Origin of the sequence: Streptomyces sp. NBC_00510 (assembly GCA_036013505.1) — a bacterium.
GTDB lineage: Bacteria > Actinomycetota > Actinomycetes > Streptomycetales > Streptomycetaceae > Actinacidiphila.
Genome location: CP107851.1, coordinates 5141136 through 5256478, shown reverse-complemented (window position 1 = coordinate 5256478; position 115343 = coordinate 5141136). Strand labels below are relative to the sequence as shown.

General features: G+C 73.9%; 108 protein-coding genes, 1 pseudogene and 2 riboswitches (2 of these 111 cut by a window edge). Of the genes and pseudogenes, 48 read left to right on the top strand and 61 right to left on the bottom strand.

The features are described 5' to 3' along the window. From OG937_23705 to OG937_23690, 4 genes are all read right to left on the bottom strand, one after another. Positions 1-976, bottom strand: partial view of a hypothetical protein gene (locus OG937_23705; GenBank protein ID WUD74487.1) — the 5' end (the start) only. 2003 nt of this gene lie to the left of the window's left edge; 976 of the gene's 2979 nt are visible here — the first part of the coding sequence; the start codon lies at positions 974-976; its stop codon lies beyond the left edge, outside the window. Positions 977-2444: 1468 nt separating this feature from the next. After that, positions 2445-2849 carry a hypothetical protein gene (locus OG937_23700; protein ID WUD74486.1) on the bottom strand — a complete coding sequence of 135 codons (405 nt, stop codon included), beginning with the start codon at positions 2847-2849 and terminating at the stop codon, positions 2445-2447. Positions 2850-3091: 242 nt separating this feature from the next. After that, on the bottom strand, positions 3092-4102 hold the full coding sequence (locus OG937_23695; GenBank protein WUD74485.1) for a VCBS repeat-containing protein: 1011 nt from the start codon (positions 4100-4102) through the stop codon (positions 3092-3094). Further along, on the bottom strand, positions 4099-4713 hold the full coding sequence (locus OG937_23690) for a hypothetical protein (GenBank protein WUD74484.1): 615 nt from the start codon (positions 4711-4713) through the stop codon (positions 4099-4101). Before OG937_23690 ends, OG937_23695 begins: the two co-directional genes overlap by 4 nt. 91 nt (positions 4714-4804) lie before the next feature. On the opposite strand from OG937_23690, the gene OG937_23685 reads away from it, so the two are divergent. Continuing rightward, a complete protein-coding gene (locus tag OG937_23685; GenBank protein ID WUD74483.1) occupies positions 4805-6166 on the top strand; it encodes a PLP-dependent aminotransferase family protein in 1362 nt (453 codons plus the stop codon). Positions 6167-6530: 364 nt separating this feature from the next. Here the strand turns inward: OG937_23685 and OG937_23680 are convergent, their stop codons facing one another. Both OG937_23680 and OG937_23675 read right to left on the bottom strand, forming a co-directional pair. Continuing rightward, the gene (locus OG937_23680) at positions 6531-8783 is read right to left on the bottom strand and encodes a VCBS repeat-containing protein (GenBank protein WUD74482.1); all 2253 of its coding nucleotides are present in this window, start codon (positions 8781-8783) and stop codon (positions 6531-6533) included. Positions 8784-8970: 187 nt separating this feature from the next. Further along, positions 8971-9348 carry a cupin domain-containing protein gene (locus OG937_23675; protein WUD74481.1) on the bottom strand — a complete coding sequence of 126 codons (378 nt, stop codon included), beginning with the start codon at positions 9346-9348 and terminating at the stop codon, positions 8971-8973. Between the two features lie 176 nt (positions 9349-9524). On the opposite strand from OG937_23675, the gene OG937_23670 reads away from it, so the two are divergent. After that, complete coding sequence (locus tag OG937_23670; protein ID WUD74480.1) at positions 9525-9716, top strand: hypothetical protein; 192 nt, start codon at positions 9525-9527, stop codon at positions 9714-9716. A 123-nt stretch (positions 9717-9839) separates the two neighbouring features. On the opposite strand, the gene OG937_23665 is transcribed toward OG937_23670, so the two are convergent. After that, on the bottom strand, positions 9840-11093 hold the full coding sequence (locus tag OG937_23665; protein ID WUD74479.1) for a hypothetical protein: 1254 nt from the start codon (positions 11091-11093) through the stop codon (positions 9840-9842). Positions 11094-11139: 46 nt separating this feature from the next. Further along, positions 11140-11469 carry a PadR family transcriptional regulator gene (locus tag OG937_23660; GenBank protein ID WUD74478.1) on the bottom strand — a complete coding sequence of 110 codons (330 nt, stop codon included), beginning with the start codon at positions 11467-11469 and terminating at the stop codon, positions 11140-11142. A gap of 27 nt (positions 11470-11496) precedes the next feature. Here OG937_23660 and OG937_23655 point away from each other — a divergent pair, with 27 nt between their 5' ends. Then, positions 11497-12027 carry an integrin alpha gene (locus OG937_23655; GenBank protein WUD74477.1) on the top strand — a complete coding sequence of 177 codons (531 nt, stop codon included), beginning with the start codon at positions 11497-11499 and terminating at the stop codon, positions 12025-12027. A gap of 75 nt (positions 12028-12102) precedes the next feature. On the opposite strand, the gene OG937_23650 is transcribed toward OG937_23655, so the two are convergent. The 5 genes from OG937_23650 to OG937_23630 all read right to left on the bottom strand — a co-directional run bounded on the left by OG937_23650 (position 12103) and on the right by OG937_23630 (position 15997). Further along, positions 12103-13122, bottom strand: coding sequence for an ABC transporter (locus OG937_23650; protein WUD74476.1), 1020 nt, complete (start codon positions 13120-13122; stop codon positions 12103-12105). Beyond that, positions 13119-14045, bottom strand: coding sequence for an ABC transporter ATP-binding protein (locus OG937_23645; protein WUD74475.1), 927 nt, complete (start codon positions 14043-14045; stop codon positions 13119-13121). The genes OG937_23650 and OG937_23645 overlap by 4 nt, the downstream gene beginning before the upstream one ends. Positions 14046-14091: 46 nt before the next feature. Continuing rightward, positions 14092-14526: a GntR family transcriptional regulator gene (locus OG937_23640; GenBank protein ID WUD74474.1), complete on the bottom strand. Its 435-nt coding sequence runs from the start codon at positions 14524-14526 to the stop codon at positions 14092-14094. 233 nt (positions 14527-14759) lie between these two features. Beyond that, positions 14760-15677, bottom strand: coding sequence for a DUF4232 domain-containing protein (locus tag OG937_23635; GenBank protein ID WUD74473.1), 918 nt, complete (start codon positions 15675-15677; stop codon positions 14760-14762). 95 nt (positions 15678-15772) lie between these two features. Then, positions 15773-15997 (bottom strand): hypothetical protein, encoded by a 225-nt coding sequence (locus tag OG937_23630; protein WUD74472.1) that lies wholly within the window; start codon positions 15995-15997, stop codon positions 15773-15775. Positions 15998-16225: 228 nt separating this feature from the next. On the opposite strand from OG937_23630, the gene OG937_23625 reads away from it, so the two are divergent. Next, a complete protein-coding gene (locus OG937_23625; GenBank protein WUD74471.1) occupies positions 16226-17278 on the top strand; it encodes an alpha/beta hydrolase in 1053 nt (350 codons plus the stop codon). A 75-nt stretch (positions 17279-17353) separates the two neighbouring features. Here the strand turns inward: OG937_23625 and OG937_23620 are convergent, their stop codons facing one another. Continuing rightward, a complete protein-coding gene (locus tag OG937_23620; protein WUD74470.1) occupies positions 17354-17935 on the bottom strand; it encodes a PepSY domain-containing protein in 582 nt (193 codons plus the stop codon). Between the two features lie 135 nt (positions 17936-18070). Here OG937_23620 and OG937_23615 point away from each other — a divergent pair, with 135 nt between their 5' ends. Beyond that, positions 18071-18733 carry a response regulator transcription factor gene (locus OG937_23615; protein ID WUD74469.1) on the top strand — a complete coding sequence of 221 codons (663 nt, stop codon included), beginning with the start codon at positions 18071-18073 and terminating at the stop codon, positions 18731-18733. Beyond that, on the top strand, positions 18730-20340 hold the full coding sequence (locus tag OG937_23610) for a HAMP domain-containing histidine kinase (protein ID WUD74468.1): 1611 nt from the start codon (positions 18730-18732) through the stop codon (positions 20338-20340). Before OG937_23615 ends, OG937_23610 begins: the two co-directional genes overlap by 4 nt. A 146-nt stretch (positions 20341-20486) precedes the next feature. On the opposite strand, the gene OG937_23605 is transcribed toward OG937_23610, so the two are convergent. The 3 genes from OG937_23605 to OG937_23595 form a co-directional block, all read right to left on the bottom strand. Further along, entirely contained in the window at positions 20487-20897 is a 411-nt protein-coding gene (locus tag OG937_23605; protein WUD74467.1) for an ester cyclase, read from the bottom strand. Positions 20898-21015: 118 nt separating this feature from the next. Continuing rightward, a complete protein-coding gene (locus OG937_23600; GenBank protein WUD74466.1) occupies positions 21016-22689 on the bottom strand; it encodes an LCP family protein in 1674 nt (557 codons plus the stop codon). 567 nt (positions 22690-23256) lie between these two features. After that, positions 23257-24123 carry an alpha/beta hydrolase gene (locus tag OG937_23595; protein WUD74465.1) on the bottom strand — a complete coding sequence of 289 codons (867 nt, stop codon included), beginning with the start codon at positions 24121-24123 and terminating at the stop codon, positions 23257-23259. A 113-nt stretch (positions 24124-24236) separates the two neighbouring features. Between OG937_23595 and OG937_23590 the strand changes: the two genes are divergently transcribed. Beyond that, positions 24237-25202: a DUF1152 domain-containing protein gene (locus tag OG937_23590; protein WUD74464.1), complete on the top strand. Its 966-nt coding sequence runs from the start codon at positions 24237-24239 to the stop codon at positions 25200-25202. Between the two features lie 24 nt (positions 25203-25226). Here OG937_23590 and OG937_23585 read toward each other — a convergent pair whose 3' ends face one another. After that, on the bottom strand, positions 25227-26156 hold the full coding sequence (locus OG937_23585) for an SDR family NAD(P)-dependent oxidoreductase (protein WUD74463.1): 930 nt from the start codon (positions 26154-26156) through the stop codon (positions 25227-25229). 85 nt (positions 26157-26241) lie between these two features. Next, complete coding sequence (locus OG937_23580; protein WUD74462.1) at positions 26242-27444, bottom strand: Ig-like domain-containing protein; 1203 nt, start codon at positions 27442-27444, stop codon at positions 26242-26244. Positions 27445-27694: 250 nt separating this feature from the next. Between OG937_23580 and OG937_23575 the strand changes: the two genes are divergently transcribed. From OG937_23575 to OG937_23535, 9 genes are all read left to right on the top strand, one after another. Continuing rightward, on the top strand, positions 27695-28897 hold the full coding sequence (locus tag OG937_23575; protein ID WUD74461.1) for a peptidoglycan bridge formation glycyltransferase FemA/FemB family protein: 1203 nt from the start codon (positions 27695-27697) through the stop codon (positions 28895-28897). 89 nt (positions 28898-28986) lie between these two features. Next, positions 28987-30573 carry a murein biosynthesis integral membrane protein MurJ gene (murJ, locus tag OG937_23570; protein ID WUD78856.1) on the top strand — a complete coding sequence of 529 codons (1587 nt, stop codon included), beginning with the start codon at positions 28987-28989 and terminating at the stop codon, positions 30571-30573. A 17-nt stretch (positions 30574-30590) separates the two neighbouring features. Then, complete coding sequence (locus OG937_23565; GenBank protein ID WUD74460.1) at positions 30591-31271, top strand: response regulator transcription factor; 681 nt, start codon at positions 30591-30593, stop codon at positions 31269-31271. Positions 31272-31278: 7 nt separating this feature from the next. Beyond that, a complete protein-coding gene (locus OG937_23560) occupies positions 31279-32748 on the top strand; it encodes an ATP-binding protein (GenBank protein WUD74459.1) in 1470 nt (489 codons plus the stop codon). Beyond that, the gene (locus tag OG937_23555; protein ID WUD74458.1) at positions 32745-33269 is read left to right on the top strand and encodes a GerMN domain-containing protein; all 525 of its coding nucleotides are present in this window, start codon (positions 32745-32747) and stop codon (positions 33267-33269) included. Before OG937_23560 ends, OG937_23555 begins: the two co-directional genes overlap by 4 nt. Before the next feature lie 118 nt (positions 33270-33387). Further along, positions 33388-35808 carry a SpoIIE family protein phosphatase gene (locus OG937_23550; GenBank protein ID WUD74457.1) on the top strand — a complete coding sequence of 807 codons (2421 nt, stop codon included), beginning with the start codon at positions 33388-33390 and terminating at the stop codon, positions 35806-35808. A gap of 49 nt (positions 35809-35857) precedes the next feature. Then, on the top strand, positions 35858-36706 hold the full coding sequence (locus OG937_23545) for a class II glutamine amidotransferase (GenBank protein ID WUD74456.1): 849 nt from the start codon (positions 35858-35860) through the stop codon (positions 36704-36706). 46 nt (positions 36707-36752) lie between these two features. Then, positions 36753-37382 carry a sigma-70 family RNA polymerase sigma factor gene (locus tag OG937_23540; protein ID WUD74455.1) on the top strand — a complete coding sequence of 210 codons (630 nt, stop codon included), beginning with the start codon at positions 36753-36755 and terminating at the stop codon, positions 37380-37382. After that, the gene (locus tag OG937_23535; protein WUD74454.1) at positions 37379-38479 is read left to right on the top strand and encodes a CU044_5270 family protein; all 1101 of its coding nucleotides are present in this window, start codon (positions 37379-37381) and stop codon (positions 38477-38479) included. The genes OG937_23540 and OG937_23535 overlap by 4 nt, the downstream gene beginning before the upstream one ends. A 7-nt stretch (positions 38480-38486) precedes the next feature. Here OG937_23535 and OG937_23530 read toward each other — a convergent pair whose 3' ends face one another. The 4 genes from OG937_23530 to OG937_23515 all read right to left on the bottom strand — a co-directional run bounded on the left by OG937_23530 (position 38487) and on the right by OG937_23515 (position 42043). Then, a complete protein-coding gene (locus tag OG937_23530; GenBank protein ID WUD74453.1) occupies positions 38487-38978 on the bottom strand; it encodes a universal stress protein in 492 nt (163 codons plus the stop codon). After that, positions 38978-40234 (bottom strand): SLC13 family permease, encoded by a 1257-nt coding sequence (locus OG937_23525; GenBank protein WUD78855.1) that lies wholly within the window; start codon positions 40232-40234, stop codon positions 38978-38980. The genes OG937_23530 and OG937_23525 overlap by 1 nt, the downstream gene beginning before the upstream one ends. 67 nt (positions 40235-40301) lie before the next feature. Continuing rightward, positions 40302-41024, bottom strand: a complete 723-nt coding sequence (locus OG937_23520; GenBank protein ID WUD74452.1) for an ATP-dependent Clp protease ATP-binding subunit — start codon at positions 41022-41024, stop codon at positions 40302-40304. Positions 41025-41089: 65 nt separating this feature from the next. Next, positions 41090-42043, bottom strand: a complete 954-nt coding sequence (locus tag OG937_23515; GenBank protein WUD74451.1) for an NADP-dependent oxidoreductase — start codon at positions 42041-42043, stop codon at positions 41090-41092. 70 nt (positions 42044-42113) lie between these two features. Between OG937_23515 and OG937_23510 the strand changes: the two genes are divergently transcribed. Next, on the top strand, positions 42114-43058 hold the full coding sequence (locus tag OG937_23510; GenBank protein WUD74450.1) for a helix-turn-helix domain-containing protein: 945 nt from the start codon (positions 42114-42116) through the stop codon (positions 43056-43058). Between the two features lie 25 nt (positions 43059-43083). After that, positions 43084-43656, top strand: coding sequence for a histidine phosphatase family protein (locus tag OG937_23505; protein ID WUD74449.1), 573 nt, complete (start codon positions 43084-43086; stop codon positions 43654-43656). On the opposite strand, the gene OG937_23500 is transcribed toward OG937_23505, so the two are convergent. From OG937_23500 to OG937_23480, 5 genes are all read right to left on the bottom strand, one after another. Beyond that, positions 43653-44453, bottom strand: coding sequence for a maleylpyruvate isomerase family mycothiol-dependent enzyme (locus OG937_23500; GenBank protein WUD74448.1), 801 nt, complete (start codon positions 44451-44453; stop codon positions 43653-43655). The two genes, OG937_23505 and OG937_23500, sit on opposite strands and share 4 nt — an antisense overlap. Before the next feature lie 159 nt (positions 44454-44612). Continuing rightward, positions 44613-45074 carry a transglycosylase SLT domain-containing protein gene (locus OG937_23495; protein WUD74447.1) on the bottom strand — a complete coding sequence of 154 codons (462 nt, stop codon included), beginning with the start codon at positions 45072-45074 and terminating at the stop codon, positions 44613-44615. A gap of 357 nt (positions 45075-45431) precedes the next feature. Then, on the bottom strand, positions 45432-46325 hold the full coding sequence (locus tag OG937_23490; protein WUD74446.1) for a putative protein N(5)-glutamine methyltransferase: 894 nt from the start codon (positions 46323-46325) through the stop codon (positions 45432-45434). A 103-nt stretch (positions 46326-46428) separates the two neighbouring features. Then, positions 46429-47280 (bottom strand): hypothetical protein, encoded by an 852-nt coding sequence (locus OG937_23485; protein ID WUD78854.1) that lies wholly within the window; start codon positions 47278-47280, stop codon positions 46429-46431. Positions 47281-47300: 20 nt separating this feature from the next. Further along, entirely contained in the window at positions 47301-48107 is an 807-nt protein-coding gene (locus OG937_23480) for a MerR family transcriptional regulator (protein WUD74445.1), read from the bottom strand. 401 nt (positions 48108-48508) lie between these two features. Here OG937_23480 and OG937_23475 point away from each other — a divergent pair, with 401 nt between their 5' ends. The 3 genes from OG937_23475 to OG937_23465 all read left to right on the top strand — a co-directional run bounded on the left by OG937_23475 (position 48509) and on the right by OG937_23465 (position 53089). Next, complete coding sequence (locus OG937_23475) at positions 48509-50590, top strand: putative Ig domain-containing protein (GenBank protein WUD74444.1); 2082 nt, start codon at positions 48509-48511, stop codon at positions 50588-50590. A gap of 92 nt (positions 50591-50682) precedes the next feature. Then, positions 50683-51156 carry a hypothetical protein gene (locus OG937_23470; protein ID WUD74443.1) on the top strand — a complete coding sequence of 158 codons (474 nt, stop codon included), beginning with the start codon at positions 50683-50685 and terminating at the stop codon, positions 51154-51156. A 256-nt stretch (positions 51157-51412) separates the two neighbouring features. Next, entirely contained in the window at positions 51413-53089 is a 1677-nt protein-coding gene (locus tag OG937_23465; protein ID WUD74442.1) for an Ig-like domain repeat protein, read from the top strand. Positions 53090-53174: 85 nt separating this feature from the next. Here the strand turns inward: OG937_23465 and OG937_23460 are convergent, their stop codons facing one another. The 5 genes from OG937_23460 to OG937_23440 form a co-directional block, all read right to left on the bottom strand. Further along, positions 53175-53873, bottom strand: coding sequence for a cyclase family protein (locus OG937_23460; protein WUD74441.1), 699 nt, complete (start codon positions 53871-53873; stop codon positions 53175-53177). Next, positions 53870-55447 (bottom strand): cytosine permease, encoded by a 1578-nt coding sequence (locus OG937_23455; GenBank protein ID WUD74440.1) that lies wholly within the window; start codon positions 55445-55447, stop codon positions 53870-53872. The genes OG937_23460 and OG937_23455 overlap by 4 nt, the downstream gene beginning before the upstream one ends. Positions 55448-55648: 201 nt before the next feature. After that, complete coding sequence (ppk2, locus tag OG937_23450; protein WUD74439.1) at positions 55649-56545, bottom strand: polyphosphate kinase 2; 897 nt, start codon at positions 56543-56545, stop codon at positions 55649-55651. A 485-nt stretch (positions 56546-57030) separates the two neighbouring features. After that, positions 57031-58560: a substrate-binding domain-containing protein gene (locus OG937_23445; GenBank protein ID WUD74438.1), complete on the bottom strand. Its 1530-nt coding sequence runs from the start codon at positions 58558-58560 to the stop codon at positions 57031-57033. 115 nt (positions 58561-58675) lie between these two features. Continuing rightward, complete coding sequence (locus OG937_23440; protein WUD74437.1) at positions 58676-59140, bottom strand: DUF4442 domain-containing protein; 465 nt, start codon at positions 59138-59140, stop codon at positions 58676-58678. A gap of 234 nt (positions 59141-59374) precedes the next feature. On the opposite strand from OG937_23440, the gene OG937_23435 reads away from it, so the two are divergent. Both OG937_23435 and OG937_23430 read left to right on the top strand, forming a co-directional pair. Then, a complete protein-coding gene (locus tag OG937_23435; protein WUD74436.1) occupies positions 59375-60103 on the top strand; it encodes a DUF4142 domain-containing protein in 729 nt (242 codons plus the stop codon). 231 nt (positions 60104-60334) lie between these two features. After that, positions 60335-61783 (top strand): FG-GAP-like repeat-containing protein, encoded by a 1449-nt coding sequence (locus tag OG937_23430; GenBank protein ID WUD74435.1) that lies wholly within the window; start codon positions 60335-60337, stop codon positions 61781-61783. 68 nt (positions 61784-61851) lie between these two features. On the opposite strand, the gene cobN is transcribed toward OG937_23430, so the two are convergent. Next, positions 61852-65478: a cobaltochelatase subunit CobN gene (gene cobN, locus OG937_23425; GenBank protein ID WUD74434.1), complete on the bottom strand. Its 3627-nt coding sequence runs from the start codon at positions 65476-65478 to the stop codon at positions 61852-61854. Positions 65479-65530: 52 nt separating this feature from the next. Continuing rightward, a riboswitch (cobalamin riboswitch) is annotated at positions 65531-65616 on the bottom strand. A 127-nt stretch (positions 65617-65743) separates the two neighbouring features. Here cobN and cobG point away from each other — a divergent pair. The 3 genes from cobG to OG937_23410 are packed head-to-tail and all read left to right on the top strand — an operon-like array spanning position 65744 to position 69200. Beyond that, positions 65744-67078 (top strand): precorrin-3B synthase, encoded by a 1335-nt coding sequence (gene cobG / locus OG937_23420; protein ID WUD74433.1) that lies wholly within the window; start codon positions 65744-65746, stop codon positions 67076-67078. Further along, positions 67075-67707 carry a precorrin-8X methylmutase gene (locus tag OG937_23415; protein ID WUD74432.1) on the top strand — a complete coding sequence of 211 codons (633 nt, stop codon included), beginning with the start codon at positions 67075-67077 and terminating at the stop codon, positions 67705-67707. Before cobG ends, OG937_23415 begins: the two co-directional genes overlap by 4 nt. After that, entirely contained in the window at positions 67704-69200 is a 1497-nt protein-coding gene (locus OG937_23410; protein ID WUD74431.1) for a precorrin-2 C(20)-methyltransferase, read from the top strand. Before OG937_23415 ends, OG937_23410 begins: the two co-directional genes overlap by 4 nt. A 16-nt stretch (positions 69201-69216) precedes the next feature. Here the strand turns inward: OG937_23410 and OG937_23405 are convergent, their stop codons facing one another. Further along, positions 69217-69975, bottom strand: a complete 759-nt coding sequence (locus OG937_23405) for a cobalt-precorrin-6A reductase (GenBank protein WUD74430.1) — start codon at positions 69973-69975, stop codon at positions 69217-69219. Between the two features lie 21 nt (positions 69976-69996). Between OG937_23405 and OG937_23400 the strand changes: the two genes are divergently transcribed. After that, the gene (locus OG937_23400; GenBank protein ID WUD74429.1) at positions 69997-71097 is read left to right on the top strand and encodes a cobalt-precorrin-5B (C(1))-methyltransferase; all 1101 of its coding nucleotides are present in this window, start codon (positions 69997-69999) and stop codon (positions 71095-71097) included. A gap of 358 nt (positions 71098-71455) precedes the next feature. Here OG937_23400 and cobM read toward each other — a convergent pair whose 3' ends face one another. Both cobM and cbiE read right to left on the bottom strand, forming a co-directional pair. Further along, positions 71456-72226: a precorrin-4 C(11)-methyltransferase gene (gene cobM / locus OG937_23395; protein WUD74428.1), complete on the bottom strand. Its 771-nt coding sequence runs from the start codon at positions 72224-72226 to the stop codon at positions 71456-71458. Next, positions 72223-73464: a precorrin-6y C5,15-methyltransferase (decarboxylating) subunit CbiE gene (gene cbiE / locus OG937_23390; protein ID WUD74427.1), complete on the bottom strand. Its 1242-nt coding sequence runs from the start codon at positions 73462-73464 to the stop codon at positions 72223-72225. The genes cobM and cbiE overlap by 4 nt, the downstream gene beginning before the upstream one ends. Positions 73465-73566: 102 nt before the next feature. Here cbiE and OG937_23385 point away from each other — a divergent pair, with 102 nt between their 5' ends. Then, positions 73567-74784 carry a pyridoxal-phosphate dependent enzyme gene (locus OG937_23385; GenBank protein ID WUD74426.1) on the top strand — a complete coding sequence of 406 codons (1218 nt, stop codon included), beginning with the start codon at positions 73567-73569 and terminating at the stop codon, positions 74782-74784. 9 nt (positions 74785-74793) lie between these two features. After that, complete coding sequence (locus tag OG937_23380) at positions 74794-75738, top strand: ribose-phosphate pyrophosphokinase (protein WUD74425.1); 945 nt, start codon at positions 74794-74796, stop codon at positions 75736-75738. On the opposite strand, the gene OG937_23375 is transcribed toward OG937_23380, so the two are convergent. The 7 genes from OG937_23375 to OG937_23345 form a co-directional block, all read right to left on the bottom strand. Next, entirely contained in the window at positions 75739-75960 is a 222-nt protein-coding gene (locus tag OG937_23375) for a hypothetical protein (protein WUD74424.1), read from the bottom strand. Then, positions 75957-76355 (bottom strand): hypothetical protein, encoded by a 399-nt coding sequence (locus tag OG937_23370; protein WUD74423.1) that lies wholly within the window; start codon positions 76353-76355, stop codon positions 75957-75959. Before OG937_23370 ends, OG937_23375 begins: the two co-directional genes overlap by 4 nt. Before the next feature lie 47 nt (positions 76356-76402). Continuing rightward, complete coding sequence (locus tag OG937_23365; GenBank protein WUD74422.1) at positions 76403-77899, bottom strand: HAMP domain-containing histidine kinase; 1497 nt, start codon at positions 77897-77899, stop codon at positions 76403-76405. Further along, positions 77896-78615, bottom strand: a complete 720-nt coding sequence (locus tag OG937_23360) for a response regulator transcription factor (protein WUD74421.1) — start codon at positions 78613-78615, stop codon at positions 77896-77898. Before OG937_23360 ends, OG937_23365 begins: the two co-directional genes overlap by 4 nt. A gap of 200 nt (positions 78616-78815) precedes the next feature. Then, positions 78816-79364 carry an excalibur calcium-binding domain-containing protein gene (locus tag OG937_23355; protein ID WUD74420.1) on the bottom strand — a complete coding sequence of 183 codons (549 nt, stop codon included), beginning with the start codon at positions 79362-79364 and terminating at the stop codon, positions 78816-78818. Between the two features lie 202 nt (positions 79365-79566). Then, positions 79567-81381, bottom strand: coding sequence for an APC family permease (locus tag OG937_23350; protein ID WUD74419.1), 1815 nt, complete (start codon positions 81379-81381; stop codon positions 79567-79569). A gap of 117 nt (positions 81382-81498) precedes the next feature. Further along, complete coding sequence (locus OG937_23345) at positions 81499-82803, bottom strand: hypothetical protein (GenBank protein ID WUD74418.1); 1305 nt, start codon at positions 82801-82803, stop codon at positions 81499-81501. A gap of 96 nt (positions 82804-82899) precedes the next feature. On the opposite strand from OG937_23345, the gene OG937_23340 reads away from it, so the two are divergent. Further along, a complete protein-coding gene (locus OG937_23340; GenBank protein WUD74417.1) occupies positions 82900-83385 on the top strand; it encodes an FxLYD domain-containing protein in 486 nt (161 codons plus the stop codon). Positions 83386-83411: 26 nt separating this feature from the next. Beyond that, complete coding sequence (locus OG937_23335) at positions 83412-83840, top strand: hypothetical protein (protein WUD74416.1); 429 nt, start codon at positions 83412-83414, stop codon at positions 83838-83840. Here OG937_23335 and OG937_23330 read toward each other — a convergent pair. The 6 genes from OG937_23330 to OG937_23305 form a co-directional block, all read right to left on the bottom strand. Next, on the bottom strand, positions 83810-84751 hold the full coding sequence (locus OG937_23330; protein WUD74415.1) for a YihY/virulence factor BrkB family protein: 942 nt from the start codon (positions 84749-84751) through the stop codon (positions 83810-83812). The two genes, OG937_23335 and OG937_23330, sit on opposite strands and share 31 nt — an antisense overlap. A gap of 144 nt (positions 84752-84895) precedes the next feature. Continuing rightward, a complete protein-coding gene (locus OG937_23325) occupies positions 84896-85294 on the bottom strand; it encodes a DUF1992 domain-containing protein (GenBank protein WUD74414.1) in 399 nt (132 codons plus the stop codon). A 118-nt stretch (positions 85295-85412) separates the two neighbouring features. Then, positions 85413-86573 (bottom strand): NAD-dependent formate dehydrogenase, encoded by a 1161-nt coding sequence (locus OG937_23320; GenBank protein WUD74413.1) that lies wholly within the window; start codon positions 86571-86573, stop codon positions 85413-85415. A gap of 109 nt (positions 86574-86682) precedes the next feature. Continuing rightward, entirely contained in the window at positions 86683-87618 is a 936-nt protein-coding gene (locus OG937_23315) for a LysR family transcriptional regulator (GenBank protein WUD74412.1), read from the bottom strand. Positions 87619-87649: 31 nt separating this feature from the next. Further along, positions 87650-88054, bottom strand: a complete 405-nt coding sequence (locus tag OG937_23310) for a hypothetical protein (protein ID WUD74411.1) — start codon at positions 88052-88054, stop codon at positions 87650-87652. 21 nt (positions 88055-88075) lie between these two features. Then, positions 88076-88573 (bottom strand): molybdopterin-dependent oxidoreductase, encoded by a 498-nt coding sequence (locus OG937_23305; GenBank protein ID WUD74410.1) that lies wholly within the window; start codon positions 88571-88573, stop codon positions 88076-88078. Positions 88574-88712: 139 nt separating this feature from the next. Here OG937_23305 and OG937_23300 point away from each other — a divergent pair, with 139 nt between their 5' ends. The 8 genes from OG937_23300 (at position 88713) to OG937_23265 (ending at position 97474) form a co-directional block, all read left to right on the top strand. Further along, complete coding sequence (locus tag OG937_23300; protein ID WUD74409.1) at positions 88713-89099, top strand: helix-turn-helix transcriptional regulator; 387 nt, start codon at positions 88713-88715, stop codon at positions 89097-89099. Positions 89100-89122: 23 nt separating this feature from the next. Next, on the top strand, positions 89123-89950 hold the full coding sequence (gene modA / locus OG937_23295) for a molybdate ABC transporter substrate-binding protein (protein WUD74408.1): 828 nt from the start codon (positions 89123-89125) through the stop codon (positions 89948-89950). Positions 89951-89979: 29 nt separating this feature from the next. Further along, positions 89980-90801, top strand: a complete 822-nt coding sequence (modB, locus tag OG937_23290) for a molybdate ABC transporter permease subunit (protein WUD78853.1) — start codon at positions 89980-89982, stop codon at positions 90799-90801. Next, positions 90798-91883: an ABC transporter ATP-binding protein gene (locus OG937_23285; protein WUD74407.1), complete on the top strand. Its 1086-nt coding sequence runs from the start codon at positions 90798-90800 to the stop codon at positions 91881-91883. Before modB ends, OG937_23285 begins: the two co-directional genes overlap by 4 nt. A 104-nt stretch (positions 91884-91987) precedes the next feature. Beyond that, positions 91988-92524, top strand: coding sequence for a universal stress protein (locus tag OG937_23280; GenBank protein WUD74406.1), 537 nt, complete (start codon positions 91988-91990; stop codon positions 92522-92524). A 41-nt stretch (positions 92525-92565) separates the two neighbouring features. Beyond that, positions 92566-93327, top strand: a complete 762-nt coding sequence (locus OG937_23275) for a PAS domain-containing sensor histidine kinase (GenBank protein ID WUD74405.1) — start codon at positions 92566-92568, stop codon at positions 93325-93327. 711 nt (positions 93328-94038) lie between these two features. Then, entirely contained in the window at positions 94039-96153 is a 2115-nt protein-coding gene (locus tag OG937_23270; GenBank protein WUD74404.1) for a SpoIIE family protein phosphatase, read from the top strand. A 40-nt stretch (positions 96154-96193) separates the two neighbouring features. Further along, positions 96194-97474: a Tm-1-like ATP-binding domain-containing protein gene (locus OG937_23265; protein WUD74403.1), complete on the top strand. Its 1281-nt coding sequence runs from the start codon at positions 96194-96196 to the stop codon at positions 97472-97474. A 37-nt stretch (positions 97475-97511) separates the two neighbouring features. On the opposite strand, the gene OG937_23260 is transcribed toward OG937_23265, so the two are convergent. Together OG937_23260 and OG937_23255 are read right to left on the bottom strand one after the other, a co-directional pair. Beyond that, positions 97512-98309: a CbtA family protein gene (locus OG937_23260; GenBank protein WUD74402.1), complete on the bottom strand. Its 798-nt coding sequence runs from the start codon at positions 98307-98309 to the stop codon at positions 97512-97514. A 16-nt stretch (positions 98310-98325) separates the two neighbouring features. After that, positions 98326-98547 (bottom strand): CbtB-domain containing protein, encoded by a 222-nt coding sequence (locus tag OG937_23255; protein ID WUD74401.1) that lies wholly within the window; start codon positions 98545-98547, stop codon positions 98326-98328. A 38-nt stretch (positions 98548-98585) separates the two neighbouring features. Then, a riboswitch (cobalamin riboswitch) is annotated at positions 98586-98723 on the bottom strand. A gap of 121 nt (positions 98724-98844) precedes the next feature. Here OG937_23255 and OG937_23250 point away from each other — a divergent pair. The 4 genes and pseudogenes from OG937_23250 (at position 98845) to OG937_23235 (ending at position 102058) form a co-directional block, all read left to right on the top strand. Next, positions 98845-99408, top strand: coding sequence for a histidine phosphatase family protein (locus OG937_23250; protein ID WUD74400.1), 564 nt, complete (start codon positions 98845-98847; stop codon positions 99406-99408). A gap of 121 nt (positions 99409-99529) precedes the next feature. Further along, a pseudogene (locus OG937_23245) lies at positions 99530-100545 on the top strand (energy-coupling factor ABC transporter permease). Between the two features lie 2 nt (positions 100546-100547). Beyond that, a complete protein-coding gene (cbiQ, locus tag OG937_23240) occupies positions 100548-101309 on the top strand; it encodes a cobalt ECF transporter T component CbiQ (protein ID WUD74399.1) in 762 nt (253 codons plus the stop codon). Beyond that, entirely contained in the window at positions 101297-102058 is a 762-nt protein-coding gene (locus OG937_23235) for an energy-coupling factor ABC transporter ATP-binding protein (GenBank protein WUD74398.1), read from the top strand. The genes cbiQ and OG937_23235 overlap by 13 nt, the downstream gene beginning before the upstream one ends. Positions 102059-102061: 3 nt before the next feature. Here the strand turns inward: OG937_23235 and OG937_23230 are convergent, their stop codons facing one another. After that, a complete protein-coding gene (locus OG937_23230) occupies positions 102062-102568 on the bottom strand; it encodes a MarR family winged helix-turn-helix transcriptional regulator (protein ID WUD74397.1) in 507 nt (168 codons plus the stop codon). Positions 102569-102647: 79 nt separating this feature from the next. On the opposite strand from OG937_23230, the gene OG937_23225 reads away from it, so the two are divergent. Together OG937_23225 and OG937_23220 are read left to right on the top strand one after the other, a co-directional pair. After that, positions 102648-103178: a YceI family protein gene (locus OG937_23225; protein WUD74396.1), complete on the top strand. Its 531-nt coding sequence runs from the start codon at positions 102648-102650 to the stop codon at positions 103176-103178. 171 nt (positions 103179-103349) lie between these two features. Then, a complete protein-coding gene (locus OG937_23220) occupies positions 103350-104819 on the top strand; it encodes a cellulose binding domain-containing protein (GenBank protein ID WUD74395.1) in 1470 nt (489 codons plus the stop codon). An 86-nt stretch (positions 104820-104905) separates the two neighbouring features. On the opposite strand, the gene OG937_23215 is transcribed toward OG937_23220, so the two are convergent. From OG937_23215 to OG937_23195, 5 genes are all read right to left on the bottom strand, one after another. Continuing rightward, a complete protein-coding gene (locus tag OG937_23215; protein ID WUD74394.1) occupies positions 104906-106558 on the bottom strand; it encodes a glycosyl hydrolase family 18 protein in 1653 nt (550 codons plus the stop codon). Positions 106559-106779: 221 nt separating this feature from the next. Next, positions 106780-109320 carry a SpoIIE family protein phosphatase gene (locus OG937_23210; protein ID WUD74393.1) on the bottom strand — a complete coding sequence of 847 codons (2541 nt, stop codon included), beginning with the start codon at positions 109318-109320 and terminating at the stop codon, positions 106780-106782. 84 nt (positions 109321-109404) lie between these two features. Next, entirely contained in the window at positions 109405-109584 is a 180-nt protein-coding gene (locus OG937_23205) for a hypothetical protein (protein WUD74392.1), read from the bottom strand. Positions 109585-109643: 59 nt separating this feature from the next. Continuing rightward, positions 109644-110465, bottom strand: coding sequence for an ABC transporter permease (locus tag OG937_23200; protein ID WUD74391.1), 822 nt, complete (start codon positions 110463-110465; stop codon positions 109644-109646). After that, positions 110462-111451: an ATP-binding cassette domain-containing protein gene (locus OG937_23195; GenBank protein ID WUD74390.1), complete on the bottom strand. Its 990-nt coding sequence runs from the start codon at positions 111449-111451 to the stop codon at positions 110462-110464. The genes OG937_23200 and OG937_23195 overlap by 4 nt, the downstream gene beginning before the upstream one ends. Positions 111452-111515: 64 nt before the next feature. On the opposite strand from OG937_23195, the gene OG937_23190 reads away from it, so the two are divergent. Both OG937_23190 and OG937_23185 read left to right on the top strand, forming a co-directional pair. Further along, positions 111516-112268, top strand: coding sequence for a TetR/AcrR family transcriptional regulator (locus OG937_23190; protein ID WUD74389.1), 753 nt, complete (start codon positions 111516-111518; stop codon positions 112266-112268). Positions 112269-112366: 98 nt separating this feature from the next. After that, a complete protein-coding gene (locus tag OG937_23185; GenBank protein ID WUD74388.1) occupies positions 112367-113551 on the top strand; it encodes a magnesium and cobalt transport protein CorA in 1185 nt (394 codons plus the stop codon). Positions 113552-113564: 13 nt separating this feature from the next. Here OG937_23185 and OG937_23180 read toward each other — a convergent pair whose 3' ends face one another. Next, complete coding sequence (locus OG937_23180; GenBank protein ID WUD74387.1) at positions 113565-113834, bottom strand: DUF1876 domain-containing protein; 270 nt, start codon at positions 113832-113834, stop codon at positions 113565-113567. A gap of 120 nt (positions 113835-113954) precedes the next feature. On the opposite strand from OG937_23180, the gene OG937_23175 reads away from it, so the two are divergent. Beyond that, a complete protein-coding gene (locus OG937_23175; protein ID WUD74386.1) occupies positions 113955-114377 on the top strand; it encodes a CBS domain-containing protein in 423 nt (140 codons plus the stop codon). A gap of 24 nt (positions 114378-114401) precedes the next feature. Here the strand turns inward: OG937_23175 and OG937_23170 are convergent, their stop codons facing one another. Together OG937_23170 and OG937_23165 are read right to left on the bottom strand one after the other, a co-directional pair. After that, complete coding sequence (locus tag OG937_23170) at positions 114402-114749, bottom strand: anti-sigma factor antagonist (protein ID WUD74385.1); 348 nt, start codon at positions 114747-114749, stop codon at positions 114402-114404. A gap of 140 nt (positions 114750-114889) precedes the next feature. Then, on the bottom strand, positions 114890-115343 hold the 3' portion of the coding sequence (locus OG937_23165; GenBank protein WUD74384.1) for a helix-turn-helix domain-containing protein. It continues 416 nt past the right edge of the window; only the last 454 of its 870 coding nucleotides appear in the window; its start codon lies off the right edge, out of view; it ends in the stop codon at positions 114890-114892.

Sequence of the window (115343 nt, the reverse complement as noted above, 5' to 3'; positions counted from 1 at the left end):
ACATGGAGGTGAAGGTCCCGCCGAGATCTGCGGCCGGCGTGGAGCCGTCCCGGGACATGGCGAACAGTTCGTTGCCGCCGTCCGTCGGGCTCCAGCTGTACCAGGCGAGGGTGTCGTCGCTGATCCAGCGGACTCCGTCGACCGGCAGGGTGACGGTGGACGGGCCGTCGTCCGGCGCTGACCGCTGCCACTCCGTCAGGACAGTGCCGTCGACGAACCCCACCCGGCTGGGGGTGAACTCCAGGCCCTGCGGCAGCACCTGGGACGCGGGCTGGTCGACGGTGACCACGGCGGAGGTTGCGAAGTCGACATACACCACGACGTACTGCCAGCTGGCGTTCTTCCTCAGCACCAGGGCGCCGTTCGCATCCGAGGCGAGGACCTCGTACTGCGAGTCATCGGAGAGCAGCGTCCGGTCCTCGTTGCCAGGAGTACGCAGCAGCAGGCGTGCGCGATAGGCCGAGTCCTGCAGGTAGTTCTGCTCGACGAGGACGCCGTCACCGGCCTGCCCGCGGTAGTGCTCGGTGCCTTCCCCGGACCGGTCATAGTCGACGGAGAGCGTGCTTTCGGCTCCGGAGTCCAGATGGCGGAGCGTGACGTGGTCGGCCAGGGCGCCATTGGGGTTTGTCGAGGTGGCGACAGCCACCACGCCGTTCTGCACGGACACCGGGGCGACCTGCACGGTGTCGGCGGTGTCGGCGAGCGGCCCGAGATCCTGGGGGGTGCCTCCCCGCGTCGCGAGCCAACCATGGGGCCGGGCGTCGGCAGAGGTCTGCTGGCTCCAGACCACCACCTGCCCGGAACCGGATATCTGGTCCGCCGGCGGCACGGAGCTCGCCCGGGCGGGCAGTGATGCCGCCACGTTCGTCACAGTCGCCGCTGCGGCTGTGGTGGGCGCCAGGGCGACGGCCTGCGGCAGCAGCAGTGCACCGGTGACGGCCACGATGGCGAGCTGATGACACTTGCGCGATGGCATGGCGCCGGGGTTCCTTTCGAACGTCAGAGGCGCGCATCATCGCACGCGTCCCAATCGCGTCCACCAGCAGGGATCCGTTGGTCCAGTACGCCAACAGCCGCGCACGTCGGTGGTGCCTGAAGTACTGCAGTGCCGTGCCAGAGTCCTGTGCCTGGCCGCACTAGCGCAGACCTCGGCACAACAGGGCGGGGCTCTCTCGGCTGCCGAGCCTGTGCCTGTCTCCCCCGCTCCGTCCTGCACCGCTCGTTGTCCTGGTCTTTGTCGAGTGCGCCAACGGTCGCCACCATTCGCCTCCGTACTGCGCGCCCCGTTTGAGCCGTGACGCGAACATCTGCGAACGCCGCCGACCGGGGTGGCGGACAGTTCGAAAGCGTGTGGGAGAGGACAGCCGGCAGCTGTCTGAAGCGAGGGTCTTCAGGGGTACTGGTCTTGAAAACCGCCGTGTAGTGCCCTGGGGGGCCAAACGGGGGGCCATACGAGTCGGCCTCCAGTGGTCAGCCTTGGACGGTGGTGGACGCGTCACAACCTTGCGTGCAGGTCAGCCGCGCGGATACAGAGGCCAAAGGGAGCGGCAATCCCGTTCGGGACGAAGCGGCCAAGCCTGTCGTGACATCAGTGGTTGACATCAACGTGTGCGTACGGCCTCGGACGTGCCTGGACCTTCGCCAGCACGCACGGCTGCGCGTGGGCACTGCCAGCACGGCTACGTCAACCTGACTTCGGTCAGGCACGCGCCTACGGATCAGGGGGTTGAAATCGGCTCTGCCGATTGTGCGACGGCAGAACTGCCAGACCAGACCTTCTCAGCCACTCCTCGTACCGCCAGCGCAGGGCATCTGCGTGTGGGCCGCTTCGGCAAACGAGGGCCCCGCTGATCGTCAGCGGGGCCCTTCGTCATGCTGCCCGACCCTCGTTGCCCCGGAGAGATCCGGGGCCCTTGACGCTTCGGGGGCGGAACCACCGTCGGGTGCACCCTCAGGGCCGCCACCGTTCGCGGCTGTACGCGCACCCCGTCTAACCGCCGCGAGCACCTCCACGGACGCCCCCGTACGGTCATGCGGACAGTTGGAAAGCGTGTGGGGGAGGACGGCCGGCAGCCGCCTGAAGCGAGGCTCTCCAGAAGTACTGCGGCCAACCTGTGGCCAGCGAATGCGGAACTCCGCGAAGCCATGCGCCTCGACCTGGACTTGCAGGGGCCGCCTGATCCCGAGGTAGAGGGCTACCGTCGATCGAGGCCATGACCGTCTCTGGTGGACTTGCCAGACCTCTCCATCCCTCCCGTGCCCGTTGCCTGACCGATGGGCCGTCGTGGTGCCCGTCGATTGATTTGCGGTCAGCCCGCACCCGAACATCGAGCGCAGCGGCGATCTCCTTCTGCCACTCCAGCGTCGAGTGCTGGTAGATCAGCGCCGCACGCTCGGAGGACTGGCCGGGGATCGGGCCGCTCGATCGGCTCCGGCGCGCGGTGTCAGGCCGACTCGGCTTTTCTCAATCGCACTCGCCGGGTCCGGTGCCACCACAGACCCGTCAGAGGGATCACGACACCAGCCAGCGCCAGCGCAAAAGCGCCAATCCAATGCCTGTCCTCCCGGCCCATGAGCAGTACCGCGGCCACACCGACGCCGCATCCCACAGTCAAACTGAGGAGCGGCTTCCAGTCAGGTAGGTGGGCCGGCTCGTACACGCAGGCGAGCACGGCGATGAAGCCGGCGAACCACGCGAACTCATACCAACCCCCGCCCTCAGAAAAGCTGTAGTAAGAGCGCCCGTGCCTGAACGATCGATCGAGACCCATGTCGATGGCCCCGGCGATCCCCCAGCAGAACGCGCTGGACGCAACAACACCTACGACAATCCACCCCGGTTTCCCCACGCCCGAATCCTAGGGGCGCAACCCACCGCGCCAGCAGGGCTGTTACAGGTCTCCCCACCTCATCGGCACCCGGCGTCGCTCACGCTCCGCCGGGCGCGCGGCCGGCAAGGGTAGGCCCGTGGCATGAGGTGAGAGCCGCGGTGGCCGGGGCCGGCGCCGACACGATCTTTGGCCACCTCGCCGGTCCGGGACCCGACGCCGAGCAGGACCAGGCAGGCCACGGACCAAAGATCGCGCCAACCTCACTGGAGTTCGCGGTAAATGTTCCAGCCGCCGCCGATCCGGACTCGGGCGCGGAAGGCCCCGGACCCCGTGGCGGCACCGGTCGAGGAGTAGCGGTAGAGGTTGCCGCTGCGGTCGGCTGCGAGGAGATCGCCTCTGCCGTCACCGTCCACGTCCCCGATCGCTGCGAGCTTGCTGTAGATCTGCCAGCCGTAGCCCACCTTGAGGCGGGGCTTGAACGGGGCGGAGGTGCTGCCCGTCCCGGCGTACAGGTACAGATCTCCCGCCGGCGTGCGGGCGACGATGTCGGCCCGCCCGTCACCGGTGTAGTCACCCGCGCCGACGATCCGGTCGTAGACGCCCCAGCCCGTGCCGACCTTGACCCGGGAGGCGAAGGCCGGGACGGACGGGGGGAACTGCGAGGTGGTGCTTCGGTAGAGGTAGAGATAGCCGGATTTATCCCGTGCGAGCAGGTCGCCCTTGCCATCGCCGGTGAGGTCTCCGGGGCCGACCAGCGCGTTGTAGATACCCCACCCCTTGCCGATGCTGTACTGGCCCTCCGATCCGCCGGTCAGCACGCCGTCGTTGCACACCGCGAGCATCTCGGGGCGGTTGTCGAGGGCGACGTCGGAGGCGAGGGTGAACATCTTCGTGCCGACGCCCGAAGCGACGTTGCAGTAGTGGGGCGAAGGCGCCTGACGACGCGGAGCCAGCAAGCCGTTGCCGAGCGACTGGTACGTGTAGAGCTTGCCGTCGGTGCCGAGAGCCTGGATACGGGACTTGCCGTAGGCGGGATTTCCGCCGGCGCCGAAGATCACATCGGCCTCCTGCCAACCGCTTCTCCATATGCCCTGGGTCCGCTGCGCGAAACGGCCCTGGCCGAGCCCCTTGTAGATGTAGACCGCCCCGTCGACCGTTCTGGTCACGAGGTCGCCGTTGCCGTCACCGTCCAAGTCGTCGCCGCCGGCGATCTGGTTGTACACGCCCCAACCGGAGCCGAGCGCGGCGGGCGGCTTGAACGCCGGCGTCACGCCTGCGATTCCCGAGTAGAAGAAGAGCTGCCCCGAGGGCGTACGGGTGACGACATCTCGATGCCGGTGCGCACCGCCGCGATGGGGAGGCGGGTGAGCCGGACGAGCCCGGTCATGATGCCGTCGCGGGGGCCCGCTCCGAACTGTGCGCCGAGGTAGAGCGCGTCGAAGAAGGCCAGTGCGAAGAGGCCGAGGACGAGGTATCCGATCGCGGCAGGTGTCCCCTGGGGGTGGGGGAGCACGGTGGCGGTGGCATCTGCGGCGAAGCCGACGATGGCGACGTTGAGGAGCGTGCCGAGGCCGGGCAGTTCCCGCAGGGGAATCCACAGGAGAAGGACAAGCAGAGAGATCAGGTTGGTCGTCCAGCCGAAAGAGATGCCGAGGGACTTGGCGGTGCCCTCCGTGAGCACGTTCCAGCTGGCAGCTCCCAGTCCGGACTGGACGAGCGTCATCACGGCGGCCCCGTACCCCACCAAGCCGACCAGAAGCTGGGGGATACGACGCGCCTTTCGGCCCGCCCGAACTTGGGCAAAGGCGTTCATACGGGTCAGGGCGAGCTGGTCGTGACCGGCCGGGACGGAGGTGTGCGCAGCGGAAGCGGGAGGTGCCATGACGCAAGCCTGTGGGGCATCTGGACCTGGATTCCATAGCCAGATTGGTTAGGCTGGCTGGGTGAAAGTTACTTCGCACGTGGTGGCACGCATGCTGGGGACCTGGCAGGAAGGGCCTGGTCCGGCGCATCAGCGCCTCTCCGACAGGCTGCGGCTGCTGGTCCTGGACGGCCGTCTCCCGCTCGGCTCGACCCTGCCGAGCGAGCGTGACCTGGCCACCGCCCTCTCCACCAGCAGAACCACCGTCGGCGCCGCATACCGCACTCTGGTCGAGCACGGATACCTCGCCACACAGGCGCGCGCCAGGACGACCGTGCGGCTCCCCGACGACACGCCACCCGAGCGCCGGGCCGGCACGGACTCGGCGACCATCGACCTGTCCTTCGCCGCACCACCCGCGCCCGTCGAGATCCTCCACGCTGCGTTCGCGGCCGCTCTCGAACAGCTACCACGGCACTTCGAGCGGCACGGCTACGACCGGAACGGCACCGCGGAGCTGCGCGAAGCGGTGGCCCACTGGTACCGGCGGCGCGGCCTGCCCACGGCGCCCGATCACATCCTGATCACCAACGGCGCGCAGCACGCGCTTGCCCTTCTGGCACGAACGCTCCTGTCACCACGCGACCAGGTCCTGATCGACCATCCGACCTACCCGCACGCGATAGCCACGTTCACCGAGGTACGCGCTCGTCTTCTGCCCGTCGGTGTGGCGTCCTCGGGCTGGGACACCGCGCAACTCCAGGCAGCGGGCCGCATCGCGAGCCTGGCCTACCTGATACCCGACTTCCACAATCCGACAGGGTTGTGCATGCCCACGAGCGTCCGCCAGAGCCTCGGACTCGCCTGTCCCACAGTCATCGACGAAACCATGACCGACCTGGCCCTGGACAGACCGAGCCCGGAACCCTTCGCGCTCCACATGCCGACCGCCATCAGCATCGGCTCGGTTTCCAAGAGCATCTGGGGCGGCCTGCGCATCGGCTGGATCCGTGCGACGCCCGCCCTCCTGGAACGCGTCCAGCAGACCCGTCACGCCACGGATCTCGGCACCCCCGTCGTCGAGCAACTCGCCACGGCCGTCCTCCTGAACGAGGACCAGACCCAGCGGCCCGGTGCACTCGGGCAACTGAGGTCGCAACGCGACGCACTGCGGCAGGCACTCGCCGAGCACCTACCGGGCCTCCACGCCCCGCAGCCGGCCGGCGGCATGACGCTCTGGGCGACGTTCCCCCAGCCCATCAGCTCACGCCTGGCCGCCATCGCGCCCGACTACGGAGTGACCATCGCGGCCGGACCGCGTTTCGGGATCGGAGGCGCCTTCGAACGGAACATCCGACTGCCGTACGCGCTCCCTCCGAGTCAGCTGACCCGGGCGATCCGCGGCCTCGCACAGGCGGAACAGGCACTCACCCACGGCGCTAGCGGAGCTCACAGCCCGGCACCCGTTGCATGAGTGTCGACGACGCCGGAACGACGAGACCGTCTCGGACGCTCGCGAACAGTTCCCGCAAGCATGACGTTCGTGCCGGAGAACCCGGAGGCGGAGTCCGGCGGCGCCCCGACGGCAAGCCCCGCCCCTACCCGCTCCGCGTCGGGTCTCGCCGCGACCGGCGCGACCCGCACCCAGCCGCTGCTCCTCGCCGCCACAGGGGCCACCGCAGCGGGAGTCGGAACCCTCTTCCTCGGCACCCGGCGCCGCAGGAAGCGCACACTGAATCCATGCGGTCGGCACCGCCGTCGAATGGGGGGTGCCGACCTGGATCCGGCCGACGTCCGAACTGCCGCTCCACGGATGAGCAGGCGGGGGCGGGCCGGGGTCAGACGATGGTGTTGTAGTGCCGCCCGAAGAAGAGGTCGGCCGCCTCACGTGCCGCGAAGGGGGCCTTGGCGTTCCCGGTGCCGCGGTAGCGCCAGGCGTAGCCCTTCTGGTCGATGGCGAGGAGGTCCTGCTTGCCGTCCACGTTGCTGTCGCCGATGCCGATCAGCTGGGTGTAGGCGTTCCATCCGGTGCCGATGCGGGCGCGGGCGGTGAAGCCGCCCTTGCCGGTGCCCTGGAAGAGCCACAGCGCGCCGGACTTGTCACGGGCCACCAGATCGCCCGCCGGACCACCCGCGATGTTCCCGACCGCGGCGATCTGGGTGTACGTGTTCCAGCCCCCGCTGATCCTCTTGCGGGCGGCGTACGGAGCCTTCCCGTTGCCGGTGCCCTTGTAGAGCCACAGCACGCCGGACTTGTCACGGGCCACCAGATCGGCCTTGCCGTCACCGGAAAGGTCGCTCATGCCCGTCAGCTGGGTGTAGGCGTTCCATCCGGTGCCGATGCGGGCGCGGGCGGTGAAGCCGCCCTTGCCGGTGCCCTGGAAGAGCCACAGCGCGCCGGACTTGTCACGGGCCACCAGATCGCCCGCCGGACCACCCGCGATGTTCCCGACCGCGGCGATGCGGTTGTAGGTGTTCCAGCCCCCGCCGACCTTCACCCGGTTCGTGCCGTGCAGCTTCGGGCTCCACGGCACGTGGAAGGTGTCCTCACGCCACAGCACTCCGGCGCTGTCCCGGGCCAGGAGGTCCGGGGACCCGTTGTCGGTGTGGTCGTGCGGCGCCGGCCGGCGCGTGACCTTGAAGGTGCCGCTGACCGTCAGGTCCGGCCCAAGGCCGTTGAGCGGCTTCGCGACGAGCTGCCAGGTGTAGGAACCGTTGGGGGCGGCGGAACCACTGTCGGTCCACCCCGTCCAGTCCATGGAGATCAGCCCGTTGCCGTCCATCCGGACCGGCCCGGCGAGGCTGGACGGGTACAGGTACGACCTGTTGTAGGTGCCCGTGGCGGTGTGGCGGAGGGTGAGGGTCACCTCCGCGTTGGGACGCGACAGCTGCCACCTCGCCTTCCACGGCGCCGGGTCGAGCGTGGCCACGGCGGGGACGCTGGAGTTCACCAGGGTGATGCCCAGCGGCTGGCCGGTACCGGCAACCAGCTCCGTGAGCGGCACGCCGTCGGCACCGGGGAACACCCGGTAGACGCCTTCGCCCTGGGCGAGGGTGCCGCCCATCACCAGTACCCCGCCGTCGGGGGTGGGCGTGAGCGAGGTGGCGTGGTCGAGGATCTTGCGGCCGGCTCCCCCGCCGACCGGAACCGCCCGCAACGAGTGGTCCGCGTCGGCGGAACCGACCGCCAGCGAGGTGCTGGGGCCGTGCAGGACCCAGTCCCCGACCAGGCCCACCAGGGGTGTGAACACCTCTCGGTGCGTGTCGATCTGCGTGACGGCGCCGGTGGTCCGGTTCTCCACGCGCAACTGCGAGGCGGCCGAGTGGTCGGACAGGGTGGCGAGGTACGCCGGGGAATGGGCGGCGGCCTCGGCATGCCCGGCGGGGCTCGTGAGGCGCGAGGGTGTCGCGACGCCGGAGGAGAGGTCGACCACCGCGTGGTGGAAATCCGTGTCCGTGCCCCCGCCGCCCCTGTACCGGAGCACGAGGGAGCCGGGGGCGGTGGACACCACGGACACCGATGCGGCGCCGTCGGGAAGCCCCGTGACCGCCCGTTCGGTCTGCGCGCCGTCCACGAGGGCCAGCAGCCGCAGGGCGCCGCAGTCGATGCCCTGGGACGACCAGGCACAGGCCAGCACCGTCGCACCGACGGACCCGATGAAAGCGCGGTTCTTGCCCAGGGTGACGAAGGAAACCGCTCCGGTGGACATGTCCCGCAGTTCCACGCCGTGGTCGGCGTCCTGGCCGAGGACGCCGCGCTCCGTGGCCATCACGTCGGACACCGAACCGTGGCGCAGGTCGCGCGACTTCCAGACGTCGTGGCCCAGGCTGGTCGTCGAACCGTCGGCGTAACGGGTCCACAGCAGGTCGTACTCGCGGGTCGACGACAGGAACCCCGTCGTGCCGGCCGTGACGACCTCCGAGCCCGGCGGCAGCACTGCGGCGCCGGTGGCCCCGGACGCCGTCCGGACCGCTTCGGTACCGCTCCCGGCATCCGCGACCGCGGGCAGCGTGAGGGGCCCGGCGATCGTGGCAATGACGAGCGCCACCGTCCCCGCGAGCAGCCTGCGGGACGGGTTCCTGTGCGTCACTTGTCCTCCTGGACGGTTCGCCGCGCACGATGCGCCGGACGCAACGACAGAGGAGGGCGGGACAGGGAACACCGACGCCGGGATGCGAATTCTCCGGCGGCCCCCCACGTTCGAATTCCCGCGGATCTTAACAGCACCGCATGTCACTGTGAACACACGGGACGCGAGGTGGACCGGGGTGGCGTCCTCAGCGGGCGTCCGGGGCGGCGGGGTTCGGTACGGCCATGGGCTCGAAGAGTTCGATGGAGGCGCCTTCGATCGCGAGCGCCGTGAAGCCGACGTCGGTACCCGAGGTGTGGTCCTCCCCCTGCTCCCATCGAACTCCCTCACCGGCAGCGATGCGTACGCGGTTCCCGTCGGGGCGGGCGATCCAGCCCTCGCCCGCGATGACGAGGAACATCTGGGGCACGGGCGCCGGGTGCGTGCCGATGACGCCGCCTGGCCCAACGCTCAGGCAGGTGAGGTGCAACGGTCCTTCGCCGGTGGCGAGGCGCGTCGCGTGGAGCCCGGTGCTGCCGTGCCCGGTGACAGCCCATTCGCCGCGCTCGAAACGGAAGACCTTCATGCCGCCCCTCGTCCTGGACCCTTCGCCGGTTCGCGCCCGGCGGGCCCCTCCGGCACGTCGGCCCCGCGTCGTACGGCCCGAACCTGGGGCACGGGTCACGGTGGCCGCGCAACCTTACTCCCGCCTCACGGGTCCCCACGCTGTACGTCCTTGTCCTCACAGCGTGAAAGGCCCTCGTGCACCAGAGGAGATCCGTCGCCGCACTGACCGGTGGCGCCCTGTCCGCCGTCGCCCTGTGCGGTCTGCTGGCCGCCGCCCCGCAGGCGGTGGCCGATGTCGCCTGCTCGGCCAACGTCTACAAGCGGACGTTCCTCCACCGCCACGGCCGCCGTGTGCGACCCGCTGCCCGCCGACGGGCGCACCTATGAGTACCGGGCCCGTTCCTACGACGGGGCGGACAACTACTCGCCGGCCAGCCCGATCCGGACGGTGACCGTGGCCGCCGGCTGACGCGACCGCTCCGGCCGGACGGGGGGCTCCGGCAGGGTCCGTCAGCGGGCGGCCGCCGGGGCCGGGCCGTCGGGGGCGGGGGTGGTGCGCGGGGGCCGGAGCACCGCGCCGAGGGCGGCGCCGCCGGCTGCGGCCGTCGTCCAGATCACGAGCATGCCGAGGAGGAACTCCGGTCGGAGCACGTCACGGACCGCGGACTGCCAGTTCGGCGGGACGGCGTCGCCGGTGCTCAGGTAACCGGCCTGCTGGTTCGCCCAGAACACCGCTTCGGGAACGCCGACGGCGAGCACCGCCACCAGGGCGGCGAGCCCGGCCAGGGCTCCGGCGCGCAGCCCTGAGCCGAACGAGCGGGTGCGCCAGGCGGTGGTGAGCGCGACGGCGAGCAGCAGGACGCTCGGGACGGCCGCCCAGAAGTCGAGGACGCCCGCCCGGTCGTGTGCGAGCGACCAGCGCGACGCGGCGTACGAACCGCCCGCCACGACGAGGGCCACCCCGCCGGCCCGCACCCATGCGCCGTGCGGCCGTCCGGAGCGCAGCGCCGTCCACACCCCGCCGAGGGCGAACCTGCGGCGCTCGGCGGGCGGTTCGACGGCGGCGAGTTCGGACCGCAGCGCCGCGCCCCACGCGGCCCGGTGCTCGGGGAGGTCGGCGGTGGCCAGGTCGAGCAGGAGCTGCCAGACGTCGCGTGCCGCGTGCCGGCGATCCGTGGTCCCGGCGCGGGCGCCGAGCGCCGCTCCGAGGACGGGCCACGGCAGGGCCCAGATCAGCGCGGCGAGGAAGACCTCCAACGGCGCCAGCAGGTCACCGTCGGCGAGGTTCGCGACGACGGGGAACCCGCCGGGCTCCGCCATGTACGCGGCGCGCAGCGGGAGATGGGCGGACGCGGTCCCGGCGGCGACCGCGACGAGGACGAGCAGCCCGGCGACGGTGCCGGCCCCGAACCCGCGGGCACGGGTCACGGCGGCCGCGGCGAGGCAGGCGAGCGCGGCGCACCCGACCGCCGCGAGGAGTCCGAGCACCATGGTCAGCAGGACCACGTCGAAGCCCCAGCCCGGGCCCTTGGTGACCGCGGTGAGGTACGCACGCTCCAGGCCGGCGGTGAGCGCCGCGGCGACGGCGGCGACGGCGGCGACGGCGATCAGCCCCGGAAGGACAGGGCGCCCCGTGCCACCCCGCCACGCGACCCGGATGCGGGCGGTGGGCTTGCCGCCCGCGCCCAGCCGGCCCGCCAGCACCACCAGCGCGAGCAGGGGTGCGGGAACGAGCACCACCACGAAGAGGAGGAATCCGAGCATCAGGGCCTCCGGAGGCAGAGCGGGCCGGGGACGGAGCGGGCCGGGGTCAGGCGGTCCCGGGCGCGAGGCGGCCCGCGCCCGGAGCGGGCGCGGCGGCGCCGGCACGCCCCGGCGCGGTGACGGTGCGCGCGAGCTCGGCGCCCGCGGCGGTGAGCCGGTACAGGTGCCGGGCCGGCCGCCCGCGGGGCGGGTCGGTCTCCCAGGACGTCTCCACCTGCCCGCGCTCGGCGAGGCGGATGAGGATCGGGTAGACCGTGCCCGCCTTCAGGCCGAGGGCGCGGCACAGGTCGTAGCCGTGCGACCAGCCCGCACCTGCCTCGGCAAGGGCGACGAGCACGGCCGCGGTCTGCGGTGAGGGATGTCGCGCGCGCACCATGGCGCCAATATCTACCTAGATAGAGTTATGACGCAAGGCCCGCGTCCCAACGCCCTTCGGCGACTTGGCCGGCAGTCCTCGGACACGGGGATCCACCAGGACACCGCGGGCGTCCCCGGCACGGGTGAGGCCGGCGACCGGTTCGGTTCGGCGATCGACGCCGGCGACGTCAACGGCGACGGCTACGCCGACGTGGCCGTGGGCACCCCGAGCGAGGACCTCGGCAAGGCGAAGGAGGCCGGTGCCGTGACCATCCTGTTCGGCTCGGCCTCCGGGCTGAGCGGCAAGGGTGCCGCGGCCTATTCCCAGGACACCGCCGGCGTCCCCGGCACCTCCGAGTGGTCCGACTCCTTCGGCCTGACCGTCCGGCTGGTCGACCTCACCAAGGACGGCAAGGCAGAGCTGATCACGGGTGTCGGCTACGAGAACGGCTACGGCGCCGTGACCATCCTGCGCGGCACCGCCTCCGGTCTGACGGCCACGAACGCGAAGTCCTTCACCGCCCGCGACGTCTCCCTCATGGGGGACGCCAACTTCGGCTGGGCGTTCGGCCGCTGACCCCGACGACACGACCCCGGGTGACGCTCGGCGCGTCCACCCGGGGTCGTGTCGTCTCGGCCCGACGGCGTCAGGTCAGACGACGCGCTTGCGGCCCCAGAGGAAGACGAAGGCCGTGATGGCGGCGGCCAGGGCGAAAAGGATCGAGGCGCCGAGCCACTGCATGCCGCTCATCTGGGACATGGGGATGTAGTCCAGCGCCCAGCCCACGACGCCCTTCTGCTTCAGGCAGGCGTCGACCGCCTGTTCCGACCCCGCGTCCGTGCAGGTGCTCCAGCCGAGGGTCTGCCCGGACGAGGTGATGAACGACTGGTCGACCTCGTAGGCGGCGGTGGGGAGACGGGGGCTGCTGCCGGGGGTCACCCCCGAGTCGGTGGTGAGCCTGATGACGTTGCCGAGGTCGAGCCGGCTGTACGCCCAGACCACCTGGACGGTGGCCGCGAAGAAGAAGGTCACGACCATCGCGAGCAGGGTGCGGCGCAGGAGCATGCCGATCGCGATGCCGCCCACGACGGTGAAGAGCGTGAGCGCGACGGGCACGGGCCCGGTGTTGTCGAACGCCTGGCCGGAGGTCCAGTCCATGACCGTGTTCTCCTTGCTGACCGGTGCCCACCACCGGCCGAAGGTGAAGGAGAGGGCCACGGTGCTGACCACGACCACCAGCGCGCTGATGCCGAGCTTGGCGGCGAGCCAGCGGGCGGGGCCGGCGGCCTGGGAGGTGACGAGCTTGGCGGTGCCGCTCTCCAGGTCGCCGGCGAGCAGCGGGGCGCCGAGGAAGACACCGAGGAGTATGGGGACGAAGCCGAGGCCGAAGGCGGCCTTCAGGAGCGGGGCGCTGTGCGGGTTGATGTCCTCCGTCCACTTGTCGGGACTCGCCTCGGGCCAGCCGTGGGCGGTGAGGTAGTCCAGCAGGCCGGCGCGCTGGTAGAGCATCCACCCCACGGACAGGGCCGTCGCGGCCAGGATGGTCCAGTAGGCGGCGCGGTGCTGGCGCCAGATGAGCCAGGTCATGCCGCTGAGCCGGGGACGGCGGACGCCGCTGTCGGCGACCGGGGCCGCGGACGGCGCGGACGGGTTCACGGTCAGGTTGCTCATGCCGCCGCCCCCCGCGGGCCGTTCGCGCCGTACGGCTGCCCCGGGACCTGGGCCACGGGACTGATCAGTGGTGGCGCTTCGGGGGAGCGCAGGTAGGCGAGCAGGAGTTCCTCCAGTTGCGGGGTGTGGGACTGCCACTGGCCGCTCACCGGGCCGTCGGGGCGGATGAGGGCGGTGGCCTGGCGCCCGCTGGTGCGGTACTCGACGACGGTGTGGCGGGCGAGTTCCGCGGGGACGCCCGGGCCCTCGTCGCCCGCCACGCCCTGCAGCAGCACGTGGGCGCTGCGGATCTCGTCCACGTCACCGGCGATGCGCAGACCGCCCGTGGAGATGACCAGGAGGAAGTCGCAGACGCTCTCCAACTCGCTGAGCATGTGGGAGGACATCAGCACCGTGGTGCCGTGCTCGGCGGCCTCGGCCAGCAGGGTGCCCATGAGCTCGTGGCGCACCAGCGGGTCGAGGTCGGACATCGGCTCGTCGAGCAGCAGCAGGTCGGGCCGCTTGCCGAAGGCGAGGGCGAAGGCGACGCGGGTGCGCTGTCCGCCGGAGAGGGTGCCGACCTTCGCGTGCAGGGGCACGTTGCCCGCGCGGACGATCTGCTCGGCGGCCTGCTGGTCCCAGCCGGGGTTGAGCTCGCGGCCCATGCGCAGCGTCTCGGCCACGGTGAAGCGGCGGAACAGCGGCTTTTCCTGGGCGAGGAACGCCGTACGGCGTCCGGCCTCCGCGGACTGGGGCGCCGCGCCGAACACCGTGAGGGTGCCCTCCGACGGCTCCAGCAGGTTGGCGGCGATCGACATCAGCGTCGTCTTGCCCGCGCCGTTGGGGCCCACCAGCCCGCAGATACGGCCGGCCGGCAGGCGGAACGAGCAGTCCCGCAGGGCCCAGCCCCGGCGGTACTTCCGGCCGACCCCGTGGGCCTCCATCGCCGACTCCTCCGCCGGGCCCCCCAAGTCCATGGCATCCATGGCCTCACGCACTGGTCATCCTCATTTCCCCGTCCTCCGGTGTTCCGTCGGCCGCCGTGGTCCCGGCGTACCGCTCCTCCAGGACCGCCGCGACCAGCGCGGTCACGTCCTCGCGCTCCAGGCCCGCCTCGTGGGCCCGGGTCATCCACGCCTCCAGCTCCCCGCGCAACGGGGAGTCGGCACCCGCCTGGGGGCGGGCCAGTGAGCGGCGGATGAAGGTGCCGAGGCCGGGCCTCGGCTCGACCAGCCCCTCGCGTTCCAGCTCGCGGTAGGCCTTGAGCGTGGTGTTCGGGTTGACGGCGCTGGTCTCCGCGACCTCCTTGGCGGTGGGCAGCCGGTCCCCCGGCATCAGGACGCCCAGCCGCAGGGCCTGCTTGGTCTGCTGCACGATCTGCTGGTAGGCGGCGATCCCGCTCCGCCGGTCGATGCGGAAGTCCACGTGCTTCAACACCCTTTAGCTACTCGATTAGTGGAATGATGATGAGAGGGGGACGTGAGCGGTGTCAAACGAAGCGGCCTCCCCGGCACCCCTCGGGACAGAACCGTGACATTCGTGAGGGTGGGGAAGCGCGTCGCCCGCACACCACGAAGGCCCCGGGCGGGCGGTCCGGGGCCTTCGTGCGGATGGGGGAGGACGTCAAGGACCGGGTTGACGGGGCGCGTGCCCCGGTGTCATGACCGGGCCGCGGTCGCCGGGTCGGCCTTCCAGGCGCTGACGCCGAGCTTCCCCGTCGTGCCGAGGTCGAGTTCCGGGGTCACCGTCACCGCAGGGGCGCCGGGAGTCGCCCGCACCCTCGCGTAGAGCGCGTTGACGGACGTGCCGTCGGTGACGGTGTTGCGCCACATCAGGCCCGCGGTCGCGCTCTCGCCCGGCTCCAGGGTGACCGGGCGGGGCGGGTCGTCGAAGCCGGGCACGAGGGCGACGCCCCCGCTGCCCCGGAAGACCTCGACCTCCGTGACGGGCTCGCGCTGCTCGTCGAGGAGTTGGACCAGCGGATAGCCCTCGACGCGCCGGACGCGGGAGGAGCAGTTCTCCAGGCGGAGTCCCACCACGCGCAGCCCCATGGCGGCGTCGCCGTCGTCGGCGGTGAGGCGGAGGCCGGAGGGCGGGCAGGCGCCTCCCGCGGCGGGCACCTCGTCCGCCGGGACGCTCCTGACCTTGACGATGCGCACCCGTTCCGCGGCGTACCGCGGCGCGAGGGGTGCGCCCAGGTCGGCCTCGCCCTTCACGGTGCGGCCGGGCGGGACCGCGGACACGGTGTGCGGCACGTTCGCCAGGGCCTCCCCGGCACCGGAGGTGAGTCCGAAGGTGACGGTGTACGTGAGGGGTTCGTCGGCGTGGTTGGTGACGCGGAACGCGACGTGGAACGCGGCGGGGCCGGGGCAGTGGGCGGGCCGTGCGCTCACGGCGGTGATCTCGACGTCGCCGTCCCCCTCGGCACCGGCGGCACCTCCCGCGGGCGCCGGGGCGACCGGGACGGTCGAGGCGGCGCAGGAGGCACGGTCGTCCCGGTGCGCGGCGTCGCAGGCCGTGACCAGCAGCAGGGGACCGGCGAGCACGGCCGGGAGGAGGAGGGCGGGGGTGCGCATCCGGCGACCCCATCAGGACCCTGCCGCTCCCGGCCATGGCGCAGGCCACAATTCCCGTCACACGACCGTCACAAAGCGCGGTGCCCGGGCCGGGCTCAGCGGGAGGCGGCGCTGTCGATCCAGGCGACGACGGCGCTGACCGTGGCGTCGTCGAGCTGCCGGGCGAGGGTGTGCACCGCGTCGCTGTCCCCCGGGAGCGGGGGCACCCCGGCCGCGATGAGCGCGGCGTGGAGCTCGACCCAGCGCGCGTCGACGGCGGCCAGATGGGCCCCCACCGGGACGCCACCCAGTGACTGCTGCGGAGTATCGAGAAGGTTCATGGTGTTTCCTCTCGGATCTCGGACGGTGTCGACCGGACTCGCCGTGCAGGACAGCCCCGCTCCGCCCGCCGGTTGCGCCGTGCCCCCGACTTCACCCGTCCGGCCCTCACCGCGGCCGCCGGGACCTGTGCCATGGGGATGACATTTGACGGTCCGGCGACGCGGGCGGCGGCGCACGGGGCATGGGCTACCTCAGTGCCCGCGCCCGCATCCCACGGAAGGCCTCGGATGATCGACAGGCGGACCTTCGGCACGATCGTCGGCACGGGAGCGGTCGCGGCCACACTGGCCGGGCTCGCCTCGGGGTGCGCGACGACCGGACCGGACGAGAACAAGCCGGCGCCGCCCAGGGCGCCCGGCAAGGAACGGCCCGGCGACGCCCCGGCGTTCGGCCCGCTGAAGCAGGTGGAGGCCGGGGTGCTGGACGTCGGCTACGCCGAGGCGGGACCGGCCGACGGTCCCGCCGTGATCCTGCTCCACGGCTGGCCGTACGACATCCACAGCTACGTCGCCGTCGCACCGCTGCTGGCGGCGAAGGGCTACCGGGTGGTCGTCCCCTACCTGCGCGGCCACGGGACGACCCGCTTCCTGTCCCGCTCGACCCCGCGCGACGCCCAGCAGGCGGTGTTCGCCCTGGACATCGTGGCGCTCATGGACGCGCTGGGGATCAAGAAGGCGGTCCTCGCCGGCTTCGACTGGGGGTCGCGGACCGCGGACATCATCGCGGCGCTGTGGCCGGAGCGGGTCAAGGGGCTGGTCTCGGTGACCGGCTACCTGATCACCAACCGCGAGGCGAACAAGCAGCCGCTGCCGCCGAAGTCGGAATGGGCCTGGTGGTACCAGTACTACTTCGCCACGGAGCGGGGCCGTAAGGGGCTGGAACGCTACCGGCACGACCTGGGCCGGCTCGTCTGGAAGTTCAACTCCCCGACCTGGGGCTTCGACGACGCCACGTTCGACCGCACCGCGGCGGCCTTCGACAACCCGGACTACGTCCCCATCGTCATCGGCAACTACCGCTGGCGGCTCGGCCTGACCGAGGGCGACCCGCGGTACGACGACATCGAGGCGCGGCTCGCCCGCGGGCCCGTCGTCACCGTGCCCACGATCACCCTCGACGGGGCGGTCGATCCGTTCACGCCGCCGGGCAACGGCTCTTCCTACCGGGCCAAGTTCACCGGGAAGTACGCGCACCGCACGCTGCAGGGCATCGGGCACAACGTGCCGCAGGAGGCACCCGCGGCCTTCGCCCAGGCCGTGGTGGACGTCGGGCGGCTCTGAGGGTCCAGGGCGGCGGGATGCAGGCGGGGGCGGCGCCCGTGGCCGGGCGCGGGGGGCCCGGCCACGCGGGGGACGTCAGTGGTCGTCGCAGCCGCGGCCGCGGCCCCGGCCGTGGCCCCCGCCGTGGTCGTCACCGGAGCGGTCGTCGTCCCGCACGCGGTCGCCGCCGTGGTCGTCTCCCGGGGGGTCGTCGCTGCCGGCGCGGTCGCCGCCGTGGTCGTCGTGTCCGGGCCGCGTCGTCGCCGGTGCGGGCGAGGCGGTGCGGGATCCGTCACCGGAGCGTGTGCGGCCGCGGTGCCGGTCGTCCTCGGTGACCCGGCCCGTCCCCGCGTCCACGTGCAGCTCGTGCACGACCCCGGCCGCGTCCGTCACGTACACCTCCCAGTAGCCGCGGTGACGGTCGTCCGGCTCGATCTTCGTGACGGTGCCCGGCGTGTGCGCGACCGCGGCGGCCGCGGCCTGACTCGCCGTGATGCCCGGGGAGCCGTGGTCGTCGCCCGCGTCGCGCCCCGGGGTCGCCCCGGGCGTGGCGGTCGAGGAGACCGCGCCGCGCGCGTCGTCGCGCCCGCCGTCGTGGCCGCCCGCGGCGTACGCCGTGTAGCCCCCGACGACGAGGACCGCGGCCGCGATGGCCGCGACGGTCGTGTTGCGCTTCATGAGGAGCCCTTCCGACCGGGCCGTACCCGGTCTGTGTCAGGTCTGTTCCGTGACCTCAATGTCGGCGGTACAGGCTGAAGGCAGCCTGAAACCACCTGAAGATCTCTTCAGGTTCGATTTGGGAGGCTGGACCCCATGCGTGTGCTCATCGTGGAGGACGAGAGACGGCTCGCGGTCTCGCTGGCCAGGGGGCTGACGGCCGAGGGCTTCGCCGTGGACGTGGTCCACGACGGGCTCGAGGGGCTGCACCGGGCGGGGGAGGGCGTCCACGACCTCGTCGTGCTCGACATCATGCTGCCCGGCATGAACGGCTACCGCGTCTGCGCCGCGCTGCGCGAGGCGGGCAACGAGGTCCCCATCCTGATGCTCACGGCCAAGGACGGCGAATACGACAAGGCGGAGGGCCTCGACACGGGCGCCGACGACTACCTGACCAAGCCGTTCTCGTACGTCGTGCTGGTGGCCCGGGTCAAGGCGCTGCTGCGGCGCCGGGGTTCGGCGGGGGCCTCGCCCGTACTGCGGCTGGGCACCCTCGTGCTGGACACCGCCGCCCGCCGGGTCTTCCGCAACGACAGCGAAGTGACGCTGACCGCGAAGGAGTTCGCCGTGCTGGAGCAGCTCGCGGTGCGGGCCGGGCAGGTGGTCGGCAAGTCCCGCATCCTGGAGCACGTATGGGACTTCGCGTACGACGGCGACCCCAACATCGTCGAGGTGTACATCAGCACCCTGCGCCGCAAGCTCGGCGCGGACCTCATCCAGACGGTGCGCGGCGCCGGTTACCGGCTGGCCTCGGCATGAGACGCCCCCGCCCCCTCGGCACCGTCCAGGCCAAGATGTCGCTCGGCGCCACGCTCGTGGTCGCGGTCGCGCTGGTGGCCGCCGGGGTGGCCGTGCTGCTCTCGCTGCGCGCCAACCTCACGGGCCAGGCGCAGAGCCAGGCCGACGACACGGCCCGCAGGATCGCCCTCGACGTCGCCAGCCGCGGGGCGGAGACGGACCGCTACGCCCGGCTCCGGCTCCCCGAGGGCGTGCCGGTGCAGGTGACCGCCGAGGACGGGCGGCTGCTGGCGGTGAGCAGGGGCCTGGAGCGGATCGGCGGCACCGGGGTCGGCGCCGTCAGGGCCGTCCGCGGGCCCGCCGCCACACCCGTGCCCTCGCCCACGCCCACCCCTTCCGCGGTGCCGAACCGCACCGCGGGGAGCGGCGACGACCACGGCGGCGGCGAGGACGACGACGGCCACGGGCGCGGCCGGGGCCGGGGCGGCCGGGACGACGCGACGCGCGGCGGCGAGGACGACGACCGGCACGGCGGCAGCGCCACACCCCCGTCCGCCGCGGGCGACGACCCGGTGGTCGGCGACATCGGCCGGACGGTCGTGCACGGCACGGGACGGGCCACGCTGGACGGCCGGACCGCCGACTACCGGTTCGCGACGATCAAGGCCACCGACCTCGCCGGGCAGACCGTCCTCATCCACGCGGGCACCTCGCTGGCGGCCCGCGAGAGCGCCGTGAACACCGCGGCGGCGGCCATGCTGGCGGGACTGCCCCTGCTGCTGCTGGTGGTCGGCGGCGCGACCTGGCGGGTCACCCGCCGCGCGCTCGCTCCGGTGGAGGGCATCCGGCGCGAGATGGCCGCGATCACGGCCTCCGAGGACCTCTCCCGGCGTGTGCCGGAGCCGGCCGCCCGCGACGAGGTGGCCCGGCTGGCGCGCACCACCAACGAGACCCTCACCGCGCTGGAGGCCGCGGTCGAGCGGCAGCGCCGCTTCGTCGCCGACGCCTCGCACGAACTGCGCAGCCCGATCGCGTCGTTGCGCACGCAGCTGGAGGTCGGCTCGGCCCATCCGCACCTGCTCGACGTACCGGGCGCCGTCAAGGACACCGAGCGGCTGCAGCAACTGGCGGGGGACCTGCTGCTGCTCGCCCGGCTCGACGCGGGCGAACGGCCCGCGCGGCGGCGGGTCGACCTGGGCGAACTCGTCGGCGAGGAGGTCCGCAGGCGGCCCGCCGACCGGGTCCCGGTGACCATCGACGTCGAACCGCGGTGGTACGTGGCGGGCTCGCGCGGCCAGTTGGCCCGGGTCGTCGGCAACCTCGTGGACAACGCCCAGCGCCACGCGCGCGCCGAGGTGACCGTGACCGTACGCCTGCGGGACGGCCTGGTCGTCCTCGCGGTCGGCGACGACGGCGACGGCGTCCCGCCCGCCGAGCGCGAACGGATCTTCGAGCGCTTCGTCCGGCTCGACGACGCCCGCAGCCGCGACGAGGGCGGTGCGGGTCTCGGCCTGGCCATCGCCCGCGACGTCGCCCACCGACACGACGGCGCGCTCGCCGTCGGCACCGCCCCGGCGGGCGGGGCCCTCTTCGAACTCCGCCTGCCGGCAGCGGCCACCGCGGACTGACGGACCGGCTCCGGCCTGGCCCGTCCCCCTTCGTCACCACCGCCGCCACCGCCGCCACCGCCGCCACCGCCGAAGCCCCCTGCTACGACACCGGCACCGTGTCCACGGCTTCCGGGGGGGGGCGGGGCTTGCCGACGGGCGAGGGGTCAGGCGACGACGCCGAGCTGGCGCAGCATGCCGAGTTCGTCGCTGCTCCCCCAGCGCTCGACCATCTTCCCGTCCTCGAACCGGCTGATCTGCATGCCCCGGTAGCTGACGGTCCGGCCCGTGGGGGCGTGACCCATCAGCTCGCCGAGGTGCGTGCCGGTGATGGTGTACGCGAAGGCGATCTCGTTGTCGGTGGCCATGACGTGCTCGACCTCGACGTGCAGATCGGGGAAGGCCCGCCGCATCGCGCCGAACATCTCCTCGTACCCCTCCGGCCCGGGGCCCTGCCCCGGAGCGGGGTCGTGGTCCACCGAGCCGGACGCGACGTACTCGCCGATCTCGCCGAGGTGGCCGCTGTTCACCGCCGTACCGAAGCCCTCCAGGACGGAGAGGTTGTCGCTGCGGGACATGCCGCGCTCCTTGCGGTCGCGATCTCGGGCGCCGGGGGGGCGCCCCTTCCTTCCACCGTAGGCGCGGCCCGCCCGGGCGGCCTGCCGGCACTGCCGGCAGGCCGCGGAGCGGAGCGGATCAGCCGACGCACGCCTTCTTGTCGGCGTGCGACTGCGGGATGTCGTCCGGGACCGCGTCCGGGTCGGCGAGCGGCTTCCCGGCGCCCAGGTAGTCACCGCCGAGGGTGAGGGTCATGTCCGCGCTGGGTCCGGCATCGGCCGTGGCGGGGTGCAGGGCGCCGGACGGCAGGCCCATCATCGCGGCCAGTGCCCGGGCCTGGTCCGCCTGGTCGGGGCCGTAGGCCAGGGTCGTACGGTCCTGCTTCCCCCCGGGCGCGTTGCCGCCGTTGGTGGAGTGGGAGACGCCCTCGGTGTTCTGCAGCCACTCCAGGGTGTCCTGCGCCGCGCCCTGGGGGCCGCCGGCGTTGTAGACGACGACCCGGACCTGCGCCGGGTCCGCCTTGGCGCCGCGGAGCTTGGAGTCGGCGGCCGCGGGCTTCTTCTTCGCGGCGGTCAGCGAGACGTCGCCCTTGATCGCCTTGAAGAGCGCGGGCGCCTTCGTGTCGTCCACGACGACCGTCGCGTGGTAACCCACCTCGGCCGGGTTGTCGACGACCGGGAGCGTCGTGAAGGTGATGTGCGCGGGGTCGACCCGGTTGAGGTCCTTGGCGAGGTCGGTGAGCTTCCCGACGCCGCCGATGCCGGTGTCCACCGTGAGCGACTTGGTGGCGGCGTTCGCCAGCTGGAAGAGCTTCCCGGGGTCGGTGAGGGTGTCACCGGACTTCATCTGGCGGATCATCGACGCCAGGAACTGCTTCTGCAGGTCGATGCGGTCCAGGTCGCTGCCGTTCTTCAGCGAGTGCCGCGTCCTGACGAAGGCCAGGGCCTGCTCGCCCTGGACCTTGTTCGGTCCCGCGGGCAGGTTCAGATGCGAGCCCTCCCCCTTGTCGGTCGTGTCGTGGATGGGGTGGGTGAGACAGATCGGCACCCCGCCGACCGCCGTGGAAAGGGTCTTCACGGCCTCGAAGTTGACCAGCACGAAGTGGTCGATCGGCAGGCCGGTGATCTTCGTGACGGTCCGCATGGTGCAGCCCGGGTCGCGGCCCTCCTGGCCCAGGCTCTCGTTGAAGCGCGGGGTGGTGGCGCGCTGGGGGGTGCCGGGGATCGTCTTGAGGGAGCCGTCCTTCTGCTTGGTCGGGCAGTCCGGGATACCGGTGACCATGTCGCGCGGGATGCTCATCGCGGTCGCGTTCGACCGGTCCTTCGCCACGTGGAAGAGGATCGTGGTGTCCGCGTGGCCGACGCTGCCGGCGTCCCCGTACTTCCCGCCCAGGCCTTTGCGGCTGTCGGTGCCGATGACCAGGATGTTCACCGCGTCCTTGCTGGTCGCTTGCTTGCTGCCCGCCGTGCCGACGTCCACGGTGGCGATGTTCCCGTCGAGATGCCGGTACAGGAAGTAGGCCCCCGCGCTGCCCGCGAGCAGTACGAAACCGAGCGTGCCCGCGGTCCACATCAGGACCTTCCGCTTCGTGGACCGCTTGGCCTTGCGGGACGTCGGGGGCCCGCCGCGGCGGCGGCCGCCCGGCTCGGGTATGGGCCGCTGCTCCTCGCGGCGTGCCCGCCGCCCGCCCTGCCGGGGCACCGTGGGCGCCGGTGGGGCGTCGGAGTCCAGCCGCAGCCGGTAGGAACCGGTCTCCGGGTCGAGGACCCACTGGTCCGCGGGGTCGATGTCGCTGCCGTCGTGCCTGTCCACGGTCGTACGGGGCCTCCGTCCACACCCCGGCCGGCCCGGGGCATCCGTTCAGACATACGAATGCCGCACATGGTTGCCCCCGGGGCGGCAACTCCCTCTGCGGGACAGGGGGACCAAGGGACTTCCGTGGTGGTTGAACCGGTGCGGCCGCCGGGCCGTACCGGTGACGGCGGTCCCGACACCCGCGCCTGGCCTGCCGTGCCGTCACCGGGGGGTCGCTCTTCACGCGCTCTCACCGGCCGGGCACGACCGAGGACGGACCGGCGGTGGAGGGCGACCCGCCGGCCGACGCATCACCCGCGGGCGGGGGCGGCGCCCCCGGCGACGGCACCCCCGCGCGCCGGATGGCGAGAGCGACGTCCCGCGGCCGCCCGGGCGCTGCACGGGGTGACGACGGGCCCCCGTCCCCGAGATGGCCGACTGGGACCGGGTGGGCGACGGCTCGGTCCGGCGGATGGACACCTTGCGACCGCTTCCTCAGCGCGTACGGCTCCCGGCCCTCCCCCTGACCGCCTACCCGTACGCACCCGGCGCCGTCCACAGCCTGTGGACGGCGCCGGCGCGTGCTCAGCCCCGCCGGGACCGCTCGGCGAGCCAGTCCAGCGCGGCGGCGGCGGAGCCGAGGACCGAGATGTGCCCCTCGCCGGGCCGCAGCCACAGCTCCGCGTCCGGGCACCGCCGGGACAGCCACACGCCGTGCGCGGCGGGCACCATGCGGTCCGCCTCGCCGTGCAGGACCAGGACGGGCGCGGCGGCCCGCGCCAGGTCGAAGCCCCACGGCGCCACATAGGCGAGGTCGTCGTCGACCATGCCGCCCTGGTCGCTCTCGATCCCCTTGCCCGCGACGTCACCCAGCCATCCCCACGCACCCGCCAGCGCGGCGTGGTCCCCGGGGGTGAAGAGCTCGGGGTCGAAGTCACCGGAGGCCAGCTGCGCCTCGAGCGCCGCCCGCCCCCGGACCGCCGCGCCGAGTTCCGCCGCGCCGGACGGCCCCATCCCGGCGAACCAGTCGAGCCCCTCCGCACCGAACGGCGCCAGGCCGGACCCGCTGACCACCGCCAGGACGCGGTCCGGCAGCAGGGCCGCGCAGGCCAGCGCGTGCGGGCCGCCGCCGGAGTGGCCCATCACCGCGAAGCGGCCGATGCCCAGGGCGTCGGCGACGGCCGCCGCGTCACCCGCGGCCGAGGCGACGTCCCGGCCCGGACGAGGCGTCGAACCGCCGTATCCCGGGCGGTCGTAGCCCACCCACCGGATGCCGTGCCCGGCTGCCGCCGCGAAGAGCGGCTCGGGGGGCGTGCCGATGTTGGGCGTGCCGTGATGCCACAGGACGGCCGGCTCCGCGCCGTCCTGTCCGCCTCCCGGCCCGCCCGGCCCGGTGTCGTACACGTGCAGCGTCCGCCCGTCGGCGAGTGCGATATCCGTCTCCGTCACCATCCGGCCGAGTCTAGGGGCGGGCACCGACACAGCCCCGGGACGGGCGGGCCAACGCCCGGCGCGGGAGCGGAAATCCACTGCCCCGGCGCACGGCCCGCTGCTACCGTCCCCCGGTGTTCTCCCTCCTCGAACCCGCCCTGTTCACCCGGCTGCGCGACGCGCGGCGGGTCCTCGTCGCCGGCGCCGGCGGCGGCTTCGACGTCTACGCCGGGCTGCCGATCGCGCTCGCGCTGCGCGAGACGGGCAAGGAGGTCCACCTGGCCAACCTCTCCTTCGCGGACCTGTACGGCCTGGACCCAGGCGTGTGGCTGGACCACGACGTCGCCGCCGTGCGCCCCTCGACGGCCGCGCGCGGCGACTACTTCCCCGAACGGACCCTCGCCCGCTGGCTGGAGTCGCAGGGCCTGCCCTCGACCGTGTACGCGCTGTGCCGCGCGGGCGTCGAACCGCTGCGGGCCGCGTACCGGGCGCTGATCGGCCACCTCGGCGGGGTCGACGCGGTCGTGCTGGTGGACGGCGGCACCGACATCCTCATGCGCGGCGACGAGAGCGGACTCGGCACGCCGGAGGAGGACATGGCCAGCCTTGCCGCGGTGGGCGGGCTCACCGGCGTCCCGCAGCGGCTGGTGGCCTGCCTCGGCTTCGGCGTCGACGCGTACCACGGGGTGAACCACTCCCTGGTGCTGGAGAACCTGGCGGCCCTGGAGCGGGACGGGGCGTACCTCGGCGCGTTCTCACTGCCCCGCGACAGCCGTGAGGGGCGGCTCTACCTCGCGGCTGTCGCGCACGCCCAGGAGGCGACCCCGGACCACCCGAGCATCGTCCACGGTTCGGTCGCGGCCGCGGTGCGCGGCGACTTCGGGAACGTACGGTTCACCGAGCGCACCCGGCACAGCGAACTGTTCGTCAACCCGCTGATGGCGGTCTACTTCTGCGTGGACGCGGTCGGCCTGGCCGCCCGCAACCTCTACCTCGACCGGCTGGAGGGGACGCAGCTCACCCGGCAGATCAGCTCGGTCGTCGAGGAGTTCCGCGACGAACTGCCGCGCCAACGGCCGCCGCGGACGTTCCCGCACTGACCGTCCCCGCCCCGCCGGTGACGGTCAACCGCGCACGTCCGCCGCGAGGGCGTCCAGGGACACCTGCCACAGCAGCGCGGCCGCGTCCGGGTCCAGCGCGTGGTCGGCGACCCCGCCGGAGGTCCCGGGGATGTGGCGGTGGGCCTCGGCGCAGTCCTCGAAGTAGCGCCCCCCGACGCACTCCAGCCGGGGCGCGGTGGCGACGAACACGACGGTGGCGGCCCCCTGTTGCGGGGTCTTGAAGGTGTGGCCGCCGGACGCGGCGGCGGCGTCCAGGGCCTCGCGGGTGAGGTGCCGCGACAGGTTGGTGCCCAGGACCGCCCCCGGGTGGACGGCGTTGACGGTCACACCGTCGGCGGCCCAGCGCCGGCTGGCCTCCACCGCGAAGAGGACGTTGGCCGTCTTGGACTGGGCGTAGGCGAGGCCGGCGTCGTACGGGCGGACACGGAAGTGGAGGTCGTCGAAGTGCACCGGGCTGCGCAGGTGGGCGACCGAGCTGAGGGAGACCACGCGGGCGCGGCCCGCGGCGGCCAGGGCCGGGCGCAGGCGGGTGGTGAGCGCGAAGTGCCCGAGGTGGTTGGTCGCGAACTGCAGCTCCCAGCCCTCGGGCGTGCGCGTCTGCGGGGTCATCATCACCCCGGCGTTGTTGACGAGGACGTCCAGGGGGCCGTGCCAGGCGGCGGCGAAGGCCGCCACCGAGCGCTGGTCCGCGAGGTCGAGGGGGGCGACCAGGACCCGCCCGCCGCCGGCCGCGACGTCCGCGGCCGCCCGTTCGCCGGCGGCGGTGTCCCGTACCGCGAGGGTGACCTCGGCGCCGGCGCCGGCCAGGGCACGGGCGGTCTCCAGGCCGATGCCGGAGGCCGCGCCGGTGACGACGGCGCGGCGGCCGGTGAGGTCGATGCCGCCGGCGACCTCGGCGGCGGTGGACTGTGCGGTGAAGCCGGAGCCGGTCATGGCGCTGCCTTCCTCTCGGCGGTGCGGTGGTGCCACCCCTTCCAGGCAACCACCACGGGCCGCCCCCGGCGCCCCCGGACGCGGGTCAGTTCAGCGCGCTCTTCTCCTGCCACCGGTCCCAGTCCACGTTCCAGTCGCCGAAGCCGTTGTTCGGCGCGACCGTGCCCTTGGCCTCCGACCCCGTGATCTCGAAGGGGTCGCCGACCCGGACCTGGGAGTACAGCCAGTCCGCGTCGGCGTCGCTCATCCCGACGCAGCCGTGGCTGCGGTTGGCCCGGCCGAAGAACGCGGCGTTCCAGGGGGCGGCGTGCGCGTACATCCCGGACCAGGTCAGCCGGATCGAATCGTGGACCGTCTCGTCGTAGGCGTCGCCGAGGCCGACCGTCTCGGAGTTCATCCGGACCGTGCCCTCCTTGGCCAGCACCACCGCCGTGCCGCGCCACGAACCGGTGTCCGGTCCGGGGGTGCCGCCGGAGACCGGGACCGTGCGCACCGTCTTGCCGTCGCGCTGCAGGGTGAGCCGCTTGCGGTCGAGGTCGACCTCGACCACCTGCCGGGCGCCGACGGTGAAGGAGGCCCGGTAGTCGCGGACGAACCAGCCGCCGCCCGGTCCGGAGTCGGTGCCGTCCAGGCGGGCGTCCAGGGTGACCTCGGTGCCCGGACGCCAGTACTGCCTGGGCCGCCAGTCCACACGGTCCCGGCCGGAGTAGTCCTTCAGCCAGCCCCAGGAGCCCTCGGTGCCGTCGGAGGTGGTCACCTTGAGCTGCTTCTCCACGGCGGCCTTGTCGGTCACCGGGTTGTCGAAGACGAGGGAGACCGGCTGGGCCACGCCGACCGTGGCGCCGTCGCCGGGCCGCCAGTCCACCTTGTTGACCTTTCCCGCGGCGGCCGTGGTGAAGCTGGACTCGCTGGTGCCGGTGGTCCCGCCCGGGGTGCGGGTGACGGCCTCGACGGTGTACGAGGCGCCGGGCACCACGTTGCGGTCCGAGGTCCAGGTGCGGCGGTCCGCGGACAGGGTGCCGGTCACACCCTTGCCGTGCGGCCCGGCGACGGTGACCGTCGTGAGGGTGCCGCCCTTCGCGGTGACCCGGACGGGCTCGCCGGCCCTGACCCGCCCCCCGTGCGGGGTGACGGTGACGGTCGCCGCCCGCTCCTTCGGCGGCCCCGCGTCGCCGCCCGCGTGCGTCACCGCCGGGGCGCTGCCCGAACAGGCGGTCAGCACGGCGGACAGTACGGCGGCGGCCGCGACGGCCGCGGTGCGCAGACGGGTCTGGCGTATCGGGCCCACACGTTTCCGACGTATCGGGCCCACACGTTTCCGGGACAACGAGACCTCCGGGAGGGACGGGGAGAGCGGCCGGGAAAGGGCCGGACCACGGGGACTCTAGGCCGCGCGGGGCCGCCGGGAAGCGCCTGAGGGCCGTGTGACGGCAACTGGGAAGGAACGGTCATGGTCCGGTCACATTCGCCGCTCGGGACGGTCATGGACGGCTGTGAGCCTTCCTGTGTTCCCACCGACCACACCCCAGGGAGGCGCAGTGGCAGCGCTGCTCGTGACGGCGGGCTGCGGCCCCCGGCAGGCCTGGCTCCGGCCGGTCGACACCGGGACGTACCGCTCGTTCCTGGCGTCCCGGACCGGCTCGGCGCTCGGTCCCGGCTTCCTGCAGTGCCCCTCCTGGGCCCGGGTGAAGCCGGGCTGGCGGCCCCACCTGCTCGGCTGGGGACCGCGCGACGGCACCGGGCCCGGGGCCGGCGAACTGCGCGGGGGCGCGCTGGTGCTGCTGCGGCAGTTCCCCGGGACGCGGAAGTCCTTCGCCTACCTGCCCGAGGGGCCGGTCGCCGACTGGGCCGACCCGGACGTCGACGCCTGGCTGACCCCGCTCCTGCAGCACCTGCGCGGACTCGGGGCCTTCGCCGTGCGCATCGGCCCCTCGCCCGCCCACCGCCGCTGGGACGCCGCCGCGCTGAAGGCCGCGACCGGCCTCGGCCGGCGCCTGTCCGACGTCCTGGCGTGCGAGGTCGACCCTCTCGGCACGGTCGTGGCCGAGCGGCTGCGGGCCCGCGGCTGGCGGCGCTGCGGCGGCGACGGCCCGGACGGCGGCGCGGACGCGGACGCCCAGCCCCGCCACGTCTTCCGGGTCCCGCTGGCCGGCCGCAGCGCCGACGACCTGTGGTCGGGACTCAACCAGGAGTGGCGCCGCAACATACGGCGGGCGGGGAAGTCGGGCGTCGAGGTGACCGTGGGCGGCGCGGCGGACCTCCCCGAGTTCTTCCGGCTGCTGCGGATCACCGAGGAGCGCGACGGCTTCCGGCTGGGCCGCTCGCTGGAGTACTACCAGCGCCAGTACGCGGCCCTCAACGCCGAGGAGCCGGGCCGGATGAAGCTCTACCTCGCCCGCCACCAGGGCGAGGTGCTCGCCGCCCACACCATGATCACCATGGGCCGGCGGGTCTGGTACCAGACGGGGGCCTCGGCGGACCACCGCCGCGAGGTCCGCCCCTCCAACGCCCTGCAGTGGCGGATGCTGCGGGACGCCCACGAACAGGGCGCACTGGAGTACGACATGCGCGGGGTACCCTCCACACTCGACCCGGAGGACCGGGCGTTCGGCCTCACCCGATGGAAGCTCGGCACCGGCGGGCAGGTCGTCGAGACCCTGGGGGAATGGGAGACGGCCTTGGACGGCACCGCCAACCACACGCTCTACCGGGCGTTCCAGGCCTACATGGCGCGCCGGTGAGCGCCCCCGTGGCGGCGCGCCCGGCCGACGGGCCGGCCGCCCCGGCCGGTGCCCCCGCCGCCGGCTCGGTGCTGCGCAGCGGCGCGGTCATGGCGGCGGGTTCGGTGGTCTCCCGCGCGACCGGCTTCGTGCGGTCCGCGACCGTCGCCGCGGCGCTCGGCGTCGGCCTGGCCGCCGACGGCTACTCCGTCGGCAACTCGGTGCCCACGATCGTCTACATGCTGCTGCTGGGCGGCGCCCTCAACGCGGTGTTCGTGCCCGAACTGGTCAGGGCCGCCAAGGAGCACGAGGACGGCGGGGCCGCCTACACCGACCGGCTGCTGACCGTGTGCACCGCCGCGCTGCTGGTGATCACGACGGCGGCCGTGCTCGCCGCCCCCGCGATCGTGGCCGCGTACACCGGTTACACCGGGGCGCAGGCCGCGACCACGGTGGCCTTCGCGCGCTCCTGCCTGCCCCAGATCCTCTTCCTCGGCCTGTTCACGCTGCTCGGCCAAGTGCTGGGCGCCCGCGGCCGGTTCGGCGCGATGATGTGGACGCCCGTCCTCAACAACCTCGTCGTCATCGCCGTCTTCGGTCTCTACCTGGTCACCGCCGGCACCGGCGGCGGACTGACCGCCGGTGAGACCGCGCTGCTCGGCTGGGGCACCACGGCCGGCATCGCGGTGCAGGCGCTGGCGCTGGTGCCCTCGCTGCGGGCGGCACGCTTCCGCTGGCGGCCGCGGTTCGACTGGCGGGGCAGCGGGCTGGCCCGGCCGCTGCGCTCCGCCGGGTGGCTGGTGCTGCTGGTGCTCACCAACCAGGTCGCCTACTGGGTGGTGACCCGGCTCGCCACGTCCGCGGGACAGCGCGCCGCGGCCCTCGGCATCGACGGCGGCGCCGGCTTCACCGCGTACAACAACGCCTATCTGCTGTGGGCCGTGCCGCACGGCATCGTGACGGTCTCGCTGGTCACCGCCCTGCTGCCGAGGATGAGCGCGGCGGCGGCCGACGGCGACCCGGCACGGGTGCGCCGCGACGTCTCGTACGCGCTGCGCAGCAGCTCCGCGATGGTGGTGCCCGCCGCGTGCGCGCTGCTGGCGCTCGCCGCGCCGGCGATGGCCCTGGTCTTCGAGCACGGCAGGACCGACGCCGCCGACGTCGCGGTCATGGCTAACGCGCTGGTGGCCTTCGCCCCCGGCCTCGTCGCCTTCTCCGGGCAGTACGTGCTGTCGCGCACCTTCTACGCGCTCGGCGACACCCGTACCCCCTTCCTGCTCAACCTGGTGATCTCCGGGCTCAACGCGGGGCTGTCCGTCACCGCCTACCTGCTGCTGCCCGCGCGCTGGGCGGTCACCGGCATGGCGGCGGCGTACTCGGTGGCGCTCTTCGCGGGATGGGCGGTCACGGCGTTCGTGCTGGACCGCAGGCTGGCGGCGCCGGACGGCGGCCCAGGACCGTGGCGGTCGCCGACCGCGGGCTCGCTGGCCCGGCTGCTGCTCGTCGCGGTGCCCGCCGCCGCCCTGGGCCGGATCGCGGCCGGCCTCGCCGCGCCACCGGGGCCGCTCGCCGCCGTGGCGGCCGGGGCGGCCGCCGTGGTGCTGGTCTTCGCGGCCGCGGCCCGCCCGCTGCGGCTGACCGAGGTCGAGGCCGCCCGACGGGCCCTGCTCGGCAAACTGCGGCGCGGTGCACGATGAGTTGCGATACTCCGGTCATGCCACGCGTTCTTCTGATCGAAGACGACCCCTCCGTGCGCGAAGGTGTCGAACTGGGCCTGCGCCGCCGCGGTCACGAGGTACGGACGGCCGCGACCGGCGAGGCCGGGCTCGCCGCCGTCGGCGAGTTCCAGCCCGATCTGCTGCTGCTGGACCTGATGCTGCCCGGCATGAACGGCGTCCAGGTCTGCCGCCAGGTGCGCGAGACGAGCCAGTTGCCGATCATCATGCTCACCGCCCGCGGCGACGACTTCGACGTCGTCGTCGGGCTGGAGGCCGGGGCCGACGACTACATCGTCAAACCCGCCCGCACCGAGGTGATCGAGGCCCGCATCCGCGCCGTGCTGCGCCGCATCGAGGAGCCGGGAGGCCGCCCGGCCGTCGAGTTCCACGGCGACCTCGCCGTCGACCGGGCCGGACTCGGCGTCGCCAAGTCCGGGCAGCGGCTGGCGCTCGCACCCTCCGAGCTGAAGCTGCTGCTGTTCCTGACCGCCGCGCCCGAACAGGTCTTCAGCCGCCAGCAGTTGCTGGAGCACGTGTGGGAGCACAGCTACCACGCGGACGCCCGGCTGGTCGACGCCTGCGTCCGGCGGCTGCGCAACAAGATCGAGGACGTACCCGGCGACCCCCGCTACATACAGACGCTGCGCGGCTTCGGCTACCGCTTCGGGCCGCTGTGAGCCGCCGGTGATCCGCTGGAGGGCCCGGATCGGGCTGCGCACCCGGCTGGTGCTGGCCTTCCTGCTCGTCGCCGCCGTCAGCGCGGGCACCACCGCGGCCCTCACGTACCGCGAGGCGCGCAACGCCATCCTCGAACAGGCCCAGGACACCGCCGTCTCCTCCTTCCGCGAGCAGGCGGGCACCGTCGGCACCACGCTCCCTATGGACCGCCTGGCCCTCCAGGAGGTGCTGCGCGACATCGCCCGCAAGGGCAAGCCGCACACCTGGGTGGTGTTCGCCGAGTACGGCTCGATGCGGGTCTCCTCCGGCACAAGCCCCGTCTCCACCGTCATCACGCCCGAGCTGCGCCGCGCCGCCCTGGCCAGTCCCCGCGGCGTCTTCCAGCGGGTCGACAAGGACGGCACCCCCTGGCTGACGATGGCCGTGCCGACCGTCTTCAAGACCGGGCTGTCCGCCCGCGCCAGCGGGCTCGTGCTCTACGCCGTGATGCCGCTGACCACGGAGGAGGACGACATCCGGGCGATGCTCACCGCCGCCCGCGACGGATCCCTGCCCGCGCTGGTCATCGCCCTCGTCCCCGCCCTGCTCGCCGCCCGCAGCGTGCTCCGCCCGGTCCGCGACCTGCGCACGGCGGCGCAGCGCATGGGCCGCGGCGAGCTCGACACCCGCATCCCCGTCAAGGGCAGCGACGAACTCGCCGACCTCGCGTACACCTTCAACGACTCGGCGCTGCAACTGGAGCGGACGGTGGACGAGTTGCGCCGCGCCGAGGCCCGGGCCCGCCGATTCGCCTCCGACGTCTCGCACGAACTGCGCACCCCGCTGGCCGGGATGCTCGCCGTCACCGAGGTGCTCGACGAGGACGCCGACCGGCTCGCGCCGGACACCGCCGCCGCCGTCCGCCTCGTCAGCGCCGAGACCGGCAAGCTCGCCGTCCTGGTCGAGGACCTGATCGAGATCTCCCGCTTCGACGCGAAGGCCGCCGAGCTCAACGCCGACGAGGTCGACGTCGCCGAGACCATCCGCAAGACCCTGGCGACCCGGCACTGGACGGATCCCGCGCAGGTCGCCACCGAACTGCCCCCGGGCATCCGGGCCCGGCTCGACCCGCGGCGCTTCGACGTCGTGGTCGCCAACCTCGTCGGGAACGCGCTGCGTCACGGCAGCGCCCCCGTCCAGGTGCGGCTGCACGCCGAGATGCCCGACGGCGGGCAGGCCCGGTTCGCCGTCGAGGTCTCCGACAGCGGCCCCGGCATCGCCCCGGACGTCCTGCCGCACATCTTCGACCGCTTCTACAAGGCCGACGCGGCCCGCACCCGCTCCGCGGGCAGCGGCCTGGGCCTGGCCATCACCCTGGAGAACGTCCGCCTGCACGGCGGCACGGTCCGCGCCGCCAACGGCCCGCACGGCGGCGCCGTCCTCACCGTGCGGATGCCGCTGGGCACTCCCCGTACGGCCGCGGAGGCGGCACCGTGAGACGCCGGTCCGTCCCGGTCCCGCTCCTCACCGCGGCGGCCCTGCTGGCCGGCTGCGGGGTCCCGGGATCCGGGGTCGTCGAGGCGGGCGGCCCGGCCACCGTCGACGCCTTCCCCGGGACACCGGACCGGCTGACGCTCTTCTTCCTCTCCCCCGAGGGACGCCTGACGCCCGTCCTGCGCGCGACCGAGGACGACGCGCAGGCCCCGCCGATAGCGGCCGTGAAGGTCCTGACGGTGCTGCTGGACGGCCCCGCCCCCGAGGAGCGCGCGGCGGGACTCGGCACCGGGCTGCCCGCCTCCGCCGGGCCGGTGGACGTCACGTCGTCCCGGGGCACCATCCGGGTCACGCTGCCGTTCCCCGTGCGGCGCCTGAAGGACGACGCCGTGCGCCAGGTGGTCTGCACCGCCGCCTACGCCGAGGGCCACGAGGGCACCGCCGAGGTCGTCCTCGCCGGCGGCGACGGCGCCCTCCCGCCCGTACGCTGCGGCGGCGTCGTGCCCGGCGCGGCCTCGCGCTGAACCGGGCCGGCGCCGACCTGCGGGCACGCTCCAGGAGCGGTAGAAGTGGAGGAGGGCCCAGGCAGCCGCCTCCCGGAGGGGGCCGGGAGAGGACGGGCGAGAACGGCGACGGATGGCGATGCGAGATTCCAGCCTCGACGACGACTTCGACGGCGGCCTCCCTCCCCGGCCCGAACCGGCCGTACCCGCCACGGCCGTCGTGGACGCCCACGGCATCATCACCGGCTGGAGCAGCGAGGCCGAGCGGCTGCTCGGGTACGGGCACGACGAGGTCGTGGGGCAGCCCGCCGCCCGGCTGCTCGGCTCGGACGCCGCCCGGTCCACCGAGTGGTTGCTCGCGATGCCCTTCGGCTGGGGCGGCAGATCGGTGCTGCGCCGCCGGGACGGGCGCCACCTGGACGTCTCCGTGCGGGTCTACCCGTCGCTGGACGGCCGCGGCCGGCCGCAGCGGCTCGTCGTGGCCTCCCCGGTGGACCGGCGGCACTGGGGGGCGGTGGACAGCGTGGTCGAGGAGGCCTTCGACCAGTCCACCCTGCCCATGGCGATCTTCGACAACGAGCTGCGGACCCTGCGCACCAGCAAGGGCATGCAGCGCGAGACCGGACGCACCGAGGAGCAGATGCGGGGCAGACGGCCCTCGGAGTTCCTGCCCGGCAGCGCGGGCGAGGCCGTCGAGGAGGGCGTGCGGCACGTCCTGGCCAGCGGTGAGTCCCACGACCTGCACCTGCGCATCCGCTCACGGACGGCACCGGCGCCGCGCACCTGGTCGGTCATGCTCTCCCCGCTCGCCGATCCGCTGCGGCGCACCCCCCGCGTCCAGCTCACCGCCGTCGACACCACCGAGCAGTACCTGGCGCGGGAGCGGCTGGCCCTGCTCAACGAGGTCAGCACCCGGATCGGCAGCACGCTGGACGTGGGCCGCACCGCCCAGGAGATGGCCGACGTCGTGGTGGGCAACCTCGCCGACTTCGCGACCGTCGACCTGCTCGACCCGCTGTTCCGCGGGGTGGAGCCGAAGGCCGGCGACCCCGGCGTCGCCCTCCGCCGCGCCGCCCAGCAGTCCGTCCTGCCCGGCATGCCCGAGTCGGTGACCGCGACCGGGGAACTGGACCACTACCCGGCGGACTCCCCGCCCACCCGCTCCCTCGTCACCGGCCGCGCCTCGCTGCACGGCACCGTGGACCGGGCCATCGACGTCTGGGCCGCGGGCGACCCGGGGCGCGCCCGGATGCTGCGGCGGCACGGGATCCACTCGGTGATGGTCATCCCGCTGCGGGCCCGCGGCATCACGCTCGGTGTCGCCGTGCTCGCCCGGCACCGCAGACCCGACCCCTTCGACGAGGACGACCTGCAGGTCGCCGAGGAGATCGGCGCCCGGGCCGCGGTCGCCGTCGACAACGCCCGCCGCTACACCCGCGAACGCACCACCGCCCTGGCCCTCCAGCGCAGCCTGCTGCCGCAGCGGCTCGGCCGGCAGGAGGCGGTGGAGGTCGCCTCGCGCTACCTGCCCGCGGGCAGCGGCGCGGGCGTGGGCGGTGACTGGTTCGACGTGATCCCGCTGTCCGGGGCCCGGGTCGCGCTGGTCGCGGGCGACGTGGTCGGCCACGGGCTGCGCGCCTCCGCCACCATGGGACGGCTGCGGACGGCCGTGCGGACCCTCGCCGACGTCGACCTGCCGCCCGACGAGCTGCTCGTGCACCTCGACGACCTGGTCGCCCACCTCGCCGGGGAAGAGGTCACCGAGGGGGACGGCGAGAACCTCGTCACCGACCTCGTCGCCACCTGCCTGTACCTGGTCTACGACCCGGTCTCACGGATGTGCACCGCCGCCAGCGCGGGCCACCCCCCGCCGGTACTGACCGCGCCGGACGGCGGCGCGCACTTCCTCGACCTGCCGCCCGGACCCCCGCTCGGGCTGGGCGGGCTGCCCTTCGAGACCGTCGAGTGCGCACTCGACCCTGACAGCCTCCTCGTGCTCTACACCAACGGCCTCATCGCCACCGCCGACCGGGACGTCGACACGGGCATGGCCGGGCTCCGCCACGCGCTCACCCGGCCCGCCCGCTCCCTGGAGTCCGTCTGCGAGAGCCTGGTGGCCCTCGTCCCCGAACCCCCGGACGACGACGTCGCCCTGGTCGTCGCCCGCACCAAGGTGCTGGACGCCTCCCAGGTCGTCAGCTGGGACGTGCCCGCCGAGCCCGCGGCGGTGGCCGGCGTCCGCGCCGAGGTCACCCGCCGGCTGGCCGAGTGGGGGATGGAGGACATCACGTACACCGCGGAGCTGGTGGTCAGCGAACTCGTCACCAACGCCATCCGGTACGGAACCCAGCCCATCGGGCTGCGCGTCATCCACAACTCCACGCTCATCGTCGAGGTCTCCGACGGCAGCGGCACCGCGCCGCACCTGCGCCGGGCCCGGGTCTTCGACGAGGGCGGCCGCGGACTGCTGCTGGTGGCGCAGGTCACCGAACGCTGGGGGACGCGTCACACCCAGGAGGGCAAGACGATCTGGGCGGAGGTCGCCCTGGCCGACGCCTGAGGACGGCCGGACGCCCGGGGACGGCGGACGAGGAAGGGAATGGTGCGACATGTGCCGGTGGCTCGCCTACTCGGGCACGCCCATGCTGCTCGACAACATCCTCTACAAACCGCGGCACTCGCTGATCGACCAGAGCCTGCACTCCCGGATGGGGGTCGAGACGACCAACGGGGACGGTTTCGGGATCGGCTGGTACGCCACGGACCTGGAGACCCCGGCGGTCATCCGGGACATCGGGCCCGCGTGGAACAACCGCAACCTGCGGGAGATCTCCCGCCACGTCGCCTCGCCGCTGTTCTTCGCCCACGTACGGGCCTCCACCGGCACCGCGATCCAGCAGACCAACTGCCACCCCTTCCGGCACGGCCGCTGGCTGTGGATGCACAACGGCGCGATCACCGACTTCCACCGGCTGCGCCGCGACCTCTCGCTCGCCGTCGACCCGGCGCTGTTCTCCTCCATCGAGGGCTCGACGGACTCCGAGGTGATGTTCTTCCTCGCCCTCACCTTCGGTCTCGACCAGGACGTGCCCGGCGCCGTGTCGCGGATGGCCGGGCTGGTGGAGCGGACCGGGCACGAGCACGGGGTCGAGTTCCCCGTCCAGATGACGGTGGCGGTCAGCGACGGGGAGAGCCTGTGGGCCTTCCGCTACTCCAGCGAGCACGCGTCGCGGTCGCTGTTCTACAGCAGCAAGGTGGACACGCTGCGGGAGCTCCACCCGGACCTGTGGTTCCTGCAGGGCGTGTCGGCGCAGACCCGGCTCGTGGTGTCCGAGCCCCTGGGCGACGTGCCGGACGCGTGGCACGAGGTCCCCGAGAGCACCTTCGGGGTGGTGCGGCCCGGCCAGGACGAGCTGATGCCCTTCGCGCCCGCGGCACCCGACGGCGTCGCCGCGTGACGCACGTCACGGGAACCCGCGGGGGACGGACGGACAGCCGACAGAGGTGACCACTCATGTACGGACCCGGGTACGGGACGGGGACCCCGCCGCCTTCGCGGAACTGTTCGACGCGTACGCCCGTACCGTCTACAACCACGCCTTCCGGCTGACCGCCGACTGGTCGGTCGCCGAGGACGTGATGTCGGCCACCTTCCTGGAGGCCTGGCGGCTGCGTGAGCGCGTCGACCCCGAAGGGGGCTCGCTGCGGCCGTGGCTGCTGGGCGTCGCCACGAACATCGCGCGCAACCACTGCCGCGGCAACCGCCGTTACCGGGCCGCGGTCGCCGCCGGCGCCCAGGCGGGGGCCGCCGCGCTCGAAGTGCCCGACCACGCCGACCTCGTGGCCGGCCGGCTCGACGACCGGCGCCGCATCTCCGCCGTCCTCACCGCCCTCGCCCGGCTGCGCCGTCCCGAGCGCGAGGTGCTGACGCTGTGCCTGTGGGAGGGCCTGGAGTACACCGAGGCCGCCGAGGCCCTCGGCATCCCGGTCGGCACCGTGCGGTCCCGGTTGTCCCGGGCCCGCACGAGACTGCGCAAGCTCGCCGACGCGGAGATGGAACCCGCCGCCCGCCGCCGACAGACAGAAGGGGACCGCACGAACGCGGTCCGGCCCGCACAGGAAGGAATCCGATGAACGCCCATCCCTCGGAATGGGAGGAGACCGCCCGTCTCCTGCCGCGCGTGGAGCGGGATCTGCCGGCGGACCGTCACCAGTTGCACAAGGAGCGTCTGATGACCCGGATCCACGAGGACCTCGGCACGAGCACCGACCCGTACACCGCCGCCACCGCCGCCCGTCCGGCCGCGCGCCGCAACCCCTTCCTGCGCCGCATGGTCCTCGTCCCGCTGACCGCGGGCGTGCTGGCCGGGGCCCTGGCGACCGGCCTGTTCGTGTTCGGCGGTGCGGAGGGCACCGGCACGGGCGGCGGCTCCGGCACCTCGGCCGCGGGTCCCGCCCTGACCACCCGTCTCGGCGCCGCGGACCCCAAGGGCGCCGCCCACCTGCTGGACACCGTCTCGCTGGCCGCCGCCGAGTCGCCCGCAGCGCCGGTGGGCGACGGCCAGTACGTCTACATCGAGTCGAAGTCGGCCGGCACCGTCGTCCGGCACGTGCACGGCACGACCAGCCTGGCAGGCACCCCGCTGCACCGGCGCCAGGCCTGGGAGTCCCGCGACGGCAGGGACGGCTGGCTGATCGAGCCCGGCACCACCGGCCCGGAGGGCATCACCCTGGCGGGCACCGACGAGCAGGGCAAGGTGCCCGAGCCGACCCTGAACGCGCCGAGCTACGACTACCTCACCACCCTGCCCACCGACCCCGACACGCTCCTGGCCAAGATCTACGAGGAGACGAAGGGCATGGGCAACAGCCCCGACCAGGAGGCCTTCACCACCATCGGCGACCTGCTGGGCGAGAGCTACCCGCCGGCCGGGCTGACCACCGCGCTCTACAAGGCCGCCGCCAAGATCCCCGGCGTGGTCGCCGTGGACGACGCCGTGGACGCCGCCGGCCGGCACGGGGTCGCGGTGGCCCGGCTGGAGAAGACAACCGGAGAGCGCACCGAGTGGATCTTCGACCCGAAGACCCACGTCTTCCTCGGCGAGCGCACCGTCCAGGCCGAGCGGGACCCCGACGGGGTCATACCGCGCGGCACGGTCGTCTTCACCACCGCGGTGCTGACCCGCTCCGTCGTCGACGGCATCAAGCAGCTGCCCGGCGCCGCGGGCTGAGCCCGGGTCAGTGGGGCGGGGGCGGTGGGAGGGTCGCCACGTCCGGCGCGGCCGCGGGCCACACCAGGAGGACCGGGCAGGGCGCGTGGTCCACGACGAAGCGCGCCGCCGGGCCCAGGCTCCGCGGCCCGAGCCGTACGAGGTCGCCGTCCCGGGCCATCACCAGCAGATCGGTCCCGGCCGCGGCGGCGACCACCTCCCGCTCCACCCGCCCCGACCGCTCCTCCCGGCGGCACGGACGGCCCAGGCGCCGGGCGGCGGCGTCCAGCAGCCGGCCCGCGGAGTCCGCGCCGAGGCCCTCCAGCCGGGTGCCCGGATCGTTCTCCGGGTGCCCGCGGCCCAGCAGCCCGGCGTAGGCGGCGTGCGCCAGACCGGGGACGTCGGGGCCGCTGACGTGCAGCAGGACGACGTCGGCGGCCTCCGGCGCGTGGACGCGGACGGCGTCGACGCAGGCGGGCCAGGTTCCTTCGGCGATCCAGGCGGTCACGATCACGGACATCAGCCTCCGAGGACGTGCAGCGAACCCCACAGTGCCACCACCGCAAGGCCCAGCGCCGCAGGCACGGTGAGCAGGCCGAGCACGGTGAACTCCTTCAGGTCCACGTCGTGTTCGTGCTGGTGCACGATACGCCGCCACAGCAGGGTCGCCAGGGATCCCGCATAGGTCAGGTTGGGGCCGATGTTCACCCCGAGCAGGACGGCGAGGACCGCGCCGGGCCCGGCGGGCGCGGTCAGCGGCAGCAGGACCAGCACGGCGGGCAGGTTGTTGATCACGTTGGCCAGGACGGCGGCCAGCGCCGCGACGCCGAGCAGGGCGGCCGGCCCGGTGCCCCCGGGCACGATCCGGCCCAGCACGTCGGCGAGCCCGTTGTCGACCACCGCCCGCACCACCACGCCCAGCGCCAGCACGAACGCCAGGAACGGCACCCCGGCCGCCCCCGCCACGGCGCGCACCGTCATCCGCCGCCGTGCCACCGCCCGTACGGCCAGCACCAGCGCCCCGGCCGCGGCCGCCCACGCGGGATCGATGCCGAGCGCCGGGGTGATGACGAACCCCGCCAGCGTGCAGACCACCGTGACCAGCGCGAACACCGGCAGCGCAGGCACCTCGGCACCGTCCGGGACCGCGACGGCGGCCTCCAGGTCGGCGCCGAACCAGCGGCGGAAGACGACGTACTCCACGGCGATCGCCACCAGCCACGGCAGCACCATCAGCCCGGCGAAGCGGGTGAAGCTCAGCCCGCTGGCCGCGAACGCCAGCAGGTTCGTCAGGTTCGAGACCGGCAGCAGCAGCGAGGCGGTGTTGGACAGGTGCGTGCACGCGTACACGTGCGGCTTCGGCCGCACCCCCAGCCGGGCGGCCGTCGCGAACACCACCGGGGTCAGCAGCACCACGGTGGCGTCCAGGCTCAGCGCCGCCGTCACCGCGGACGCCAGCGCGAACACCGCCCCGAGCAACCGCCGCGGCCGCCCCGCGGCCACCCGGGCCATCCACGCCCCGCCTGCCCGGAACAGCCCCTCGTCGTCGCAGAGCCTCGCCAGCACCAGCACCGCCGCCAGGAACCCGATCACCGGCCCCAGCCGCGCCGCCTCCTCCCGCGCGTGCTCCAGCGGGATCGCCCCGCTCCCCACGGCCACCGCCGCGGCCGGGACGGCGATCACCGCCTCCGGAAGACCGAACGGCCGGATCACCGCCCCGGCGAGCACGAGGAGCAGCAGCGCGACGGACAGCGCCTCCGCGATCGTGGTGTTCAGGGTTCCGTTCCTCCCGGGTGGGACCGTGATGGCCCCTCATGGAACCACGCCCCACCCGGGACACCGCTCACCCTTCCTGCTGCGTGCCGCCCACGATCTCGGCCAGTGCCGCGGCGACGTGGCGCTCGGTGGTGGCCTTGTCGAGGCCGAGGGAGGTCAGCGGGCCGTCGCCCGCCTCGAGTTCGAGGAGGGCGAGCAGGAGGTGCTCGGTGCCGATGTAGTTGTGGCCCAGGCGCAGGGCCTCGCGGAAGGTGAGTTCGAGGACCTTGCGGGAGGCGAGGTCGTACGGGACGAGCTCGGGGACCTCGTCCACGGCCGCGGGGAGGGCCGCGGCGAGGGCGGTGCGGGCGGCGTCGGGGGTGACACCCTGGGCCGCCATGGCGAGTGCGGCGAGGGCCTGGGGCTCGCTGAGCAGCCCGAGGGCGAGGTGCTCGGGGCGGACCTCGGGGTTGTGGGCGGTCTTGGCCTCGGCGTGGGCGGCCATGACGACCTTGCGGGCGCGCGGGGTGAAGCGCGAGAAGCCCTGCGAGGGGTCCAGGTCGGGGAAGCCGAGGTCCTTGGGGACGAAGCGCTTCTGGGCGGCCTGCTTGGTCACGCCCATGCTCTTGCCGATGTCGGTCCAGGAGGCGCCGGACCGCCGGGCCTGGTCGACGAAGTGTCCGATGAGGTGGTCGGCGATCTCCCCCAGGTGCTCGGCGGCGATGACGGCGTCCGAGAGCTGGTCGAGGGCGTCGGGGTGGGTCTTCTTGATGGCTGCGATCAGATCGTCGAGCCGGATCTGCTGCGTCATGCGTCAACGATAGGTTGACGATGCCCCATCGTCAACCGAAAGTTGACGATGGGGCATCGTCCTCGTCAGCGCACGGCGAGGACCAGCTTCCCGGTCGTACGTCCCGTCTCCAGGGAGGCGTGGGCCTTCGCGGCCTCGGACAGGGGGAAGGTGCCGGCGACCGTGACGCGCAGGGCGCCCTCCTCGACCAGGCGGGCGATCGCGGTCATGCCGGCGTGGTCCGCCTCGACGATCATGCCGGTGGCGCGCACGCCCAGGCGGTCGGCCTCCGCGAGGAGTTCGGGCAGGCCGATCGGGAGGATGGTGACGAGCAGCCCGCCCTCGCGCAGGGTACGCAGGGAGCGGAGGGACTCGGCACCGCCGAGGGGGTCGAGGACGACGTCCACGTCGCGGACGGCCTCGGCGTAGTCGGTCGTGCGGTAGTCGATCAGTTCGTCGGCGCCGAGACCGCGCACGAAGTCGTGCTTGGCGGCGCTCGCGGTGCCGATGACGTACGCGCCGCGGGACTTGGCGATCTGGACGGCGACGTGGCCGACGCCTCCCGCGGCCGCGTGGACGAGCACGCGCTGCCCGGGGCGGACCGCGGCGACGTCGACGAGGGCCTGCCAGGCGGTGAGCGCGACCAGCGGGACCGCGGCGGCCTCCACGTGGCTCATGCCGGACGGCTTCCGGGCGAAGGCGCGGGCGGGCCCGGTGACGTACTCGGCGTGGGAGCCCACGCCGTGCGGGTAGGGGAGCATGCCGAAGACCTCGTCGCCGGGCCGGAAGAGGGCCACTCCCAGCCCGGTCTCCTCGACGACGCCGGAGACGTCCCAGCCGAGGACGGGCGGCGGGCCGCCGAGGAAGAGCCCGGTCTGCCGGTGCTTGGTGTCGGTCGGGTTGAGCCCGGCGGCGTGGACGCGGACGAGCAGCTGCCCGACGCCGGGGGTGGGGCGCTCCAGCTCCGCCTCCCGCAGTACCTCGGGTCCGCCGAGGACGTCCTGGGTGATCGCGCGCATGGTGCGGGGTGTTTCGGTCATGGACCCCAGCCTGCCGACCGCGCGGGCGCGGGGAAATGGCATGATTGCCATCCTCCGATAAGATCCTGCCATGCATCGTGTGGTCGTCCTCGCCCTTGACGGCGTCTACCCCTTCGAGCTGGGCATCCCCAACCGTGTCTTCGGCTCCGCCGGGGACCGCTACGAGGTGCTGACCTGCACCGTCGACGGGCGCCCCGTGCGCACGGACTCCGACTTCTCGGTCGCCGTCGAGAACGGCCCCGAGGTGCTGGCCACCGCCGACACCATCGTGATCCCGCCGTACGACCAGTCGCGGATCACCGCGGAGCTCCCCGCCCCGGTCGCGGCCGCGCTCGGCGCGATCCGGCCGGGCACCCGCATCGTCTCCATCTGCACGGCGGCCTTCGCGCTCGCCGCCGCGGGTCTCCTCGACGGCCGCCCCGCCACCACCCACTGGGCGCTGGCCGAACGCTTCCGGCGGATGTTCCCCGGTGTGGCGCTCGACGCGGACGTGCTCTTCGTCGACGACGGCGACGTCCTCACCTCCGCCGGGGCCGCGTCCGGCGTGGACGTCTGCCTGCACCTGGTGCGCGAGGACCACGGCAGCGCGGTGGCCAACTTCGTGGCCCGCTGCTGCGTGGTGCCGCCCTGGCGGGACGGCGGCCAGGCCCAGTACATCGACCAGCCCGTGCCGGAGACCGCGGACGCCGGCACCGCGGCGACGCGGCAGTGGGCGCTGGAGCACCTCGACCTGCCGCTCACCCTGAACGACCTCGCGGACCACGCGCGGATGAGCCTGCGGACCTTCGCCCGGCGCTTCCGGGACGAGGTCGGCACGAGCCCGGGCAAGTGGCTCATCCAGCAGCGGGTCGCCCGGGCCCGCCACCTGCTGGAGTCCAGCGACCTCCCGGTCGACCGCATCGCCGGCGAGGTGGGCTTCGCCACCGCGACGTCCCTGCGGCAGCACCTGCACGCCGCCATCGGCGTCTCCCCCCTGGCCTACCGGCGCACCTTCCGGGCCACCGCCACCCTCTGACGCACCCGACCCCGGGGAGGCCCCGATGGCTGTGGAGCTGATCTACGAGACGCACGCCACAACCACCGACAACGAGGCGGGCATCGCCACCGGCCGGCTGCCCGGCCTGCTGTCGGAGCGCGGCCGCCGGCAGGCGAGGGAGCTGGGCGAACGCCGCCGCGGCCAGGACATCGCGGCGGTGTACACCTCCGACCTGCACCGTGCCGTGGAGACCGCGGCCCTCGCCTTCCCCGACGGGCGGCCGCCGGTCCACCGGGACCCCCGGCTGCGCGAGTGCGACTACGGCGCGCTGAACGGACGCCCGGCCGGCCTCGTCGCGGCCGAGCGCCTGCGGCGCGTCGACGAGCCGTTCCCCGGCGGCGGCCAGAGCTACCGGCAGGTGCTCGCCGCCACCGACGCGCTCCTGTACGACCTGGCCCGGCGGTGGGACGGCCGGCGCGTCCTGCTGATCGCCCACTCCGCCAACCGCTGGGCCCTGGCCTGCCTGCTGGGCGGAGTCCCCCTGACGGAGAGCGTCCGGGCGCCCTTCGTCTGGCAGCCGGGCTGGACGTACACCCTCCCCGGCGACTGGCCGGGACCGGGACGCGGTGAAAGCTAGGGCGCGGTGAAGAGGGTGGGGAAGCGGGGGGCGAGCCAGGGGCGGCGGCCCCAGGCGGCGATCTTGCCGCGGGCCATGGCGGCGGTGGCGCCCCGGCGGCCGAGCGCGATCAGGAAGAAGGTGACCGGCTCGGTGGTGATGGTGCAGTCGGGGCGGCGCGGCGGCTCGTCCGCGAGCTCGGCCGCACCGTCGGTGAACGTCACGGCGAAGCGCGTGATCCCGGGGACGCGCAGCGCGTAGCAGGCGGAGAATCCCGCCGCCGCCCGCGCGTCGACGACCCGGGGCATGGCCGCCTTGAGGAAGGGCATGCAGCGGGCGACGCGCTCACGGTCGATCATGTGGGGACGGCGCAGGGCGACCGCGATGTCGTAGCCGTGGCCGAGCAGGTGGGTGAGCAGGTACGAGCCGAGCGTGGCCAGGTCCATGGGGCCGAGCGGGGTGACCACCGGCATGCCGGGCGCGCGGGTCGCGGCCGCGTCGGTGAACGCGCGGGCGTGCCGCACGATCCCGTCGGCCAGGATCGGGCCGTCGCGTTCGGGGAAGGCGGCCAGGGACGCGGCGTTCGCGGCGGCGAGGCTGCCGGGGGTGCCGTCGCCGTACGGCTGCTCGCGGCCCTCGGCCAGGGCGGCCATGAGTTCGCCTGCGAGCACCAGGTGCGCCGCGGCCTCCCCGACCGTCCACTCGGCACCGGGGATCGGCACCGAGGTGTCCGGGCACGCGCGGAGCAGGGCGGCTATGTCCTCGGCGGCGGCGTGCAGGGCCTCGGCCTCGGCCGGGCGGTCAGGGGCGACGGTCATGGTCGGACAGCGTGGACCAGCACGGTTCGTCTGTCCAGGCCCGGGGAGGAAAAGCCGGGGCGGAAAAGCGCGTGGAATCCGGAAACGCCAAAAGGGGGAAGCCCCCGGGCAGCCGTTGCTGCCGGGGGCGTCCCCAGGGAAAGCGTCGCGCGCGGGCGATCAGTACGCCGAGTTGACGTTGTCGATCGTGCCGTAGACGTGGGCCGCGTAGTTGCAGGCGGCGGTGATGTTGGCGACCGGGTCGTAGATGTTCCACGAGGTGCCGGGGACGTGGTAGGCCTTGAAGGTCGGGTCGATCACCTGCATCAGACCCTTCGAGGGAATTCCCTTGGCCGCATTCGAGTCCCAGCCGTTGATGGCGCTCGGGTTGCCGGAGGACTCACGCATCAGGTTCTTGTAGATCCCGTTGTAAGTGCCCGGGATGCCGTTGGCGCGCATCACCTTCAGGGACTCGTTGATCCACGTGTTGACGGAGCCCGACTGCGCCATGGGGGCGGCGGAGGCGGTGGGGGCCATGGCCACGCCACCGGCGACGACGGCGACGCCGGCAGCGGCGCAGCCGAGGGAGATCTTCTTGGCCTTGGCGACGCGGTTGAGCTTCGACATAGCGGAGATCTGCATTCGAGTAATTCCTCTTCCGTGGGGTACGCCATGAATTGTTGGCCGACTTAAATCCCGGGGTCAATGCACCCCTGTTACTAACGGGATTAGTTGTGGGACCAGGGACGAAAGTCCCGCCGCTCAGACGTGGGAAGGGGATTCCGGGACGGCTTCTACTAAGGGGCCCCGAAAGTGGCGCACGTCATATCGGCCACGTCACACGCAGACCCGGACAAATCGCCTATTGGGTGACGCAGGCCATGTGGCCTGCGTCACCCGATAGGGCGTTGATTCACACGGAGAAACCGCGGTTTCACCCACGGCGAGGATTTCCGGGGCGGGCGCGGGGGCCGGCCGGCGGGCGCGGGGCCCGGCGGGCTACGCCACGGGGGCCGAGGCGATCACGACCGTCGCGTACAGCTCCTCCGACACGGCCACCCGCGCCTCCAGCCCGGCCTGGGCGACCGCGGCGACGGCGGCCGGGGCCTGCTCCTCGCCGGTCTCGAAGAGGAGCCGGCCGCCCGGCGCGAGCCACGCGGGCGCCGCGGCGGCGACCCGGCGGAGGACGTCGAGGCCGTCGGCCCCGCCGTCGAGGGCGACGCGGGGCTCGTGGTCACGGGCCTCCGGGGGGAGGAGGGCGACGGCGCCGCTGGGGACGTAGGGCACGTTCGCGACCAGGACGTCGACGCGGCCGCGCAGCTCCGCGGGAAGGGGGGTGTAGAGGTCGCCCTCGTGGACGTGGACGCGGCCGTCCGCCGCGGCGAGGTTGCGGCGGGCGCAGGCCACCGCCGCCGGGTCGATGTCGACCGCGTGCAGCACGGGCCGGTCGAGCGTGGCGGCCAGGACGGCGCCCACCGCGCCGGAGCCGCAGCACAGGTCGACGACGACGGCGCCGGGCCGGCCCGAGGCGCGCCCGAGCGCGACGGCCTCGCGGGCGAGGAACTCCGTACGGCGGCGCGGGACGAAGACCCCCGGGCCGACGGCGATCCGCAGACCGCAGAACTCGGCCCAGCCCAGCACGTGTTCGAGCGGGAGGCCGGCCACCCGGCGCTCCACCAGGGCGGCGAGCTCGTCGGGTGTCCGGGCGGCGGAGACGAGCAGCCGGGCCTCGTCCTCGGCGAACACGCAGCCGGCCGCCCGGAGCACGGACACGACCGGCGCGAGGGACGCGGGGGACGGGAGGGCGGAAGAGGAGGAGCCGGAGGACGAGGCACCGGCGGGAGGAAGACCGGAGGGAGACGAGCCGGAAGGAGCGGGTGAAGCGGAGGACATGGGGGCCTTTCGGGGCGCCGCGGGGCGCTCTCGACGGCCTAGGTCGTCCGGACCGCGGGGCCGCCGGGGGAGAGCACCCAACCTGACATGGCGGTAATGGGTCTCACCTCCTCGGTACGTCCGCTGCTGGGGACGGCAACGTTACCCGAGCCCCCGGCACCGCGCCCACCCCCAGGGCCGCGACGGCGGCACGCGGGTCGTCGGCGTGGAAGCGCAGGACGCGGGCCTGCGCGGGTGCCCCGAGGGGGCGCAGGAACGTGACGGGCTCGGTCAGTTCGACGGTCACCGTGGTCTGGCCGCCGACGACCAGGTCGACGATGCCGTCCCCGGCGAGCGTGACGAGCCGTCCGTCGGGGAAGCGCCGGTCGACACGGGCCGCGGCGATCCGCCCGGCGGGCACGCGGACGTCGACGAGGGCGCCGTACCGCAGCCGCAGCGAGCCGTCCGCCCCCACGACGTGCGGGCGCACCACGCAGGCCGCGTGCAGGGCCAGTACGAAGAAGCAGCCCCAGATGTCGAGGACGAGCGTGACGGCGTGCACCGCGGGCCAGGGGATGACCAGCGCGAGCACCACCGTCTCGACGACGGAGACGAAGAGGAAGCCGTACATCGTCGCCGTCTGCGCCCCGGTGTACGGGACGGCCACGGCGCCCTCGCCCACCCCGTGCGGACGGCGCGCGATCCAGCGCACCAGGCTTACGGACAGGGCGAGTTCATGGCGCATCAGGCGCCGTGCGGGCGCCGGTACGGCGTCCCGCACGGCGGTCCACGCGGCGGCGCGGCGCGACAGGCCCCGCCGCCGGGCGTCCCGCTGCGCCCGCACGACCTTCGGCAGCCGCCACAGCAGCACGGCGGTCATGCACAGCTCCGCGCCCCAGAGCACCGGCTCCGGCACCGGCACGCCCGCCACCAGGCACGCGGCGAGCACCGCCTCGGCCACCACCAGGGTGCCCAGCACCCACGCCCCCCGGCGGCTCACCGGGCACGCTCGCGCAGCAGCCGGATCGCCTGCCGTACGGCCTCGGCCTGGGCGGGCGCGTGGTCGTCGAAGAACGCGGCGGCGAAGCCGCCCTCCGCACCGGACTGCGCCGCGCCGTCCTCACCGGCGGCGTCGATCGAGGCGGCGACCTCGTCCGGGACGGAGTCGGCGATCGCCCGGGCCACCTCCGCGACCCGGGGGTCGTCCACGGCCGCCCCGGCCAGTTCGTCCATCCGCGCGTACACCTCGTAGGCGCGGCGCATCGCGCCCGGATCGGAGCCCATGGAGCGCAGCAGGCCGGTGAGCCAGCCCCGGGCCTCGGGGGTGGCCGCCGTGTCCAGCAGCGCGAGCAACTCGCGCTCCTTCACGGCCATCGCGGGCTCGGGCCCCGGCAGCTGTGCCGAGGCCCGGGCCATCTCGGCGAAGAGCGCCGCCAGTTCCGGGGAGACGGGCGCCTGCGCGGGCAGTCCGCCGCCGGCTTCGGCCTGCGCGAGGAGTTCGGCGAGGCGGGTCCGGCGCGACCGGATGGCCTCCTCCTGCCGGGCGAGGTCCGCGTCAAGCTCCGCCAGCACCTCGTGCAGCTCCTTGCCCGCGTCGTCCGCGAGCACGTCCCTGACCTCGTCGAGACCGAGGCCGAGCTCCGTCAGGCGCCGGATGCGGGTGAGCTCGACGGCGTCGCGCAGGCCGTAGTCGCGGTAGCCGTTGATCCGGCGCGCGGGCTCGGGCAGCAGCCCGATGCGGTGGTAGTGCCGCACGGTGCGGGTGGTGACCCCGGCGAGGGCGGCGAGTTCTCCGATGCGCATGAGCCCAGTAGAGACCTTGACGCTGCGACAAGGTCAAGGACCGGAGGGCGCGGGCCGGGCATACAGGGAAAACCCTAGGGAAATCCGGCCCCCGGACCTTTGGCCGAGGGGTCCGGTCTCGGCGCGGGCAAACCCGCCTCAAGCGGCGGTAAAGATCTTTCCCGGCAGCTGTCCGCGACCCGGCGGACGCGCCTAACGTCAGCGCGTCCACCCGTCACCACCGACCGCAGCCGCAGCCCGGGGGCGGTCTACGCGTCCATATGTCATGCGCATGACCGATCGACCCACGGCCCACACCGATCCGTCGGCCCGCACCGTCCCGGCCTGCCGCCGCCCTACGCACCGAGCCACCCGCACCACGCCGCGACACCCCCACTCCCGGCACTCGACGGAGGCACCCCGTGCACCCCTCTGCACACCGACCCGCACAGCCGCTGAGGCGACTGAGAAGGACACTGACCGCGGCCCTGCCCGCGCTCGCCCTGGCCGTCACCGGCCTGCTCGCCGCGGGACCGGCCGCCCAGGCCGCCGCCCCCCACACCCCCACCGCCCGGGACACGCAGAACGCCCGGGCCCTGCAGTCCCCCGCGGCCCAGACCGTGCACCCCACCGGCACGGCGGGCGCCGCCGTACCGACCAAGCACCTGTGCGGCGCACCGGCCGCAGGCGACTTCGGCTGCCTCGCGCAGCGCCGCACCGACATCGCGATGAAGCGCGACGACACGCTCTCGCCCCAGGCCACCCCGTCCGGTCTGGGCCCGGCCAACCTGCACAGCGCCTACAACCTGCCCGCCACCGGCGGCTCCGGCCTGACCGTGGCCGTCGTCGACGCCTACGACGACCCCAACGCCGCCACCGACCTGGCCACCTACCGCTCCCAGTACGGTCTTTCGGCCTGCACCGTCGCGAGCGGCTGCTTCCGCAAGGTGAGCCAGACCGGCAGCACCACCAGCCTCCCCACGCCGGACAGCGGCTGGGCCGGGGAGATCGCCCTCGACCTCGACATGGTCAGCGCCGCCTGCCCGAGCTGCAACATCCTGCTGGTCGAGGCGGACTCCGCGAGCATGGAGGACCTCGGCGCGGCCGTGAACGAGGCCGTGGCGCTCGGCGCGAAGTTCGTCTCCAACAGCTACGGCGGCGACGAGGAGTCCGCCGACCCGTCGTACGACAGCGCCTACTTCAACCACCCCGGCGTCGCCATCACCGTCTCCGCGGGCGACTCCGGCTACGGCGCCGAGTACCCCGCCGCCTCCCGCTACGTGACCGCCGTCGGCGGCACCTCCCTGACCACCGCGTCCACCACCCGCGGCTGGTCCGAGAAGGTCTGGGGCACCAGCGCGGGCGGCGACGGCACCGGCTCCGGCTGCTCCGCGTACGACGCCAAGCCCAGCTGGCAGACCGACACCGGCTGCGCCAAGCGCACCGTCGCCGACGTCTCCGCCGTCGCCGACCCGGCCACCGGTGTGGCCGTCTACGACACCTACGGCGGCTCCGGCTGGGCGGTCTACGGCGGCACCAGCGCCTCCGCGCCGCTCATCGCGGGTGTGTACGCCCTGGCCGGCGCCCCGGCCTCCGGCACCAACCCGGCGTCGTACCCCTACGCCCACACCGCCAACCTCTACGACGTGACCAGCGGCGCCAACGGCGGCTGCTCCGGCTCGTACCTGTGCACCGGCAAGGCCGGCTACGACGGCCCGACCGGCCTCGGCACCCCGAACGGCGTGACCGCCTTCAAGAACGGCACCGGCAGCGGCAACACGGTCACCGTCACCGGCCCCGGCAGCCAGACCGCCACCGTCGGCACCGCGAAGAGCCTGCAGATCTCGGCCACCGACAGCGCCGGGGCCGCGCTCACCTACAGCGCGAGCGGCCTGCCCACGGGGCTCGGCATCAACGCCTCGACCGGCCTGATCTCCGGCACCCCCACGGCCGCGGGCACCTACCAGACCACCGTCACCGCCACCGACGGCACCGGCGCCTCCGGCTCCGCGTCCTTCGGCTGGACCGTCTCCCCGGCCGGCGGCGGCACCTGCACCACGGCCCAGCTGCTCGGCAACCCGGACTTCGAGTCCGGCAGCACCTCGTGGACGTCGTCCAGCGGCGTCATCACCAGCGACAGCGGCGAGGCCGCCCACGGCGGCACGTACAAGGCCTGGCTGGACGGCTACGGCTCCACCCACACCGACACGCTCTCCCAGACGGTGAGCGTCCCGAGCGGCTGCCGTGCCACGCTGACCTTCTGGCTGCACGTCGACACCGCCGAGACGACCACCACCACCGCCTACGACAAGCTGACCCTGACCGCCGGGTCCACCACGCTGGCGACCTGGTCCAACCTCGACAAGGGCACCGGGTACACCCAGAAGACCTTCGACCTGTCCTCCTTCGCCGGCTCCAGCGTCACCCTGAAGTTCACCGGCAGCGAGGACTCCTCCCTCCAGACCGGCTTCGTGGTCGACGACACCGCCCTGACCGCGGCCTGACCCCGCCTCCCCGCGGGAAGGGTCCCGGCCGCCACCAGGCGGCCGGGACCCTTTTGCGCCTGGAACACGTCAAAGAGGAAAGGAGGCCATCCATGCGTCATACGACAGCCGCGGTCCTCGCGGCGACCGCACTCCTGCTGACCGGCTGCGGCACGCAGTCCGGCGGCCCGGCGGACGGCGACCGGAGCAGCGCCCCGGGCGCCACCGGCAGCGCCGGTTCCGGGGCGGGCTCGGGAGGGGCCTGCGCGGCAGAGGCCGCGCTCACCGCCGCGGACACCGGCCGCACCGTCTGCGTCACCGCGGGCGGCACCGTCCGCGTCACCCTCGACGGCACGCCGGACCGCCCGTGGTCCCCCGTCACCAGCGAGGGCGGCGCCCTCACCCCCACCAACGCGGGCATCGGCGCCCCCCGCGGCGACACCATCGCCGCCTACCGCGCCACCGCCCCCGGCACGGCGCGGCTCAACGCCACCCAGCCGCTGTGCGCCACACCCACCGCCCCGGACCAGGTGGCCTGCCTGGGACTTCGGGAGTGGACCGTCACCGTGCGGGTCGCCGACCACTGAACACGCCTTCCCCGCAAGGAGGTTGTACGGAGCCGGGCATCGAATCGGCCACGGTATCCCCACCGCCGGGCGAAGCGGCGGTAACGGATCGGCACGGGCCGACAATGCAGTGGCCCGCTGTCAGAGGCATGACGTAGCGTTCCCTCTTGCCGCCGACGAAGGCGCGCCGGGCCCCACCACGGGAGTCCGCGCCCCGCGGCGCACCCATGTCTCGCCGGAGGACCTCCGGCCCACCGCCTGCCTGGGGGGAACCAGCTTGCGCACCCGCCACCTCGCGGGCGGGACGGCTCTGTCCGTCCTGCTCGCCACCGCGTCCCTGCTCGGGGTCACGGCAACGCCGGCCGCGGCCGACAGCGCCACCGCCGTCGCGACCGCCGAGGACACCGCCAACGTCACCGAGGCCGCGACCACCCTCACCGTCAACGCCCCTGCCACGACGCTGCCCGGCGCCGAGATCACGGTCACCGGCACCCTCGGCTCGACCGAACCCTTCACGGCCGGCACCCAGGTCACCGTCACCCGCACGGACGCCACCGACACGACCGGGACCCTGCTCGGCAACGCGACCGTCGCCGAGGACGGCACCTTCCAGATCAAGGACACCCCGGCCGCCCAGGGCGACAACACCTACACGGTCACCTACGCGGGCGACGCCACCCACGCAGCCGCCACCGCCGCGGCCACCGTCAACGTCACCGTGGCCGCGACCACGCTCAGCGTGAACGCCCCCACCTCGGCGCTGCCCGGCGCCGTGGTCACGGTCACCGGCACCCTCGGCTCGACCGAATCGTTCGCGGCCGGCACCCAGGTCACCGTCACCCGTACCGACAGCCGCAGCACGACCGGCACCCCGCTGGCCAACGCGACCGTCGCGGGCGACGGCACCTTCCAGATCAAGGACACCCCGGCCGCCCAGGGCGACAACACCTACACGGTCACCTACGCGGGCGACGCCACGCACGCAGCCGCCACGGCCAAGGACACCGTCAACGTCACGCGGGCGGCGACCACCCTCACCGTGAACGCCCCCACGTCGGCCAAGCGGGCCACGAAGATCACGGTCAGCGGCAAGCTCACGGCCGCCGCGCCCTTCCCGGCCGGTACCAAGGTCACGGTGACCCGGACCGACCTCACCACCCCGAAGGGCAAGTCGCTCGGCACCAAGACGGTCGCGTCGGGCGGCACGTTCAGCTTCACGGACACCCCGTACACCGGCGGCACCGTCACCTACTCCGCGCACTACGCGGGCGACGCCACGCACGTCGCCGCCCTGGGCAAGGACAGCGTCGCGGTCTCCCGAGCGGCCACCTCGGTCAGCGTCAAGACCAACCACTCGACCTACTCCTACGGTTCGACCGCCACCGTCACCGGTCACCTCGGCAAGACCGGCAAGAGCCGTGTGCTGTCGATCTACGCCAAGGCGTCGGACGGCACGAAGAAGCTGGTGAAGACCGGCAAGGTCAACTCCTCCGGCGACTTCAAGGTCACCTACAAGGTCACCCGGAACACCACGTTCTGGGCTTCGTTCGGCGGTGACTTCTCCTACGCGCCGAAGTCGGTGTCCCGTTCGATCGGCACGCAGGTCAAGGTCTCCACGTCCGTCTCCCGGCACTACAAGACGGGGAAGATCGGCTCGACCACGTACTACTGGTTCCACAAGAACACCGACCCGCTGCTCACGACGTCGATGACCTACCACGCGGGCCGCTCGCAGCGGTTCGAGCTGCAGGTCTACTACCAGGGCCGCTGGTACTCCGCGGGCACCGAGTACTTCCAGCTGGGGACCGACGGCAAGTGCCGCGTGCAGCTGGGGGCCCCGGGCGAGGCCGGGATCCGGGCCCGCATGCGCTCCTCGTACATCAAGGGCAGCTCGGGCGACAGCCTGAACGCCACCACCTACGGCTCGTGGAAGTACCTGTACTTCACCAAGTGACGCCGTCCGGCGGACGCACACGGGTACGACGCACACGGGCGAGGCCGCCCCGGAACCTCCGGGGCGGCCTCGCCCGCGTCGCGGGTCAGCCGTGGACGCGGGCGACGGCGCGGACCGGGGCGCCGTCCGCGGCGGGGAGCCGGAGGGGGAAGAGGGCGACGTCGACCGCGCGGCCCTCGGCCAGGGCGGCCAGGACCGGAGCCAGGTTGGTGAGGTTCTCCGCGATGACGCCGCCCGCCCCGCACAGCACGCGGTGGGCGGGGAGGGAGTAATCCGGGTCCGGGTCGCCTGGATCGGGCGTCGGGTCGACGCTGAGGGCGTCGACGGCCACCGTGCGGATCCCGGCGTCCACCACCGCCCGCGCCGCCTCCGGGGTGAGCCAGGGGTGGGCCGCGTAGCGGTCGGTGCCCCAGTGGGCGGACCAGCCGGTGGCCAGCAGCAGCACCGAGCCCGGGCGGGCCGCCGCCAGCGCGGGGGCCAGCGCCCCGGGCGTGATGGCCGCCCGCGGGGCGAGACCCCGCACGTCGGCGGCGACGGCCGGTCCCGCGAAGCGGTCCAGCGGCAGCTCGTCCAGGGCGGGCCAGGCGTCGTCCACGTGGAAGGGGGCGTCGACGTGCGTGCCGGACTGGGAGCCCAGGTGCAGCCGCAGCACGTTCACCCCGTCCTCGGCGGCCCGGAGGGCGGGAGCGACCTCGACCTCGGGGTCGCCGGGGTACACCGGCATGCCGGTCACCACGGGCACGGACAGGTCCACCCACCCCGGGCCACCGGCGGCCACGCTCATGCCTCCGCTCCGGCGAGGGCGGCCCGGTCCGCGTCGTCCGCACCGGGCCCGGTGATCGGCGGCACGGGGGTGTCGGCGGTGCGGACCAGCCGGGCGCCCTCGGGCCCGTACGCGCCGCGCGGCTCGGGGAACGTCGCCAGCAGGCCGAGGTAGAGCACCGCGGCGGTGACCAGGGAGAGCGGCAGGCTGATGTCGACGCCGCCCGCGAGGTCGCCCAGCGGGCCGACGAACTGGCCGGGGATGTTGGTGAAGACGACGCCGAGCGCGGCGGAGACCCACCACGCGGTCATGCCGCGCCAGTTCCAGCCGTGGGCGAACCAGTACCGGCCGCCGCGCTGGCGGCGGTTGAAGACCTGCAGCGCATCGGGGTCGTACCAGCCGCGGCGGGTGAGGAAGCCCAGCATCATCACCACCATCCACGGGGTGGTGCAGGTGATGATGATCGTGGCGAAGGTCGAGATGCTCTGCACCAGGTCCAGGCCGAACCGGCCGATGAAGATGAACGAGATCGACACCACGCCGACCAGCAGCGTCGCCTGCACCCGGGACAGCCGCGGGAAGACGCTGGAGAAGTCCAGGCCGGTGCCGTAGAGCGAGGTCGTGCCGGTGGACATGCCGCCGATCAGGGCCAGCAGGCAGACCGGCAGGAAGTACCAGCCCGGCGAGATCGCCAGCAGGCCGCCGACGAAGTCCGGGGCGGCCGGATCGACGTACTTCGGGGCCTTCGCGGCGATGATGCTGGCCGTGGCCAGGCCGAAGAGGAACGGCAGCAGCGTCGCGATCTGGGAGAGGAAGGCGGCCCCGACCACGCGGCGGCGCGGGGTGTCCGCCGGGATGTAGCGCGACCAGTCGCCGAGGAACGCGCCGAAGGACACCGGGTTCGACAGCACGATCAGCGCGGCGCCGACGAAGGACGGCCAGAACAGGGCCTGGGTGTCGGGGGAGGCGCCGTCGGTGAAGACACCCGCGTACGAGGGGTCGAAGTCGCCCGCGAAGGCGAAGGCGCCGACCAGGAAGAGCACGGTCGCGGCGGCGACGGCGATCTTGTTGACGAAGAGCATGAAGCGGAAGCCGTACACGCACACGACCAGCACCAGACCCGCGAAGAGCGCGTAGGCGACGCAGTACGACAGCGTGGTGCGCGGCAGACCCAGCAGACGGTGCGCGCCGCCGACGAGGGCGTCGCCGGAGCTCCACACGGAGATGGAGAAGAAAGCGACCGCGGTGAGCAGCGACAGGAACGAGCCCACGATCCGGCCGTGCACGCCCAGGTGCGCGGAGGAGGCGACGGCGTTGTTGGTGCCGTTGACCGGGCCGAACACGGCCATCGGCGCGAGGATCAGGGCGCCGGCGACCACGCCGAGCAGCGTCGCGGCCAGGCCCTGCCAGAAGGAGAGCCCGAACAGGATCGGGAAGGCGCCCAGCACGCAGGTGGAGAAGGTGTTGGCCCCGCCGAACGCGACCCTGAACAGGTCCAGGGGGCGGGCGGTGCGGTCGGCGTCGGGGATGCGCTCGACGCCGTACGTCTCGACCTCGGTGAGCGAGGGCGGCGCGGGGGTGGGGGTGTCGGCCAAAGCGGGCTCCTGGGGTCGCGCGGGGGCGTACGGGGGTGGGAGCACGACCGCGGGGGTGGGCGGGCGCAGGGGATCACCCCAGGTCCAGGGCTGGATGTGGACGGTAGTCCCGGCGCGCGGGCCGCCACCAGAGGATGATCCGTCCCGATCAGGAGCCGGGAATGGACGGATCATCCACCACGCCCGCGCCGGGGCGAAGGCTCAGGCCTCGCCGGCCTCGAGCAGGTTCGCGGCGGCACCGACGATCCTCGGGTCGGGCACGCCCACGACCTCCTCGTCCTTGTCGCCGTAGTCGAAGCGGCCCAGCACGGTGCGCATCGCCTCCACGCGGGCCCGCTTCTTGTCGTTGCTCTTCACCACCGTCCAGGGCGCCTGCTCGGTGTCGGTCTCCCGGAACATCGTGACCTTGGCCTCGGTGTAGTCGTCCCACCGGTCCAGGGAGGCCAGGTCCATCGGGCTGAGCTTCCACTGCCGCACCGGGTCGACCTGGCGGATCGTGAAGCGGGTCCGCTGCTCGTCGCGCGACACGGAGAACCAGAACTTCACCAGGTCGATGCCGTCGTCCACGAGCATCCGCTCGAAGGCGGGTGCCTGCCGCATGAACCGCTGGTACTCGTCCTCCGTGCAGAAGCCCATGACCCGCTCCACGCCGGCCCGGTTGTACCAGGACCGGTCGAAGAGCACGATCTCCCCCGCGGTCGGCAGGTGCTCCACGTACCGCTGGAAGTACCACTGCCCGCGCTCACGCTCGGTCGGCTTCTCCAGCGCCACCACCCGCGCCCCGCGCGGGTTCAGGTGCTCGGTGAACCGCTTGATCGTCCCGCCCTTGCCGGCCGCGTCGCGCCCCTCGAAGACGATCACCAGCCGCCGGCCGGTCTCCTTGATCCAGCTCTGCAGCTTCAGCAGCTCTATCTGCTGCAGCCGCTTGTGCCACTCGTACTCCTTGCGCTCCATGCGGAAGGAGTACGGGTAGTTCTCGCGCCACGTCTCGACCGGGCTGCCGTCCGGCCGGATCAGCACGGGGTCGTCCTGGTCGGTGTAGTCGACCTGCATCCCGGCGAGCAGATCCAGGTCCGCGGGGTGCGGGAGCGTCGTCATGCCGCCTCTCACCTCCGGGTCCGCGGGAACGGGCGTACGCCTTTCCCACCGTAACGCCGCCCCCTGCCACCCCGCCCCACGCCCCGGCGAACCCCACATGACGTACACCGGTCCATCTCCCGTGCCCCGGCGTGCTTCAAGATCACACGATGGGGGTGAAGCGGCGCCCCGGCCACAACCACGGCCGTGGGCACCACCCCCGTCTCGGCCCTCGAGTACGGCGTCGGCGGTGCCACCGTGAAGATCCCCATCGGCTGCACGTTGCCTTCGCGGCCGCCCTCACACGCGGCTTCTGCAACTGGCACATCGACTTCACGTACGCCGACACCAGCAACCGCACGTCCCGGACGTCCCCGGGGAAGGCGCACGCCGGGTGCACGATCGACCCCCTGCGCAACAACGCCCCACAGCCCCTGCCCCTCTTCGGCAAGGCCTGCGCCCATCTGGTCGTCAACGGCACCCGGTGGGTCTCGCGGTGCCCTACGTCAGCGGCGGCAGCGTTCCAGGCCTTCGGGGCTGTAGCAGGGGAGGTGGCCGTGGGACTTGACGACGTCCTGGCCGGCGCCGCGGATCATGTAGGTGAGGAAGCTCGCGGCGAGCGAGCCCGTGGCGGGGCGGTCGTAGGTGTAGGCGTACTCGATCTCCGTGAAGGGGTAGCTGCTGTCACCGATGGCGGCAGGGGTGGGGGTGCGGCCGTTGATGCTCAGGGTGTGCAGGCCCTGGGAGGCCGTGGCGGCGCGCAGTTCGCCGTAGCCGATGGCGCCGGGGAGGCGGGCGACGGTCTTGAGGACCTGTTCCGTGCTGTCCAGCTCGCAGCGGATGGCCTTGTCCTCGGGGGAGTTGCGGGTGCGGCAGTCGCGCGAGGTGAAGGCGGGCTCGCCGTGGCCGCCGAGGATGTGGCGGCGGAACAGGTCGCGGGTGCCGGAGTCGGCGTTGCGGCTGACGAGGAGGACGGGCAGGTCGGGGCCGCCCAGTTGCCTCCAGTTGACGACGGACCCGCTGTACACGCGACGTATCTGCTCGACGGTCAGGTCCCGGACCGGGACGTCGTCGTTGACGACCAGCGCGAAGGCGGAGACGGCGACGCGGTTCTCCTCCAGGCGCGGCTCGCCGTCCGGCTTGGGGCCGTCGGAGAGGGCGACGACGCCGGAGGCCCCGGTGTCGGCGAGTTCACGGACGCCCTCGTTGCTGCCGTGCGCGTCGACCGTGATCCTCGCGTCGGGGCAGTCCTCGGCGTAGCGGCGGGCGAGTTCGTCCATGACCGGGGCGAAGGCCGTGGAGCCGGTGACGGTGAGCCGTCCGGCGGCGCAGCCGATGGGCGGCGGCGGGTCCTCGCGGACGACGATGATGCCGGCCAGGACGGTCACGCAGAGGGTGAGCAGGATGGTGATCCACCGGGCGGCCCGGCTGAACAGCGGTGGTTTGGCGTCCACCGGCATGGCCTTGTTGGGGACCACCACGCCGTCGCGGACGCCGCCGGTGACCCGGACGCCGCCGCCGACGTGGCCGCCGGTGAGCAGCACGAGCAGCTTGAAGTGCTGGCCCCGGTTGAGGGGGACCCGGGGCAGGTGGATCACGTTGCCCTGGTGCCGTACGCCGCCGGTGTCCCCCGCGGGGGCGAAGTGGTCCATCAGCGGCCCGGCGTCGGCCTCGGTGACGGCCACGCCCCGGACCGTGCGGCCCGCGAAGACGACGGTGAGCGCGCGGTCCGGGTCGCGGTTGGTGTAGTCGGTGTCGGTGACGGCCTCGCCGCCGTCGTTCTCGACCCGGATCAGGACGAGCGTGGCGTCCGACATGTCGGGGAGGTCGTTGAAGAGCCCGAGCCGTACGCTGCGGCCGCCGCCCCCGCCGTCGGGGTCGTCGCTGCCGATGGGGGTGTCCATCTGGACGCGGTAGCCGATGCGCCGCCGGCGCGGGACGCGGCGCTCGTACCAGACCACGCCGACGGAGACCACCAGACCGAGCAGCGCGGTCAGCACCGCCACCACGTTGTCGGCGCTCAGCCAGTCGCCCACCTCTCGCCCCGCTCCCCGGTGATCTCTCCTGCAGTGCGGTCACCGTACGGCGCCGCCGGGGCCCCGGCGGCGCCTTCCCTGTCCTGCCGTCAGATGTTCGCCGGGCGTTTCCCGGTCAGGCGCGGCGGACCCGGCGGACGCTCCAGTCGAAGCCCCCGCGGCACACCACGGTGTCCGTCGCGTCCCTGATCTCCGCGACCGTCGCCAGCCGTGCCCGGTCGCCGTCCCCGGACAGCACGCCCCGCAGCGTGCGCCGCGCGGACTCGCCCAGCGCGCAGGAGGCCACCAGCCGGCCGCGTGCCGGGGCCAGGAACTCCACCGTCGCGGCGGCCCCGAGCGGCACCACGCCGTCGAACTCCCCGGGGGCCTCGACCGCGCCGATCACCGCGGCCAGGCCCGCCGCGTCGAGCAGGGCGATCAGCCCGCTGGAGTGCAGGCTGCCGATCACGTTGGTCAGCCCGTGCGGGGTGTCCAGCGCCACCTCGGCGGCGCAGTCCCCGGCCCGCAGCACCTGGATCCCGGCGGTCCGGTGGGCCGGTACCGGTTCCAGTAGGGAACGTGCCAGCGCGGTGGCGTCCATGCGCCCAGGCTCGCGCCGCCGGCCGACGTCCGCGTTACGGGGAACCGTCGCCCCGCCCAAGACCGGGGGGAGACATGCCCCGCGCCGCCCCGGGCACTTTCCGTTGCACAGGCGAAAGTTTGCACCGTACCAACAACCACCGCCCGCGCTCAGGGAAACCGCGCAGGAGTACCGCCGCGCCGCGACGGGCCCTACGGTCCGGAAGCGCGTACGAATCCCGACCCAGGAGGCGCCATGAAGGCCAACCGGTTCACGGCGGGGACCGCCCTGGTCACCGGAGCGCTGGTGTGCACGATCGCCGCGCTCGTGTACCCGGCGATGTCCGGGGCGAACGTCGCGGCGTCCTCCCCCGAGGTGCAGGCGGTGACCACCCCGTACGGGCCGCTGACCCCCCTCGACCGGGAATTCGTCGTCAAGGTGCGGCTCGCCGGGCTGTGGGAGTTCCCCGCCGGGCAGATGGCGGAGCAGAAGGGCACCACGCAGGCGGTCAAGACCGCCGGGCGGCACCTCATCGACGGGCACACCGCACTGGACAGCGCCGACCGCACGGTGGCCGCGCAGCTCGGCATACCGCTGCCCAACCAGCCCACGCCGCAGCAGATGGGCTTCCTCGGCACCCTGTCCTCCGCCTCCGGGGGCGACTTCGACAGCAAGCTCGCCAACATCCTGCGGCTGACCCACGGCCAGATCTTCAACACGATCGCCAAGGTCCGCTCCACGACCATGAACAGCCTCGTGCGGCAGCTGGCCGACCAGGCCAACGACACCGTGCTGGACCACATCACCGTCATGGAGCGGACCGGGCTGGTGGACTTCCCGACGATCGTCGCGCAGACCACCGCCAGTCCGACCACGGACCCCAAGGACCTGATCGCGCCGACACCCGTCCCGGGCGAGCCGACGCTCGTCGTCAACCCCTCGGCCGCGCCGCCCTCGCCCTCGGCGGCGCCGACCATCGGGTGACGCCATCACCGCGGCCCGCGGGCGCACCTCGCACCGCGCATCCCGCACCGCGCACCTCGAAAATCACACGAGAAACTTCCCGCTCCCCCGCAACCTCCCCGTGCCGCCGCGAGTCTGGGATACGCCAACGCGACACTGCGCCCCGGTGAACACCGGGGGAACAGGGCGCGCAGCACACCACAGACCGTGGGCGCCCCCCAGGTGCCCCCGCATGCACAGGAGAACAGCCGCATGCACCAGCGCATACGCATCACCCTCGCGGCCACCGCCGCGGCCGCCCTCACCGGCGGCCTGCTGGCGATGTCGACGGGCACCGCCTCCGCGACCGGCACCGGCCACAAGGCCGACTTCAACGGCGACGGCTACGCCGACGTCGCCTTCTCCGCCGGAGACGCCTACGTCAACGGCAAGAAGGGCGCCGGCCAGATCGTCGCCATGTACGGCTCGGCCTCCGGCCTCTCCGCGACCCACCGCAAGACCGTCAGCCAGAACACCGCCGGCGTGCCCGGCTCCGCCGAGACCGGGGACGCCTTCGGCTGGACGAGTGCCGGCGGCGACTTCAACGCGGACGGTTACACCGACCTCGCCGTCGGCTCCTCCCGCGAGGACCTCACCGCCGGCGCCGACAGCGGCACCGTCACCGTCCTCTGGGGCTCGGCCGGCGGCCTGACCGGCGGCACCAACATCGCCGACCCCGCCCCCGCCAAGGGCCACCGCTGGGGCAAGGCGCTCGCCGCCGGCGACTTCGACGGCGACGGCAAGGACGACCTGGCCATCGGCTCGTCCTCGAGCAGCGTCTACGTGTACAAGGGCGGGATCACCAGCAGCGGTTACGGAGGCCGCTACACGGTCAAGGCCCCGATCCACTCGGGCAGCGACGCCGGCCCGCTCAACCTCACCGCGGGCGAGGTCAACGGCGACGGCAGGGTCGATCTCGTCGTCGACGGTTACGAGACCACCAGCGCGCACGGCTGGAACGCCAACTACTACGTCCCGGGCTCCGCGTCCGGTCTCGTCGCCTCGGCCGCGGTGAAGCTCCAGGCGGGCGTCATCACCGCGATCGGCGACGTCAACGGCGACTCCTACGGCGACATCGTGATCGGCGTCGACTGGGACGCCACCTCCGGCGTCCCCGGATCGGTCAAGGGCGGCAAGGTCCGGATCATCTACGGCAACGCCTCGGGCCCGGGCAGCGCCACCTCCATCAGCCAGGAGACGGGGAACGTGCCGGGCGGCTCGGAGACCGGCGACAGCTTCGGCCTGGAGCTGCACCTCGGCGACGTCAACGGCGACGGCTTCCAGGACCTGGCGGTGGGCGCCCCGGGCGAGGACCTCGGCGTGTACAAGGACGCCGGCACCGTCACCGTCCTCTACGGCTCGCCCAACGGCCTCAACACCACCAGCGGCACCCAGCTCTTCTCCCAGGACACCGCCGGGGTCCCGGGCGGCAACGAGAACTACGACGGCTTCGGCACCGAGGTCCACCTCGACGACGTCAACGGTGACGGCAAGGCCGACCTGACCGTCGACGCCATCGGGGAGAACGGTGGCGACGGCAACGTCACCGTGCTGCTCTCCAACGGCTCGAAGATCGCCACGACCGGCGCCAAGGCCTTCTCCGGCACGCTCGGCGTCTCCCTGACCGGCTCTCCCCGAGTGGGCGCGAACTTCGCCAACTGAGACCCGTCCACGGCGCCCTGGGCCCGCCGTCCCCTCCGGGAGGCGGGCCCGAGGCGTGTCCGGGGCCGTCAGGCCGTGTCGGCCTGGGGCCCGCCCTCCAGGTCGCCCTCGGTCTCCAGGAAGGCCTGCCGCAACTGCGCGACGACCTCCGGGTCCGGCTCGGCCCACATGCCGCGCGACTCCGCCTCCAGCAGCCGCTCCGCCATGCCGTGCAGCGCCCAGGGGTTGGCCTCCTGGAGAAAGGCGCGGTTCTCCGGGTCCAGGACGTAGGTGCGGGCGAGCTTGTCGTACATCCAGTCGGCGACGACACCGGTCGTGGCGTCGTAGCCGAAGAGGTAGTCGACGGTGGCGGCCAGTTCGAAGGCGCCCTTGTAGCCGTGCCGCCGCATCGCCTCGATCCAGCGGGGGTTGACGACCCGGGCGCGGAAGACCCGGGAGGTCTCCTCGGCCAGGGAGCGGGTGCGCACCGTCTCCGGGCGGGTGGAGTCGCCGATGTACGCCTCGGGGGAACGGCCGGTCAGCGCGCGGACGGTGGCGACCATGCCGCCGTGGTACTGGTAGTAGTCGTCGGAGTCGGCGATGTCGTGCTCGCGGGTGTCGGTGTTCTTCGCGGCCACCGCGATCCGCCGGTAGGCGGTCTCCATCTCCTCGCGGGCCGGGCGCCCGTCCAGGCCGCGCCCGTAGGCGTACCCGCCCCAGACCGTGTAGACCTCGGCGAGGTCGGCGTCGCTGCGCCAGTCGCGGCTGTCGATCAGCTGCAGCAGACCCGCCCCGTACGTCCCCGGCCGGGAGCCGAAGATGCGGGTGGTCGCGCGCCGTTCGTCGCCGTGCGCGGCGAGGTCGGCGCGGGTGTGGGCGCGCACGAAGTTGACCTCGTCCGGCTCGTCCAGGCCCGCGGCCAGCCGCACCGCGTCGTCCAGCAGGCCCACGACGTGCGGGAACGCGTCCCGGAAGAAGCCGCTGATGCGCAGGGTGACGTCGACGCGCGGGCGGCCCAGCTCCTTCGCGGGAACGGCCTCGACGCCGGTGACACGGCGGGACGCGTCGTCCCACACCGGCCGTACGCCGAGCAGCGCCAGCGCCTCGGCGACGTCGTCGCCCGCGGTGCGCATCGCGCTGGTGCCCCACAGCGACAGGCCCACCGACTGCGGCCAGGTGCCGTCGTTGTCCTCCCGGTACCGGGCCAGGAGGGAGTCCGCGAGGGCCTGGCCGGTCTCCCAGGCGAGCCTGCTGGGCACGGCCTTGGGGTCTACGGAGTAGAAGTTGCGGCCGGTCGGCAGCACGTTGACCAGGCCGCGCAGCGGCGAGCCGGACGGGCCTGCGGGCACGAAGCCGCCGTTCAGGGCGTGCACGACGGCCTCGGTCTCGTCCGTCGTACGGGCCAGCCGCGGCACGACCTGCCGGGCGGCGAAGTCCAGCACGCGGGCGACGTCCTCGGGCAGGCCCCCCGCGACCTCGGCGACGGCTTCCGGCGCCCAGTCCGCGTCCTCCATGGCCTGCACCAGCGCGCGGGCCTGCTCCTCGGCCGCGTCCGCTGTCACGCGGGTGGCCGCGGACTCGTCCAGGCCCAGGGCCTCCCGCAGCCCCGGCAGCGCGGCCGTACCGCCCCAGATCTGCCGGGCGCGCAGGATGGCCAGCACCAGGTTGACCCGCCCGGCTCCGCTGGGGGCCTGGCCCAGCACGTGCAGGCCGTCGCGGATCTGGGCGTCCTTGATCTCGCAGAGCCAGCCGTCGACGTGGAGCAGGAAGTCGTCGAACTCGGCGTCGTGCGGCCGGTCCTCCAGGCCCAGGTCGTGGTCGAGCTTGGCGGCCTGGATCAGCGTCCAGATCTGCGCGCGGACGGCGGGCAGCTTGGCCGGGTCCATGGAGGCGATCGCGGCGTGCTCGTCGAGCAGTTGCTCCAGACGCGCGATGTCGCCGTAGGAGTCCGCGCGGGCCATCGGAGGGACCAGGTGGTCGACGAGGGTGGCGTGCGCGCGGCGCTTGGCCTGGGTGCCCTCGCCGGGGTCGTTGACGAGGAACGGGTAGATCAGCGGCAGGTCGCCGAGGGCCGCGTCGGGACCGCAGGCGGCGGACAGGGCCGCGTTCTTGCCGGGCAGCCACTCCAGGTTGCCGTGCTTGCCCAGGTGGATCATCGCGTCGGCGCCGAAGCCGCCGTCGGCCTGCGCGGTGGCGATCCAGCGGTACGCGGCGAGGTAGTGGTGGGAGGGCGGCAGGTCCGGGTCGTGGTAGATCGCGATCGGGTTCTCGCCGAAGCCGCGCGGCGGCTGGATGAGGATCAGCAGGTTGCCGCGGCGCAGCGCGGCCAGCACGATGTCGCCCTCGGGATTGGCGCTGGTGTCGACGAACATCGAGCCGGGCGGCGGTCCCCAGTGCTCCGTGACCGCGTCCCGCAGCTCCCCCGGCAGCGCGGCGAACCAGCGGCGGTAGTCGGCGGCAGGGATGCGCACCGGGTTGGCGGCCAGCTGCTCCTCGGTCAGCCACTCCTGGTCGTGGCCGCCCGCGTCGATCAGGGCCCGGATCAGCTCGTCGCCGTCACCGGAGACCAGGCCCGGGATCTCCTGCCCGGGCCCGAAGTCCCAGCCCTCGGCGCGCAGCCGGCGCAGCAGCGCGACCGCGCTGGCGGGGGTGTCGAGGCCCACCGCGTTGCCGATGCGGGAGTGCTTGGTCGGGTACGCGGACAGCACGAGCGCCAGACGGCGCTCCGCGACCGGGATGTGCCGAAGCCGTGCGTGGCGGACGGCGATCCCCGCGACGCGGGCGGCGCGCTCGGCGTCGGCGGCGTAGACCGGCAGGCCGTCCTCGTCGACCTCCTTGAAGGAGAACGGGACGGTGATCAGCCGGCCGTCGAACTCGGGGACGGCGACCTGCGTCGCGGCGTCCATCGGGGACAGGCCCTCGTCGCTGCCCTCCCACGTCCCACGGGAGGAGGTCAGGCAGAGCGCCTGCAGCACCGGCACGTCCAGCGAGGCGAGCGCACCCGCGTCCCAGGCCTCCTCGTCGCCGCCCGCGGAGGCGTCGGCCGGGCGGGTGCCGCCGGCCGCGAGCACCGTGGTGACGACGGCGTCCACACCGCGCAGGGCGTCGAGCAGTTCGGGCTCGGGCGCGCGCAACGAGGCCACGTACAGCGGGAGCGCCCGGGCGCCGGCCTGCTCGATCGCGGTGCAGAGGACCTCCACGAAGGCGGTGTTGCCGCTCATGTGGTGGGCCCGGTAGTAGAGGACGGCGACCAGCGGGCCGTCGGTGACGGTTGCGGCGCGCCCCAGCCTGCCCCAGGAGGGGGCGGAGGCGGGGGGTTCGAAGCCGTGGCCGGTGAGCAGCACCGTGTCGGACAGGAAGCGGGCCAGCTGCTCCAGGTTGGCCGGGCCGCCGTGCGCGAGGTACGCGTGGGCCTCGGCCGCGATGCCGACGGGCACGGTGGACAGCTCCATCAGCTGTGCGTCCGGGGCCTGTTCACCGGTGAGCACGACCACCGGCCGGGGCCCCGCGAGCAGCGCGTCCAGGCCCTCCTCCCAGGCGCGGCGTCCGCCGAGGAGCCGTACGACGACCAGGTCGGCGCCGTCGAGGAGGCCGGGCAGGTCGTCCTGCCCCAGCCGGGCGGGGTTGGCGAAGCGGAACGGGACGGCACCGCCCGCGGCGTTCGCGGCGCGGGCGCTGAGCAGGTCGGTGTCGGAGGTCGACAGCAGCAGGATCACGTCAGGCGTGCCTTCCTCGGGGTCCGCGCCCCGGGCCGGTGGAGGACGGCGGGAGTTCCTGGCTCCCGGGGCCCGGCGTTCGCACGCCGGCCCCCGGTGACAGTGGCGGGACCGCACCGGAATCGCACCGGTTTCCTCCGCTGATGCCGTCGATGGCGTGGGCGCGGCTGGGTGACCTGCCCGCGCAGCATAGTAAGCGCTGGGCCGCTCGCACGGGCCCCGCGGCCCGTACGTCCCCGAGTACCCCGCGGGTATGCTCGCGGCCATGCCGTCGCCCTCCGATCCCCCCGTGAGCGGCGCCTTCGCCGCAGCGACGGCGGGGCGCGGACGCGACGACGCCTGCCCCGGCGCGCTGCGGCTGCACGCCGCCGACGACGGTGCGCTGGCCCGGATCCGCATCCCCGGCGGCCTGCTGACGATACGTCAGGCAGACGCGCCGGCGGCCGCCGCGGACCGCCTCGGCGACGGCCGCATCGACCTCACCTCCCGCGGGAACCTGCAGGTGCGCGGACTGCGCGACCCCGGCGCGGGGGCGGAATTGGCGGCGCTCCTCGGTGCGGCGGAACTGCTGCCCTCGGGGGCCCACGAACGGGCCCGCAACGTCGTCGCCTCGCCGCTCGCCGGGCTCGACGGCCGCGGCCACGGCGACCTGCGGGGCTGGATACGCGAGTTGGACGCCCTGCTGTGCGCCTCACCGGCCGCCGCGGGGCTCTCCGGCCGCTTCCTCTTCGCCCTCGACGACGGCCGCGGTGACACCGCCGCGCTCGGCGCCGATGTGACATTGATCGCGCGGTCCGGCACCGCCACGGCCGAACTCCGCATCGCCGGACGGCCCGTCGCCCGGGTACCGGCCGGCGACGCGCCGCGCTGGGCGGTGCGCGCCGCGGAGACCTTCCTCACCCTCGCCGCCGAACGCGGCGCCCGTGCCTGGCGCGTCACCGACATCGACCCGGACGGCGCCGCCCTCGCCGTGCTGCTGCACGCGGCGGGCGCCCCTCCCGCGGGCCCCTCGGACGCCACCGCGGGCGGCCCGCCCCGGCTCGGTCTCGTCCCGCACCCGGACGGAACCACCTGCGCGCTGTCCGTGGGCGTACGCCTCGGGCGGCTCACCACCGGGGCCTGGCGGCTCCTCGCGGAGACGGCACGTTCCGGCGAAGGCGAGCTGCGGGTCACGCCCTGGCGCGGCGTCGTCCTCCCGGGCCTCCCGGCAGGAACCGCCGAAGAGGCGCTGGAGCGCCTGGCCGCGGCCGGGTTCCTGACCGGCGAGGACTCCCCGTGGCGCGGGGTGACCGCCTGCGCCGGGCGGCCCGGGTGCGCCAAGTCGCTGGCGGACGTGCGCGCCGACGCCGGGGCCGCGCTGCGCGACGCCGCCCCCGAACCGGCACACCGCCTGCTGCCCGTGCACTTCTCCGGCTGCGAACGCCGCTGCGGCCACCCGGACGGCTCGTGGGTCGACGTGGTCGCCGGCGCCGACGGCCGCTACCGCGTCGCCGTGGCCGGCGCCGTCCCCGCCGAACCCGCCGACGTCACCGCGGACCTGCCCGCCGCCCTGCACACCGCCCGCCGCGCCAGCACCCCACCACCCCCGAGGACGACGTGATCGCGTACGAGAAGGACGGACCGGAGATCTACCGTCAGTCCTTTGCCATCATCCGCGCCGAGGCGGAACTCGACGGCCTGCCACCGGACGTGGCGCAGGTCGCCGTCCGCATGATCCACGCCTGCGGCATGACCGACCTCGTACGGGACCTGGCCTACAGCCCCTCGGTGGTCGCGGACGCGCGCGCCGCGCTGCGCGCCGGGGCACCGATCCTCTGCGACGTGCAGATGGTCGCCAGCGGCGTGACCCGCAAGCGGCTGCCCGCGGACAACGAGGTGGTCTGCACCCTCTCCGACCCCGCCGTCCCGGCGCTCGCCGCCGAACTCGGCACCACGCGCAGCGCCGCCGCGATGGAACTGTGGCGGGACCGGCTGGAGGGCGCCGTCGTCGCCGTCGGCAACGCCCCGACCTCACTGTTCCGGCTGCTGGAGATGATCGAGGCGGGCGCACCGCGCCCCGCGGCGGTCATCGGCGTGCCCGTCGGCTTCGTCGGCGCCGCCGAGTCCAAGGACGCCCTGGCCGCGCACCCCTCGCGCCTGGAGCACCTGGTGGTGCGGGGACGGCGCGGCGGCAGCGCCCTGGCGGCCGCCGCCCTCAACGCCCTTGCGACCGAAAGCGAAATCCTATGACCACCGGCCGCCTCTACGGAGTGGGCCTCGGCCCCGGCGACCCCTCCCTGATGACCGTGCGGGCCGTGGAGGTCATCCGCTCCGCCGACGTCATCGCGTACCACTGCGCCCGGCACGGCCGCAGCATCGCCCGCTCGATCGCCGCGGCGCACATCCGCCCCGAGCAGATCGAGGAGCGGTTGATGTACCCCATCACGACGGAGACCACCGACCATCCGGGCGGCTACCGGGGCGCGTTGGACGACTTCTACGCCGAGTCCGCCGAACTGCTCGCCGCGCACCTGGACGCGGGGCGCACGGTCGCCGTGCTCGCCGAGGGCGACCCGCTCTTCTACGGCTCGTACATGCACATGCACAAGCGGCTCGCCGACCGCTACCCGGCCGAGGTGATCCCCGGCGTCACCTCCGTCAGCGCGGCCGCCGCCCGCATCGGGCGGCCCCTGGTGGAGGGCGAGGAAGTCCTGACGATCCTCCCCGGCACGCTGCCGGAGGAGGAACTGGCGGCCCGGCTCGCGACCGCCGACGCGGCGGCCGTGATGAAGCTCGGCCGCACCTTCCCCGCCGTGCGCCGGGCCCTGGAGACCGCCGGACGGCTGGCGGACGCGCACTACGTCGAGCGGGCCACGATGGACGCCGAGCGCCTGGAGATGCTGGCCGACGTCGACCCGGAGTCGGTGCCCTACTTCGCCGTCGCCGTGCTGCCCAGCCGCGTCGACGAACGGCCCGCCCCCGACCCGTCCCCGGCGGACGGCGAGGTCGTGGTCGTCGGGCTCGGCCCGGCCGGCCCGATGTGGCTGACGCCGGAGGCGAGGTCCGCGCTCGCCGGGGCGGACGAACTCGTCGGCTACACCGCCTACATGGACCGCGTCCCGGTCCGCCCCGGGCAGTCGCGGCACGCCTCCGACAACCGCGTCGAGGCCGAACGCGCCGAGTTCGCCCTCGACCTCGCCCGGCGAGGGCGGAAGGTCGCCGTGGTGTCCTCGGGCGACCCGGGCGTCTTCGCCATGGCCACGGCCGTGCTGGAGGCCGCCTCCGCCGATCCCTACCTCGGCGTCCGCGTACGGGTCGTGCCCGGCATCACCGCCGCCCAGTCGGCCGCGGCGCTCGCGGGGGCGCCCCTCGGTCACGACTACGCGGTCGTGTCGCTGTCGGACCGGCTCAAGCCCTGGACGGTCGTCGAGGAACGGCTGCGCGCCGCCACCGCCGCCGACCTCGTGCTCGCGCTCTACAACCCGGCCTCCCACAGCCGCAGGACGCAACTGGAGACCGCGCTGAAGGTGCTCCGGGAGGGGCGTGTGCCGGGGACGCCCGTGGTCGTCGCGCGGGACGTCGGCGGACCCGAGCAGGCCGTACGGGTCACGACGCTGGAGGACCTGGACCCGGCGACCGTCGACATGCGGTGCGTGCTGCTCGTCGGCTCGTCGCAGACCAGGGCGGTGCGGCGCGGCGACGGCACCACGGTGGTGTGGACGCCGCGGCGCTACCCGGCCTGACGCCCGGGACCCCCGTTCAGGCCGTGCGCGCGCGGAGCCACTCCAGCGCGCCCGGCACGTCCGGGACGACGGGGACGCCCTCCGGGACCGGCGGGCGCTCCACGACGACCACGGGCAGGCCCAGTTCGCGGGCGGCCGCGAGCTTGGGCGCGGTGGCGGTGCCGCCGCTGTCCTTGGTGACCAGCACGTCGACGCGGTGCCGGCGCATCAGCTCCCGCTCCCCGTCCAGGGTGAACGGGCCCCGGTCCAGCAGCACCTCCATCCGCGGCGGGTGCGGCGGCTGCGGGCCGTCCACCGAACGCACCAGGAACCACAGGTCCGTGACCCCCGCGAAGGCCGCCAGCCCCGTACGGCCCGTGGTGAGGAAGACCCGCCGCCCGAGCTCCGGCAGCACCCGGGCCGCCTCCGCCAGTGAGGCCACCGGGTACCGGCGGTCGCCGGGACCGGCGACCCACCCGGGGCGCCGCAGCGCGAGCAGGGGAACATGGGTGGCCGAGGCCGCCTCGGCGGCGTTGAAGGACATCGTCCCGGCGAAAGGATGGGTGGCGTCGATGACCACGTCGACCGTGTGCGCGCGCAGCCACGCCGCGAGCCCCGCCGGGCCGCCGAAGCCGCCGGTGCGCACCTCCCCCGGCGGCAGCCGGGGCCGCTCCACCCGCCCCGCGAGCGAGCTGGTGACCCGCCACGCCGCCGGCTCGGCGGCCAGCGCCTCCGCGAGTCGGCGGCCCTCCGTGGTGCCGCCCAGGACGAGGACGTGCTGCTGTCTGCCGGTCACCCCCGCACCCTACGGGGCGCCGTGAGTGGCGGCCGGAGCGCCCAGCTGGAGCGGACCGGGCTGCGGCACGGCTGGACCACCGGCGCCTGCGCGACGGCGGCCGCCACCGCCGCGTACACCGCCCTGCTGGGCGGCGAGTTCCCCGACCCGGTGACGATCACCCTGCCAAAGGGGCAGCGCCCCGCCTTCGCCCTCGCGGTGGAGGAGCGCGGCCCCGGCTGGGCCACCGCCGGCGTCGTCAAGGACGCCGGGGACGACCCCGACGTCACCCACGGCGCGCTCGTCCGGGCCACCGTGCGCCACGGCGCCCCGGGCAGCGGGGTCGTCTTCCGCGCCGGCCCCGGCGTCGGCACCGTCACCCGGCCCGGGCTCCCGCTCGCCGTCGGCGAGCCCGCCGTCAACCCCGTCCCGCGCACGATGATGCGCGACCACCTCGCCGAGGTCGCGGCCCGCCGCGGCGCCGCCTGCGACGCCGAGATCACCGTCTCCATCGACGACGGCGAGGAGCTGGCGCGCAGCACGTGGAACCCGCGGCTCGGCATCCTCGGCGGGCTGTCGGTGCTCGGCACCACCGGCATCGTCGTGCCCTACTCCTGCTCGGCGTGGATCGACAGCATCCGGCGCGGGGTGGACGTGGCACGGGCGGCGGGCCGCACCCACGTCGCGGGCTGCACGGGGTCGACGTCGGAGAAGGTCGCCGTCGCCGTGCACGGGCTGCCCGAGGACGCGCTGCTGGACATGGGGGACTTCGCGGGCGCCGTGCTGAAGTACCTGCGCCGCCACCCGGTGCCGCGGCTCACCCTCGCGGGCGGCTTCGCCAAGCTGTCCAAGCTGGCCGCCGGACACCTCGACCTGCACTCCTCCCGCTCGCAGGTCGACAAGGCCTTCCTCGCGGACCTGGCCCGCCGCGGCGGCGCCGACGAGGCCCTGGCCGAGGCCGTCGCCACCGCCAACACCGGCCTCCAGGCCGTCCAGTCGTGCCTCGCCCACGGCGTACCCCTCGGCGACCTGGTCGCCGAGGCCGCCCGCCGCACCGCCGTCGGCGTCCTGCGCGAGGCACCCGTCGCCGTCGACGTCATCTGCATCGACCGCGCCGGGACGATCGTCGGCCGCACCGGCTGACCCGCCGCGCGGAGCCGGCCCCGTCGCCGGGCTCGACGCGTGAGAGCCGCGGGAACGTTCACCGTCACGGCATTCGTGCCGACCGGGCTCGTGCCGGGGCCGCCCGTGACCACCGGGACCCCGGTCGGGGTCGCCACGATCGGGAAGCCCTTCGAGGGCGAGGGCACCTTCGACTTCTCGCACCCGGCGACGGCCTCCGGAAGCGAGCGCGCCGCCGGGTTCTCCGTCGTCGTCCCCACGAGCGGCACCGCCGCACCGACCGGCATCACCGGCACCGGCCGGGCTCGCGATCGACGAGGACGGCACCCAACGGATCCGGTTCGACCACGACCTCGGCTGAGGCCCCGAGCGGGAACCGCTAGGAGGATGCGCCGCAGTCCGCCGCGTGGCGGTGGACGCGCTCGGCCGAGTACAGGTGGCTGTCGCGGAACTGCTCCGCGCCCAGCGTGCGGCCGACGATGATGACCGCGGTGCGGACCACACCGGCCGCCTTGACCTGCTCCGCGATGTCGTCGAGCGTCCCGCGCAGCACCAGTTCGTCGGGGCGCGAAGCCATCGCGACGACGGCCGCCGGGCAGTCGGCCCCGTAGTGCGGGGTGAGTTCGGCCACGACGCGGTCGACGTAGCGGGCCGCCAGGTGCAGCACGATCAGCGCGCCGCTGCGGCCCAGCGTCGCCAGGTCCTCCCCCTCCGGCATGGGCGTGGCCTGCTGCGCGATCCGGGTGAGGATGACGGTCTGGCCGACGGTCGGCACCGTCAGCTCCCGCTTCAGGGCCGCGGCGGCCGCCGCGAAGGCGGGGACGCCGGGGACGACGTCGTACGGGACGCCGGCCGCGTCGAGGCGGCGCATCTGCTCGGCGACGGCGCTGAACACGGAGGGGTCGCCGGAGTGCAGCCGGGCCACGTCGTGGCCCTCCTCGTGGGCGCGGACCAGCTCCCGCGTGATCTGGTCGAGGGTGAGCTGCGCCGTGTCCACGAGCCGGGCGTCCGGCGGGCACTCGGCGAGCAGTTCGCGGGGGACGAGGCTCCCGGCGTAGAGGCACACCTTGCTGGCCGCCAGGATCCGCAGGCCGCGCAGGGTGATCAGGTCGGCGGCGCCGGGTCCGGCGCCGATGAAGTGGACGGTCATGGCTGCACTCCCGCGGGTTTGACGGCGGACCACTGGGTGACGGGCATGGCTTGGCGCCAGCCCGTGAAGCCGCCGACCGGGGCGGCGTGCGCGACGGCGAGCCGGACGAGTTCGCCCCCGTGCCGCGCGTACCACCGCGCGAGCAGGGCCTCGGACTCCAGCGTGACGGTGTTGGCGACCAGCCGCCCGCCCGGCCGCAGGGCCGCCCAGCAAGCCTCCAGGAGGCCGGGCGCGGTAAGCCCGCCGCCGACGAAGACGGCGTCGGGGACGGGCAGTCCGTCCAGCGCGGCAGGGGCGGCGCCGGTCACCACCCGCAGTGCCGGGACGCCGAGCGCGGCCGCGTTCCGGGCGATGCGCTCCGCGCGGACGGCGTCGCGTTCCACGGTGACCGCGCGGCAGGTGCGGTGCGCCCGCATCCACTCGACGGCGATCGAGCCCGAGCCGCCGCCCACGTCCCACAGCAGCTCGCCGGGCGCGGGCGCGAGCGCGGCCAGGGTCGCGGCCCGTACGTGGCGCTTGGTGAGCTGCCCGTCGTGCTCGTACGCGCCGTCGGGCAGCCCGGGGACCAGGCCCAGCCGCGGTGCGGCCGCCGGCTCCGCGGCGCACTCGACCGCGACGACGTTCAGCGGATCGCCGGGCGGGTGCGGCCAGTCGCCGGCGGTGCCGTCCAGGATCCGTTCGCGGGGCGAGCCCAGCTGCTCCAGCACCCGCAACCGGCTGACGCCGTAGCCCCGTTCGCGCAGCAGCCCGGCCACCGCGGCCGGGGTGTCAGCGTCCCGGCTCAGCACCAGCACCCGGCGTCCGTCGTACAGCGCGCCCGCCAGCGTGGCCGGTGGCCTCCCGACCAGGCTCACCACGTCGGTGTCCTCCACCGCCCAGCCGAGCCGCGCGCAGGCGTACGACACCGAGGAGGGGTGGGGCAGCACCCGGAGGCGGTCCGCTCCCAGCACCTCGGTGAGGGTCCGGCCGATGCCGTGGAACATGGGGTCACCGCTGGCCAGCACCGCGATCCGCCGCCCCGCGTGCGCGGCGATCAGCCCCGGCACGGCCGGCCGCAGCGGCGACGGCCAGGCGACCCGCTCGGCGGTCACCTCGGGGGGCAGCAGCTCCAGCTGGCGCGGGCCGCCGAGGACGACCCCGGCCCCGGTGAGCGCCTCCCGCGACGCCGCGGGCAGCCCGGCCCAGCCGTCGGCGCCGATCCCGACGACGGCCACGGGGGCGGACGCGTCGTCGTCCATCACGGTCACCTCGGAGGTCGGCGGGAACGGTCGCGCACAGCAGCCGCACTCTACGTGAAGTGCCAGGTGAGCCCCGGGCCCGGGGCCACTACGCTCGGACGCGTGGCAACGGACTCCCTGGCCGTCGGCCAGCGTTCGCTCGGTGACCCCGCCGTCGGCTACCCCCTGTGGCCGCCGCTGACGGAAGGCTGCCCGCGGACCAGCACGGACACCGTCTCCTACCCCGTCGAGGTCGACTACGCCTACGACCGCGTCCCGGACGGCCTGTTCGGCGCCGCGGGCGCCCCGGGCGCCACCCCCCGGCACGGCCTGGACCGCTGGGCGCCCCTGCTGCCGCCGCTCACGGCGCCGGGACTGGGCGAGGGCGGCACCCCGCTGGTCGACCTGGGCGGCGGGGTCCTGGTCAAGGACGAGTCGCGCAATCCGACCTGGAGCCACAAGGACCGCCTCAACCGCTGCACGGTCAGCGCGGCCCTCGCCTGCGGCGCGCCCGGCGTCGTCGTCGCCTCCTCCGGCAACCACGGTGCCTCCGCCGCCGCGTACGCCGCCCGGGCCGGGCTGCGCTGCGTCGTCCTCACCTCCCCGCAGGCACCCCCGGCGGTCGTCTCCTTCCTGCACGCCTACGGCGCCGAGGTGCTGCCCGTGCCCGTGGAGGCGCGCTGGCCGCTGGTCCGCCGCATCAGCGAGGAATACGGCCTCCACCCGGTGAGCAACCTCACCCCGACGCACACCGGGCACCCCTTCGGGGCGGAGGGCTACAAGACCGTCGCGTACGAGGTCTTCGGTGACGTCGGCGTCCCCGCGGCGGTGTTCGTCCCCACCGGCTACGGGGAGCTGCTCTTCGACGTCGCCAAGGGCTTCGCCGAACTCCGCCGCCTCGGCCTCACCTCCGCCGTCCCGCGCCTGTTCAGCTGCGAGCCCGCCGCGGGCGGCCCGCTCGCCGCCGCCCTCCGCCGGGGGCTGCCCGCGGTCACCGTGCCGGTCGCCCCGACGGCCGCCTACTCCATCGCCTGCCAGGTGGGGAGTTACCGCGGGGTCCCGGCGATACGTGACAGCGGCGGCGAGGCCCTGCTCGTCACCGACGCCGAACTGGCGGCGGCGCGCGCCGAGCTGGCCCGCGCGGGCCTGTGGACGGAGCTGTCCGCCGCGGCCGGGCTGGCCGGGCTCCGCCAGTACGGCGCTAACCGCTTCGACGGCCCGGTGGTGTGCGTGTCGACGTCCAGCGGCTTCAAGGACATCGGAGTGGGAACCCTGCGGGTGCCGCCGCTCGCCCCCGACTGGGACACCGTGCTGCACCGTCTGGGTGAACCCGGCCCCTAGGATGACCCCGTGCGCGACATCGCGGTCTTCAGCGGCAGTGCCCACCCTCGACTGGCCTCGGAGCTCTGCGCCCATCTGGGCGTGTCGCTCAGCCCGGCGCGCGTCAGCCGCTTCGCCAACGACTGCCTGGAAGTGCAGTTGCAGGCCAACTGCCGCGAACGGGACGTCTTCCTGATCCAGCCGCTGGTCGCCCCGGTCCAGGAGCACCTGGTGGAGCTGCTGCTGATGTGCGACGCCGCACGGGGCGCCTCCGCGGGCCGGATCACGGTCGTCATGCCGCACTACGCCTACGCGCGCTCGGACAAGAAGGACGCCCCCCGGATCTCGATCGGGGGGCGTCTCGTCGCCGACCTGCTGGTCGCGGCGGGCGCGAGCCGGGTGCTCACCATGACCCTGCACTCCCCGCAGGTGCACGGCTTCTTCAGCGTCCCCGTCGACCACCTGCACGCGCTGCGCGAGCTGGCCGCCCACTTCCGCGGCAACGACCTGTCGCGCACCACGGTCGTCTCCCCGGACCTGGGCAACGCCAAGGAGGCGGCCGCCTTCGCCCGGATGCTGGGGGTGCAGGTCGCGGCCGGGGCCAAGCAGCGGTTCGCCGACGACCGGGTCAGCATCGGATCGGTGATCGGCGAGGTCGCCGGCCGGGACGTGATCGTCCTGGACGACGAGATCGCCAAGGGCAGCACGGTCCTGGAACTGCTGGCGCGGCTGCGGGAGCTCGGCGCCCGTTCGGTCCGCGTCGCCTGCACGCACGGCCTGTTCGCGGCGGGCGCCCTCAAACGCCTGTCGGAGCAGCCGGACGTGCTGGAGATCGTGTGCACCAACACGGTGCCCGTGCCGGAGGAGCAGCACACGGAGAAGCTGCGGGTGCTCTCCGTGGCGCCCGCCCTGGCCGAGGCCGTGCGGCGGATCCACGACGGCGAGTCGGTCAGCGCCCTGTTCGACCCGGCCTGATCAGCCGTCCCCGCGCGCCGCGTCGGCGTCCGCCGCGGCGGCCGCGCTCTCCGCGTCGTCGACGATGTGGGAGAGGTCCGACGGAGCTGCCGGGGCGTCGCCCGCGGGCGCGGTGGCCGGGGCGGTCGGGGCCGAGGCGGAACCGCCGGACGGGCCGCAGGCGGTGAGCAGTCCCGCGCAGGCCGCCGCGGCCACGGCCAGTGCCGCGAGGCCGCGGGTCACGAGGCGGCCCCGTTGTCGTGGGAGGCGCACCAGCTGCGGACCCGCGCGAGGTCGGTGCGGCGCTTCTCCAGGGTCGGCACGAGGGACTTGCGGAAGGTCAGCCGGTCGTTGAGGTAGGTCGCGATCTCGTCGTGCCCGGCGGCCTTGGCGCCTGCGACCCGCTTCTCCAGCCGCTCGACCGAACCGCGCCGGGTGACCGGCCCGTTCAGCCGCTTCAGCGCCCGGTCGATGCGCGCGTCGATCTTCCCGGCGCGCTTGCACAGGCTCTTGGCGCCGTCCCCGGTGGGCGCGGCGGCCGGGGACGGGCTGCCTCCGCTGTCGGCGGTGGCCGGGCCGGCGAGGCCCAGCAGGGTGACGACGGTGGCCAGGGCCACGACGGTGGTGCGGGCTCGCATGAGGTCCTCCCTCGGGTCGGAAGCGCGGAGCGCCTTCACCACGGAAGCTAGGGACCGTCTTTGTGGAAACCTTGTGGCGCCTCGGAGCGTTCGGACAGCCAGTCGCGGCGCGGCAGCGGCAGGGCCGGTTCCGGGTCGCGGACGCCGCTGAGCGGGAGCCGCACCTCGAAACGGGTGCCGGGCGTGCCGTCGGGCCGGTCCAGCACGGCGATCGTCCCCCGGTGCAGTGCGATCTGCTGGGCGACCAGGGTCAGTCCGAGCCCGGAACCGGGGCTGTCCGGACGCCGGTGGAAGCGGGCGAAGACCGCGGCCCGCGCCCCGGGCGGGATGCCGGGGCCGTGGTCGTCGACGGTGAGGACGACGGCCGGAGCCCGTTCGTCGCGGCTGCGCCGCAGCAGCACCTCCACGTCGGGCCGCCCTCCCGGAGCGCGGCCGTGGACGGCGGCGTTGGCCAGCAGGTTGTCCGTCATCGAGCGCAGCCCCTGCTCCCAGCCGTGGACGAGGAGGCCCGGCGCGGCCGTCACCTCGACCCGCGCCTCGGGTTGGCGGCGCCTCAGGCTGGCCGCGGAGGCGTCGACGAGTTCGGCCGCGTCGACCGGGCCGAAGGCGTCCTCCTCGACGAGGTCGCCCTGGGCCAGGGCGCGCAGCATGACCAGCAGGCCCAGCACGCGGGCGTGTTCGGCGCGCAGGTCGTCCACGACCTCCTGGCGTTCGCCCTCCGGCAGGCCGGGGTGGCCGGCGAGGATGTCGAGGTTGGTGCCCATGCTCATCAGCGGGTTGCGCAGCTCGTGGGAGGCGACCGCGGCGAACGAGCGGGCGGTGGCGAGCGCCTCGCCGGTCCTGCCGGCCTGCTCGTCGTAGCGGGCGAGCACGGTCTGAAGCGTGCGCGCCAGGTCGTCGACCTCGGTGATCCGGGCCGGGGTGTGGTCCAGGCGTACGGCGCTGACGCGTGGGTCGAGGCCGCTCGCGCGCTGCTGGAGCCGGCGCAACGGGCGGACGGCGCGTCCCGCCGCGGCCCAGGCCAGCAGCCCGGACACGGGGGCGGCCAGCAACGCCACCGTCACCACCCGGCGGCGCACCTGCTGCAGCTGGGTCTTCGTGGCGGCGTCCGGCGAGAACAGCCACAGGGTGCCCCGGACCCCCTTGCGGCCGCCGTTCACCGGCACCGACAGCACGCGCCAGCGGGCGCCCCCGGCCCGGATCGTGACCGGTGAGGACGCGCGGGCGGGCAGCGGCGCCGACGCGTCCGGCTGGGGGCCGCCCGACACCGTGCCCTCGGGACCGGTCAGCCGGATCCCCACGTCGAGGGCGGAGCTGAACAGCCGACGCGTACGGGCCTGTTCGGCGGCCGGACGGTCCGCGGCAGTGGCCCGCAGCAGGGCCTTGGCGTCCGCCGCGACGGCCGTGGCGCGCTCCCGCAGATGGGCGTCCTGCTGGGCGTGCAGGTCGGTGGCGACCAGCCGGATCAGCAGCGCCCCGGAGCCGAGGACGAGCAGCGGGACGACCACGCCCACGGCGAGCGCCACACGCGTGGCCAGCCTCACGACCGCTCACCCCGGTCGTCCCGGTCGTCCCGCAGGACGAAGCCGACGCCGCGCACCGTGTGCAGGATCCGCGGCCGCCCGCCCGCCTCCATCTTGCGTCGCAGATAGCTGACGAAGGTGTCCACGGCGTCCGTGCGCACGTCGAAGTCGTAGCCCCAGACCCGGTCCAGCAACTGGTCGCGGGTGAGCACCAGCCCGGCGTTGCGCGCGAAGACCTCCAGCAGCTCGAACTCCCGCCGGGTCAGCGCCAGGGGCTCCCTGTCCAGCCGGGCCTCCCGCGTCGCGGGGTCGATGAGCAGGCCTCCGGCGCGCACCCGCCCGCCCGCGGCGGGGGGACGGCGGCGCAGCAGCGCTCGCAGCCGCAGCACCAGTTCCTGCAGCGCGAACGGCTTGACCAGGTAGTCGTCCCCGCCCGCCTGGAGCCCGGCGACCCGGTCGGCCGCCTCGTCCAGGGCGGAGAGCATCAGGACGGGGACGTCGTTGTCCTCCTCGCGCAGCGCGCGGCACACCTCGATCCCGCTGAGGTCGGGCATCGAGATGTCGAGGACCACCACGTCCGGCGCCCCCTCGCGTACGGCGGCGAGCGCGGCCCTGCCGCCGTCGGCCAGGCTCACCGAGAAGCCGTCCAGCCGCAGCCCCCGCTGCAGCGACCGGCGTATGGCCGCGTCGTCGTCGGCGACCAAGACCCGGCCACCCGTGTGCGCATCGGTTCTCACGGCCGCGATGGTAGGCGCAACCGCCCGACCACGAAGAGGCCCCGGGCGGAGGCGGTGCCGGTGCTGCCCGGGTCACCGCCTCCGTGGCGACCGCCGGGGGGAGCGCTGAAGCCCGTCCGCGGCGCCGCTGCCGGCGAGTTCACGCGACCACCCGCTGCAGGTCGCCACGAACGGCGGCACCCCGCCGCCCCCGAAGGCGGCTACTCGCAGGCGACTCCATCGCCGTCACGATCGAGCCCACTCCGGTAGCCCGGGTCACCCGCGTGGAGCGGAGCGGCCCCGGCAGCACGGGCCGCAGCACAGTTCGCGTAGTACGCGCTGCCGCCCCCACCCCCGGAGCTGCTGCCACCGCTGCCGGACCCGGCGGCCTTGACGGTCTTGGTCACCGTGACCCTCGGCAGGGGCTTCGCCTTGACGGTCTTCGTCACGGTGGGAGCGGGCTCCGCCGAGGCGGTGACGGTAGCCGTGGCGGTCGCGGTGACGGTGGCCTTCGCCGTGACGGTCGGCCTGGCCTTCACCTTCGCATTGGCCTCGTCGACGGTGCCCTGCGTACCCAGACCCGTGATCAGCGTGCCGATCAGGTAGAGCCCGACTCCCCCGAGCCAGACGCGCTTGCGCTTGTACAGCGGCCTGGAGTCCGGTCTTCTCGGCGCGGCGGGGGCGCCGTACGGGTTCGTCGGCGGCTGTACCGCTCCCGGCTGCTGCGGCCTCGGACCCCACCCCTGCGGCTGCTGCGGGTTGTTGCTCACGTGGTTCCCTCCCCATACGACTGCGGACGGCATCGTCCGCATGGCGCCCGTGGGCTGTTGACCTTGCCCGGAGATGACCGAGGAGCACAAGGCCATCACTCCCCCTTCACGGGAGGCACACACTAGCGAGGTGCCGCGGCAGTGGGACACCCCCCGGTATCGCGCTGACCAGGAGACCTCCGTCGGAGGCGCTCAGTACCCGTCAGATGTCCAGCCGGTACGGCAGGAGGCAGACGACGGCGTCGGTGCGGGCGCGCAGGATCGTGGCGAGGAGGATGCCGCGCTGATTCTGCAGGATGCGGTACCGGGCGTGGCGCGGCTGGATCTCGGGGATGAGGACGGCGATCTGCCGGCCGTCCTGCGACATGCGGCGGACGTAGGAGAGGATCGGCAGCACCAATGAGCGGTGCGGGCTCTCGATGACGTCGAGGCGGACGCCGGGCTGCCAGCGGGCCCACGTGTCGAGCAGGTCGCGTGCCTTGGCCTGGTCGGGCTCGACGGTCACCGCGACGACCTCGTCGCCGAGGGCGATGGCGGCGGTCAGCGCGTGCCGGGCGAGCTTGCTGACCCCGCCGAGGGGAACGATGACCAGGCTGTTGGTGCGCCGCGGCCGGTCGGGGACGGTGCCGAGGCCGAGTTCCCTGCCGACCTCCGCGTAGTAGTGCTCGATGCGGGCGAAGAGCAGCATCAGCAGGGGCACCACGACGACGACCATCCACGCGCCCTCGGTGAACTTGGTGGTCACCAGGATCACCCCGGCCAGCGCGGTCAGCAGGGCCCCCAGCCCGTTGAGCGCCGCGCGCGGCACCCAGCCGCGCGGGCGTGCCCCCGCCCAGTGCCGGACGAGCCCGGTCTGGCTGATGGTGAAGCCGGTGAACACCCCGATGGCGTAGAGCGGGATGAGCCGTTGCGTCTGCGCGTCGACGGCGGCGATCAGCAGCGCCGCCACCACGGCCAGGGCGACCACGCCGTAGCGGTAGACGGGCCGCTCGGCGCGCAGCCCGAACACGTGGGGCAGCCGGTTGTCCCGGGCGAGCAGGCTCATCAGGACCGGCAGGCCGCCGAAGCTGGTGTTCGCGGCCAGCCCGAGGACGAGGGTGACCAGCAGGTTGCTGACGTAGTACGGCCACCCGGTGCCGAAGGAACCCGCGGTCAGCTGGGCCAGCAAGGTCACGCCGCCGCGCGGGGCGACCTCGTCCCGGCGGATGAGGAAGGCCAGCCCGATCAGCATCAGCCCCAGCAGCGCGCCGAGCATCAGTTCCGTGCGCTGGGCGCGGCGCACCTTGGGCGGCCGGAAGGAGGGCACGGCGTTGGCGATGGCCTCCACCCCGGTCAGGGCGGAGCAGCCGGAGGAGAAGGCCTTCAGGACCAGCAGGACGCTCAGCGCCTCGGTGACGTGGACGGGCTGCGGGGTGCCGACGACGGCCGCGGGCTGGTCGCGCAGCAGGCCGGCGACGACGATCCCGCCGATGGACAGGACGAACAGCGCGGCGGGCAGCATCAGCACCCGCGCGCTGTCGGCGACGCCGCGCAGGTTCACCAGGGTGAGCAGGGCCAGCCCGCCCAGGCAGATCTCCAGCAGGTAGGGGGTGAGCGAGGGGAACGCCGAGGCGAGGCTGGCGGCGCCGGCGGCCAGGCTGACGGCGACGGTGAGCACGTAGTCGACGACCAGGCTGCCCGCCGCCAGCAGGCTCACCCGCCTCCCGAGGTCCTTCTTGGCCACGGCGTAGGAGCCGCCGCCGTCCGGGTGCACCGCGATGACCTGCCCGTACGAGATGACCAGGACGACCAGCAGCCCCGCGATGACCAGCATGACGGGCAGCGTCACGGTCAGGGCCGCGGTCCCGGCGGCGATCAGCACGAGGACGATGGCCTCGGGGCCGTACGCCACCGAGCTGAGGGCGTCCAGCGACAGCGCGGCGAGCCCCTGGACGCTGGTGAGCAGGGAGCGGTCCCCCTCGCCGTGCCGCAGCGGCACCCTGGGCCGCTCCTGGCGGCGTGCCAGGCCGAAGGTCATCGCCCGCCCGCCGGCTGCGTCTGGCTCATGGCTGGTCTCCTCCGCCGGCGGGCTCTTCCGTCAGCCTCCGGCGGCGGCCTTCCCCGCGCAGCGCGGGGCGGCCGATCGGGTGAGCGGTCAGTCGGGACGGGCCAGGAACTCCACGACGGCGAGGACGAACACGACGGCGAGGGCCAGCCCGAGGACGACCCAGCCGGTCGGGTAGGACCAGAAGGCGAGCGCGAGGGCCGCGGCGGCGACGACGATCCAGCCGACCGGCAATTTGTGGCGGACGAGCCAGGGGCCGACGGGACCGGTCCGCAGCCCCACCCGGTGCGCCGCGTCGCCCGCGCCGCCCAGCACGGACTCCCACACCCCGCGGGTGCGGCGGGCGTACCGGCCGGGCCCGCTCAGCCAGGCACCCAGCGCGACGACGACGCCCAGCACGAACACGGCGCGGACGGTCCCGCGCAGGAAGCGGATCAGGGTGTCGTAGACCGTCCCCGCGGCCTGCTGGTCGACGCTCGCGGGCAGCGCGTCGAGGTAGATCGCCCGGAAGACGGTCAGCGCCGCACCGAGCACGAGGGCGGCGGCCGCGAAGCCCAGCGCGGCCGCGACCAGGGCGCGCCGCCTGCGGACGGCGAGCAGCACACCCGCGGCCGCGAGGACGACGGCGACGATCGGCAGCCAGAAACCGGCGAGTTGCAGGAGCCGGAAGGCGGTCCTGATCTTGCCGACCTTGTCGGAGCGGACGACGGTGAGGTCGGTGTGGATCTCGGGGATCTTCGCGGCGATCGTCAGGCCCGCGTCGACCAGCCGCTGCTTGACCCGGTCGATGACCGGGGCGAGGTCGATGGCCACGGTGTCGTTGGTGAGCTTGACCGCGCCGCCTCCCTGGCCGGTCAGCGCCTTGTCGAGCGAGTCGTGGATCCTGCGGTTGGCGTCGGTCCAGGCCTTCTCGAAGGCGTCGCTGCGCACGACCTTGTCCGCCGTCGAGTGCACCAGGCTCTCGATGCCGCTGGTCAGGGGGCCGGAGACACGGCTCAGCAGTTCGTCCAGGCGGGGGCGGTCCTGCGGGGCGACCTCGTCCAGGAGGCTCTTCACGTCGATCTGCTGCATCACCACGGACGTGATGCGGTTGGCGGCGGCGTTCTGGACGGCGGGGTCGCTCGCCAGGGGCGCCACGGTGGCGACGTAGCGGTCGGTGTCCCCGATCTCGGAGTCGACCCAGACGGCCAGCGCGCTCAGCGGCACGAAGACACAGGCCACGACGATGAACAGGGCGGAGAAGAAGGCCCGCACGGGGCGTCGTCGGTGCGGCGGCGGGGCCTGCGGTCCGGCTCCTGCGGGAACGGTCTCCCGTGCCTCCCGCGCCTCCAGCGCCGACAGCCGGGCGCGCAGTTCGGCGAGATCGTCACGCCCCTGGGGCGCTGCATCCGCCATGCCACCGCCGCCTCTCCTTCACCACGCGACACGGCAATTTAATACGTATGGTGAGTGATGTGCCATTTGAGGCGCATGAGTCTGTGGAGGTAGGGAATGACGAGGCCGTACCGGGGCCGCGCGGTGTGCGCGGCGGTCGCACTGTCCGCCGTCGTGCTCACCGCGAGCGCCTGCTCGGACAACGACAGCACCCCCGCCGAGAAGGCGTCGAAGGCCGCGTCCGCCGCGTCCTCGCTGGTGTCCGAGGGCGCGGAGGCCGTCGCCTCGGCGACCGCCGCCGCGCAGTCCCAGCTGGCGAAGATCAAGAACGGTGTCAACGCGAAGGACGACGTCAAGCTCGACCCCGTGACCGTCGAGGGCGGCAAGGCCACCACCAAGGTCACGGCCACCAACAGCGGCGACAAGCAGGCCACGTACACCGTCGAGGTGACCTTCCGCGACGCCAGCGGGAACCTCCTCGACGCCGCCGTGGTCAACGTCGCCGACGTGGCCCCGCAGAAGTCCGGCGAGGCCACGGTACGCAGCAACCGCGACCTGACGGGCACGGTCAAGGCCCAGGTGGAGCGGGCGCTGCGGCACTGAAGCACCATCACCGCGAGGAGGCAGCCATGGCAGCCACCGGCACGACACCCAGGACCGGCAACCACCGCAACGGTTGGGTCAGCGGCGGCGTCACCTTCGCCGGCGTCCTGTTGCTGGTCGACGGTGTCCTGGCGATCTTCCAGGGCATCTCGGGGATCGCCGCCGACAACGTGTACGCGCGCGTCGGCACTTACGTCTACAAGTTCAGCCTGACCGGGTGGGGATGGATCCACCTGGTCCTCGGAGTGCTCCTGGTGGTCACCGGAACGGGGCTGCTCAGCGGCGCCGCGCTCTGGTCACGCATCCTGGGTGTCGTCCTGGCGGGCCTGGGCATCATCGTGAACTTCCTGTACCTGCCCTACCTGCCGTTCTGGTCGGTCATCCTGATCGCGCTCGACATCTTCATCATCTGGGCGCTCGCCCACTACCGGCCGGAGCGCTCACCGGCCGCCTGACCGCCGCCCGCCCGGCCCTCCCCAGGCGGCGGGCCGGGCGCGGCAGGCGCGGCCCCGCCCCCGGGCTGGTCGCCGTGGAACACCGCGCCCACGGTGAGGCACACCGTCGCCACGACGCACAACGCGATCAGCCCGGACAGCAGGGTGAACACCGAGCCCAGCGAGCCGTACGTCTGCAGGCTGCGGTTGAGCGCCGTCGGCACGTACAGCGGCGCGGCGAAGACGGCCGTCTCCAGGACCACCGCAGTGAGCAGCGCACCCGGCAGCAGCGGCCACCATCCGATCCGGCCGCCCAGCAGCAGGTGCTGGGTCCACCACCAGATGCCCACCGCGCTCGCCAGGGACAGCGGGACGCCGAGCCAGCGGCCGGCGCCGAAGCCCTCCCGCAGCGGCCCCTGGACCGCCAGGTAGAGCAGTGCCGCGCACACCCAGGCGAACCAGCGCCAGGCCGCGATCCGCGCCGCCGACTTCGGCAGGTGCCAGGCGCGTTCGCACACCCGCTGCATCGCCCGGCTGCAGGCCGTCGCCGACAGCAGGGCCATCAGGGTGCCCACCACGCCCACCGTCCCCCGCAGGTTCCCGGGATCGGACTCGTAGACCGAGCGCAGCTGGTCACGGGCGGGACCGGAGAGCCCCAGCACCCGCACCAGCGAGTCGAGGAGTTCCTTGCGCACGCCCTCCGGCGCGAGGGACGCGATGACGAACAGCAGCGGCACGGCGGTCAGGAAGGCCTGGGCGGCCAGCCGGGTGGCGGCGTCCAGCACGTTGACGCTCAGCAGCCGGGCGACGAGCCGGGTGATGATGGGGAACCGCCGCTCCGCGTCGACCCGCAGGGCGCGCGCCCGCCCCGGCAGGTCCGCGAACCGCGCACGGAGCCCCTCCGGGATCCTGACCCGTGGCCGCCCTTTCACAGTCCGACTATTTTTCAGCCCGCCGGGCCCCGCAACCGGGGGGCGCCGGCGCCGGCCCACCGGCCGCCCGGGCGAACCGGATGCGGGCCGCCGCGAGTTGTCCGCGCCCTGGGCCACCGGCGGGCGGGCGTCTGAGGTGCGCCCTCAGCCGCGCTCCGCGCGCCACCGTGCGACGACGTCCTCCACCTCGTACGGGACGAGGTTGAGCGGCGGGCCGTCCATGGGGGTGCGCAGGCCCGTGCGGATCTTGTCGTTGACCTCCTCGACGATGCGGCGCACCTCGGGTTCGGAGGGGGCACGGGAGGCGGCGTCCATCGCGTCCTCCACCTCCTTGCGCAGCCTGAGGCTGGCCGGGAGGTGGGACAGCCCCTCGCGGGCCATCTTCTCCCTGATCCACCACAGCTCGTCGTAGGGCCGGTCCAGACCGGCCAGCGGCTTGCCCGCGCCGGGCAAGTTGTCGAAGGCGCCGCGCTCCGCCGCCTCCCGGATCTGCTTGTCGACCCAGGACTCGAAGGGGACGCCCGGTGGCTTGCGCTCCGTCATGGGGTCGATTCTCCCTCCCGCCGGCCCGGGGCGGGAAGGCCGGGGTGGGCGGGGGCGGCGCCTCGCGCCGACCGGGCCGCCGACCCGCGCGCCCTGCGGGTCGGCGGCCCGGGGCCGGTCAGCCGCTGATGGAGTACGAGTGCGCCCCCGTACCCGCCAGCGCTCCGCCCGCGACGATCAGGTACTCGTCCCGGATCGGCCTGCCGTCCAGCCAGCACTCCAGGATCTCGCGGGTGCCCGCCGCGTACCGGGCCTGCGCCGACAGCGAGGAACCGGAGATGTGCGGGGTCATCCCGTGGTGCGGCATGGTGCGCCAGGGGTGGTCGGCGGGCGCCGGCTGCGGGTACCAGACGTCACCCGCGTAGCCCGCCAGCCGTCCGTCCCGCAGGGCCCGGTCGACGGCGTCCTGGTCGACGATCAGCGCCCGTGCGGTGTTGATGAGGTAGGCGCCGCGCTTCATGGTGTCGATCAGCTTGTCGTCGAAGAGGCCCTCGGTCTCGGGGTGGAGCGGGGCGTTGACGGTCACGACGTCACAGTGCGGCACCATGTCGGCGGCGCTCTCGTGCCAGGTCAGCCCGAGCTCCTGCTCCACGGCCTCCGGCAGCCGGTGCCGGTCGGTGTAGTGCAGCTTCACGTCGAAGGGCGCCAGCCGGCGCAGCACCGCCAGCCCGATCCGGCCGGCGGCGACGGTGCCGACGTGCATGCCCTCCAGGTCGTAGGAGCGGGCCACGCAGTCGGCGATGTTCCACCCTCCGTCCAGGACGACCCGGTGCGAGGGCAGGTAGTTGCGCACCAGCGACAGCGTCATCATCACCACGTGCTCGGCGACGCTGATGCTGTTGCAGTAGGTGACCTCGGCGACGGTGATGCCGCGCGCGACGGCCGCGTCCAGGTCGACGTGGTCCGAGCCGATGCCCGCCGTGACGGCCAGCTTCAGGTTCCCGGCCGCGGCGATGCGCTCGGGCGTCAGGTAGGCCGGCCAGAAGGGCTGGGAGATGACCACGTCGGCGTCGGCCAGCTCGCGGTCGAAGACCGACCCGTCACCGTCCTTGTCGGAGGTGACGACCAGGGTGTGGCCGCGCTCCTCCAGGAAGCGGCGTAGGCCGAGTTCGCCGGAGACGCTGCCCAGCAGCGCGCCGGGGGTGAAGTCGGTCGCCTGCGGCGTGGGGGTGGTCTGGCCGCCGGGGTAGTGGTCGATGCGCGGCAGGTCGTCGCGGGCGTACGTGGTCGGGTAACCGTCGGCCGGGTCGTCGTACAGGACGCACAGCACCTTTGCCATGACTGCGGCTCCTCATCCGTGAAGTGGACGCTGCGGAAGGTCACTTCACGGTCGCGGCCCGGCCGCCGGGGGGTCAAAGCGAACGTCGCTATGGCGTGATAGCGCGGCGCTATGAGCCGCCCAGGTGCGCCTCCACCAGCGCGTCCAGCGCGTCCCGCACCCGCGCCTGCCGGGCGACCGCCAGCAGGGCCCTGGCCAGCACCGGTTCGGGCCGGCGGTCCGCGATCACCAGCCCCACCCGGGGACCGTGCGCCGGCCCCTCCAGCGGCACCACGCGCATCCCCGCGGGCACCCCGAACATGTGCAGCCAGGCGTGCGAGATGACGCTCGACCAGCGCCCGCCCGAGCCCGTCAGGTGCGCGTACAGCCCGGCGACCGAGTCGGTCTCGACGGCCGGCGACGCGGTGACCCCGTCCGCGGCGAAGCACTCGTCCATGATCCGGCGGTTGCGCATCCGCGACGACAGCAGGCACAGCGGCAGCGCGGCCGCCTGCGCCCAACGCGCCACCGGCAGCCCGGCCGGCGGCGCGTCCGCGGGGGTGAGCAGCAGGTAGCGCTCCTCGTAGAGCGGGAAGCGGCGCACATGGCGCAGGGCGTCGTCGTCCAGGTACGTCATCGCCGCGTCGAGCTCGAACTCCGCGAGCCGGTCGCTGATCTCCCGTGAGGACAGCGACTCCAGGCTGACCCGCACCCCCGGGTGCCGCTCGCAGAACGGCGTCGTCAGCAGGGACGCGGCGGTCAGCGCCGTGGGTATCGCGCCGAGCCGCAGCGTGCCGGCCAGCCCGCCGCGCATCTCGGAGAGTTCCTGCCGCAGCGCGTCCCGTTCCGCCAGGATGCGGTGCGCCCACAGCAGCACCCGTTCGCCCTCCGGGGTCAGCCCCTCGAAGCGCCGGCCCCGCCGCACGATCGGCACGTCCAGCTCGCGTTCCAGCTTGCGGATGCCGGCCGACAGCGAGGGCTGCGAGACGAAGCAGGCGTCGGCGGCGCGCGCGAAGTGCCGTTCCCTGGCGAGGGCCACCAGGTACTCCAGTTGGCGAAGCAGCATGGCTCACGGTCGCACACGCCGCGCCGTCGCGTTACTCCCCGGCGGGCGTCCAGCCCTGGGCGCGCAGCACCGCCGCGACGTCGGGGGCCTGGTAGTGCTCGCCCTTGAGGACCTTGCCGTCGGCCCGCAGGGTGGGCCGGCCGTCGGGGCCCAGCTTGCTCATGTTGGCGCGGTGGATCTCCGCGATGACCTCGTCCAGGTCGATGCCGTGCACCAGCGCGGTGCCGTACGCGATGTAGACCACGTCGGCCAGTTCGTGCGCGAGGTGGTCCAGGGGCCCGGTCCCGGAGGCCTCGGCGACCTCGGCCACCTCCTCGGCGAGCAGGTCCTGACGGTGCGCCGCGTGCTCGGGCGTGATCTCGGTCGGCCGGGGGCGGACGTCGAGGCCGAAGGCGGTGTGGAACTCACGGACCAGGCCGGCGGGGGAGGATCGCATTCCGCCGATCGTAGTGCCCGCTCAGACGCCCGGGTCGCTCCCCGCCGCCGGGCCGCCGCCGTAGCCCCCGTCCACCCGGATGGCGGTGATGCCGCTGATGTGCCGGGCCCCGCAGCGGTCCTGGGGAAGCACCAGTTGCGGGCCGCACGCGTCCAGCGGGGTGCCGTCGATGCGGGTGGCCAGCAGCACGGGGGCGTGCCCGAAGTCCGGGTCGATCTCGGCCCAGGACAGCAGCGCGTGGTGACCGTCCGCCCCGGTCACGGCGATGAGGAACCGCAACCGGTCCTTGCGGCGGCCGGGGTCGAAGCCGGGACCGGCCGAGCACAGCACCTCGTGGAGCAACGGGCCCTCGAAACGGTGGTGCTGCACACCGCTGGTCTGGCACTCGAAGCTCACCCGGGCCGTGTGCTGGGGCCAGGCGCGCAGGTCGGGCACCGTGAGCGGCGCGGGGCGGGCCAGGTCGCCGCTCAGGCTGAAGCCGGCGAGCCCCGGCGGCGGCGCGGGAACGGACACGGTCACGGGCTTCCACCTCCCCCGATCACCGTACCCACGCAGGGCGGTCGTGGAAACGCACATGCGACCCTCCATGCGCTGTGATCCGGCTGATGCAATCCGACAAGGGGCTTCCCGCTCGCATCTGCGTCACTATGATCGAGTCATGCACACCTACCGGATCGGCGAGGCGGCCGCAGTCATGGGCGTGAGCGCCGACACCCTCAGGCGCTGGGTCGACGGCGGGCGGCTGCGGGCGGAGCGCGACGAGCAGGGCCGGCGCATCATCGAGGGTCCCGATCTGGCCGCCTTCGCCCGGGAGTTCAACCGCACCGAACGCGAGCACACCGGCTCCTCGGCCCGCAACCGCTTCGCGGGCATCGTCACCGAGGTGATCCTCGGCGACGTCTCCGCGCAGGTGGAGATCCAGGCCGGCCCGTTCCGCGTGGTGTCCATGATCAGCCGGGAGTCGGCCGAGGAGCTGAAGCTCGAGCCCGGCGTCCCGGCGGTCGCCGTCATCAAGTCGACCAACGTGGTCGTCGAGAGACCCTAGAGACTCGGAGGAGCAGCCCTGTGATGACCCGTCCCACGCACCGCCGGACCCTTCAGCTGGCCGTCGGAGGCACCGCGGTGCTGCTGGCCCTGAGCGCCTGTTCCTCCTCGGACGACTCCGCCGGCGCCTCCGCGTCGTCCTCGCCCTCGGCGGGCACGTCCTCCGCGGGCGACCTGAAGGGCACGGTCACCGTCTTCGCCGCCGCCTCCCTCAAGGAGAGCTTCACCGAACTGGGCAAGGAGTTCGAGGCGGCCCACCCCGGCACCAAGGTCTCCTTCAACTTCGGCGGCAGCGACGCGCTCGCCGCCAGCATCACCTCCGGTGCCCCCGCCGACGTCTTCGCCGCCGCCTCCCCCAAGACCATGCAGATCGTCACCGACGCCAACGACGCGGCCGGCGAGCCCGCGACCTTCGTGCGCAACCAGCTGGAGATCGCGGTCGTCCCGGGCAACCCCAAGGACGTCGCGTCCCTCAAGGACCTCACCAAGTCCGGGATGAAGGTCGCCCTGTGCGCCAAGGAGGTGCCCTGCGGCGCCGCGGCGCAGAAGGCGCTGGACGGCGCCGGCCTGAAGCTCACCCCGGTCTCCTACGAGCAGGACGTCAAGAGCGCCCTGACGAAGGTGGAGTTGAAGGAGGTCGACGCCTCCGTGGTCTACAAGACCGATGTGAAGGCCGCCGCCGGCAAGGTGGAGGGCGTGGAGTTCCCCGAGTCCGCCGGTGCCGTCAACGACTACCCGATCGTCCTGCTCAAGGACGCGCCCAACGCCGGGGCCGCCGAGGCCTTCATCGCCTTCGTCCGGTCCGAACAGGGCGCGAAGGTGCTGAGCGAGGCAGGGTTCCTCAACCCTTGACCGACCACAACGGCGGCGCGCCCGAACTCCTGGAGTCCCGGCCGCGCCGCGCCGGCCGCCGGCAGGGTCACCGTTCCCCGGTGCCCCTGCCGCTGCTGCTGCCGGCTCTGCTCGGTCTCGTCTTCCTGGTGCTGCCGCTCGCCGGACTGCTGGTCCGCACCCCGTGGAGCGAACTGCCCGCGCAGCTCACCAGTCCCGGGGTGTGGCAGGCGCTGCGGCTCTCCCTGATCTGCGCCACCCTCGCCACCGCGGTGACCCTCGTGCTGGGCGTGCCCCTGGCCTGGCTGCTGGCCCGTACCGAGTTCCCCGGGCGCCGGCTGGTGCGCGCCCTGGTGACGCTGCCCCTGGTGCTGCCGCCCGTCGTCGGCGGTGTCGCGCTGCTGCTGGCGCTGGGCCGCAACGGCATCGCCGGGCGGTGGCTGGACCAGTGGTTCGGGGTGACGCTGCCCTTCACCACGGCGGGCGTCGTCGTCGCGGAGGCCTTCGTCGCGATGCCGTTCCTGGTCATCAGCGTCGAGGGCACCCTGCGGGCCGCCGACCCGCGCTACGAGGAGGCCGCCACCACGCTCGGCGCCTCCCGCTTCACCGCCTTCCGCCGGGTGACGCTGCCGCTGATCGCCCCGGGCATCGCCGCCGGGGCCGTGCTGGCCTGGGCAAGGGCGCTCGGCGAGTTCGGCGCCACCATCACCTTCGCGGGCAACTTCCCCGGCCGTACGCAGACGATGCCGCTCGCCGTCTACCTCGCCCTGCAGAGCGACCCGGCCGCCGCCATCGCGCTCAGCCTGGTGCTGCTCGCCGTCTCGATCGCCGTCCTGGCCGGGCTGCGCGACCGCTGGATGACCACGCCATGACCTCCCTGGACAAAGCACCCGCGACCTCCGGCAGCCCGGCCCCCGAGGGCCTGGACGCCCGGCTGGTCGTCGACCGCGGCGCCTTCCGCCTCGACGTGACGCTCACCGCCGCCCCCGGCGAGGTGCTCGCCCTGCTCGGGCCCAACGGCGCGGGCAAGACCACCGCGCTGCGGGCCCTGGCCGGGCTGACCCCGCTCACCGCCGGCCACCTGCGGCTGGACGGCGCCGCCCTGGACGGCACGCCCCCCGAGACCCGCCCGGTCGGTGTGGTCTTCCAGGACTACCTGCTCTTCCCGCACCTGTCCGCGCTGGACAACGTCGCCTTCGGCCCGCGCTGCCACGGCGTGCCCAAGGCGCGGGCCCGCGCCGAGGCCGCCGCGTGGCTGGAGCGGATGGGCCTGGCCGAGCACGCCGCCGCCCGGCCCCGCCGGCTCTCCGGCGGCCAGGCGCAGCGCGTGGCCCTCGCCCGGGCGCTGGCCACCCGGCCACGCCTGCTGCTCCTGGACGAGCCGCTGGCCGCGCTCGACGCCCGCACCCGCCTGGACGTCCGATCCCAGCTCCGCCGCCACCTGGCCGACTTCGAGGCGGTGGCCGTCCTGGTCACGCACGACCCGCTGGACGCCATGGTGCTGGCCGACCGGCTGGTGGTCATCGAGCACGGCGGCTCCGTCCAGGAGGGCACCCCCGCCGAGATCGCCCGCCGCCCGCGCACCGACTACATCGCGCACCTCGTCGGCCTCAACCTCTACCGGGGCCGGGCCGAGGGGCACACCGTACGGATCGACGGCGGACCGGCCATCACCACCACCGAGGAACTCTCCGGCCCGGCCTTCGTGGCCTTCCCGCCCGGCGCCGTCACCCTCCACCGGGACCGCCCCACCGGCTCCAGCGCCCGGAACCTGTGGCACGGCCGGGTCGCGGGCCTGGAGTCGCACGGCGACCAGATCCGCGTCGACGTCCAGGGCGAACTCCCGCTCGCCGCCGACCTCACCACGGTGGCCACCGCCGAACTCGGGCTGCACCCCGGCGCCGAGGTGTGGGCCACCGTCAAGGCGGCCCAGGCGCACGCCTATCCGGCCTGAACCCCGGCGGGTCGGGACCGGCGGGTCAGGGCGGCGTCAGGGGTGCGCCGCCCGGCGACAAGAGGACGACAAGAAGCCCCCGCGGCACCCCGCCCGGGTCTTCCATGGACGGCATGGATGACGCCGGAAACCACCGCGTGGTGGTCGGGGTGAGCGGCTCCCTCGGCAGCCTCACGGCGCTGCACCGGGCCGCCGCCGAGGCACGCCGCACGGGCGCGGTGCTGGTCACCGTGCTCGCCTGGGAACCGCCGGGCGGGGAGTTCGCCTACCGGCGCTCCCCCTGCCCGCCGCTGCTGCGGGAGTGGCAGGACCGGGCCCGGCAGCAGCTGGTCGGCGCCGTCGAGTCCGCCTTCGGCGGCCTCCCGGCGGACCTCCCCCTGCGCGCGCTCCTCGTCCGCGGGCCCGCGGGATGGGCGCTGACCCACGTCGCGGACCGCCCGGACGACCTGCTGGTCGTCGGCGCCGGACGCCGCGGCCGGCTGCGCCGCCTGCTGAGCCCCTCGGTGGCCCGGCACTGCCTGGTCCACGCGGCCTGCCCGGTGCTCGCCGTACCCCGCTCCCCGCTCCACGAGGTCCTCGACGACGTGCACCGCCGCAACGCCTGGCGGCTTCCCCTGCACGCCGCCACGCCACTGCGGTGACCCCGGGGGCCCGGCAGGCCCCTTCGACGGAGGCGATGACCATGACGCGCTCTTCCTTCCCGTTCCCCCACCCGACGCGGCTCGCCCTGCCCGCCGCGCTCCTCCTGCCGCCGCTGGTGTGCCTGGTGCTCGTGCCCTTCCGCACCCAGGTGTCCAACACGCTCGTGGCCCTGGTGCTGGTGGTCGCGGTCGTGGCGGTCGCCGTCCTCGGCAGCCGCCGCGCCGGGGCGCTCGCGGCGCTGTCCGCGGCGGCCTGGTTCGACTTCTTCTTCGCCCCGCCCTACGAGCGGTTCACCATCAGCGGGCCGGGCGACGTGGCGACGGCGGTCCTGCTGCTCGCCGTGGGCCTGGCCGTCTCCCAGCTCGCCGCCCGCACCAGGCGGCTCGCGGTGATCGCGATCACCGACGCCGACCACCTCGCGCGCATCCACGAGACGGCACGGCTGGCCCAGTCCGCGGTCTCCCCGCACGTCGTGGTCGAGCACGTCCGCGACCAGCTGGTCAGCCTGCTCCACCTGCGCGGCTGCCGTTTCGAGTACGGCACCCTCGTCGGGCACCCGCCGCGGCTCGAGCAGGACGGCACCGTGGTGCGGGGCCGCCGCCCCTGGGACGCGGACGCGCTGGGACTGCCGGACCAGGAGGTCGAGCTCCGCGTCTTCCACAACGGCCACTTCCACGGCCGCTTCATGCTGCTCCCCACCCCCGGCACCGTCCCCTCCCGCCAGGCCCGTCTGGTCGCCGTCACCCTCGCCGACCAGGCCGGCGGCGCGATCGCCGCCACCCGGGCCGCCCCGGCCCGCTGACCCGCTCCGCGGGGGCAACCACCCGATCCCGCACGCCCCCGCCCGACGCGGCCCCGGCGGCCGCCGGGAGGCCGTCTGTCGCCCCACCGCGGCGCAGCCGCCCCGCCGCGCCCGTCCTCCCGCGGCCGGCCGGGCCCCCGGCGCCCGGGCAGACGACGTCGCCGTGGGGCGGCCCGGTGTCGGGCCCACCCGCCTTGTCGCACGCGTCACCCCGGCAAAGCCGGCCGGAGCGCGCCGTCGAGGCGCCGGGCCGGGGGGCCACACGGCTCGGCCGCGGACCCGCCGTCGTCCCGCCCACGGTCACGGTCGGCGAGGTGCACCCGTGACCGCTTCGCTGCCGCGCACCGTCACCCGCCCCGTCGTGCGCCGCGCGGCGGCAGCCGGGGACGCGGGCGTACGCGCCCGCCGTGCCTGACGGTCCCGCCCCACCTGGGCCGCCACGTCGACGACACCCGCCCGGCGCGGCCCATGGCCCGGGCAACCCCGGCGGCCTCGGGCGACCGTCTGTCGCCCCGCCGCGGCGCAGCACCTCCGCGCACCAACGGCACCCATCCCCCCGGCCCACCGGTCGGGGCCCCGTCGCCCGGCGGCAGCCGGGGGCGCGGGCGTACGCGCCCGTCGCCAGGGCGCCGCTTCCGGCAAGAGGAGGCGGGGCGGGGAGGGGCGTATCGTCCCCTTATAGGTGGTGTCGGCCCGATGGTGGAGCCACACATGGTGGTGACTGCCCCCGCGCGGGAGCTGCTGGACCAGGTGCTCGCCGAAGTGGTGCGTGAGACGGGCGCCCATGTCGGTGCGGTCTTCCTGATGATGCCCGAGGGCCGCGCGCTGGGCATGGAGGTCATCACCGGGGCACCCCGGGAGCTGTCGATGCCCTGGTCGCGGCTGCCCCTGGAGCGCTCGACCCCGGTGGCCGACGCCGTACGGGAGGGCCGGACGATCCGGATCGGCTCCCGGGAGGAACTGGCCGACCGCTATCCGCGCACGGCCCTGGTCATGCCGTACGACCTGTCCATGGTGGCCGCCCCGCTCACCGACGGCGAGGCCGTGCTCGGCACGCTGGTGCTGATCTGGTCCCGGCCGCGCCCCGCCGAGGCGCCGCCCGCGGAGCGCGCGCTGCTGGAGCACGCCCGCGAGCGCCTCTCCGGCCAGCTCGCACGGGCCGGCGCCGGCGGGGAGCCGATCCTGCCGGGGCCCGAGCCGCGCGTGCTGCGGACCGCGCGGGTGGTCCCGGTGGACCCGGACCAGGCACTGGCCGCGGCGGACTGGGCCCGGCGGCTGCCCGAGGGCGCCTGTGCGCTCGACTTCGACGGTCGGCTCACCTACGTCACCCCCCGCGCTGCCGAGCTGGTCGGCGTGCCCGTCGAGCGGCTCGTGGGCACCTTCCCCTGGGAGAGCCTGCGCTGGCTGCGCGATCCCGCCCACGAGGACCGCTACCGCGCCGCCGTGCTCAGCGGACAGCCGGTCTCGTTCACCGCCCTGCGACCGCCCGACCACTGGCTGCTCGTCCAGCTCTATCCGGACGCGACCGGGGTCAGCGTGCGGATCTCCCCCACCGACGCGGGTGCGGGTCCCGCCCCGTGGGCCGCGCCCTACGACGAGGCCGCGGTGCCGATCCGGATCGGGGCGATCTACCACCTCATGCACCTCGCGACGGCCCTCACCGAGGCCGTCGGCGTGGACGACGTCGTCCGCCTGGTCGCCGACCTCTTCCCGGCCGCCATCGGAGCCGACGCCTTCGTGCTGTGCGTCGCGGAGGGCGGCCGGTTGCGCGTCATCGGCGACCGCGGCTACCGGCCCGAGGTCATGGCGGCCCTGGACGGCACCGCGCTCACCGCGCGCCTCCCGGCGACCAGGGCCCTGACCAGCGGAGTCCCCAGCTTCTTCGGCTCACGCGAGGACCTCATAAGGACCTACCCGGACCTGGACCTGCAGTCGGGCATGGCGGCCTGGGCGTTCCTGCCGCTGATCGCCTCCGGCCGTCCCGTGGGCTGCTGCATCCTCGCCTTCGCCCGGGAGCGTTCCTTCCCCGCCGACGAACGGGCCGCCCTGACCTCGCTCAGCGGGCTGATCGCCCAGGCCCTGGACCGGGCCCGGATCTACGACGCCAAGCACCACCTCGCGCACAGCCTCCAGTCGGGACTGCTGCCGCACACCCTGCCCTCCCTGCCCGGGCTGGAGGTCGCCGCCCGCTACCTGCCGGCGACCAGCGGCATGGAGGTCGGCGGCGACTTCTACGACCTGATCCGGCTGGACGACACCTGCGCCGCCGCCGTGATCGGCGACGTCCAGGGCCACAACGTCAACGCCGCCGCCCTGATGGGCCAGGTGCGCACCGCGGTGCACGCGCACGCCACCGCCGGCGCCTCCCCCGCCCAGGTGCTGTCCCGCACCAACCGTCTGCTCGACGAACTCGACACCGGGCTCTTCACCAGCTGCCTCTACGCCCACCTCCAGCTCACCGACGGCGCCCTGCAGCTGGCCTCCGCGGGCCACCCGCCGGCCCTGCTGCGCTTCCCCGACGGCCGCACCGACATCCTGAGCCTGCCGACCGGGCTGCTGCTCGGCATCGACCCGGACGCCGAGTACCCCACGACCACGCTGACGCTGCCCCGCGGCGCGGTGCTCGCGCTGTACACCGACGGGCTCATCGAGACCCCCGGCGGCGACCTGGACGAGGCGATCGCCGCCCTGGCCGTGGCCCTGTCCTGCCGGGGCCGGCTCCCGCTGGACGAACTCGCCGAGGTGCTCGTGCACTACGACGGTCCCGCCACCGACCGCACCGACGACACCGCGCTCCTGCTGCTGCGCCCCGTGCCCCCGCCATGAGGCCTTGTCACGTCCCGGATCGGGCCCAACACTGTTGCCCATGCCGGTCGTTGCGCTGCTGGGAACGCTGGACACCAAGGGCACGGAGTACGGCTGGCTGCGGGACCGCCTGCTGCGCGGCGCCGTGGAGGTCGTGCTGATCGACGCGGGCGTGGCCGGTGAGCCCCTCGTCACCCCGGACATCCCCCGCAGCGTCGTGGCGTCCGCCGCGGGCGCGGACGCCGAACGGCTGCGCAGGGCGGGCGACCGCGGCGCCGCGGTGACGGTCATGGCCGAGGGGGCGGCGCGGGTGGTGCGCCGGCTGCACGACGAGGGACGGTTGCACGGCGTCCTGGCCATCGGCGGCAGCGGCGGCACCTCGATCGCGACCCGCGCGATGCGGGCGCTGCCGCTCGGCGTGCCGAAGCTGATGGTCTCCTCGATGGCCGCGGGCGACGTCTCCCCGTACGTCGGCTCGACGGACATCGCCATGATGTACAGCGTCGTCGACATCGCGGGCGTCAACCGGGTGTCGGCGCCGATCCTGGCCAACGCGGCGGACGCCATAGCCGGGATGGCCAGGGGCTTCGCCGGGACACCCGCCCCGCCCGCCGGGGACCGGCCGCTGGTGGCGGCGAGCATGGCGGGGGTGACGACCCCGGGGGTCGACGCCGCCCGCGCGCGGCTCACCGAACTCGGTTACGAGGTGCTGGTCTTCCACTCCGTGGGCTCCGGCGGCCGCTCCCTGGAGGCACTGGCCGGTGAGGGCATGTTCAGCGGGGTGCTGGACCTGACGCTCAGCGAGCTCGCCGACGAGCTGGTGGGCGGTGCCTTCGGCGCGGGGCCCGACCGGCTGCGCACCGCGGGTCGCGCCGGGCTGCCGCAGGTGGTGAGCCCGGGCGCGCTGGACATGGTCAAGTTCGGCCCGCTCGCCTCGCTGCCGGACCGCTTCCGGGCCCGCCACGTCCACGTCCACAACCCGTCGGTGACGGTGATCCGCACCTCCGCCGCCGAGTGCGCCGAACTCGGCCGTCAGGTCGCGGCGAAGCTGCGCGCGGCCACCGGCCCGGCCGCGCTCCTGCTGCCGCTGCGCGGGCTGTCCACCCTCGGGGCGCCGGGCGGGCCGTACCACGACCGTGCGGTGGACGGGGTGCTGTTCCGCACCCTCCGCGAGGAGCTGCGCGGCAGCCGGGTGGAACTCGCCGAGTACGACACGCACATCAACGACCCCGCCTTCGGCCGTGCCGCGGCGGAGCGGCTGCACGCGCTGATCTCCGCGCGGACGGACGCGCAGACCGACGCGGAGACCGACGCACACACGACCGCCCGCACGACGCACTGAGCGTCGTACGGGCGGTCACGGTCGGTGCGGCGGAGGCCTAGACGGAGGCCGCCGTGCCCGCGCCCACGGTGTCGCGCCCCGTGGGGGCGGCCGCCGGGGCCGGTTCCAGCAGGCGTCCGGCCAGATGGCCGAAGACCAGCCCGAAGGAGGTCCACAGCGTCAGCTGGATCGCCAGCGCCGCCAGGCGGAACTGCCACAGCAGCGCCGCCGGGAAGTGCTCCGGCACCTCGTTGATCCCGGGCAGGAAGGCGTACGCGAGCCCCACGGCCAGGACGAAGAACCCACCGGCGGCCACGGTCGCGTACCAGTTGCCCAGGCGCGGCGCGAGGCGCTTGCCGAGGATCACGGTGGCGATCGCGAGCAGCACGCTGAGCAGCATCATCAGGAAGTACAGCGTGGTGCGCTTGCCGATGGTGTCGGGGTCGCCGACGGCCGGCGGGTTGGCCGGGTACTTCAGGAAGGGCACAACGTACACCGCGACCAGCGCGGCGGCCGACAGCAGCAGCGCCGTCGGCCGGGCACCGAAGCGGCCGATCCGCCCGAGGGCGAAGCAGTAGGCGAGGGCGGCGATGCCGCCCAGCGCCACGCCGTACAGGAGGATGCCGGTGGCCAGGCCGGCGGTGGACTGCAGGGCACGGCTGACCGGTTCGGCGCCGCCGTGCTCGTGGGCGTGCGACTCCTCGAACGCGATGGCGGCGTCGACCCGGGACTCGCCCAGCAGGTAGGCGACGACCAGGGCGAGCACGCCGGCGGCGAGGCCGGCCAGCATGCCCCGCACCAGCAGCTGTCTGACGGTGACGGAGTTGACGGGGGTGGCGGGGGTGGCGGGGTTCATCGGTGCGGCGCCCCTGTCAGTGGCAGGGGAAGCCGAGCAGGTGACGCCCGTCGTGCACCCACTCGTGGACGTTCTCACCGGACAGGAGGGACGTGGCCCCCTGCTCGGCACCCACGAAGTAGAGCAGGACCAGCATCAGGACGCCGAAGAAGACCGCCCAGGGCAGGATCGCCCGGATCGGCAGCGTCACGGGGACGGCGGAAGGGGCGACGGCCGGCGGAACGGCGGACTGCGCCATGGCATGACCTCCTGGTGGGAACTCGCGTCCCGGTCGGTGGAGCTCTGTCGGACGACTGCGGGTCTGACTCGCCTGGCGCTGGGCTGGGCATACAGTGGCGCGACCGTGCCGGATTTGCACCGGACTTCCGCCGTGTCGTCGTGAATGTCGTCGTGACGGTACCGCGATCCGGTGATCCGGCCAAGGGCGCGTGTGTGCGCCCCGGCACGCGCGGGAGCTGCTTCCGTGCGACCGACCGGCCAGGTATGAGGCGGCAGTTGGCGATTCCGAGGGGTCGCCGCAGGGCGAGGAGGGTGCATGACGACCCGGGTGATGTTGATCTCACCGGTGGTGAACGCGGCGCTGCGCGAGGCGCGTTTCGACGACGACGTGCCGCCGGACGAGCACGCGCTCGCCGCCGCCCGCGCGTTGGCCGGTTCCCTGCCCTCCGCGGGGCCGGTGCTCGTCTCGCCCACCGTGCGCTGCCGCGCGACGGCCGAGGCGCTCGGCCTCGCCGCGCAGGAGACGGCCCCCGCGGGGTGGGCGCTGGGCCGCTGGCGGGGACGGACCCTGGCCGAGGTGAGCGCCGAGGAGCCGGAGGCCGTCGCCGCCTGGCTCTCCGACCCGGACGCCGCGCCGCACGATGCCGAGTCGCTGCGCGAGCTGTGCGCCCGGGCCGGCGCCTGGCTCGACGGGCTCGCCGCGACGCCGGGGCGGGTGCTCGCCGTCGTCGAGCCGGAGATCGTCCGGGCGTGCGCGGTACGGGTCCTGGGTACGCCCGAGGCCGCCTTCTGGCGGATCGACGTGCCCCCGCTGACGGCGACGGAATTCAGCGGGCGGTCCGGACGCTGGAACCTGCGGGCGGGACGCCCGCTGGGCTGAGCGGGGTGCGCTCCAGCGGCGAACAGGCTCTTGCAAACAGGTCGCAATAAGACCCTATGATTGAGCGCCCTGCTTCGCCGACCCGACCGGCCGCCTGCCGGACCCGACCTGGAGCTCCCCCATGCATGTACCCGACGGATTCATCGACGCCCCGGTGTCGGTGGCGACCGGTGCCGTCGCGGCCGCAGCCGTAGCGGTGAGCCTGCGCGGTGCGCGGCGCGAACTGGACGAGCGCACCGCGCCGCTGGCCGGACTCGTCTCGGCGTTCATCTTCGCCGTCCAGATGCTCAACTTCCCGGTGGCCGCCGGCACCAGCGGCCACCTCCTCGGCGGCGCGCTGGCGGCGATACTCGTCGGCCCCTACACAGGGGTGCTGTGCGTGTCCGTCGTCCTGCTGATCCAGGGCGTGCTCTTCGCCGACGGCGGCCTGACCGCGCTCGGCGTGAACATCACCGACATGGCGATCGTCACCGTGGTCGTCGCCTACGCCGTCTTCCGCGGGCTGGTCAAGGTGCTGCCGAACGGACGTGGCGGGGTGACGGGCGCGGCCTTCGTCGCGGCCCTGCTCTCCGTCCCCGCGGCGGCGGTCGCCTTCACCGGGATCTACGCGCTGGGCGGGACGACCGACGTCTCTCTCGGCAAGGTCTTCACCGCCATGGTCGGCGTGCACGTCCTGATCGGCATCGGCGAGGCGGTGATCACCGCGGCGACGGTGGGCGCCGTGATCGCCGTCCGCCCCGACCTCGTCCACGGCGCCCGTGACCTGCGCCGCCCGCTGGAGCTCAAGGAGGCGACCGTCTGATGGCGGCCGTGACCAACACCCCCAAGCGCGGCGGCATACGGCCGCTGTGGATCGCCGGCCTGATCGCCGCCGTGCTGCTCGCCGGATTCGTGAGCTACTACGCCTCCGCCAGCCCGGACGGCCTGGAGAAGGTCGCCGCGGACCACGGCATCGACAAGAAGGCCGAGGACCACGCGGCCAAGGACTCCCCGCTCGCCGACTACCAGACCGAGGACGTCGGCAACGCCCGGCTCTCCGGCGGCCTCGCCGGTGTGATCGGCGTCGGCGCCACCCTCGCGCTCGGCACCGGCGTCTTCTGGGTCGTCCGCCGCCGTCCGCGCGCGGAGAAGGCCTAGCCGTGGGAGCGGGGCACGCCCACCGGCTCTACCGGCACGGCCACTCGCCGGTGCACGCGCTGCCCCCGCAGTGCAAGATCGCCGCGGTCTTCTGCTTCGTCCTGGTGGTGGTCTCCACCCCGCGCACGGCGATGTGGGCTTTCGGCCTGTACGCGGTGCTGCTGGCCACGGTCGCCGCCGTGGCGCGCGTCCCGGCCGGATTCCTGCTGCGGCGGCTGCTGATCGAGGTGCCCTTCGTCGCCTTCGCCTTCCTCATGCCGTTCGTCGCCGAGGGCCCGCGCACCGAGGTGCTGGGCCTCTCCCTCAGCGTGAACGGCCTGTGGGGGGCCTGGAACATCCTCGCCAAGGGCACTCTCGGCGTCGCCGCCTCCGTCCTGCTGGCGTCCACCACCGAGCTGCGCGAACTGCTCCTCGGCCTGCAGCGGTTGCGGCTGCCGGCGCTGCTGGTGCAGATCGCCTCGTTCATGATCCGGTACGGGGACGTCATCACCGACGAGATGCGCCGGATGCGCGTCGCCCGCCTCTCGCGCGGCTTCGAGGCGCGCGGCCCGCGCCACTGGGGCGTGCTCGCCAAGTCCGCGGGCGCCTTGTTCATCCGCGCCTACGAGCGCGGCGAACGCGTCCACCTGGCCATGGTCAGCCGGGGCTACGCCGGCAGCATGCCGGTGATCGACGAGGTCACCGCCTCGCGCGCCCAGTGGTCGTACGCCGCCGCGCTCCCGGCCGCGGCGCTGCTGGTCTGTCTGATGGGATGGTTCCTGTGACACCTTCGCTCGAGGTCAAGGGCCTCGCCTACGCCTACCCCGACGGCCACCAGGCGCTGTTCGGCGTCGACCTGACCATCGCCCGCGGCGAGCGGGTGGCCCTCCTCGGCCCCAACGGCGCCGGCAAGACCACCCTCGTGCTGCACCTCAACGGCATCCTCGAGGCGGGCGCCGGCTCGGTGACCGTCGCCGGCCTCCCGGTCGGCGAGCGCAAGAACGTGGCCGAGGTCAGGCGCCGGGTCGGCATCGTCTTCCAGGACCCGGACGACCAGCTCTTCATGCCCACCGTCCGCGAGGACGTCGCCTTCGGCCCGGCCGCGGCCGGTCTGCGCGGCGCCGAGCTGGAGGCCTGCGTCCGCAGGGCGCTGGAGCGGGTCGGCATGGCGGAGTTCGCCGACCGGCCGCCGCACCACCTGTCGTTCGGGCAGCGGCGCCGCGTGGCGGTGGCGACCGTCCTCGCCATGGAGCCGGAGATCCTCGTCCTGGACGAGCCCTCCTCCAACCTGGACCCCGCCTCCCGCCGCGAACTCGCCGACATCCTGCGCTCGCTGGACGTCACGGTCCTGATGGTCACCCACGACCTGCCGTACGCCCTGGAGCTGTGTCCGCGCTCGGTCGTCCTCAGCGGCGGAACCGTCGTCGCCGACGGCCGCACCCAGGAACTCCTCGCCGACGACGCCCTGATGCGCGCCCACCGCCTCGAACTGCCCTACGGCTTCGACCCCCGCTCGGTCACCGTCCGGGCCTGAGCCTCAGCCCCCGCACGGGGGCCGGGACGGCGGCTCCGGGTCGACGGCGGTGACCGCCGCCGCGAGCGCGTCGAACCGCTCCGCACCGCCCAGCGGCCCGACCACGCGCTCACGCAGCGCGTCGGCCAGCGTGAGCGCCGCCGTCATCGCCACCTGAAGGCCGCGTTCGGTCAGCACCGCCAGGGTGACGCGCCGGTCCTCCCGGCAGGGACGGCGTTCGATGAGCCCCGCCTCCGTGAGGCGGTCGGCGACCTTGGTGGTGCCCGCCGTGGTGAAGCCCAGCGTCCCCGCGAGCCGGTACATCGGCGCCGACCGCTCCGGCGTCGTCATCAGGAACCACAGCGCCTGGAACGAGGACGGGGCCAGCCCCGACCGCGCCTCGACGTCCGCCAGCAACTGGTCCGTGAGCCGCCGGAAGCCCGATTGCAGCGCGTCCCACCGCGCGAGCAGGTGCAGGTCGGCGGTGTCCGGGCACCGGCCGTCCGTCTCCGCGTGGATCTCCGCCGTCACATTGCCCAGGGTACCAACGCCAGCTATTGTCTAACTGGCTACTTAATATCTGGCGAGCTATTGAAGGGTGCGACACCCCATGAGCGACTCGACGACCACCCCCACCGGTCTGCACACGGGCTCCTGGGCCCTCGACCCCGCGGGCTCGGCCGTGCGGCTCACGCACCGGACGATGTGGGGCATGGCCACCGTGAAGGGCGCGTTCACCCAGGTCGGCGGCGAGGGCGAACTCGCGGCCGACGGCACCGGGCAGGGCACCCTGACCGTGGACGCCGCCTCCCTGGACACCGGCAACAAGCAGCGCGACACCCACCTGCACTCCGCCGACTTCCTCGACGTCGCGACCCACCCGGCGATCGTCTACACCGCCCGCCGGGTCACCGCCGGCACCGACGGCGCCCTCTCCGTCGACGGCGAGCTGACCGTCCGCGGCACCACCCGCCCGCTCGCCCTCACCGGGCGCGTCGAGTCCTCCTCCGCCGACGCCGTCGTGCTCACCGCCGATGCGGTCGTCGACCGGGCCGACTTCGGCCTCACCTGGAACCGGATGGGCATGATCAAGGGCGCCGCGACCCTCTCGGTCGCCGCCCGCTTCGTCCACCACGGCTGATCCCGCCGTTCACGAGGGGGCAGAAGCGGACATCACCGCTCACGCCCCAACTACCCCTTCGGCAAACGAAGTCGCGCCTTGCTACTTGTGTGGAAACCGTGAAAGGCTCCCCGCACCACCAGGCGCAGGCGCAACCGCCTTCCCGACGCCGAAGGGTTGGTTCACCACTCGATGACTGCCCCAGCCCCGGTCCCCGAGGCCGTACCGCTGTCCGAGTACTGGGCGGAAGCGCTGTGCTTCGCCCAGCTGTGCTCGCTCTCCCCCGAGGACGGCGGCCGGCTGGCCGCCGACGCGTTCGACCGCGGCCTGGACCTGACACCCGACGCGGCGGACGGCACACCCGGCCCGGGCCTGCCGCCCCTGCCGCTGCTGCTGACCGCCGTACGGGACACCGCCGCGTCCTGGCAGGCCCGGGGCGAGGGCGACAGCCTGCAGCCGGAGTTCCGCATCTGGCTCAACGCGGAACGCGCCGCACGCCGGGGCAGGGCACCGCGCCCGGAACCGCTGGCCCTGCGCGGACTGCGCGCCATGACGGAACCGGACGCGGCACTGCTGTGGTCCACCGAGGTCGAATGCCGCCCCGCGGCCGTGACCGCACACGCGCTGGGCGTCGACGTCACCGCGGTGGAGCGGGAGATCGACCGGGCCCGCGAGGACTTCCGCGACCGCTGCCTCCGCGCCCACCAGGAGGAACCGCCCTCCGACGAGTGCCAGGGGTACGCCCGGCTGCTGGACGCGGCCACCCGGATGCCCGTCGAGGCGGCACCCGAGGACCTGCGCCGGCACCTGCGCGGGTGCGCCGAGTGCGCGCGGGCGGCCGTGTGCCTGACCCCGTTCGGCGGCGGACTGCCCGAGGCACTGGCCGAAGGGGTGCTGGGCTGGGCGGGGCCCGCCTATCTGGAGGCCCGGCGCCGGACCGCCGGCCGGGACGCCGCCGCGGCCCCGCCGTCGCGGCGGGCCGCGCGCGCCGCCCGTGCCGCGCGGGCCAGGACCCGCGTCCCCGGGGGCAGGGCCGCCGTGGCCGGGGCGGTCGCGGTGCTGGCCGCCGTGATCTGCCTGACGGCCCTGGTCACCACCGACGACTCCGCCCCCCGGTCCGCCCAGGCCCTTCCGACGGCCCAGGGCGGCAAGGACGGCACCGCCCCGGACGGTTCCGGCTTCCCCCCGCTGCCGTCGCCGGGCGCCTCCGGAGCACCGGAGCCCGCCGAGAGCGCGCCGTTCCCCGAGGAGATCGGGCCCTCCGCCGCCGAGCACACCATCCCCGCCGCCGATCGCGCACCGTCCTCCGCCGCGCCGCCCGCGCACGACGCCCCGGTGAAACCGGCGCCGTCCTGCACGATCACCTACGAGGTGAACGAGCAGTGGTACGACGGCTTCCAGGCCACGGTCACCCTGACGACCCGCAAGGACCTCGACGACTGGAGGGTCGGCTGGAGGTACTCCGACGGCCGGCGCGTCACGCAGATGTGGGACGCCGACTTCGCCCAGCGCGATGGATCGGTCACCGCCCGGGCCAAGGGCTACAACCGGTCGGTGCGGGCGGGCGGTTCGGTCAGCTTCGGGCTGGTCGGCACCCGGCCCGGCGTCTCCGCCCCGCCCACCGGCTTCACCCTCGACGGCGCGTCCTGCGCCACCGGCTGACGCACGCCGCCCCGCCCCGACGCGACCGGGCCGGAGGAGCGGTCACGATTCCGCCCCTCCGGCCCGTACGGCCCGGCTCCTGAGGACTAGCTCAGACCGTTGTTGATCGCGGTGATCAGCTCACCGTTGCCGGTGTCGCCGCTGAACTCCCAGAAGAACGCGCCGCCGAGGCCCTGGTTCTTCACGTAGGCCATCTTGCCCGCGATGGTCGACGGGGTGTCGTAGCTCCACCAGTTGTTGCCGCAGTGCGCGTACGCGGTGCCCGCGACGGTGCCGGTGGCCGGGCAGGTGTTCTTGAGGACCTTGTAGTCCTCGTTGCCCGCCTCGTACGTACCGGGAGCGGCGCCGGTCGCGGAACCGCCCGGCGCCGACTGCGTGACGCCGGTCCAGCCGCGCCCGTAGAAGCCGATGCCCAGATTGAGCTTGTTCGACGCGATGCCCTTGCTCTTCAGCTTCTGGATCGCCGCGTCGGAGTAGAAGCCGGCGATCGGGATGCCGCTGTAGGAGGTGAGCGGGGAGTGCGGGGCGGTCGGGCCGTCCGCGTCGAAGGCGCCGAAGTAGTCGTACGTCATCACGTTGTAGTAGTTCACGTACTGGGCGGCGCCCGCGTAGTCGGCCGCGTCGATCTTGCCGCCGTTGGTGCCGTCGGCGGTGATGGCCGCGGTGACCAGGTTGTTGGAGCCGAACCTGGTGCGCAGCGCGGACATCAGGGTCTTGAAGGACGAGGCCCCGCTGGTGTCGCAGGACAGGCCGCAGGCGTTGGGGTACTCCCAGTCGATGTCGATGCCGTCGAAGACGTCGGCCCAGCGCGGGTCCTCGACCAGGTTGTAGCAGGAGTTGGCGAAGGCGGTCGGGTTGGCGGCCGCCTGGCCGAAGCCGCCGGACCAGGTCCAGCCGCCGAAGGACCAGAGGATCTTGATGTTCGGGTACTGCTTCTTCAGCTTGCGCAGCTGGTTGAAACTGCCGCGCAGGGCGCCGGTGTCCCAGGTGTCGGCGACGCCGTCGACGCTCTGGTCGGCGGTGTAGGCCTTGTCGTAGTCGGCGTAGGAGTCGCCGATCGCGCACTGGCCGTTGGTGACGTTGCCGAAGGCGTAGTTGATGTGGGTCAGCTTGCTCGCCGAGCCGGAGGTCACCAGGTTCTTGACGTGGTAGTTGCGGCCGTAGACGCCCCACTCGGCGAAGTAGCCGAGGCGGATCTTGTTCCCCGCGGGGCCGGTGGGGGTCGGCGTCGGGGTCGGCGTGGGCGTCGGGGTCGGGGTGGGCGTCGGAGTCGGGGTGGGGGTGGGCGTCGGGTCGCCGCCGCCACCGCCGGTGCAGGAACCGCCGTTGAGCTTGCAGCCGCTCGGGCTGCCGCTACCGGTGCCGTTGAAGCCGAAGCTGATGCTGGCGCCCGGGGCCAGCGTGCCGTTCCAGCTCTTGTTCTTGCCGGTCCAGTGGGTGCCGGAGGCGGTCACGTCGGCGTCCCACGCCGAGGTCACCGACGTGCCGGCGGGGAAGTCCCACTCGACGGTCCAGCTGCTGATGGACGAGGTGCCGCTGTTGGTGATCGTCCACTTGCCCTCGAACCCCGTGCCCCAGTCCTGGGTCTTGGTGTACGTGGCGGTGGTACCCGCGGCGTGGGCCGGCGTGGCCAGACCGACGAGCGCGGCGAACGGGAGCAGCAGCGCGGTGAGCCCCGCGGCGGCTGTGGTCCTGATGCGTCTGGTGCGTGGAGTGCGTGGGGTGTCTCCAGTGCTCAAGGGGTGCTCCTCGAGTGGGGGCCGACGGGGAAACCAGTGCCGCCTGGTGGGCGGTTGACTCCATGTCATGCCCACCACAGTTCCCTGGCAGAGTAGAAAGGTCTGGACCAGGTGGTCAATAGGTCTGGACCATCTCGACCCCTCAACCTGGAGCACGACGCCCCGGCGACCTCGCCGAGGCGTACAGGTGAACGAAGGAGCGCGCGGGGGGGCGTCCGGTGTCAGGCCGGTTCGCGCACGGTGACCGTGTCGATGCCGATGTCGATGCCGACGTCGGGGCCGTGCCCGTCGAGGAACTGCTCGGCCCAGATGATCTTCCCGTCGTCGGTGTAACGGGTGCCCCACCGCTGGGCGAACTGCGAGATCAGGAACAGCCCGCGACCGCCCTCGTCGGTGGTGCGGGGGTGCCGCAGGTGCGGGGAGGTGCTGCTGGCGTCGGAGACCTCGCAGGTCAGCGCCCGCTCCAGGATCAGCCGCAGGCGGATCGGACCGGAGCCGTGCCGGATCGCGTTGGTGACCAGCTCGCTGACGACCAGTTCGGTGGTGAAGGTGAGGTCGCCCAGGCCCCAGTCCTCCAGCTGCCGGGTGGACAGCTCGCGGGCCCGGCCCACGACCGCGGGGTCGGTGGGCAGGTCCCAGGAGGCGACCCGGCCGATGTCCAGACAGCGGGTCCTGGCCAGCAGCAGCGCCACGTCGTCGTGCGGGCGGGCGGGGGCCAGTTCGTCGACGACGCTGCGGCACAACGCGTCCAGCGGCAGGTCCTCGGCCTCCATGGCGGCCCGCAGCCGGCTCCGCCCGCTGTCCGGCACGTCGCCCGCGCCGTCCGCCGGCGCGACCAGGCCGTCCGTGTACAGCGCGAGGACGCTGCCCTCCTCCATCGTCAACTCGGCTGCCTCGAAGGGCAGTCCGCCCAGACCCAACGCGGGCCCGATGGGCAGCTGGAGGAAGCGGACGGCCTCCCCGCCCTCGGCCCCGCACCGCTCGCCGGCGGGCCGGAGCACGGCCGGCGGAAGGTGCCCGGCGCTGGCCATGACGCAGTGCCTGCTGACCGGGTCGTACGTCACGTACAGGCAGCTCGACCCGAGCGCGCTGCCGCCCACCCCGACGGTCGCGGACTCCCCGGCCTCCCGGGAGACCTGGACGACCAGGTCGTCCAGGTGCGCCAGCAGTTCCTCGGGTGGCAGGTCGAGGTCGGCCAGGGTCCGTACCGCCGTGCGCAACTGGCCCATCGTCGCGGCCGCCTCGATGCCGTGGCCCACCACCTCGCCCACCACGAGCGCGACCCGGGCCCCGGACAGCGGGATGACGTCGAACCAGTCGCCGCCCACGCCCGACAGCTCGTCGGCCGGGCGGTAGTAGGTGGCGACCTCCACCGCCTCCTGCGGCGGGAAGGTGTGCGGCAGCAGGCTGCGCTGCAGCACGAGGGCGGCGTCCCGCTCGCGGGTGTAGCGGCGCGCGTTGTCCAGGCAGACCGCGGCCCTGGCCACCACCTCCTCGGCCAGGCGCAGGTCCTCCCCGTCGAAGGGGTCGGCACGGCGCACCCGGAAGAAGAGGGTCACGCCGAGGGTGACCCCGCGGGCGCGGATCGGCACCACCATCGCCGTGTGGAGCCCGAGTTCGCCGAAGTGGAGCGCGCGGCCGCCGGCGGGTCCTGCGGCCCACTCCAGCTCCAGCGGGTCCAGCCGGGAGCTGAGCCAGGAGGTGCCGTCGGTCAGGCACCGGATGGGCGGGGTGTCCTCCAGGTAGGCGGAGAGCGCCCCGATGCCGAACGCCGGCTCGGGCTCGCCCTGCCGCGCCGCCCGCATCCCGGCGCGGCGCAGCGGCACGGTGACGGCGTCCCCCAGCGGGCCGGGCTGCGGCTCCGCGCCCTTGATGACCGACTCCAGCAACTCCACGGCGACGTAGTCGGCGAGGTCGGGCACGACCACGTCCGCCAGGTCCTGCGCGGTGTGCATCACGTCCAGGGTGCGGCCGATGTGCTCGCTGGCCCGGTCCAGCAGCGACAGCCGCTGCCGGGCCCGCCAGCGGTCGCTGATGTCGACCACGGAGTAGCAGACGCCTACCGGGACGCCACGCTCGTCCTCCAGCCGCACGAAGGACATCGAATGCGCCTTCTCACGGCGTGGATCGGTGCGGAACCGCCCGACGTGCTCGTAGTCGATCACCGGCACGCCCGTCTCCAGGACCTGCCGCATCTGCGCCTCCAGGACCGTGGCGTTCAGGCCCGGCTGGATCTCCCCGAGCCGGCGCCCCAGCCGCTCCTGGGAGGGGCCGCCCCCGAAGCGCTCCAGTGCCGCGTTCGACCACACGCAGCGCAGTTCGGTGTCGACCACGGCCAGCCCGATCGGCGTCTGGCCCACGATCCGTTCCAGCATCGCCGGGGTCATCCCGGACGCCACGGAGCGGGCGGTGCTGCGGGACTCCGCCGCCAGGACCATCCAGCGGACGGACGTGCCGCCGATCCCCTCCGGGAGCCCGGCCACCCGTACGCCCAGCGTGACCCTCATGCCGTCGTCACGGCGGAGCCGCAGCACACCCGTCCAGCCGCCCTCGGTGCGGCAGCGCTCGGCGATCTCCGGCGGCCGCGCCGCGTCCTCCGGGGCGAGCAGATCCACCGCGGGGGTGTCGATGACGTCCGCGGCCCGCCGGCCGAGCAGCCGCTCGGCGGCGGGCGGCCAGCTCAGCAGCCGCCCCTCGGCGTCGAGCAGCAACGTGACGGCGTCCGCCACGCCCGCGTCCACGCGTTCCTCGGGAGTCCCCATGGCCAGCCACTCCGTATCCGCCCGCAACGTTACGCTCCGCTCACCGTTCTTGTTCTTCCCACTCGGCGAACGCCGCTCACGGCGTCACGGGAAGAAGGAGAGCGTGCCGTCCGCTGCCCATCCGGGCTCGTGGCCGGAACGGGAAGGGAGGGTGGACGGCCACAGGAGCGCGCCCGGCGGGGACGGGTCCTCGGGGCGCGCGGCGGCCCCCGCGGGAACGGGCGGTGCGGGGAGAGACCGGCCGAAGAGCACCGGGACGTCCATCAAGACCTCCGGAGTACGCCCCCGTGTCCCCCGCGAATCAGATTACTCGTCGGCCCCGGTCAGCGCCCCCCGCGTGCGTACCGCCGTATCGCCAGGGGGACGAAGACCGCGAGCAGTGCCAGCGACCAGCCCACCGACGCCGCGAGCGGATGGGCCATGGGCCACGCCGCCCCCGGGGCGTCGGCGATCCGGGCGGCCGGTCCGCCGAAGAGCCCGCGGCAGGCGGCGGCCACGGCGCTGAGCGGATTCCACTCGGCGACGGCGCGCAGCCAGCCCGTCATACCGGAGGTGGGAACGTAGGCGCCGGAGACCAGTTGCAGCACGAAGGTGGCGCTGCCGAGCTGCGCCGCCGCCTCCTCGTCGCGCAGCAGCAGCCCGAGATGGATCCCGGCCCAGCAGGTGGCGAAGCGGAAGAGCAGCAGCAGGCCGTACGCGCCGAGCACCTGACCCGCGCCCGTCTCGACGCGCCAGCCCACCGCCCACCCCACCAGGGCCAGCGGCACCAGCCCGGCGGCGGTGACCAGTGCATCGGCGGCCGCCTGGCCGAGCGGCACCGCGGCCCGGCTCATCGGCAGGGTGCGGAAGCGGTCGGCGACCCCCCGCTGCGCGTCCTGCGCGGCCTGCATCATGCCGGTCATCAGCCCGCCGGCGGCGACGGCGGTGAACAGTCCCGGCAGGAGGTAGGAGCGGTACCCGGCGTCCCCGGGGAGGGTGAGCGCACTGCCGAAGACGTAGCCGAAGAAGAGCAGCAGGATCAGCGGCATCGCCTGGGTGAGGACGAACAGCCCGGGGGCCCGGCGCACCCGCAGCAGATGGCGGCCGAGCATCGCCAGCCCGTCGGCCAGGGCACCGCCGTCCCCTCGTCGCGCGAGCGCGGTCATGCGGCCTCCTCCTTCGCGGGACCGGTGGACGGGACGGGCAGGAGCGGGGCGGCGCCGCCGGTCAGCCGGTGGAACACCTCGTCGAGGGTGGGCGGCCGCAGGCTCGCGTCCACCAGCGGGACGCCGGCCGCGTCCAGGGCGAGCACGATGCGCGGCAGCGTGAGCGCCGGGTCGTCGCTGACCACCCCGACCGTGCGGCGACCGTGGTCCAGCACCGGCTCGGCGCCCGTCAGCGACCGCAGGACGACGGCCGCGCCGGCCACCGCGCCGGCCTCGCCCACCACGACCTCTGCGGAGGAGCCGATGCGGGCCTTGAGCTCGGCCGGTGTGCCGCGGGCGGTGACCCGGCCCCCGTCCACCAGCGCGATGTCGTCGGCCAGCCGGTCGGCCTCCTCCAGGTACTGGGTGGTCAGCAGCACCGTCGTGCCCTCGTCGGCGAGCGTGCGCACCGCCCGCCAGACGCCCTCCCGCGCGGTCGGGTCGAGTCCGGTGGTGGGCTCGTCGAGGAAGAGCACCCGGGGCCGCGCGAGGAGGCTCACCGCGAGGTCGAGGCGCCGTCGCATGCCGCCGGAGTAACCGCGCACGGGCCGGTCGGCGGCGTCCTCCAGGCCGGCCCCGGCGAGGAGTTCGTCCGCCCGCGCCCGCCCGGGGGCACCGCGCAGCCGTTGCAGCCGGGCGAACAGCCGCAGGTTCTCCCGGCCTGACAGCTCCTCGTCCAGTGAGGCCTCCTGACCGGTGACGCCGATGGCACGGCGCACCGCGGCCGGCTCCCGCACCACGTCGTGCCCGGCGACCCGCGCGGTGCCCGCGTCGGGGACGAGCAGCGTGGTCAGCAGCCGTACGGCCGTGGTCTTCCCCGCCCCGTTCGGCCCGAGGAGCCCGCAGACGCGGCCCGCCGGCACCGCCAGATCCAGCCCGCGCAGGACGCGCACCTCGCCGAAGCCCTTCTCCAGCCCCTCACTGAGTACAGCGTACGTAGTTTCCATGTACGGCACCATACCCCACTCCGTACGCCGTACGTAACTACCATGGTGGACGAGGTGATGATCGATGCCAGCCAGCACCGGGCGACCCGCCGCCCCCGAGGTGATCTGGACCCGCCCGGAACGGGCGGCCAGGGGCCCGAGGCCCGCCCACAGCCGCGCCGAGATCGCCGCGGCCGCGGTGCGGATCGCCGACGCCGAGGGCATCGACGCGGTGTCGATGCGGCGCGTGGCGGCCGAGGTCGGCGCGGGCACGATGTCGCTCTACAACTACGTGCCCCGCAAGGAGGACCTGCACGAGTTGATGGTCGACGCCGTCACCGGCGAGTACGAACTCCCCGAGGAACCCTCCGGCGACTGGCGCGCGGACCTGATGGCCCTGGCCCGGGCCAGCCGTGACCTGCTGCGCCGCCACCCCTGGGTGCCGCGGCTGTACACCTCCGTCCACGGCTTCAGCCCCAACGGCCTGCGCTACCTGGAGCACTGCCTCGCCGCCCTGGAGGGCCTGGACGAGGACGACGCCACCAAGATGGAGCTGCTCGCGATGGTCCACGGCACCGTCATGACGTACGTGGGCAACGAGGTGGCCACCCAGGAGCGCAGCCGGGCCCTGCCGTGGACGCCGCTGGAGGAACAGGCCGCGCGCCTGGCGTACCTGACGGACCGGGTCGGCGGGGGCGCGTACCCGCGCCTGGCCGCGGCGCTGGCGAACGCGGGCCCGGCGGTCGACATGGACGCCTGGTTCGAGCGCACGATCGGCCGGATCCTGGACGCGTACGGGCGCGGCAGCGGGGATCAGGACCGGGGCCGGGACGCCTGACCCCGCGGCGGCGCCGGGTACCGGGTGCGCGGTGCGGCCGTTTCCCCGGCGGGCTCGGGCTACCCTGCTCGGAAGGCCCGAAAGAGGGGGTGCTGCCGGTGTCCGGGCGTCGACTGCGTGCCCTGCGCGCACTGAGGAACTCGGCGAAGGAGAGGGCCAGGACGGCCAGGTCGGCCCGTCCCGCCCAGCCCTCCCCCTCGCCGGCCGACGAGGGGGAGGGCCCCCTGGAGCCGCGGATCGCGGGCCCCGCGGCCGTCGCCGTGAGCAGCGTGATGGACGCGGCCCTGTACCGGGACGGCCGGCGCATCGCGACGCCCTCCTCGCTCGCCGAGGCGTACACGCAGCTGCGCGCCGAGCCCGGCGCGATGGCCTGGATCGGGCTCTACCGGCCGAGCGAGGCCGAGCTGGTCTCGCTGGCGAAGGAGTTCGACCTGCACCCGCTGGCCCTGGAGGACGCCATCCAGGCCCACCAGCGCCCCAAGCTGGAGCGGTACGGGGAGACCCTCTTCGTCGTGCTCCGCGCCGCCCGCTACCTGGACGCCCCGGAGGAGGTCGACTTCGCCGAGCTGCACATCTTCGTGGGCCCCGGCTTCGTCCTGACCGTCCGCCACGGTGCGGCTCCCGACCTGTCCGCCGTACGGCGCCGCATGGAGAGCAACCCCGAGCTGCTGACGCTCGGGGCGGAGGCGGTGCTCTACGCGATACTCGACACGGTCGTCGACGGCTACGCACCGGTCGTCGCGGGGGTCGAGAAGGACATGGAGGAGAGCGAGATCCAGGTCTTCGGCGGCGACCCCCAGGTCTCCCGCCGGATCTACGAGCTCTCCCAGGAGGTGCTGGAGTTCCAGCGCGCCACCCGCCCGCTCATCCCGATGCTGGACGGCCTGCAGGCGGGCTTCGTGAAGTACGGGACGGACGAGGAACTCCAGCGCTACCTGCGCGACGTCGCCGACCACGTCACGCACACCATCGAGCGCGTGGACGGCTTCCGGCAGGCGCTCGGGGACCTGCTCACCCTCAACGCGACCCTGGTCGCGCAGCAGCAGAACGCCGAGATGCGGGCGCTGGCGGAGGCCGGCTTCGAGCAGAACGAGGAGATCAAGAAGATCTCCGCCTGGGCCGCCATCCTCTTCGCGCCCACGCTCGTCGGCACCATCTACGGCATGAACTTCGACCACATGCCCGAGCTGCACTGGCTGCTCGGGTACCCCTTCGCGATCCTGCTCATGGGCGTGGTGTGCGTCAGCCTCTACCTGGTCTTCAAACGGCGCGGCTGGCTGTGAGGGCCCCGCGGGCTCAGATCCTGGGATGCGCGGGCACGTGGGTGACCTCCTCGATCTCGTGCGCGGCCTTGCCGAGGAGCTGACGCGCGAGGTCGTTGAGCGCCCTGGCCGCCGCGAGTTCCTCGCCGACCCGTTCCTGGTCCGGGTCGGAGGGATGCCGGTTGGCGTGGCCGTGCGACCTGACCTCCGTGCCGTCCGGAAGGCGGAGCAGCGCGGCGGCCTTCGTCCTCGCGCCGTCCTCCCGGAAGTCCATCTCGATGTGCCATCCGACGAGGGTCTGCATGACGGAACACCTCCAGCGGTCCCGGTGTCTCCTTCCAGCGTGCTCCCTATCGCGGAACTACTCCACCAGGGTGACGATGGAGCCAAAGGAAATCGGTCCCTGCCACAAGGAGGCGCCGTCATGACCACCGCACTGGACATCATGCATCCCGGCGCCATGTGCGTCGGGGAGCGGGAGAGCCTCGCCGACGCGGCCCGGATCATGCGTGAGCAGGACATCGGCGCGCTGCCGATCTGCGGGGACGACGACGTGCTGGTCGGCATCGTCACCGACCGGGACATCGTGCTGAAGTGCGTCGCCGAGGGGCGCGACCCGTCCGAGGTCTCCTGCGGTGAGCTGGCCATGGGCCGGCCGCAGATCATCGAGGGGGACGAGCAGATCGACCGGGTGCTGGAACTGATGGAGGAGTACCGGGTGCGCCGGCTGCCGGTGATCGACCATCCCGCACACCGTCTCATCGGCATGATCAGCGAGGCCGACGTGGCCCGCCACCTGCCGCAGGAGCGGGTCGCCGAGTTCGTCACGGCCGTCTGCTCGGACTGACCCGGGACCGTGTGGACCGGGCGGTCACGACCGCCCGATCCGGGCGAGCGCCTCCTCCACGCTCGGCACCGGGCGGAAGGCCCTCATCAGCCCGGTGGCGCGCAGGATCCTGAGGGTCGGGGGGCGGGCGCAGACGAACTGCAATTGCCCGCCGTGGCCGTGGACCCGGCTCCGCAGCCGGCACAGGACGGCGAGTCCGGAACAGTCGATGAAGTCGACGGGGCCCAGGTCGACGACGAGACCGGGGCCCGGGGCGCGGGTCAGCGCGTCGAGCAGCGGAATGATCTCCATCGCCGCGACGATGTCGATCTCCCCGCTGAGTTCCACCACGACGCACCCGTCGATCGTGTGGGTACGCAGGTACGGGCTCACCGGAGCATAAGATCACCGGGCCGATGAGCCGACCGATGCGTCAAGGTCCACTTCACTCGATCGAGTGAGACCTGTGAAAAGCTGCAAAACCCCTGTTCACAGGGGAGGAGAGCGGTACCCGGCGTTGCCGCCGGGTGCGCTCAGACGGCGCGGAGGACGGCGTTCAGCCGGTCCCGGGTGGCGTCCGGGGAGAGGCTGTCGGCGCGGAGCTTCGCCATGACGACGCGGTACTGGTCGACCTCCTCGCGCTTGTCGATGTACATCGCCCCGGTGAGCTGCTCCACGTACACGACGTCCGGGACGTCGGACTCCGGGAAGGTCAGCTGGGTGAAGGTCCCGCTGGCGCCCGCGGAGTACCCCGTGAACTCCAGTGGCAGCAGCTGCACCGTCACGTTCGGCTGCTGCGAGGCCTCGATGAGGTGCACGAGCTGGGCCCGCATCACCTCCCGCCCGCCGAACCTGCGGAGCACCACGGACTCGTCCATCACCGCGACGATCTCCGGGGCGAGCTCCGAGGTCAGCAGCTTCTGCCGCTTGTGCCGCAGGTCCAGCCGGCGCTCCACCTCGTCGGCGGGGGCGTCCGGGTGGCCCAGC

Coding starts and splice junctions, on each gene's coding strand:
- OG937_23440 (WUD74437.1), bottom strand. CDS start 59,140: ATGGACGCCACCGCGCTGGCACGTTCCCTACTGGAACCGGTACCGGCC.
- OG937_23665 (WUD74479.1), bottom strand. CDS start 11,093: ATGCTCGGATTCCTCCTCTTCGTGGTGGTGCTCGTTCCCGCACCCCTG.
- OG937_23190 (WUD74389.1), top strand. CDS start 111,516: ATGCCAGCCAGCACCGGGCGACCCGCCGCCCCCGAGGTGATCTGGACC.
- OG937_23250 (WUD74400.1), top strand. CDS start 98,845: ATGACGACCCGGGTGATGTTGATCTCACCGGTGGTGAACGCGGCGCTG.
- OG937_23605 (WUD74467.1), bottom strand. CDS start 20,897: ATGTCCCGCAGCGACAACCTCTCCGTCCTGGAGGGCTTCGGTACGGCG.
- OG937_23685 (WUD74483.1), top strand. CDS start 4,805: ATGCTGGGGACCTGGCAGGAAGGGCCTGGTCCGGCGCATCAGCGCCTC.
- OG937_23255 (WUD74401.1), bottom strand. CDS start 98,547: ATGGCGCAGTCCGCCGTTCCGCCGGCCGTCGCCCCTTCCGCCGTCCCC.
- cbiE (WUD74427.1), bottom strand. CDS start 73,464: ATGGACGACGACGCGTCCGCCCCCGTGGCCGTCGTCGGGATCGGCGCC.
- OG937_23500 (WUD74448.1), bottom strand. CDS start 44,453: ATGACCGTCGCCCCTGACCGCCCGGCCGAGGCCGAGGCCCTGCACGCC.
- OG937_23260 (WUD74402.1), bottom strand. CDS start 98,309: ATGAACCCCGCCACCCCCGCCACCCCCGTCAACTCCGTCACCGTCAGA.
- OG937_23280 (WUD74406.1), top strand. CDS start 91,988: ATGGACGGCATGGATGACGCCGGAAACCACCGCGTGGTGGTCGGGGTG.
- cobG (WUD74433.1), top strand. CDS start 65,744: ATGCCGTCGCCCTCCGATCCCCCCGTGAGCGGCGCCTTCGCCGCAGCG.
- OG937_23195 (WUD74390.1), bottom strand. CDS start 111,451: ATGGAAACTACGTACGCTGTACTCAGTGAGGGGCTGGAGAAGGGCTTC.
- OG937_23205 (WUD74392.1), bottom strand. CDS start 109,584: ATGGACGTCCCGGTGCTCTTCGGCCGGTCTCTCCCCGCACCGCCCGTT.
- OG937_23615 (WUD74469.1), top strand. CDS start 18,071: ATGCGTGTGCTCATCGTGGAGGACGAGAGACGGCTCGCGGTCTCGCTG.
- OG937_23270 (WUD74404.1), top strand. CDS start 94,039: ATGGTGGTGACTGCCCCCGCGCGGGAGCTGCTGGACCAGGTGCTCGCC.
- OG937_23470 (WUD74443.1), top strand. CDS start 50,683: ATGCGTCATACGACAGCCGCGGTCCTCGCGGCGACCGCACTCCTGCTG.
- OG937_23625 (WUD74471.1), top strand. CDS start 16,226: ATGATCGACAGGCGGACCTTCGGCACGATCGTCGGCACGGGAGCGGTC.
- OG937_23535 (WUD74454.1), top strand. CDS start 37,379: ATGAACGCCCATCCCTCGGAATGGGAGGAGACCGCCCGTCTCCTGCCG.
- OG937_23585 (WUD74463.1), bottom strand. CDS start 26,156: ATGACCGGCTCCGGCTTCACCGCACAGTCCACCGCCGCCGAGGTCGCC.
- OG937_23310 (WUD74411.1), bottom strand. CDS start 88,054: ATGCGATCCTCCCCCGCCGGCCTGGTCCGTGAGTTCCACACCGCCTTC.
- OG937_23645 (WUD74475.1), bottom strand. CDS start 14,045: ATGGAGGCCCACGGGGTCGGCCGGAAGTACCGCCGGGGCTGGGCCCTG.
- OG937_23690 (WUD74484.1), bottom strand. CDS start 4,713: ATGGCACCTCCCGCTTCCGCTGCGCACACCTCCGTCCCGGCCGGTCAC.
- OG937_23460 (WUD74441.1), bottom strand. CDS start 53,873: ATGAGCGTGGCCGCCGGTGGCCCGGGGTGGGTGGACCTGTCCGTGCCC.
- OG937_23660 (WUD74478.1), bottom strand. CDS start 11,469: ATGGTGCGCGCGCGACATCCCTCACCGCAGACCGCGGCCGTGCTCGTC.
- OG937_23235 (WUD74398.1), top strand. CDS start 101,297: ATGGTTCCTGTGACACCTTCGCTCGAGGTCAAGGGCCTCGCCTACGCC.
- OG937_23490 (WUD74446.1), bottom strand. CDS start 46,325: ATGTCCTCCGCTTCACCCGCTCCTTCCGGCTCGTCTCCCTCCGGTCTT.
- OG937_23335 (WUD74416.1), top strand. CDS start 83,412: ATGGCAGCCACCGGCACGACACCCAGGACCGGCAACCACCGCAACGGT.
- OG937_23180 (WUD74387.1), bottom strand. CDS start 113,834: ATGCAGACCCTCGTCGGATGGCACATCGAGATGGACTTCCGGGAGGAC.
- OG937_23565 (WUD74460.1), top strand. CDS start 30,591: ATGCCACGCGTTCTTCTGATCGAAGACGACCCCTCCGTGCGCGAAGGT.
- OG937_23510 (WUD74450.1), top strand. CDS start 42,114: ATGCATCGTGTGGTCGTCCTCGCCCTTGACGGCGTCTACCCCTTCGAG.
- OG937_23345 (WUD74418.1), bottom strand. CDS start 82,803: ATGGCGGATGCAGCGCCCCAGGGGCGTGACGATCTCGCCGAACTGCGC.
- OG937_23285 (WUD74407.1), top strand. CDS start 90,798: ATGACCTCCCTGGACAAAGCACCCGCGACCTCCGGCAGCCCGGCCCCC.
- OG937_23530 (WUD74453.1), bottom strand. CDS start 38,978: ATGTCCGTGATCGTGACCGCCTGGATCGCCGAAGGAACCTGGCCCGCC.
- modA (WUD74408.1), top strand. CDS start 89,123: ATGACCCGTCCCACGCACCGCCGGACCCTTCAGCTGGCCGTCGGAGGC.
- OG937_23610 (WUD74468.1), top strand. CDS start 18,730: ATGAGACGCCCCCGCCCCCTCGGCACCGTCCAGGCCAAGATGTCGCTC.
- OG937_23275 (WUD74405.1), top strand. CDS start 92,566: ATGACGCGCTCTTCCTTCCCGTTCCCCCACCCGACGCGGCTCGCCCTG.
- OG937_23635 (WUD74473.1), bottom strand. CDS start 15,677: ATGCGCACCCCCGCCCTCCTCCTCCCGGCCGTGCTCGCCGGTCCCCTG.
- OG937_23545 (WUD74456.1), top strand. CDS start 35,858: ATGTGCCGGTGGCTCGCCTACTCGGGCACGCCCATGCTGCTCGACAAC.
- murJ (WUD78856.1), top strand. CDS start 28,987: ATGGCGGCGGGTTCGGTGGTCTCCCGCGCGACCGGCTTCGTGCGGTCC.
- OG937_23480 (WUD74445.1), bottom strand. CDS start 48,107: ATGCGCATCGGAGAACTCGCCGCCCTCGCCGGGGTCACCACCCGCACC.
- ppk2 (WUD74439.1), bottom strand. CDS start 56,545: ATGACGACGCTCCCGCACCCCGCGGACCTGGATCTGCTCGCCGGGATG.
- OG937_23650 (WUD74476.1), bottom strand. CDS start 13,122: ATGAGCAACCTGACCGTGAACCCGTCCGCGCCGTCCGCGGCCCCGGTC.
- OG937_23595 (WUD74465.1), bottom strand. CDS start 24,123: ATGGTGACGGAGACGGATATCGCACTCGCCGACGGGCGGACGCTGCAC.
- OG937_23410 (WUD74431.1), top strand. CDS start 67,704: ATGACCACCGGCCGCCTCTACGGAGTGGGCCTCGGCCCCGGCGACCCC.
- OG937_23325 (WUD74414.1), bottom strand. CDS start 85,294: ATGACGGAGCGCAAGCCACCGGGCGTCCCCTTCGAGTCCTGGGTCGAC.
- OG937_23430 (WUD74435.1), top strand. CDS start 60,335: ATGCACCAGCGCATACGCATCACCCTCGCGGCCACCGCCGCGGCCGCC.
- OG937_23175 (WUD74386.1), top strand. CDS start 113,955: ATGACCACCGCACTGGACATCATGCATCCCGGCGCCATGTGCGTCGGG.
- OG937_23350 (WUD74419.1), bottom strand. CDS start 81,381: ATGACCTTCGGCCTGGCACGCCGCCAGGAGCGGCCCAGGGTGCCGCTG.
- OG937_23620 (WUD74470.1), bottom strand. CDS start 17,935: ATGAAGCGCAACACGACCGTCGCGGCCATCGCGGCCGCGGTCCTCGTC.
- OG937_23320 (WUD74413.1), bottom strand. CDS start 86,573: ATGGCAAAGGTGCTGTGCGTCCTGTACGACGACCCGGCCGACGGTTAC.
- OG937_23495 (WUD74447.1), bottom strand. CDS start 45,074: ATGCAGATCTCCGCTATGTCGAAGCTCAACCGCGTCGCCAAGGCCAAG.
- OG937_23515 (WUD74451.1), bottom strand. CDS start 42,043: ATGACCGAAACACCCCGCACCATGCGCGCGATCACCCAGGACGTCCTC.
- OG937_23520 (WUD74452.1), bottom strand. CDS start 41,024: ATGACGCAGCAGATCCGGCTCGACGATCTGATCGCAGCCATCAAGAAG.
- OG937_23435 (WUD74436.1), top strand. CDS start 59,375: ATGAAGGCCAACCGGTTCACGGCGGGGACCGCCCTGGTCACCGGAGCG.
- cobM (WUD74428.1), bottom strand. CDS start 72,226: ATGACCGTCCACTTCATCGGCGCCGGACCCGGCGCCGCCGACCTGATC.
- OG937_23550 (WUD74457.1), top strand. CDS start 33,388: ATGCGAGATTCCAGCCTCGACGACGACTTCGACGGCGGCCTCCCTCCC.
- OG937_23655 (WUD74477.1), top strand. CDS start 11,497: ATGACGCAAGGCCCGCGTCCCAACGCCCTTCGGCGACTTGGCCGGCAG.
- OG937_23675 (WUD74481.1), bottom strand. CDS start 9,348: ATGAAGGTCTTCCGTTTCGAGCGCGGCGAATGGGCTGTCACCGGGCAC.
- OG937_23225 (WUD74396.1), top strand. CDS start 102,648: ATGAGCGACTCGACGACCACCCCCACCGGTCTGCACACGGGCTCCTGG.
- OG937_23220 (WUD74395.1), top strand. CDS start 103,350: ATGACTGCCCCAGCCCCGGTCCCCGAGGCCGTACCGCTGTCCGAGTAC.
- OG937_23340 (WUD74417.1), top strand. CDS start 82,900: ATGACGAGGCCGTACCGGGGCCGCGCGGTGTGCGCGGCGGTCGCACTG.
- OG937_23210 (WUD74393.1), bottom strand. CDS start 109,320: ATGGGGACTCCCGAGGAACGCGTGGACGCGGGCGTGGCGGACGCCGTC.
- OG937_23630 (WUD74472.1), bottom strand. CDS start 15,997: ATGAACCTTCTCGATACTCCGCAGCAGTCACTGGGTGGCGTCCCGGTG.
- OG937_23315 (WUD74412.1), bottom strand. CDS start 87,618: ATGCTGCTTCGCCAACTGGAGTACCTGGTGGCCCTCGCCAGGGAACGG.
- OG937_23505 (WUD74449.1), top strand. CDS start 43,084: ATGGCTGTGGAGCTGATCTACGAGACGCACGCCACAACCACCGACAAC.
- OG937_23200 (WUD74391.1), bottom strand. CDS start 110,465: ATGACCGCGCTCGCGCGACGAGGGGACGGCGGTGCCCTGGCCGACGGG.
- OG937_23300 (WUD74409.1), top strand. CDS start 88,713: ATGCACACCTACCGGATCGGCGAGGCGGCCGCAGTCATGGGCGTGAGC.
- OG937_23370 (WUD74423.1), bottom strand. CDS start 76,355: ATGCGAGCCCGCACCACCGTCGTGGCCCTGGCCACCGTCGTCACCCTG.
- OG937_23265 (WUD74403.1), top strand. CDS start 96,194: ATGCCGGTCGTTGCGCTGCTGGGAACGCTGGACACCAAGGGCACGGAG.